Genomic DNA, 115343 nt, shown 5'->3' with positions numbered 1-115343 from the left:
CCACATTGAGCGCGATCATCAGATGCCCGGCGCGGCTGCGATTGACCGGATCGTAGGGGCCGTGCACTTCGTCCAGGAAGCCGCTGCCCGACAGCACACCCGACAGCACATCGACGATGGTGCCGATCGCATAGCCCTTATGGCCCGCCATCGGCAGGATAAAGCCCTTGAGCGCCTCTTCCGGATCCGTGGTCGGACGGCCCCTGGAGTCGATAGCCCAGCCGAGCGGAATCTCTTCGTGACGGGTTTGCGCGAGAAAGATCTTGCCGCGCGCGACGCCCGAGTTGGCGACATCCATGATCAGCGGCGCGTGACGGCCGGCCGGCACGGCCACCGACCACGGGTTGGTGCCGATCATCTTTTTCAGGCCACCCCAGGGCGCCATGTTCGGGCCGCCGTTGGTCGTGGCGAGCATGATGCAACCCTGTTCGGCGGCCATGCGAGTGAAGTACATGCAGGTACCGAAGTGGTTCGAGTTGCGCACCGACACCGCGCCAATACCGTGCGCTTTGGCACGCCTGATTGCGTCTAGCGCCGCGTGTTTCGCGACCACCGGTCCGATGCTGTCGCCGCCATCCATCACGGCGATCGCACCGGCGTCTACCGGGAAGCTCAGGTTGGTCTGCGAGCGCATCGCGCCCGAGCGCAGGCGTGCGTAGTACCAGCCGAGACGCAGCACGCCATGCGACTGGTGGCCCCAGAGGTCGGCCTGGACCATCGCATCGGCGGCGACGTAGGCGTCTTCGTCGGTGGCGCCGGTGGTTTCGTAGACGGCGCAGACGAAGTCCCGCAATGTATCGGGATCGACGCGCTGGAACTCGTGGGTGTCGGTGATGCTCACTTGACAAATCTCCTTTGGTCAAACTTCATGGCGCGGGTGGGTGGCCGACCAGGCAAGTCTTGGCGCAAACTTTCGTCTCGGCAACCTGGCAATTAGTTGGTAGCTCGTGAAATTTTATCTCCATCGGGGGACCAACATCCTTGCCCTCAATGCAGAAGCCGAAGCTGTGCCCGCTCGCGCACAGCTTCGGCTTCTCGTACATGGTTCACACGTCCATCCTGCCGAAGTCCCAATCATTTCTTCTTCGGCACCATGGCCTCAGCGGTATTTCCCAGTACACGCATGGGCACATAATCGGCACTGTGCTCGCTGCAGGCAACCGCATAGAGGGCCCGAAAGACGTCGTCATTCGATACGTCGTAGTCCAAAGTTGCAGCTTCGATCATCAGCCGTTCCAGTAGGGAAACGATTGCACTCCGTTGCTGTTGGCGTGCCCCTAAAACGCCCAGGTCGATTTTCGCCGTAGTCAATCTTGTGTTGATCGAGGCAAGATCGATTACAAAATTCGCCGGTGCACCTCCATGCAGATCAGCGATCCTCTTTGCCTCGGCCACCATATGCCGAAGTTCCGGTTGTGACTGAGGCACTGCCATCAAAAGTTTGTGTTCCATAAAATCCTCACTGGTTGGTTGATACGGGGGGAGTGATACAAGCCGTAGTGCCATTCACGGCGTCTTGCCGCGCGGCGCCTTGGCTTCCGGTTGCGCCGAGCCGCCGGGGGCATCGCCCACACTCGTGCGCAACCACTGAACCCACGCCGGGAGTACTCCGCTACCGGTTCTCGCGAGATCGGTAACGTAGTCTTTCAGCGCGTTCTGCAGAGCACTGCCCATTTCCACCGTGGCAAGACTGATATCGTTCGCGTCGCGTGCCGAGCTCGCGGCCTGCATGTATGAGGCCATGCTTTCGATAAAGGCCGCGATGCACCGGCTATTGGCCTGTCCTGTACGCCCCACGATATCGGCGTCGATTCCATGCAGACTGCGCAACGACTGTGCTGTGCGCGCGAGATCGAGCTTGTCGCGCAGCCCATGCCAGAGATCTTCGGCCTTTGCATCGCGTTCATCCGAGAGTTGCGAGAACGTCTTCAGCGAATGACTGGCAAGCGTTCGCCACTGTGCGGGGTCACTGCTCGTAGGCCAGGACCTGGACGCTTCGGCAAAGAGCGCGTAGGTTTGGGCCAGCAGGTCTAATTGCATGCGGTTCGTGTTGCTCCAGGGTGCAAACAGGGCGGAATACATAAGGGCTCCTTTGTTTTCAGTAAGTGTTATTGACGCGGCGCGCCGAGGTGTTGAACCATTCGCATGACCGCCGCGATCTGCGGCGCCTCGCGTGAATAGAAGTCGGGCTTACGCGTGCTTTCGCCGGTGTATCCCCAGAAGTCCCAGCACCCCTGTGGATTGCGCGAAGACGTATCGACTTGCGGATACAGCACGATGATGTGGTTCGTATCCGCCATCTCGTTGTAGCCCGTGCCACGCACGTACCGGTCACCAATGGCTTGCGCGTCCTGCAGGCAGCCGTGGAAGACGACATGGACCCGGCATGTGTCCGTATCGCAAGCTGAAGGTATGTACACGTAGCCGGTCTGGCTAAGCGTTGCACGATGGCCAGGATCGAAATCCGCCTGATCGAACGGAAGCAGACGGCCGGTGGCCCCTGCGGATGGCGGATTCAGGTTCCCGTAGATCCAGCGCAGGATCTGATGCGATTGTTCGAAACCGCAATTGTTGATGTACGGACCGGCAGAGACGCCGCAATTCGCGTCCGTGCTCCTGTCTGTAATGAACGCGTGCCCGGCGGGAATGTCATGCTGATACTGGATATTTTCTGGCGGAACCTGCGCCAGCGCGAAGAACGCCGCGGTTTGATCGACGACGCGGCGATCCACGGTCTTGTCCATGGATCCGCTAAAGACGTAGATGCGCTGACGCGCGAGCCCGTGCGGATCGTCGATGAGGCCATCGCGGGCAAACGTTCGCGCGGCTTGCAACGCGTCGCTCGCCTGCGGACCGGAATCGCCAAGCGGCTCCATACATTGCGTCTGTGCCGCGAGAAAGGGGGAGGTCGGCGCAAAGAGCCCCGCACAATAGTACGGGCCTCCTGCGACGATGCCTGCACCGACGATTTCGTTCGAAAATGCCACATCGAACTGGACGGCCATGAATGCGCCCGATGAAAGTCCGGACACCGAGGTCTGGGTAAGATCCGCTCCGTAGCTGGGCAGCGGCGCAGTCGAATCTGCGGCATACCCAATTGACGCTAGCGGTATGAGGGCGGCACATAGCCACGCCAGACGCGAGGCGGATCGTGGTAAAAGGCGTTTCATCGCTACTCCTTGTAGTTTCTGGTAGTGGTGGCTTGTCAGTACGGCGTTTCAAGCCGGTTGGGTGTGGCCGTCACACTCGAGCGGTATGCCGTGCGTGACGTCGAGCTCTCGGGTAGATACGCCCCGTAGCGCGTTTTGCTGCAGGATCAATTTGCCCGCCACCACCTCCGAGGGCGCAACGCCGCGCAGTCTGGCGTAGTCCAGCGTTGCGTCTTCCGTGAAGCGGTGCTTCTCATCCGGATAGGGATGGCTCTCCGGAAGCCGCCTGAAATAGGTGATGCGGCTCAGGTCTCCGCTCGACATCGTCTGCACCAGATAGCAAGTCATCCCGCCCCCCGTTTCGTTGAGTGGTTGCCGCGCTCGAAACGTCGATTGACCGGAGCGGACCTCCCGACTGCGAAGGCCCAACCGGTTGTGAATCATTCTGCGCAACTGGACCTAACCGGCGCCATACGGCAAATGCGGTAGTCGTTCATGTTTGAGAGCGCTGATGTCGCGGTTCGGGATTTCATTCCAGCGGACCCGCAAGATCGATCCAGTGCGATGTGGCTGCCTTGAAGACAAGCTCGCAGACGTTATGCGTGCCGGTCTTCCGGAGCAGATTGGTGCGGTGTTTGCGGGCGGTTTGATCGCTAATGTCGAGAGACCTTGCGACCTCTTTGTCGCTTAAGCCCCTGGCCAGTTGCTGCAAAACGTCCCGTTCACGCGGTGAGCAGGGGGAGGGAATAGGGATTATTAAGTTTTTTTAAGCAAATCAGGTTGATCTGATAAATATTGCGCGACCAGATGAACAGATTTGGTTACTGAAAATTTCAGAAGCAGATTTTCGCGGTGTTTGCGTGCAGTAGAAACGGCGAATGCTAGTTGCATAGCAATCTGCCGATCAGTGAATCCCTGTGCAATAAGCGCGAGCACGTCCTTTTCCCGAAGGGTAAGTCCCATGGAGGTCTCCTGGCGACCCGGAATTTCAGTTCCGGTGCAGGAGTGGCAGCCGCATGTTTACCGCGTCGGGAATGCCCCCGTAACAACGCGTTTTATCGGACCCACAAGCGGAAACTGGATATGCCGGGTAAGGCTTTTCAGATCACAGCGTGTAAATTCGATTGCTTTGCTATTCGAGGCTGCAGCCGTTCGTTGCCGGTTCGGACGTAGGCGAACGGGGAATCCCAGTACAGGCGCCGGAGGCCGGCGCTCTGCGTATAGATCTATATTCATATGATATGACGAATACGTGAACGTCTATTGTCTTTTTTGACGGTTCAATTCCATGCAGTTTTGCAAAATTACAAAGCGAAAAATTAAAGTAATGAAAATGAAATTTAAGTAAAAAAGACAGTGAATTTGCCAGTCCATCCGTTTTCCTGCCTTATCCATCCCATACCGCATTTGCCGAATGGTTGTGTCAGAAGTGCCATCGCAGAATGGCCTGACCGGTGCACGCAAGGCTTCGCGAATTCGATCCTCGAGACGCGGGCCGATTTAAAAAGGCCCGGTATGAGAGCGCTGAAGGAGACATGCATCGGCTCCGCCGCGCATTGGGAATATGGATAACCAAGGATATGAAATGAGCTATCAACCTGCGTTTCACGCTTATGGAAATGTGCTGCCGCTTTCAGTGCATCCGCAATGGCTTCTGCATCCGCAAAGCGGACTGCCCGACGCGTTGGCGGCGGCAGCGCCTGACGCCCTGCACGCTGTCGGCACTCACTTCGGCTATCCCACCACGGGACTCGTGGCGGGGCATGCGCTTGCTGGCGCCGTACGCCACATTCCGTTTCCGCAGCCGCCTGCACATCCGGGCCCGATCGGCGCGGTCGTTCATACCGTGGCGCCTCCCGTTTTCTCGACGATCGGCGCTGCAGTGGGCTATCCGAACGCGGGTCAGCATCTCGGCAACATCGTCAGTGAGGCTGCGCGGTATTCGCCTTTCTCAGCGCAACCGCAAATCGTGCTGGCGCCGCAAGGCATTCTTGGAAGTCTGATCGGCACGCTTGCACCGACGGTTGGCCATCTGGTGGGTGGACTCGTCGGTCACCCCAATGCGGGTCAGCAGATCGGCTCGGTCGCGGGGAATGTGGCCAGTCTGTTGCCGTTCTCTGCCCAACCGCAGGTGACGCTCGCTCCGCAAGGGATTCTCGGCAGTCTGATCGGTACGCTTGCGCCGACTGTCGGTCAGGTGGTAGGTGGCCTCGTCGGTCATCCGAACGCCGGTCAGCAGATCGGCTCGGTCGCGGGGCATGTGGCCAGCCTGCTGCCGTTCTCTGCCCAGCCGCAAGTGACGCTCGCTCCGCAAGGCGTATTCGGTGACCTGATCGGCGCATTGGCGCCCACGGTCGGGAACGTCGTGGGTGGCCTCGTCGGTCATCCGAACGCCGGTCAGCAGATCGGCACGGTCGCGGGACATATCGGCAGTCTGTTGCCGTTCTCGGCGCAACCGATGGTCATTTACCACTGATCGCGGCGTCCCGGATCCGGTGCGCGCAGTCAAAGGCCACCGGGTCCGGTTAGGACGGGACAAGACGTCGGTAGCGGCTCTCGTTTTCAAAAGGCGATTCGATTACCAGGATCATTCCTCTATTAACTTAGGCATGCAAATTATTCTGAGGTGTCGCCTTCGGCGCGGCGCCTGAATGGAGAGACACCCATGGAACAGGACAAACACTCTGGTGCGCCCAGCGCAGAGCCAGTCACGGTGGAAAACAACAAGCGTCAATACCTGATTGGATCGCGCCGCGGCGTGCTTGCTCAGCAAGCGTCAGTCCAGCCGATGTCGGCCACGGAATTGCACAGTGCGGTGACGAATCTGCCAGGCGTGGAGATTGTGCATGTGGCCACCGGTCATAAGAATTCGCACCAGAATTCGGTCCGCGCCGACGAAGCTACGCACACCTACGTGGTCAAACTCGACGCGAATCACGCGCAGGCGCTGCAGAACGTTGCGCCGCCGCACATGATCGTCGAGGAAGATCACCCGCTGGGATATGGGAGAAAGCCGGAGAGCGAAAGCACTGAGTTGCTGCATCCGCAATCCGCCTTCGACGGTCCCTTGACGCGCCAGGTGGTGATCCGCGTGATCGCGGAAGAGGGGCGGCCCGTTGCAGGCGTGGCCATTGCGCTGACGGGTGACGGAAATCCGGCGAGCGGCACGACCGACGCGAGCGGAGAAGTCGCGTTGGCATTTGTCCAGTCGCAGCCAGGGCCGGCACGCTCGCTGTTTGTGCGGCCGTTGAACCGCTACTGGAACAAATACATGCTGACGCCGACCTTGTCGTCGGAGCAGGTCAACGTGATCCAGGTCGTACCGTTATCACAGCCGAATCCCCAGGTGCCGCCGGCTGCATCCCTCGGATGGGGACAACGGTTGATGGGACTCGAAGACAACGGCCGCGAGCCGCGTGGACTTGGCGTTCGCGTGGCGATCGTCGACTCTGGCGCGGATGCCAGCCATCCGTTGCTCAGCCACATCCGCGAAGGCGTGGATTTCACCAATAGCGACGACGTCCAGACTTGGAAGCGCGACACGATCGGTCACGGTTCCCATTGCGCGGGTGTGATCGGCGCGAAGGCCAGTGCGGAGGCAGACAAACAACGGCTATCGATGCGTGGCTTTGTACCCGACGCCGAGATTCACGCCTTGAAGATTTTCCCGGGCGGCCAGTTCAGCACCCTGCTCAAGGCACTGGACTACTGCATCGACCATGACATCGATGTCGTGAATCTCAGCCTCGGCGCACCGCAGACCTCCGAGGTCGTCGAACACAAGCTGATCGAGGCGGCCCAGAGCGGCGTCGCCTGCATCGTTGCTGCGGGCAATTCCGGCGGCCCGGTGCAATACCCGGCGGCCTCGCCTTATGTGCTTGCCGTGTCTGCCCTGGGACTGCAAAGCGAATTGCCACCCACGGTCTGGGAGCAGACGCAGATCCTCAAACAGGCGCTCACGCGCGAAGGGCTGTTTGCGCCGACGTTCTCGTGTTTCGGCCCGCAAGTGGCCGTATGCGGACCTGGAGTCGGCATCGTATCGACAGTCCCCGGCGCGACCTTCATGCCCGATTCGGGCACGTCGATGGCGGCGCCGCATATCGCCGGGCTCGCTGCAATGCTGCTAGCCGATCCGCAGCTTTCGCAGTATCTGGGGCCGCGCGGACTGAACCGGGTGGCGTGCCTGTTCCGGCTGATCCGCATGATCAGCTCGCCGATCCTGGCGAGCGATCCTGAGAACCGTTTTGGCGCCGGATTACCCCGGTTGCAGAACCTGACCCGTCTGTTCACTCGCGGCATGTAGTTCGAGGGAACCGCATTTTTGCAGCCGGGAGGGAGAGGCGTCATGACACGGTTCTCCCTCCCGGACGGCAGGCACACAAGATAAAAGGAGAGGGCATATGCGTACGTTGGAACTGGGGCCGACGCCTTTACCCCGCGCGTTAAGCGGGCGGTCGAGTGCCACCTTGGCGCCGGCCGTGACCGGGGAGCGCGCCAAATCGCTGGTGGGCCAGCTTCAGCTGGAGTGCGAAGCAATGGCACGCCACGCATTGCAGCACGGCCTCGCCGTGCCGGCAGAACTGATTGCGCAGCTTTCCGCGCTCATCGATTCGGCCGATGGAGCAGATGTGGATGCCACCATGGCCGCGGCCCCACGCCGCTCGCCGGAGACCCCTGGCGCCCGTGCCCGCGAGCTTGCGGCAATGCATCGCAAACTGGCTCACGCCGTAGCGCCCGCGACGCCTCAGGGCATCACGTTGCTGGACACGGAACGTCGCCGCGGCCAGCGCTTCGCATGGTTGGGCCCTGTTCCATTGATCCGCGTGCTGACCGTGGCATCGGTGTTGTTTCTGCTGGCGGTGGTCGTTACCGGACTGCCGGCGGAAGTGTCGTCTGCGAACATGCAACGCGGCTTTCTCGCCTCGTCGGGCTCGACACTGCTGTGGAATACGCTGTTTCTGCTCTTCTGCGCGGGGCTGGGTGCATCGTTCGCGACGCTCTTTCACGCCCACCGCTACGTGGCGAACTCGACCTACGATCCGAAATTCGACGCCTCCTACGGTGCGCGCCTGATCCTTGGCGTGATCGCGGGGCTAATCCTGGTGGAGATGCTGCCTGCGGATCTGTTCAGATCGGGCCCGATGAACAGCTTCGGAAAACCGTCGCTCGCGATGCTCGGTGGTTTCTCCGCGACTGCGGTGCACCGGCTTTTGCAACGTCTCGTCGATACTGTGGAGACGCTCGTGCGCGGCGATGGATCCACCCAGGTGAGCGCGACGCTTGATGCGCAGCGCGCCCACGCCGCCACCGAACGGATTCAGTCGCAAAGCGATCTCGCTGCGCGCTTGCTGGAGCTTCAGCAGGCACTTGATGCGGGCACCACGCCCGTGGAAATCAGGCAACGACTCGGCGATTTCACACGGGCGATGCTATCGCCCGAATCGGCGCCCTCCGCCAGCACCGCGGTCGATGGTGCCGCATCCGTCGGGCAGGAGTAGGATCATGCTGCTTCTCTACAACCTGCCCACCTTCTGCATGGCCGCGCTCGTCGTAGGCGCCACACTCGCGGCTGCGCTGCTGGGGTACGTCATATTCCGGCGTTGCGCACCAATTGAGCTCGATGCCGAGCAGCGGGCGATGACCATCTCGATGGTCTCCGTCATCACGACGATCAACTCGCTGCTGGTGGCATTCGCAGCAATCAGCGTATGGGATGCGTACAACGACGCGAATCGCACGGTGGCCGCCGAAGCCGCCTGTGCCGGCGAACTCGCGCGTGATCTGGCAGCGTTTAGCAGTCCAAACGCGGATGCGACCGGACGGGCGCTGCGCGGCTATCTGGAACGCGTCGTAGAAAATGAGTGGCCGTTGATGCAGCAACAGGCGAGATTCGACCCGGAGGCGGAGGCCCGCTTCGATGCGATGTTCGACTCGGCCAACCTTATCCAACCCACCGGTCCGCGGCAGACCACCTTGCTCGCTGAAGTGCTGGCACGTGCCAACGAGATGGTGAAGTATCGCGAGCAACGCATCGCCACACTCGATGTGGCGATGCCTGTCACGCTGTGGGCCGTGATGATCGTGGTTAGTCTGTTGTCCTTCCTGTTGCTGTACGCGCTGCCTGCGACGCGCTTCCACGTCGCACTCACATCGGCATGGGCTGTCACGCTTGGACTCGCGTTTTTCTTCGTGCTGGCAGTCGATCGCCCATTTGCCGGCGACGTCAGCGTGAGTTCGGCCCCTTTCCGGCAGACCATCGACGCGTTAATAGCGCGCGGCACGTGGCCAGCCGCTCCGATCCACTAACTGGATGCGACGCCTGATCCTGGCGTGGGGATAGTGAAATGACACTCGAAGAATTTCAAAAAGCCGCGGACCTTCCGGCGGCGCTGGCGACTCGTTGGCATACCTGTGTAAGCGCCGTGCTCGACGAATTCGACATCGCGAGCCGGGTTCGTCTCGTTGCCTTCATCGCGCAAACCGGGCACGAAACGCTTGGCTTCCAGTTGACACACGAGCTGTGGGGGCCAACACCGGCGCAAAAACTGTATGAACCGCCCTCGGAGAAAGCTCGTAGTCTGGGAAATCTTCGGGCAGGAGACGGATATCGTTACCGGGGACGCGGCCTGATCCAGATAACGGGCCGCGCGGACTACGTGTCATGTGGCGCGGCGCTCGGCGTGGATCTGACGGCCACGCCGGAATTACTGGAGCACGACGATTGGGCGGCACGTTCCGCCGCATGGTGGTGGAAGGAGCACGGCTGCAACGCGCTCGCCGATAGCGGAGACTTCGTGGCGCTTACGCGGCGGATCAACGGTGGCACCAACGGACTCGACGACCGGATCCGGCGCTGGGAAATAGCGAAGGCCGCTTTGGCAGTTTAAGTGGGGCGGTAGAGCGTCGGTCGCTGCAATACATCAGGGCACAACATCGCCCCGCAGAATGACAATTGAGTGGCGGGGGGATGGCATCTCTGCCAGAAAAGGCATTCATTGCTTCAGTAGGGTCTACATCGCCTCGATTCCACCGTAGAGTATTGATAACTCAATCCGCGGAAGGTGGGTCATGTTATCTATGCCGCATCGCAGGTCGAACACAGCCGGGCATGGGGTGCTGTCCATGCGGCCACTCCCTCGGGCGCTCCTTGTGAGCATGGTCTTTGCCGGTCTTGGTGTTGCTGGAGAAGCCGCAGCCCAGGTCCCGCCTACAGGTAATGCCTCACAGGGTAAAGTCTTCTTTCAGCAAAATTGCGCCATGTGCCACGCCGACTCCCTTGGGCCTGGCAACTTACCCGTCATGGGACAAGGCCCAAGCCTCGTAGGCGTTTTCGGCCGGCGCGCGGGCTCTGTCCCAAACTTCAGCTTCACCAATGCCTTGAGCGGGTCAGGTCTCACATGGGACTCAGCGACCCTGGAGCACTTCCTGCTCAATCCAGCGGCGGCAGTCCCTGGCACCACCATGCCTATATCGGTCGCCGATTCCAGCGATCGCAGCAACGTGATCGCCTACCTCTCCACCTTGAAGCAGCCGGCCCAGGTTTCGTCGACCGCGAACACCGGATCAGGCGCTTCGCCTGAAACCGACCCAGGCGACTGGCGTCACGCCGCTCCAGGTGTCGAGCATCACTTCACGGTGGCGGATTTGCCGGCACCCTACAAGACGACCTCGTCCGGCAACAGTCCGCGAGTGGTAGCGCAACCCGCCAATGCCTCGTTGTCCGTGCCAGCGGGGTTCAAGGTTCAGTTGTTTGCGACAGGCCTGTCCGATCCCCGCATCGTGCGCGTCGCACCCAATGGGGATATTTTTGTGGCGGAGACCGCCGAGAATCGCATCAGGGTATTGCGCGCCGCCGACGGAGCCCAGGCGCCGTCCGACAATCAGATCTTTGCGGATGGCCTGGACCAGCCCTTCGGGATTGCCTTTTATCCACCGGGGAATCATCCGCAATGGATCTACGTGGCGAACAACAACTCGGTTGTCCGTTTTCCGTATCGCAGTGGCGATCTCAAGGCGAGCGGTGCGGCGCAGGTGATCGTGCCACGTCTGACGGAGAGTCACGGCGGTCATAGCACGCGCGATGTGGCTTTTTCGCTGGATGGCAAGCGCATGTTCATCACGGTCGGGTCCGGGTCGAACGTTGCCGAAAGCATGAGCAGAAAGAGTCCGGAGGAGATAGCTCGTTGGGACGCCCAACACGGGCAGGGCGCAGGATGGGATGCTGAAACCAATCGTGCCGACATTCTCGTCACCGATCCCGAAGGTCATGAACCGCTCCACACCTTCGCGACGGGCATTCGCAACGGCGTGGGCATCGCGGTGGATCCGGATACGGGCGAGTTGTGGACTGCGACGAACGAGCGCGATGGCTTGGGCGACGATCTAGTGCCCGACTACGTCACCCGGGTAAAGGCAGGCGGATTCTACGGTTGGCCGTGGTACTACATGGGTAATCACGAAGATCCTCGACACGCGGGTGAGCGCCCCGATCTCGCCGGCAAGACGATCACCCCCGACGTCCTGCTGCAGTCGCATTCGGCTCCGTTGGAGATGTGCTTCTATACGGTGAAAACGGGCGCGGCAGCGTTCCCCGCCGAGTATCGCGGCGATGTTTTCGTGGCCTCTCACGGTTCTTGGAATCGCAGTTCGCGCACCGGCTATAAGGTGATGCGGGTGCGTCTCGAGCACGGCGTTCCAACCGGGACGTACGAGGACTTTCTCACCGGATTCGTGGTGAACAACCGCAGCGTATGGGGCAGACCTGTAGGTGTGGCGGTTGCCCACGACGGCGCTCTGCTCGTGACCGAAGACGGCAACGGCACCGTATGGCGCGTCTCGTATGCGGGCGCGCCGTGATGCGGAGCGGAAAGCGCCTCATCTGCTTTGACACCTGGAGATCGGCGCAGGCCGATGATATGACTCGCCGCGTCGCAAGCGAGCGCGTCATAAGTCATCGCCTTTGTATCGCAATGTATCTGCGCCCACGATAAATACAAAACCTTGCACTGGCGCCTCTCGCGGACACAAGCCAGATACGTCCGGGGCTTCTAATACTTCCACGCCAGACGTTCTGGCTTCGCAAAGCAGACGCCCCCGACGGGTGTCTGCGCGAACAACCCAATCTCCAGGTGCAAATCATGAAAGTCATCCAATCTCTTCTGGTCGCTGCTGTTGTCGCTCTGCCTGCGCTGTCGTTCGCCCAATCGTCGAATCAGCCGCTCACCCGCGCCGAAGTGCGTGCGCAACTCGTCGAACTGCAAAAGGTCGGCTACAACCCGGCCACCGATCAAACGCAATACCCGCAGAACATTCAGGCAGCCGAGGCACGCCTGAGCGCGCAAAACGGCGTTGCGGCATCGTCATATGGTTCGTCGGCGGCCGGCACGTCGGCTTCGGGTTCACACGCCGTTACCGCGGATGTGATCGGCCTCGGTTCGCTCTATACCAAGCCGTGAGCCTGGACGGCGGCATCGGACGTCAATTGCCTGAGGAAGCACAGAAGGCACTTACCGACGCCGTCATCGATATAGCCCATTTCTAGCCGGGCCAACGAGAACCAGGAAAATGCGAAGAATCCCGACTGCAGGTCTCGCCCTTGGTGCGGTGTTGCTACTAGCCGCAGTGGCGCACGACGCCGTGGCGGAGCCCGCGAAATCGGCCCCGTCACCGATTTATGGTGTCACGATTCCCGACGGTTACCGCCAGTGGCAAGCGATTGCCCCGGCCGAAGAAGCGGCACCGCTCGACGAATTGCGTCTGGTACTTGGTAACCCCGCCGCTATCAAGGCCATCGAGAGTTCGACGCTGCCTTATCCCGACGGAACCATCCTCGTGAAGCTCGCGTACAAGCGAAAGCAGTCTCCTGACATTGGATCGGCAACGATCCCCGGTACACCTACGACGGTTCAGGTGATGGTCAAGGATTCACGCCGATATGCGTCGACGGGTGGATGGGGTTTCGGTCGCTTCATCAACGGGCAACCGGTCGACGCAGCGCAACACCAGACGTGTTTTGCCTGTCACGCAGCTCGCGTGAAGGACCGCGATTACGTCTTCACGCGTTTTGCGCCGTAACGCTGCGATGACAATGCCTGCCGCGTATGAGCACGACTAACGCGCGTTTTCGAGCCGGGATGCGGTCCGAGTGCTGGTCACCGCTCGGGATTCGAAGACCGAAGTGGAAAGATGAATATCGCGGCAGCGAGGCCGAGTGCTCCACCAAGGAGCGTCTCCCAGGCGCGAGCGGCGAGCAAGGGGATCGAGTGCACCCCACTTGCCGCGAGCGTGACGATCAACGTGAAAGCGAACGCACCGCAGGCGACGTCGTAGCGTTCCGGCAAGGCCATCGCATAGATGATCATCGCGATGGCGGCTGCGGCCCAGATCAGCAACGGCGCGTGCTCTGCGACCGGCAGACAGGCGAGGCCTATCGGAACGCCAATCAGTGTGCCGATGATCCGTCGCCGCACCCGCTGTATCGTGCCGCTTGCCGAACCCGCGACGACGTACGTGGACGCGGTGATCGCCCAGGCGGACTCCTCGAGGCTAATCAGGCCGTTCAGCAGGCAGATGGTCAACGCGGCGATGGCCGCCTGCAATCCCATGAGGAATTCCGGCGAGCATCTCCCGGGCAACGGTTGCGGCCCGGCTGCGAGCACCGCAGGCGTGACCGGCCGCTCCGCGGGTCCACTGAGCATGCGCGGCACGACCGACGCCAGGGCGGCAATCAGCGCCGCAATTCCAACCGCCCACAGATCGGCGATCGTCAGATGGGTGCCGTACGCGAGCAATTCTCCAATGTAGATTTGCGAACCGATGCCCGCCCCCAGTACACCGAATCGTTTCAGATATCCGACCAGAAACGCGCCAGTCACGAGAACCAGTTCCGGTCCCGCCCGACCCGCGAGTTGCAATGGCCTGGATAACACCACGAACAGGACTGCGCCCAGCGCGGCGGCAAAACTCAACAGGACGAGGTCGCGGCTCGATTCGGCCCGCGTCGCTTTGCCCTCGGACACGCTAGCCCACAGAGCGAAGCTCCCGGCAAGGTAACCCAGCGAGACGCTGCTCGGCACACTATGGGCGATATCCTGCAACGTCCCGAGTGCCGCCGCGATGCCGTACGCCGTCACGAGCCGCAAGCCTTTGATGCGGCGGTGCGTGCCGGGATCGATCCGGTCTAGCCAGCCACCGATTGCCGCTACCGGACGCAGCGTGGCCTGCCGGCGTTGTGCGCCTTGATCAGGGGAGCGTTGCGGGTTGTCATTCATAGGGTTATCCGTCGTCTCCTCCGGGGAACATCAGCCCGCTGATCTGTTTGAGGCTCGGCGCAAAGTCTGCGGGACGCGGGATATGACTAGGATAATCCAGGCGACTCAGGTCAACCGATAAATATAAAGGCTAACAACGCGTATTAACGATCGGTCCGTCCACTGTCACGAAGCGCTGTTCAACTCATACTTCATGATGTTGCCGTGCCGTCCATGAATGTCGCGTTCGACGCTATATACGTCTCCCTCGATCGTCGCACTCTGGGCGAGCACCTGCTCGATTGCTGAACGGTCCTCGGCATCCAGCGTGACCGACATGACCTTCAGATGCTCCGGCAGATGATCGCCGCGGCGCACGCCCACGATCGCGCCCGCCACCTGCTCCTGATCGAGTACCCAGCGCGTCGCGATGGTCGCAATCGAGACGTTGTGTTTAGCCGCGATACGGTCCAGCGCTTGCAGCAGCGCCTGGAAAATATCCCAGCCGCCAAAATCGTCAATGATCAGTTTGTATTTGATGAGCGAGCGGTTTGCGATGTCTTGTCCCGGTTCCGTAGCACCGAGCCACCGTCCGGAAAGGAAGCCGCCCGCCACCGTGCCATAGCAGAACAGGTGAATGCCATGCTCGCGAGCGTAAGCGCCCAGCTGGCGCGCCGGACGCCGGTCCAGCAGGGAGTACTGCACCTGCATGCTCGTCAGTTCGATGCCCGACTCCACCAGCTCCATGGTGCGTTGGGTATCGAAGTTCGTCCCGCTTAGCCGGTCGATCTTGCCGGCTTGCTGCAGTTCACGCAGCCAGTGCGCGACTTCGAGGTAACGCGCCACGGAATAGTCCCACCAGTGAAACTGGACCAGATCGAGCCGTTCGACGCGCAAGCGCGATAGAGACCGGTCGATAGTTTGCTCGACGAGCCTGCGGTCGATCGTCTGCAGCAGAGACAGATCGGGTACGAACTTCGTATGGATCTTCAACTGGTCGAGGCTGTCGGCGCCACGCCGTTGCCGGTAGTCGTCGCGGAACTCGCCAATCATTTCTTCGACACCGGTGTAGATGTCTGCACAGTCGAATGCGGTAATGCCTGCGTCGTAATAGGCGCCCATGTCGGCAATCGCGGCGGCGCGGTCCACGCTGCCATGGTCACCGGCGAGTTGCCAACCCCCTTTGAGAATACGTGAGATCGAGTAGCCTGGCGCCAGCTCGATGCGCTGCATCTGTGTCATTCAGAGTCCTTATCAATCAGTTTGACCGCTGTCGTATCCACGTGACGGAACGTGCGTTTGCCGAGCCGCGAAATGCGAAAGCGCGACGGGCAATTGGGATCGGGACAGGCTACTTCGGCATCGGTCGACATCCAGTCATGCGGGTCGGTGGCGCGTTGCTTGGCCGGCAGCAGCGGCAGTAGTGCCGCAAGCGAATAAATGGAAAATGCTTGCCCCGGCGGCAGGTGCAGCATTTCCCCATGCAGTTCAAAGTAGTCGCCGATGCGCGCGCCGCAATAGAGTTTTGCCCCTTCAGGGGCAACGACTTCGACACGCAGATCGTAGAGTTCGAACGAGGGCAGACCTGCGCGCTCGTCAGGAGTGTGAGAGGTCATGGCTCAAGGGTTCGGTGGTGTGACCGAGAGAATGATTTCGGTGGGAGTGGTGGATCCGTTGCGATACCGGTGCGGCAGCCGTGAGTCGAACGAAATGCTTTCGCCGGCCGCCACCTGGTACTCGATGCCGTCGATCTGCGCGATGAGCTCGCCCGCGATGACGTAGACGCATTCCGAGGACGGATGGCCGCGCGGCTCATCCGCGGAGATTTCGCCTGGTTGCAGCACGGCGCGCAGCACTTCGAGCTGTCCGTTGCCGGCAGTCAGGCGCTCGTAGCCGACCCGACCCTTGGGGGCAATCAGCCTCGAGCGGTTACCCGGGCGGCTGATCCACACAGCGGGGGCAACTGTTTGAGCGAACAGCGAGGCGACCGATTCTCCAAATACCCCGGCCAGACGTCGCATCGTTTCGAGGCTTGGATCAGTCACCGACCGCTCGATCTGGCTGAGCAGGGTGGGTGAGACATCCGCGAGACTCGCCAGCTGACGCAGCGACATGCCGCGCGCGGTCCGCAATTCCTTGAGCCGTTCACCAATCAATTTGAGGCCTCACGTCGTGCAACTGAGTCGTACATTGGTGTGTAGTATAGATGCACAAAATTGGATCGTCAATTTGCTCGACGCCGTTGCGACCACCCTCACCCAAAATCTGGCTTCCCTATAAATTTGCCTTTAACAAGGGGTTTACCTGATCTGTTTAGACGAGAAATTGTTTTTGACTCACTTGAAATGTTGTGCACTGTGGATGCACACTTTGCCTGCGGTAGTGCAGTGTAACTTTACGTGGAGCATCGGTCATGGCACAAGGTCCCGGGACGGGCGGCTCGCCCCGTCATACGTATCGATGGTTATTGGCGGTTCCTTTCGTATGGCAGGCAGGGCTTGCGCCTGTCGTCAACGGGGTGATGTGGGCGCCATTCGGGTTGCCCTTTCCCATGCTGTGGCAACTGTCGGGAATCGTGCTAACGAGCGTGCTGATCGCGATTGTGTTCCGGCTCGATCGTGCCCATGGCGTCGAACTTGAGGAAGCAGCGTTCATTGCGGCGACGTCGGGTTCAGCGGGAGATCCACGATGAAGCTCGCCATCGTTGTGGTGATTCTGCTTGCCACGCTGACCGGTGCGGTGGGCTATGGCCGTCGCACCCGGAAAGGGCATACGTTGTCGGACTGGGCGGTGGGCGGCCGCAGTCTGGGCGCGATCATCTTCTGGTTCATGAACGCAGGGGAGGTGTACACGACATTTGCTGTGCTCGGCATCTCCGGCTATGCATGGGCGCTAGGCGCGCCTGCGTATCTTGCCTTCTGTTCGGTGTCGATGAGCTATGCCATTGGCTACTGGCTGATGCCGAAGATCTGGCGCGCCGGACGCACCCGGCAACTCGTTACCCAGGCCGACTTCTTCGCTGCCCGCTACGACGCTACCTGGCTCGGCGTCCTGACGGGCGTGATCGGCATCGCTTCGCTGATCGTCTATGTGCAAATCCAGTTGGTCAGCCTGGGACTGATCGTCCAGTTGACGCTGGATGACCTGATCTCCACCCAGACGGCCACGCTGATTGCCGGGCTGTTGATGATCACGTTCGTGTTCGTCGCGGGGATACGCTCCGCAGCATTCGCGGCCGGCGTCAAGGATGTGTTGATGATCGTGGTGGTCGTGCTGTTGAGCGCGACCGTAGCGGGTAAGGTCGGTGCCGCATCGATGCTGGATATCTTTCGGATGGCTGAGGTTCAGCATCCAGGTATTGGCAGATTCCCCGGCCTGGATCCTACGTCACCCACCACGGCGATCTGGTTGATGACATCGTCGATCAACATCGCGCTCGGCAACTGGGTCTTTCCTCATCTGTTCCAGATGTCGTACACAGCGCAAAGCGCTACCGCCATCCGCCGCAACGCGATCTGGCAACCGCTTTATTCGCTCGCCTACTTCTTCATTATTCTGCTTGGCTTCGCTGCGTTGCTGGCCGGCACGCATCCGCCTGGCAACAACCTTAACGCGGCCTTGCTGCAGTTCATCTCGCAGCGCTATTCCGCTCCCATCGTGGGCCTCGTGGCCGGCACCGGATTCCTGCTGGCACTCGCGCCTGGCGCGCTGCTTCTGCTAACCGCGGGATCGATCTTCAGCCGCAACGTGGTCGCGCCGATCCTGCCGGGTCTTAAGGACGCCACGTTCCTGGTGATTTCCCGCGGTGCGCTCACGGTATTTGCTGCGATTGCCGTGTGGTTGTCGATCAGCCAGAAAGGCTCGCTCGTCAAGATTCTGCTCGACGCGTATTCGGCAATCGGGATGCTTGCGCCCGGTGTCTTCCTTGGTTTCATTTGGAAGAGGACCACTGCGACAGGTGTACTTGCGGGTCTCCTGGCCGGCTTTATTGCGCTGCTTGCACCGTTTGCGGCGCACTACTGGGATGCCGTCGCCCCCCAATGCGAACCTGGTCTGATCGCGATGGCGATCAATGCAGCGACGGTTGTGCTCGTCAGTCTGGCCACGCCGTTGCCTGGGCGGCATGCGGTGTCGCTAGGCGTTGCGCTTGAGCGTGCTGCGAGCGAGCAATCAACCGTCTGAATAAGCCTCTTCGAACGACAGCCCCTTTACCTGGAGATCCTGATGAAAAAGAGCAGTATCTGTCTTGCCGTGCTGATGGCGCTACCGGCGCTGGCCTCGGCCCAGAGCAGCGTGACGCTGTACGGGCTGGTCGATTCGGGCCTGACGTTCGTCAACAATACCGGCAAGGGGCACGTCGTCGAGGCGGACACCTGCGGTCCGCCGAGTTGCAACCTCTGGGGGCTGAAGGGCAAGGAAGACCTGGGCGGCGGCACATCTGCGATCTTCACGCTCGAGAACGGCTTTAACATCCAGAACGGCAAACTCGGACAGGGCGGCACGGAATTCGGGCGGCAGGCTTTCGTGGGGCTCGCCAACGATCAATGGGGCACGGTGACGCTCGGGCGTCAGTACGATCCGCCGTCGTTGACGGTCGGCTACTTTCCGTCCAGCAATAATTTCGCCACCGGCTACGGGTCGCACTTCGGCGATCTCGACAACCTGAACCAGTCGATCCGCTTCAACAACGCCGTTAAGTACGTGAGCCCGACATGGGGTGGCTTGCATGTGGAAGGAATGTTCAGCCTGGGCGGCGTAGCAGGTAATTTCTCGACGAATCGCGTCTGGTCGTTGGCCGCCGCGTATAACCGCGGACCGTTCGCGGTTGCCGCGGGCTATCTGGACATTCAGAATCCTGCGACGAACGCGGGCGGTACCGGCGGCGTGTACGCATCCAATGGCAACTATGTGGGCTCATTGAACGATTACGTCGGATTGCAGGACGCCAGTTCGATGAAGGTGCTCACGATTGGCGGTTCGTACTCGATCGGCCAGGCAACGCTGGCATTGAACTACTCGCACACCGACCTGGAAAACAGCCAGTACTTCGTCATCAACGGATTTGCGGGTGCGGGAGGCGGCAACGACTTCAAGATGGATGCCTACGAAGCCAGCGCGACCTACAGAGTCACGCCTGCATTGCTGTTAGGCGCGGCCTACATCTACAACGCGGGGAAGGCCGACTACCAGAACCTGAAGCCGGACTTCCAGCAGGTGAACCTGGGTGTGACGTACGCGCTTTCGAAGCGCACCAGCCTCTATGCCATTGCGATTGTTCAGAAGGCGGGCGGCGATGGCATAGCTCCTGTGTTCGATGCCGATGGTGCAGTAGTAGGGCGTACAGCAATTGCTGAAATTCCTGGCGCCGGTTATGACTCCAGCACCTCCAGGCAACTGCTGATGTCGGTGGGGATGTACCACGCGTTTTAAGCTATGCAAGCAGCAAACCCATCAGGGGGTACCAAGCATTCACTCCTTGGTGGATTTCAGCTCCGGTTGTCTCGTCAGTCATGTCCAGGCGATCATTCCGTACTGCGACATATTTCCTGCCGTTCACCTGCCTGAGCCCGCTCAGCCACCCGGCGTTTGAACGTCAGTCGAAGTGTGCTGCGACCCGCAGTCCCGGGCGTATTTCTCATTCAGGCGAGCTCGCATCACAGGAATGCCCGGGGAGTAGTTGCCTGTCCCAGGCCAATACCCTACTGACTCGAGCTCAGCCAGTTCACGCGACAGATCGGCCCTGGTCACCTGTCCATGCGCCGGTCTGAAAGGATAGCTGCTGCATTGTTCCGGCGTAAGCTGGGTGCCCGCAATGGCACATGCGCTGGCGGCCATTAGCGTAATCGGAATTGCTAATCTGAAAGGATGGATCATGATGAAGCGTCTCCACTTTTATGTATCCCAGCATTTGCGCGGATAGCGCAAGCCGGCATGCTTCGTAGGGGGTTCTATTTCTATAGCGTGTAATTAGTAGACCACCAGTCAGCACGCACTACCACTCCGCTGAGCGCAAAACTGTTTTCTTGCCTTTACAACAGTCTTGGGATCGCGAGGAGCTGAGTTTGTGGCCACAACGCAGCAGCTGAGGCACCCGCTTCACGCCTCCCGTTGCCCCGCTTGCCGACGTAGCGCCGCAACGAACGCATCAACCTTCCATGACTCCCTTAGTGCCCGCGCGAACAACATTTGCTGGCTCTCCGGCGCGAGACCGCCTATCGGTGGATCACTATCCAGATTGGTAGGAAACGGATACCCCTCAGCACTTGACGCAATGACCGCCTCGGCTTCAGCTGCGCTCAACCTGTGGGTCATCACTTGATCGAGCAGAACGGGATACAGCACCTCACACATTCTCGTGCGATCCAGCGATTCCATTGCACGCCCATAAGCCGAGGAAATCTGCAAAAGATTCGCCATACGTTGAACGCTTGCCGTGCGGTTCGCCCCCGCTGCGTGAAAAAGCGCAGGACTAAAGAAAATCACATCGCCTTTCTTGAGAGGCAACTGGACGTAGTTCGCCTCGAAGTACTCACGAAAGTCCGGACGCCGCCACGCAAGATAGCCTGGCGCGTAGCGCTGCGAGAACGGCAGCAGCTTGGTGGGTCCGCTTTCCACCGGCATATCGCTGTGTGCGACCGCACCTTGCAGTGTCAGGAAGGGCGACATCGTATGCACGTGTGCCGGATAGCGTTCGGCCTCCGCTACGGTCTGGAACCCCAGGTGGTAGTCGCGATGTGCCTGTTGCGCGTCGCCGCCGGGACGCACGACGTTCACCTGCGACGTCACCTGAAAGCAGGGGCCCAGCCATGCTTGCGCCGCGGCAACCAGCACGGGGTTAGCGTAGTAACGGGCAAACGCGGACGGGGCGCGCATGCAAAGCTTTTGCTGCGCGTTCCATATTCTGTCGTTGGCTCCTGCCTTGGCAAAATGATCGGCTGCCGCGCTGCCTGCTTCCCGCTCGTCCCGGATGATCGCATCGAAGACTGCCGTTGCATCGTCGATCGGCGTGGTGTCGGGAAAGGCGCGTTTCAATACAAGCACGCCTGCGCCATGTTCCAGAACGTCCGCCCACTCGAGTTGCAGCTCCGTGCGCCGAGTCGCATCCTCAAGCATCCCGCTTAACCGGTTGCAATCGTAGAACGGCACGTTCTCGCGCGTTTCGTCTGCGTATTCGGCTCGAACGGCTTCGCGACCATCGTGCAATACGGTAAGAAAATCACGAAGCGAACAATCCTGTTCGCGGTACGGATTCCGGCGCCCGGCATCCGGGCGTGAGCGTTGCGTGTCCATGTCTGTCTCCGATCCCATGAAAGTGCACTCTCATGTGAGGGTTGCTAATTGGTTTCCCTAACGATACTGCCGTTGCACGGGTCTGCGGTACCATAAACACATCAAAAACACCTCAAGTGGAATCCATGGCCCGTCGCTTTCTGATGAAGGAAATTGCGCTGCAGGCTGGCGTTGGCCTTGCCACGGTCGACCGCGTGCTGAATGGCCGACCAAACGTGCACGAGCGCAGCCGTCAGCGGGTTCAACACGCGATCAAGGAACTGGAGCGGCAGCAGTTTCAATTGGCAGTCACCGGGAGAAAACTTGTTGTCGACGTCCTGGTGGAAGCGCCGAGCCGGTTCTGCGACGAAATACGCGAAGCATTCGAATCGGAGCTTCCCACTCTACGCCCAGCCGTATTCAGGCCACGCTTCACGATGCAGGACACCATGACGACCGCGCAGGTGGTGGACGCACTGGAGGCGATGGGCCGCAGAGGCACACATGGTGTGCTGCTCAAGGCGCGTGACGTCCCTGAGGTGACGGACGCAATTGCCGCACTGCGTCAACGAGGCATTCCGGTCGTGACGATTTTCACCGATATACCGCGATCGGCTCGGATTGCATACGCGGGTCTGGATAACCGGATGGCGGGTGCGACCGCCGCCTTTCTGATCGGTCAGTGGCTTGCGCAGTCACACGGAAACGTTCTTGTGGCGATGAGCGACGACAGCTTCCGGGGCGAGGAAGATCGTAAGCTCAGCTTTCGCGATGAACTGCGCGCGCGCTATCCGAAACTGGCCCTGGTAGACGCGAGTGGCGGCCATGGGCTCGACGCCCTGACCGAGGAGCGCGTGCGAAAAGCCGTCGGCAGAAAAAAGGCCATCGCAGCGGTGTACTCGATGGGCGGTGGCAATGTCGCGATACTCCGCGCCCTGCATGGCATGGGAAAGGCGCCACAGTGCTTCATTGCGCATGATCTCGACAGGGACAACATTCGACTGTTGCGCGATGGAAGCATTAGCGCGGTTTTGCATCATGACCTGCGTCTGGATCTGCGCAACGCGTGCCACCAGATCATGCATTTCCACAAGCTGCTGCCGGCGTCGGCTATTGGCGATTCATCGTCCGTGGTCGTGGTGACTCCGGCAAACATCCCACAGTACATTAGTCGCCGATTCGGCAGTGCGCCGCAGGAATCCGCTAATGACCACTGGAGATGACGGGCTCGGGACGACGCCTCGCAGCGCTCGTGCGGAGCACTGCGACACGGGACTACTGGCCCCACGCGTACTGGATCTGCAGCCGGTTCTGGAAGAACTGCGACGATTTGGCCGGCGACGTCTGGTATGCAAAGAAGTCTGTCACGTTCCATCCCTTCAGGCGTCCTGAGAAGTTGTACATGGCGTACACGAGGTATTCCGACTGGTCGAGATACGGCGTGCCTGGCGTGCTAATCAGGTGCATGAACGAATAACCAGCGCCCAGCGTGAGGCCCTGGGTCGGATTTCCACTGACCTCGACGCCATAAGCGGCACCCGATCCCAGATCCTGCGTGCTCGTGATGAACGGCTGGGCGAACAGCGGACCTGAAGCGATGTTGTGCGCGTAAGGTGTCACCAGCGCACCGTTCAGGTAGGAGTGCGAGTCGGGCCGGGTGTAGTCGTAGTCGAGGTTGGCATCGATGGAGTTGTGCTTTACGCCGAGCTGCAGCCCGTACACCTGGCTATGCACGTCCCCGAGCAAGCCTGCGGAACCACCCTCGATCGCAACCTGTGCGCCCACGTACGGCCTGAAGCTGCCCTCGTTTGCGCTGATCCGGCCATCCGCATAGCCCATTTGCGTGTAGTCCATATAGTTGACGTACCACGCCTGACCCTTGAGGTTAAGCTGGCCGACATTCAGGGTGCCCGCGCCGCCCACACCATAGAACCCGCTCGTGCTCTCGTTGCCAATTTTCGATGCGGAATCGAAGCTGGCGTTGTAGGTCGTCTGGTTGGTGAAAGAGCCACTGATCCACGACTCCCAGCGGAACATGCGGAAGGCCTGAATATAGTTGTCTTTCGTACCGTAGGTAGTCGACACGCCCTGGAACAGTTGCGGAGCAATCCGATAGTCGTATGGCGAAATGAACGGGACATCGAATTCCTGGTTGCCTGCCGTCACGCTAAAGAGCTGGTGCTGATACTTCACATAAGCTTCGCCGAGCTCGGTGAACGTCGGACCCAGGCTGCCGTCGATCCGCGACGGGTCGGAGGGGTGAAACAGCGGGCGCGAGATATACCCGCTCACGCCGAGAGAAAATCCGTAGAGCGTTGCGGTCTGGTAGGCGAGCCCACCGCCATAGTTGATGGTGTTCTGGTTAAGCCCTTTGTTGAAGAACGCGTTATGAGCGGCAAAGTAAAACGTCCTGAAATCGCCGGAGAATTGCCCTTGCGTGAACATGTCGACAAGGTCGTTCACCGCGGGCGGCTGTGTTGCATCTACCGTCTGCGCCGACGCGTAAATTGGCATAACTAACATAAGCAGCTTGAGCGTTTCGCGGCTCAGCACGCGAAGTGCCAGAGGCCTGGGTCTGATTTTCATGTTTTTATCCGCACAGCGATTGAAGGATGAGTGGCCCGTGAACAGCCTGCATGGCAGTCATGGGAACTGTCGGCAAAGTAACGAGCCAGAATCCCCCTTGAGCGACGATTTCGCAGGATGAAAGCGTGAAGAAAAGAGCTTTATTTTCAAATGCTTGGCGACTTTTTCTTGTGAATGAAGCGGAGGGGAGGCGGTACGGGCAGCCAGCGGTTCGCCGCAAGGCGCGCGCAGCGCTGGCGTTGAACCCTGGTGGTGCATGGTTGCGGCTGCATGCACAATTACGTTGAGCGCGTATCGCTTCTATGGTGCAAACGCGAAGAAATACGAGTCCAGGAACGGCATGGGACTTGCTTAACTGTGTCAGAAATTAAAAGTACATTTCGACAGTAACGCTGTCGAGAAACGACAAGGTGCCAGCAGCCATGACAAGCGAATCCCTCAAAACGGCCCGCGCCAGAACGCGTGGCAATGTTCAACCCATCATTCGCGAAGACCGGACCTCGGTGCAGGCATTGTCGCGAGCGCTTTCGTTGCTGGAGATCCTCGCGGAAGACGACGACGGCTACAGGCTGGTCGATCTCGCGGAGCGCAGCGGATTGCCCGCACCCACCATCCACCGCCTGTTAACCACCATGCAGCAGCGTCGCTTTGTTTCGTTCGAAGCTGACAAGAACCTTTGGCGAATCGGTGCGCAATGCTTCTCGGTCGGTTCGGCCTTCGGTCCACGCCGCAACATGGTGGAACTGGCCACGCCAATCGTGCGCAGGCTGCGCGATCTGGCAGGCGAGACCGTCAACATTGGCGGCCTCGACCAGGATGAAATCCTCTTGATCCACCAGGTTGAAAGCAAGCAGATGATGCGGGCGATCTCGCGCCCGGGCAGTCGCTCGCCGCTCGCGAATACAGCAATGGGCAAGACCATCCTGGCGTGGCTGCCGCCCGCGCGGGCCACGCAGATCATCCAGAATGGCGGTTTGCAGCGGCGCACGCCGCAGTCGATCGTGAGAGGTACAGCGCTACACGACGCGCTGACGGAGATCCGCCGCGCCGGCTATGCGATCGACAACGAAGAGACGGCGGTCGGCTTGCGCTGCGTCGCGGCTGCGGTATTCAACGAATTTGGCGTTGCCTTCGCGGCGATCTCGGTGGTCGGCCCGACGCTGCGCATCACCCATGAACGGCTCGACAACCTGAGCTGGCATGTCATGCTGGCGGCCCGCGAAATCACTTCGGCCATGGGCGGCCGCGTGCCGAAGGAAATGGAAGAGATACTGCGCATCAGGGCATCCCAGCCCCACTGAGCGACGCGTCCGGCGACGAAGCGCCGCCGGACGACCCCACTACCGGGTCTCGCTCAGAGCGCCGGCCACGGCATGTCTGCGACGTACTCCCGCTGGTACTGCGCGCCGACATTGCAGAGCAGCGCATCGCTGCAGATTGGCCCGACCAGCTGGAAACCGATCGGCATGCCGTCCGGCGCAGGCGCGGCCGGCAGATTAAGCGCGGCACTGCCGGCCATATTGACGAACGCGGTGAAGACGGCGTGGCCGCGTGGTCCGACCGTGCGGTTGTCGATGATGTTGGGAAACGCCTCGGCCGCTGGCCACGGCATCGCCGCGGCGGACGGCGTCATGATCATGTCGTAGCTGTCGAACACCTGCTCCAGCTCGCGTTTCAGTTTGGCAAACTGAACGAGCGCTTCGTAGTACTGCGAAGCGGACAAGGCGGATCCGCTTGTGATGAGCTTGCGAATCTCCTCGCCGACCTGCGCCTCCCATCCATCGTGATAGCCCATTAGCCATGACAAGCCCGTCTGGCTCACGACGGACCACGATTGCCCCAGCGCGTCGATATCGAACGGCTCGCTGCCGACGTGGATCTCATGGCCGAGCGACTCCAGCGCCCGAGCCGCCTGCGCAACGCTGTGAGCAATTGCGGGGTCGACCGGCGAACCGCCGAAGCTCGGCACATAGAGAATGCGGCAGGGCGGAGGCGTCTGAGCTTCGAACGCATCTTCCTTCAACTGCGTGGAAAGCGGATCCCGGCTATCGGGTAGCCCGATGATCCGCATCACGAGTCGCACGTCTTCGATCGTGCGAGCGATCGGACCAACCACCTCGCAATCGTGCAGCACGGTCGCGAAGCCTTCGGCGCGTGCTACGCGTCCACGTGACGGCTTGAGGCCAACGAGGCCGGTGTAAGACGCTGGGCGCCTGATGGAGCCGCCGCCATCGGTAGCCAGCGCGATCGGGCACAGGCCCGCGCTGACCGCCGCGACCGCGCCGCCGCTGGAGCCACCTGGCGTCAGGGCGAGGTTCCACGGATTGCGCGTTGGCCCGAACAGGAGGTTGTCCGTATAGCCTTGCACCGTGAACTCGGGGCAGTTGGTCTTGCCGAAGATCACCGCGCCCGCGGCCCTCAGACGTGCCACCGGCAGTTCATCGGCGTCAGGCATGAATTCGGAGTACAGGGCACTCCCCCATGTCGAGCGCATGCCGCGCACCACCATGTTGTCCTTGACCGTGATCGGCACGCCGTCGAGCTGACTGAGCGGCGTGCCCGCACGCCAGCGCGCTTCGCTCTCGTGTGCGGCCTGCAGTGCGCCGGCGGGGTCAAGTGTCACGACGGCGTTGATTTGCGCATTGACCGCCTCGGTTCGGGCCACCACGCTATTGAATACATCGACCGGCGAGCAGGTGCCGGCGGCATACGCTTCTGAAAGATCGGCGGCCGAGCGGGCCCACAGTCCATTTTGATTCGTCAAGGTTTGCGCCCCGTTCGTCAAACATGCATGATCGCGGCGATCGGCATTTCTCCCGGCGCGCATTGGTGCTCGGTTCCACCCGAAACAAAAATGGCAGGATTCCCGACTATCGACGTAATCACCGCTCCCAGCGCCGCGCGGGCGTGGCGCTCGTAATTGATATCCGCGTCCGACAACATCGTGGTACGCCAGCCGCGAATGCGGCCGTTGGGGCTCGCGTCGGCCTTGGCGAACACGGCCGCCACTGCTTCGCTGCCGGACGGCCCCGCAGCCGTTGCCGTATCGCCGAGCAGGGCGCGGATCGCATCCGCATCCACCACGTCATGCAGGATGCCGTGACGAATCGTGAAATCGCTGGTGGCCGCCGGCGAGTTGCCGAACAACAGCACCTCGCAATTTTTGAGCTCCCCACCCGCCGATGTCGACGCCACCGACGAGAACAGATCCATGCGCCGTGCGATAACCGCATCGGTGATCTGGTCATTGCTGACTTCGTCAAGCGCTACCGCTACGCCGAGGGCGGTAGCGCCGCGTGCGTAGGGTTTGGAGCCGTTCGCATCGCGAGTGACGAGTGTCTTGCCGCGCTTGTCCGCGTCGGCAATCAAGGCCGGAGTCAACAGCGGGCCTTTGACCTGGACGTAGTGAACATCGCCCGCTTTCGTGATCCCGGCCTGCGCCATCGCTTCGCGAACTGCCGCTGCCACCAGTTCAACCTGGGTAGCCGTGCCGACTTCTTCCGGCAGCAGGTCGCGCGTGGTCGTCACACCCAGCGCGAGACGAGGTTCGCTACTGGAAGCCGCGGGCTGCGTCTCCTCGCGTGTGAACACTGTTGCATGCGGCGACAACACGCCTTCAGTGCCGCCGGACCAGACGAAGCACACGCGTTGCGCGATCTCCGCCAATGGGACACCGAGCCGCTCCGCCAGCAACAGTTGAAACGATTGTGTCGCGAAGCCGCGCGTGAAATCGTTCGCGCCGCCATTGCCTTCAGTCTTGCCGATCACGGCAACAATCTCGCGCGGATCGAGCGTGCCTGCATCGATCAACGCAGCCAGTTGGGACGTATCGGCGGGTGACGCCATTGCAATCTTGTGCACACCTACTTTCATTTGGTTCTCCAGGACTATCGGAAGTGTTCTCCGGCGGCGCAAAGACCGGCATCAATGGGTAGAAACCGGGACGCCGAGCGCTGCGGGCATGCGAGTCGAGCGTCCGAAACAGCACAACACGCCTAGCGCGATCAGGTAAGGCATCATCTGAATCACATAGGAGCTCACGGGCAGGTTCCAGCCTTGCATGTTCAGCCCGATCGCATTGGTCGCGCCGAACAACAGGCAAGCCAGCATCGTGCGCACCGGCAACCAGCGGCCAATCAGCACCGCAGCGAGCGCGATAAAGCCGCGGCCGTTGGTCATGCCGTCGGTGAATGTCCCCAGTTCCTGCAAGGACAGGACGGAGCCGCCGAGACCCGCAAACACGCCGCCGGCAATCACCGCCCACGCGCGGATGGCGGCCGGGTTGGCGCCGGTCGCAAACACCGCGGCGGGGTTCTCACCGGCCGAGCGCAGCATCAGACCAGGTTGAGTGCGCTTGAGCAGCAGCTGCAATGGCAGCACCGTCAGGAACGCGGCGTAGGTCAACAACGGTTGCTGGAACAGCGCGGGTCCGATCAGCGGGATGCGCGACAACAACGGCACGGTAAATGGTGCGAGCGTCTGCATCTGGATGTTCGGCGCCCGTCCACCGAATAGCCCGCGCAACAGGAAACTGGTCAAGCCCAGCACGAGGATGTTGATGGCCAGCCCCGTCACCATGTGATCGGTGCGAAAGCGTCCAGTGCACACGGCGACCAGCAGGCCGACGCACGCGCCGCCCAACGCGCTGGCCGCCAGCCCGAACGCCACGCTGCCGGTCAGGTACGCCACCACGGCGCCCGCGAACGCACCCATCAGCATCATGCCTTCGATACAAACTGCAAAGGTGCCGGCGCTTTCGCACAGCACGCCACCCAGCGCGGCAAACAGCAGCGGGGAGGCGACCCTGACCGTGGAGGCCAGCAAGCCGCCCACTTCAGCCGAATTCAATGTGAAACTCATACGCGTTGCCGCCTTTTGTCGAGTCCGATCGAACACAGTACAAACACCATCGCCAGCCCCTGAATCACGTCGACAAGCGATGACGGGACGCCGATCTCACGCTGCATCGCCAGCGCTCCGGCTTCGACGAAGCCGAAGAAAAGTCCCGCTGGCACCACTGCAAGCGGATCAAGCCGGCCAAGCAGTGCCACTGCGACCGCCTTGAAGCCAAAGCCAACCGAGAATCCATCGATCAGGCGGTACTGGACGCCCAGCACCTCGACGCCGCCTGCGCTGCCGGCCAACGCACCGGCGAGCAACATCACAAGCAGCATGCTGCGCGCGAACGAGACACCCGCATAACGCGCTGCTGGCTGACTGGCGCCGATCAGTCGCAAGCCGAAGCCGAACGGCGTGCGCCACAGCAGCACAGCGCAGACGGCGCACAGAAAGAGCGCTAGCAGAATGCCCATGTGCAGATCGCTGCCAGGCCAGATGATCGGCAAAAAGGCGCTATCCGGCACCACGGGCGATTGCGGAAATCCCGCGCCGACTTCGCCCATCGGTCCATTGAGGACCTCGCCGACCATCAGCAAGCCGACGAAGTTCAGCATCAGCGTGGCGATCACCTCGTTGACGCCGCGCCAGATGCGTAGCAGGGCAGCGATGCCACTCCACAGGGCACCGCCGAGGGCGCCAGCTGCGAGCGAGATGATGATCGGCAGCGGTCCTGGCGCGGCGCCGCAATGCAAGGCTGCCCATGTCGTACAGATGCCGCCGACGGCAATCTGTCCTTCTCCGCCGATGTTGATAATGCGGGCCCGGAAGCACAACGCCACGCCGACGCCTGCGAGGATGTACGGCGCGCTTTTGTTCAAGGCAAATGAGATCGCGTCGACCGAGCCGAATGCGCCGCGCGCCATGACCCGATACGCAAGCAACGGATTCTTGCCGGACAGCATGACGAAAAACGCCGCCACGCCGAAGGCGAGCAGCACCGCGAGCAGTGAATATTGCAGCCTGCGGCCGGCGCCAGCGGCGCGCACCCAGCGGTCGGCCCAAGGCAGTGTGTCGTGTGCCTGCATCTGTTTTTCTAGCCCCGTCATCGCACCGCATCCTGTTGATCGCTTACCGGCATGCGCTCGCGTACCGCGCCGGCCATCATCATGCCGATCGCCGTGAGGTCCACTTCACTACGCGGCACGACGCCCTGGAGACGGCCCGCGCTCAGCACGCCGATGCGGTCGCCAATCATCAGGACTTCTTCGAGTTCCGCCGAGATATACAGCACTGCCGCGCCGCTGTTGCGCAAGGCGAGGATCTGGTCGATCACGAAGCGAGTGGCACCTGGGTCGAGACCCCAGGTGGGCTGCGCAGCGAGCAACACGCGCGGACGCCTGCCCAGTTCGCGGGCCAGCACGATCTTCTGCTGGTTGCCTCCCGATAGCGCGTCCGCTGTAGCGGCCGGCCCGGCGCATGCAATGCCGAATCCGGCGATATGGGTGAGCGCCTGCTGGCGGAACGCACGGCGGTCAAGCAGCATGCCGCGGCGCCACGGTCTTGACGTGTAGTCGCGCATCGCGAGGTTATCCTCGATCGTCATGGCCGGCACGATACTGGTACTGGCACGGTCCACCGGGATGTAGGCGAGCCCCGCGGCGAGCCGCGCCTTGGTGTTGGCCGCGGTGATGTCGACACCCGCCAGCTCGATCGTGCCGCTCGAGCACTCGCGCAGGCCAGCCAAGGTCTCGACCAGTTCGGTCTGGCCGTTGCCGTCCACGCCGGCCAGCGCGAGGATCTCTCCTTCGCGCAAGCTGAAACAAACGTCGTTCAGTAACGCACGGCCCCGCCCGTCGGACAGACTCAGGTGCTCGACCTTCAGCACGTGGCTCCCCGCCGGACGCTCGTCGCGTGCTGCGGCGCTCTCCAGATCGCGGTCCACCATCATGCGGGCAAGCTGCGCACGCGTGACGGAGCCGACTTCGAACGTGCTGACGACGCGGCCGTTGCGCAGCACGATACCCTCGTCACAGACTTCCATCACTTCACCGAGCTTGTGCGAGATGAAGATGACCGAGCGGCCCTCATCCTTGAGACGGCGCATCACTGCCATCAGGCTCGCAACCTCAGGGGCGCTCAGATTCGAGGTGGGCTCATCGAGAATCAGCAGATCTGCACCACGCATGATCGCCTTGATGATCTCGACGCGCTGGCGTGCGCCGAATGGCAGATCCCGTATCAGTTGCTGAGGTTCGAGTTCCAGGCCATAGCGCGTGCTGGCCTCGCGAATCTTTTCAGCCATTTCCGCGCGGCGCAGCCAGCGGCCGGCCGCCGGCCAGCCGAGCATCACGTTGTCGACCACCGACATCGACTCCACCAACATGAAGTGCTGATGGATCATGCCGACACCTGCCGCAATCGCTTCCTTGGGACTTTGCGCTGCCAGTTCTTGTCCCTTGAAAACGATGGTGCCGCTATCGGGCTTCACGATGCCGAACAGCAACTTCATCAACGTGCTTTTGCCCGAGCCGTTCTCGCCCAGCAGCGCGACGATACGCCCGGTCTGCACCGTCAGATCGACTGCGTGATTGGCTTGTACGTTGCCGAAGCGCTTGCTGATCGCGCGCATCTCGAGCATTGCTGTCATCGAATGTCCTGTGGTGCCTGGTGCCATTGCTGCGGTGTTACGGCGCAACCGTGTTACGGCGCCTGTTCATCTCGTTAGCGGGCAGGCGTCAGAGTCCGCCTCGCGCGTCCTTCGCCGTGACGGATACTTTCAGGGTGCCCGAGGCGAATTTCTGCTCATCCGCATTGAGTTCCTGGACCACCGCCGCAGGCACCGCGGGATTGAACGGCTGGCCCTGCAGGTATTGCAGTTGGGCACCGGTGCTGCCCTTGCTATTCAAGCCGTACAGCTGATATTGGCCGCCGCCCGAGCCCTTGGCGGCCGCAGCCGCAATCGCCGCATACATGTCGCCCCATTGTTCGACGATATTGGTCAAGACGTTGTTCGGCGCGATCGCCGTGTCGCCGACCGAGCGGCCTGTCGCGTAGATATTCTTCTCCTTGGCCGCCTCGATGATTCCGGATTGCCCTGCATTGAGCTTGCCGGTGATGAAATCCGCGCCCCACGCGGCCAGTGACAGCGCCGCTTCCTTGGCGCCCGCCGCGTCCTCCATGTCCTGCACGTAAATGACCTTGACCTGGATGTCAGGTCTAACGCTCAGCGCTCCCTTGCGGAACGCGCCCACCTGGGCAACGACGTTGGGCAGGCCCTCGAGTCCGTTGACCGAGCCGATCTTGCCGGTCTTGCTCATGCGGGCCGCCAGCACGCCCTCAAGGAAACCGAACTGGGTGTTGTCGAAATCGACCGACGTGACGTTCTTGCCTTCTCCTGACGCTCCGGAACCCACCACGAAGATTGTTTTGGGAAAGCGCGGGGCGACAGCCTCAGCCGCCGACTGGAAACGGCCGGTATGACCGATCACCACGCTATAGCCGCGCTGCGCGTAGTCGCGCATCGCCTGCGCCATATCGGCGGGCTGGACGTTCTCGGAGTAGGCGACATCCCAGCCCATGGCCTTCAGACGCTTGACCCCTTCGTAGCCCTGCGCGTTCCAGCTCTGGTCGTTGATGCTGCCTGGCAAGAGCACGGCAGCCTTTTCAGCCGCGATTGCATATGACGAGGTTGCAACCATCGCTGCTGTCGCCAGCAACAACATGACTTGCCCGGTACGGCCACGCACAGCCCACCCGCGTCGGCCACTCTTCAGCGCTTTGAACATGACGATCTACCGTAAGAAATTCGATGAATGAAATCCGGCCGCGCAGCGATCTGTACGATTCGCGCTTGTCCGTTACTTGTGTCAAGGGTAAAGATAGCTCGCGAAAAATAGCCCCGTCCGATCATTCCGCATGTTGGAAAAAGCGAGGCTTTTCACTTTAAAAACAAAGTGTTAGTGGGGTATTTGAGTGAAACGAGGGCATTGAGAGGGCTTGGGGAAAGGGGGACTCGGGCTGCTCTCGCAACGGGCCTTGCATTTTCATAACATGGATAGGATTATGCGTAGGCTCAAGCTGCCAGGAAGAGAGCGAAGGCCGGCCGATGCTGGCTCCGGCTCGCAGAATTTCCGCAGGCAATATGGGCGAGGCGCCGCAGACCGGAGTTGCGCTGGTGGGACACACCGCCGGCAAGCAGTTAATGAAGATGAAGAGGTGAGCATTCCATGAAGAACTCCGACATCGCGCCAGCGACCTATGCCGGGATTCAAGCCGATATTGTTGGTGTTGTTGAATCTGCACGCCAAGCCGCCGCGCGCCACGTTAACGCCGTTATGACCGCTGCATACTGGCTTGTGGGCCGACGTATCGTCGAGTTTGAACAGGCTGGCGAGGGGCGGGCTGAGTATGGAGAAGCGCTGATCAAGCGCTTGGCCGTCGATCTGAGCCGACGGTTTGGTAGAGGTTTTGGGGCGGTCAATCTCAGTCAGATGCGGCGCTTTTATCTCACATGGCCTCCTGAGGTGATTTTTCAGACGCCGTCTGAAAAATCACCGATGCAGACGGGTCACGTTCAAACCTTGGACCTCGCGAAGCTCGCCGTATGCTTTCCACTTCCGTGGTCAGCTTATGTGCGGCTGTTATCTGTGAGGAATCCGGGCGCCCGAGCCTTCTACCAGACCGAAGCTTTGCGGTGTGGCTGGTCCGTGCGACAACTCGACCGGCAGGTCGAAAGCCAGTTCTACGAGCGGATCGCTGTGTCAAAGAACAAGGCGGCAATGCTAAAGACGGCAGAGTCAGCGGAAGCTTCTGACCTGGTGACGCCAGAGGCGGCGATCAAAGATCCCTTCGTTCTCGAGTTTCTAGCACTCAAAGACGAATACTCCGAGAGCGACCTGGAAGACGCGCTGATCCAGCGCCTGGCAGACTTTCTTCTGGAACTGGGTGACGAGTTTGCGTTCATTGGTCGTCAGCGGCGATTGCGTATCGATGACACATGGTTTCGTGTGGACCTCGTCTTCTTCCATCGCCGTCTTCGTTGCTTAATCATTATCGATCTGAAGGCTGGGCGCTTCAGTTACGCCGATGCCGGGCAAATGCATCTCTACCTCAATTACGCCAAGGAGCATTGGACGATGCCGGGCGAGAATCCACCTGTGGGTCTGATTCTCTGCGCCGAGAAGGGTGCGGCCGAGGCACACTACGCCCTCGACAATCTGCCAAATAAAGTTTTGGCGGCGGAGTACCAAACGGTGTTGCCCGACGAACAACTGATCGCCGATGCACTGCAGCGTTCGCGGCAAGAACTTGAGGATCGGCGACGTCTACGAGGCGGCGCAGAGAGAGAGTCTTGACTGGCTATACGATCCGTCACCCCATCAAACCGATGACGCAGCCGCCGCCCGCCCACGCAACCAGTTCATCGCAGTGAACAACAACGTTGCAAACACAATCAACACCGTCGCCACCGCAAGAATCGAAGGATCGATCTGGTCGCGGATGCCGCTCCACATCTGACGCGGCACGGTGCGCTGCTCAGGGCCGCCAATGAAGAGAATAACGATCACCTCGTCGAACGACGTGGCGAACGCGAACACGCTGCCCGTCGCCACAGCCGGTGCGATCAGCGGCAGCGTGACGCGGCGGAAGGTGGTCCACGGCCGCGCGCCGAGACCGGAGGCGGCGCGCAGCAGGCTCTGGTCGAACGACAGCAGCGAGGCGGTCACCGTAATCACGACAAACGGCGTGCCAAGCGCCGCATGCGCGAGCACTACGCCCATGTACGAGTTCACGAGTCCGAGCGGCGCGAAGATCAGGTAGAAGCCGGCGGCGACCACCACGATCGGGATGATCATCGGCGAAATCAGCAGCGGCATGATGATCGTGCGAAATGGGAACACCGGACGGCTCAGCCCGAGCGCGGCGAGTGTCCCGAGGCAGGTTGCGATCAATGTCGCGACCGCGCCGATGCCGATGCTATTCGCGAACGCGAGCTGCCAGTCGTGCGAGCCGAACGCCTGTGCGTACCAGCGCAGCGAAATGCCTTCCATCGGATAGGAAAAGAACGAGCCTGCGTTGAACGACAACGGCACGATCGCGAGAATCGGCGCGACGAGAAACAGGAAGATCAACGCGCAATGCACGCGCAGCCCGGCGCCCGCGATACGCTCGGACAGCGTTTGGTGACGTTGAGGTTGCATGCTGGTCTCTCCGCTAGCCGAAGCGCAGCCGGTCGATACCGACAAGCCGGTTGAAGACGAAATAGAAGAGGGCCGTGAAGACCACCAGATAGCACGACAGAGCGCCCGCGAGTCCCCAGTTGAGCTGCTCGTTGGTCTGCGATGCGATCAGCTGGCTGATCATCTCGTCCCCCGCGCCGCCCAGTAACGCAGGCGTGATGTAGTAGCCGAGCGCAAGCACGAAGACGAGAAAGCAGCCGGCGCCGACGCCTGGCAGCGTCTGCGGAATATAGACGCGGATGAACGCCGTTACCGGATGCGCCCCCAGCGATTGCGCGGCCCGTACGTACACCGGCGAGACGCCTTTCATCACCGAATAGATCGCGAGGATCATGTACGGCAGCAGAATGTGCGTCATGCCGATCAGCACACCGGTGCGATTGAAGACCAGCGGCACTGGATGGTGGATGATGCCGAAGCGCATCAACGCTGTGTTGATGACGCCGCCCGGCTGTAGCAGGACGTACCACGCGGTCGTGCGCACCAGCAGCGATGTCCAGAACGGCACGATGACGAACAGCATGAGCCGGTTGCCCTGTTTTGGCGGTAGCGTCGCGAGCAGATAGGCAACGGGGTAGCCGAGCAGCAGACACAACAGCGTGACGGTCGCGCTGATCTGGATGGTGCGCACGAAGGCGGCGCGATAGACGGCGCTGTCCGCGGGCACCGAGGTCACCGAACCGTCCGGCGCGATCTGTGCATCGATCGCGTTGAGAAGGTAGTCCGGCGTCGGCGACGTGGCGGCGCGTTTTAGCAGCCGCCATGTTTCGTTCTCGCCCCAGCGCGGGTCCATCTGGATCAGCGCAGGCTTCCACGCGTCGGGTGTCTGCGAGCGCGTTTCGCGTGCCGTCTTCATCAGCAGGCTGCGGAACTCCGGCTGATAGAAATTCATTCGGCGTGCGATGTTACCGAGTTCGCCGGCTTCGGCCGATTGCCGCAAGCCTTGCCCGAGTGCGGCAAAAACCGGTTCGCCGGGCACGCCGTTGCCATCCCACGCCCGCAGCGCCGCCGTCAGTTGCGGCATGCTGCCGCGCACTTCGGGATTCTGCACACTGCGCGCCAGCAGACTGGCGATGGGCGCGATAAACGTGGCGAGCAGGAACACGAGCAACGGTAACGCCAGCAGTAACGCCTGCAAGGCGGCCTTGCGACGGGCGCGCTGCCAGGCGTGACGGACGCCGCCGGGGTTGCCGGCGCCGATCGTTGCTGTGGGCTGCATTGGCGTGTTCATCGTCTCGCCCGTTCTCGTTACTGCGTGAGCCACACCTGGAAGCGCTTGCTGATCGCATCCGCGTTGTCGGCCCAGAACGTCGCATCGATCTGCAGCGGACGCTTGAAATTGGCCGGCGCAGTCGGCAGATCGGCGAGGCGTGCCTTGTCGATCAGCGGAATCGCTTCCTTGCGCGGCGGCGCATACGCGATGTACTTCGAGAGGTCCGCATAGGCCTGCGGAGTCGATGCCGAGACGATGAACTTCTCCGCGTCGGCCGCGTGCTTGGCGCCCATCGGAATGCCCCACCATTCGTAGTCGTAGACCTGCGCGTCCCAGACGACCTTGAAGGGCTTGCCATCCTTGTGCGTGGCATCGTCGATGCGGCCGTTATAAGCCTGCGTCATCACGACCGCGCCGTCCGCGAGAAGCTGCGGCGCCTGCGCACCCGCGTCCCACCAGACGATGCTCGACTTGATCGTGTCGAGTTTCTTGAATGCGCGGTCGACGCCTGCGGGCGTGCCGAGCACCTTATAGACGTCCTTCGGCGCAACGCCATCGGCGATCAGCGCCCATTCCATCGCCACCTTCGGCGATTTGCGCATGCCGCGCTTACCCGGATATTTCTTCAGATCGAAGAAATCGTTGATGGAGGTGGGTGGCGTCTTCAGCTTTGTCGTGTCGTACGCATACACGGTCGACCACACCATCGCCGAGACGGCGCAATCGCTGATCGAGCCAGGCAGAAAGTCAGCGATATTGCCGAGCTGCTTGCGGTCGAACTTCTGCAGCAGACCTTCGTCGCATGCCGTGATGGCGTCGTTGGTTTCGAGGTCGATCAGATCCCACGTGGGGTTCTTCGCCTGTTCCATCGCGGACAGTTTCGCGAGGCCGCCGTCGTACGATTCCGTCGAAAAGCCGATCCCGGTCTTTGCGGTGAACGGCTCGAACCAGGCCTGTTTTGCTGCCGATTCGTAAGCGCCGCCGAACGTGACGACGGACAACGTGTCGGCGGCGTGCGCCATCGAAGACAGGACAGAGAGGACCGTGACGGCGGTAAAAATAGCGCCGTGCCGGATGGGAGAGCGAGTAGCGTGCATTTTAGTTAACTCCTGCGATGAGTGGCGATGCGGACGATGAAGGCGAAACCTGGGTGGGGCCGCCGGCGGTAACCGCGACGCGCGGCGAAACGGCGGCCAGTACCTTGCAGTCGTCGCGTCGCCACGTCACGGCCACGGTATGGCCAAGTGCAGGCAGATCGCGATGCTGTGTGTTGGGCACTTTCACGACGACGCTCTCGCCGTGTGCCAGTTTCAGATGCACGCGGTGATGGTCGCCGCAATAGACGAGTTCCTGCACGAGCGCATGCACGACATTCGAATCGCCTTCGCCGCGCGCGGCATCGGCCGTCGCAGCCGCCGCTGCCGCGATGTGCGCGCGCTCGGGCCGCAAGGCCAGCATTGCTTCGCCGCCGGTGCGCAGTTCGGCTCCGGCGCGGCCGCTGATGGTGGTGCCGTCGGCGAGCTGCAGCGTGGCCCACTCGCCCTCGCTCGCGACGACGCGGCCAGTCAAGCCGTTGTTCTCGCCGACGAAGTTCGCCACAAACGCATTCGCCGCATTTTCATAGAGTTCGGTCGGTGTCGCGGCCTGCTGGATACGGCCGTCGGAAAACACGGCGACGCGGTCCGACATCGTCAGCGCTTCGTTCTGGTCGTGCGTCACGTAGACGACGGTCAGCGACAACTCGCGATGCAGGCGCATGATTTCGTATTGCATGCTTTCGCGCAGGCGTTTGTCGAGCGCACCAAGCGGCTCGTCCATCAGCACTACGCTCGGCTCGAATACCAATGCGCGTGCCAGCGCGACGCGCTGCTGCTGGCCGCCGGAAAGCTGCGCCGGCCGGCGTGCCGCGAGGTGGGGCAGTTCGACCATCTCAAGCGCGCGCGCCACGCGCGCCTTCTGTTCGTTGCGCCCAATCTTGCGGACCGACAGCGGAAACGCGACGTTCTGCGCGATCGTCATGTGCGGGAACAGTGCGTAGTTCTGGAACACCATGCCGATATCGCGCTGGTGCGGCGGCTTGTCGTCGAGCCGCTTGCCGTTCAGGCGAATCTCGCCGTGCGTCAGCGACTCGAATCCTGCCAGCATCATGAGTGTCGTGGTCTTGCCTGAACCGGACGGGCCGAGCAGTGAGACGAATTCGCCGCGCGCGACATCGAGATCGAGACCTTCGACGACGCTATGCACGCCGTCGTACGATTTGCTGACCCCTGCGAATGAAATGAACGATTGGCTGGACATGGTCGTGTGATCATCCGGTGCGCGGCTCACGCGCGTCATGACGAAGCGGTTCGCTGCGCGAGATAGCGCGCGAAGTCGTAGTTCGGCCGCTCGAGGTGGCTCAGGTTGCCTGGCCTCGCGAGCGGGGCATGCACGCCGCGAAACACGGCTTCGACACCGCGCCGGTCTTCCGCATTGACCTCGTCGAGCAGGGTCTTCAGCGTGGCCATGTAGTCGGCCGCTTTGGGATCGTCGATAAACTCGGGCGAGAGTCCGCCGCCAAACTGGATGTGCACCTTGCCCACACCGCGCGGCTGCAGCACGAGGTACCAGAAGTAGCCCGGCGTGAGCGTGACGAGATGCGTCGGGTAGATCGCGAGGAGCGCGGTCGTGCGGCGCCAGTGTCCCTGCAGACGCGTATTGCCGGGGTGCGCATTGCCGATCGGCAGCGACGCTTCCTTCGTAATCCAATGATAGTTGAAGGCCGCGCGTCCGGGCGGGCACTCCATCTCTTCGAGCCGTGAATGCGGGCCCACCGTGGCACGATGCAGCATGGGCAGGTGGTAGCTCTCCATGAAGTTTTCCGCGAGGATCTTCCAGTTAGTGTCCCACACGTGTTCTTCGTAGAACGTCTCGACGTAGTCGGACATGCCGTACGGCTCGATCAGTTGCGTGAGTTCTTCGAGCTGGGTTGCGACGGACGGCAGGTCAGGATCGAGCGTGACATAGATCCAGCCTTGCCAGGTTTCGCAGCGGATCGACGGCAGCCGGTAGCTTTCCTTGCAGAAGCCTGCCTGCCGTTCCATCATCGGTGCGCCGGCAAGGGCGCCATCGAGCGTGTAGTTCCATGCGTGATACGGGCACACGATACGTCTGACGTTGCCGCGTCCTTCGAGCAGTACCGACATGCGATGCAGGCACACGTTCGACAGGCCGCGCAGTTCGCCCTGTTCGTTACGCAGTACCACGATGGGCTGGCCGTCGATCTGCGCGCTCAGGTAATCACCAGGATTGCTGAGCGTGCTGGCGCGCCCTACGCAAAGCCATTGCTTGTGGAATATCTCGCGTTGTTCGAGCGCGAGAAATGCGTCAGACGTATAGACTCGCGGCGGCATGGCGCGCGCATCGTCGAACGGGCGCTCGCAGTTCGCCAGCAACTCGCGGGCGATCTCGGGTCCGGCATCCGGCGACGTTGCAAGGGCAGCCATATGGCCTCCGGTTCGGCATTGCGTTGCGATGGACACCAATCTACCAAGTCAAATTGCCAGCCAAAATATTGTTTTCGGATGTAAAAGCCAGTTTTTTCCTATGCAGGCATCGGGCCGGCCGGCTCAGTCACTGCGATGCAGTTCGCGGATGTGCGTCTCGCAGAAGTCCGCGAATCGCTTCACTAACTGGCGTGGTTTCAGTTCGCGCGATTGTGCGATGCCAAGCGTGGTCGCCGTCACGTCGTCCTTGAACTGCTTGATCACGAAGTCCGCGCCGTCCACGGTTCGCAGCGACTTCAGCGGGAAGTTGAGGAGGCTGTAGCCGAGGCCGTTTGCGACCATTCCGCGCACCACTTCCGGCTGCGACGAACGGAACGCGGGCACAGGCCGCGTGCCGACCGCGTCGAACAGTCCTGCGAAGTATTCGCGGCTGTGCGGCAGGTCGAGCATCACATACGGCACGTTGAGCAGATCCGTGAGCGAGACGGCGCGTGCGCGGGCGAGCCGGTGCAGCTTGGGCAGAATCACGTAGGGCGGCAGCGAAACGAGGGGTGTGAAGGCGACCTCGTCGGTGAGGTCGAGGCTGTAGGTGAGCGCGAGATCGAGCGTGCCGTCGCGCAGGCCGTGCAGCAGGTCGTCCTGATGGGCTTCCTCGGTGCGGAAGGTGACGCCCGAGTGGCTGGCAATGAAGCGGCTGATGAGCGCCGGCATGACCGGTGGCGCGAGCGAAACCATGCAGCCGAGCGCGATCACGCCTGACATGCCGCCGTCCATCTCGCGTGCAGCAGACTGCAGCTCCTCCGCGTTCTTCAGAAGATTGCGCGCCTGTCCGAGCATGTCGCGCCCGGCCTGCGTCAACGACAGGCCGCTCGCATGATGGCGGATGAACAGCTGCACGCCGAACGACGCTTCCAGGTCGGCAAGCGCCGTCGAGATCGACGGCTGCGAGATGTGCAGTTTCTTCGCCGCCGCGGTGAACGACAGCGCTTCCGCGGTGACCACGAAATACCGCAACTGCCGTAGCGAATAGTGCAATTGACCCACTTCCATCGCCTGCTCCTCGACGTCTTGTCTGTCGCGATTGTGCGTCGAAAGAAATTCGTTTGCATAGGGAAAAGCGATGTATTGCATTTTTGAAATATGTTTTTCGGATGCTTGAGGCGGGCGTAGATTGCATTCATCGAATCCGGCGCGGCGTGCCTGCAGCGCTGCCACGGACCATGTCCGCACTCAAGCTGCCTTTCGGAAGGGAACAGCCATGACAGCTGAAAAAACGTCAATCGATACGCTTGTGGTGGGCGCCGGTCAGGCCGGGGTGGCCATGAGCGAACATCTGAGCAGGCAGGGGGTGCCGCATCTCGTGCTGGAACGCAGCCGCATAGCCGAGCGCTGGCGCACGGGACGTTGGGACTCTCTGGTGGCCAACGGCCCGGCATGGCATGACCGGTTTCCGGGGCTGGAATTCGACGATCTCGATCCCGACGCCTTTCCGTCCAAAGACCGGGTCGCGGACTATTTCGAAGCGTATGCGAGGCAGTTCAATGCGCCTATCCGCACCGGCGTTGAGGTGACGAAAGTGGAGCGTAGCGCGGGCCGGCCTGGCTTTACGATTGAGACGTCGGAGGGCCTTGTCGAGGCCAATCGTGTGGTGGTCGCGACCGGCGCGTTCCAGCGTCCCCTGATTCCGCCTGTTGCGCCGCACGACGAGCGGCTCACGCAGATTCATTCCGCTGACTACCGCAATCCAGGCCAGTTACCCCAGGGAGCCGTTCTGGTAGTGGGAGCCGGGTCGTCAGGGGTGCAGATTGCCGATGAACTGCAGCGCTCGGGCAGGCAGGTATATCTGTCGGTGGGGCCGCACGATCGTCCGCCGCGCGCCTATCGCAACCGCGATTACTGCTGGTGGTTAGGCGTGCTGGGCGAGTGGGACAAGGAGGTCGCGACACCGGGCAGGGAGCACGTCACCATTGCGGTGAGCGGTGCCCGTGGCGGCCATACCGTCGACTTCCGGGCGCTTGCCCAGCAAGGCATCGTACTCGCCGGTCTGACGAAATCGTTCGAGCGCGGCATCGTCGCCTTCCAGCCGGACCTTGCAGCCAACCTCGCCCGCGGTGACGAAAACTATCTGGCGCTGCTCGACACGGCGGACGCGTATATCGCTCGAAATGGCCTGGACCTTCCGGAAGAACCGGAGGCGCGCAAAATGCTGGCCGATCCCGAATGCGTGACCCATCCGCTTCTCGAGCTCGATCTCGCGGAGGCTGGCGTGACTTCCATTGTCTGGGCGACCGGCTATACGGCCGACTACAGCTGGCTGCATGTCAACGCCTTCGCCGCGAACGGAAAGCCGCAACATCAACGAGGCGTGTCGTCCGAACCCGGCGTTTATTTTCTGGGCCTACCGTGGTTGTCGCGGCGTGGCTCCAGTTTCATCTGGGGTGTGTGGCACGACGCCATGCACATTGCCGACCATATCGCCACGCAGCGCGGGTATCTCTCGTATCGCGATGCGTCGCAACGTCAAACACAGGATTTTTTTCACTACGCTGAAGGCGCATGATGAACCAACCTACGCACACCCGCATCCGCATGTTCAACACGAAGGATACGTACCCCAACCAGGCGCTGGATAACGACCTCTGCCAGGCCGTGCGGGCCGGCAACACCGTCTATGTGCGCGGGCAGGTGGGCACGGATTTCGATGGCAATCTGATCGGGCTCGGCGATCCGCAAGCTCAGGCCGAGCAGGCGATGAAGAACGTCAAGCAGCTGCTCGAGGAAGCGGGCAGCGACCTGTCGCATATCGTCAAGACCACCACGTACCTGATCGACCCGCGTTATCGCGAGCCGGTGTATCAGGAAGTCGGTAAATGGTTGAAGGGGGTCTATCCGATTTCCACCGGCCTCGTGGTCAGCGCCCTGGGTCAGCCTCAATGGCTGATGGAGATCGACGTGATCGCGGTGATTCCCGATAACTGGAAGCCGAATCAGGATTAAAAGGAGCGGCACATGACATTCTCCATCGTTGGGCGTTGTGCGAAAACGGGCCAGCTTGGGATCGCCATCAGTTCGTCCAGCATTTCGGTGGGAGCCCGATGCCCGTGGGTGCGCGCGGGCGTGGGCGCGGTAGCGACCCAGAATGTTACGCTGCCAGCCCTCGGGCCGCGGATTCTGGATCTCCTCGAAGACGCAGGGCATCTCGACCCTTCCGCAGCGCTCGACCGTGCGCTCGCCGGCGACGGATGGAGCCAGTATCGACAGGTGACGGTGATCGACGGCCAGGGCCGTACGGCGTTTTTCACAGGCAAGGAAGCGCTGGGCCTGCACCACGCCGTGGCGGGTGAGCAATGCGTCGCCGCCGGCAACATGCTGGCGGACGTGCAGGTCATCGAGGCGATGGTTCAGGCGTTCGAGACAACGCCCGGCCTGTTGGCCGAGCGCTTGCTGTCGTCGATGCGTGCCGCGATAGCGGCGGGTGGTGAAGCGGGGCCCGTGCATTCGGCGGCGCTCAAGGTGATGGGCGACGTGATCTGGCCGATCGTCGATCTGCGGGTCGACTGGGCGGAGGTCGATCCGATCGGACAACTGGACGCGCTATGGCACGCCTATCGACCGCAAATGCAGGACTATCTGACGCGCGCGTTGAACCCGACCGCAGCGCCGAGCTACGGCGTGCCGGGCGACGAGTGAAATGTTTGCTTGAAGCTTTCGTCGCCGCTCACCAGGGAACGACTTTTCCCTGGTAGTCCAGATAATGCAAACCGGAGCGCCCTTCGTAAGCCTCGATCGTGTTCACCAGGTTCGGGATGCTTTCTTCGATAGTCAGACGCGCGTCGGGGCCGCCCATGTCCGTCTTTACCCATCCAGGCGCCATCAATAGCAAGGTTTTCGGGTCGTTCTGGTGACGCGCGGCAAAGCTGCGCATGAACATGTTGAGGGCAGCCTTGCTGCCACGGTAGACCTCGTAATTGCCGTTCGTGTTGTTGGTGAGGCTGCCTTGCCCGGACGACATGACACCGATCGTTCCAGCCGGCCGCACAAGATCCTGAAACGCCTCGATTACCCTCATCGGACTCAACGAGTTCGTCACCATGACGCGCACGAATTCCTCGGTCGAGACGTCGGCGATCGTTTCGCGATCGTCGTTTTTGACGCCAGCGTTCACGAAAAGTACATCCAGCCGTCGATTCTTGAGGCGATCGTGTAACGCGGCGACCTGATCGGGGATCGTGATATCGACGGCTTCAACTTCGAGCAGCGCACCCTGAGTGCTTTGCGCGAGTCGGTGCAGGTGTTGTATTGAGCCCTCCCTCCCGGTGGCAATCACTTGCCAGCCACGCTTGAGATATTCCTCGACCATTGCGAATCCGAGGCCGCGGGATGCACCGATGAGAAGGACGGTTTTCTGCGCAGAGGTGTCTTGCATTGGTAACTCCTATGAGCGAGACCCGATACAACATGCTTTGAGGTGCCACGTGTTTGGGTCATAAGTCGGTACAACGAATATATCGATCCACGAGACATGGCGGAAGGCGCAGCCGTTGCACTTATAACCTGCATCAAACGCCATGTCTGAACGGCGCGTGCTAGGATCAGGCATGCCAGAAGCCGACCTGAATTTGCTCATTGCGCTCGACGCATTGCTTGCCGATGGCAGCGTGGCCGGTGCTGCGCGTCGGCTGGGATTGAGCGCTTCGGCAATGAGCCGAACCCTGACCCGGCTTCGAGAGGCGACCGGTGACCCGCTGCTGGTTCGGGCCGGGCGCCAGATGGTTTTGACACCCCATGCAGAGGCACTGCGTCAACGCACACAGAATGCGGTTCACGAGGCACGTGCTGTACTGGGTCCCGCAACGACGGAGCTTGATTTCTCGACGTTGCAGCGCACCTTTACCATTCGTTCCAACGATGGTTTCGTCGAAGCCTTTGGTGCTTCGCTGATCGCCGCGGCGACAGCGGTTGCGCCGCGTGTGTGTTTGCGTTTTGCACCCAAGCTTGAGAAGACGGCAGCGTACTTGCGAGACGGTTCGGCAGATCTCGAGATCGGTGTGTTGAGCGAAATGGGACCGGAAGTCCGCGTGCAGGCATTGTTCCGCGACCGCTTTATAGGCGTTGTCAGGCAAGGCCATCCGCTCGCGATGGAGCCTGAGGTGACGACGCAACGGTACACCGCCTTCGGCCATGTCGTCGCCTCCCGTCACGGCCGCACCATCGGACCGGTTGATGAGGCGCTGGCCGCTTTAGGACTGGAACGAACGATTGTCGCCGTCGTTCCGAGTTTTCCCGCCGCGCTCGCGGTGGCGCGAGCCTCCGACCTGGTCGCGCTGGTGCCTGCTTCCGTTCTGGACAATCAGTCCGCACAGCAGGAATTGCCCGCATCCGCCGGCACTCACGCCTTTGAGCTTCCCGTGACAACCGGCGAGATTACCGTGTCGCAGATGTGGCATCCGCGCCTGGAGGTGGATCCTGTTCACCGCTGGCTCCGTCAACTGACGCTAACGGTGTGTCGGGAACGGCTGGGTCAGTGAAACGGGAGCCTCGCGCGGACGCGAGGCTCCATTCATTGCGTGGGTCGCTCAGTGCAAAAGGTGCTTGACGATCGATCAGGACGCTATGCCGGATCCTTAAACACACTGTTCAACCATCCACCTGAGGGCTCCTTCGACAAGCCGTCGAAGCGACCCTCCGCAAGCGACTGAACGCTGGCCACGAGGCCGCCCCACGCCGCACGGGCCAGTGCACCCCCCACACTCACACGCCGTACGCCGAGCTTCGCCAGTTCGTCGAGCGTGAACGCAGAGGGTCCGCCGATCAGCAGATTGACCGGCTTCGGCCTGACCGCGGCGACCACCGCTTCGATCTGCTCGCGCGTCTGGATGCCGGGTGCGTACAGACAATCGGCTCCGGCTTGCGCATACGCGCGCAAACGCGTAATCGCGTCTTCGAGATCGGGCACGCCGGCAACGAAATTCTCCGCACGTCCGACGAGCAGCGTATCGCCGCCTGTTTCGTCGATCGCGCGTCGTGCCGCAGCGAGCCGTTCCACGGCCACGTTGACCGGAAGTAACGGCGACTTCGCATCGCCCGTCGAGTCCTCGACAGACAGGCCGGCGACGCCTGCGTCCACCGCCATCCGGACGCTTTGCGCCACTTCGGCGGGATCGCTGCCAAAGCCGCTTTCGAAGTCGGCGTTCACCGGCAGATCCGTCGCTTGGACCATCTCGCGCAGGTGAGCGATGACCGCGTCGCGCGAGACTCCGTTGTCGGGCCGGCCGATCGACCACGCGAAGCCCGAACTGGTGGTCGCGAGTGCCTTGAAGCCCATGGATGCCAGGTAACGGGCGCTGCCTACGTCCCACGGATTCGGCAACACGAAACATCCGTCTTCGTGCAACGCGCGGAATGCCTGGCGTTTTTCGGAAATGGTGCGGGTCATGATCATTCTCCTTTGTGTGGGATGTGGCAGCGCAACCACGGATACCACCAGACGCTTTTTAATCTTGAGAAGCCTGCAACCTTACTCTTCTTATTAGACGTCCCGCCGTGCGTGATTCCAATCTTTTCATCAGACAATAGGCGGGTGGCTCGCGCCCGGCGTGGTGCAAGCGAAGCCATCGTCCAGGCACGTCAAGGGTCGACGCGAATATGTTGCGGCGGTCGTCAAGGTGTATCGTGGCGTGATGCGGTCATTTGTAAACGTTCCTGATCGTAAGGCGTAAGAATTGCCGGTCACAATACGCCGCTTTGTGTCATGCATTCACATGCACAGGACGCCGATGAAACAGATAAACAGGGCGTGCGCCCTCTAGAGACACGACGGGCAAAGCCCGCACACCAGCCAGCCAGTGCAGATGGACGCCACACACGGATTCGATGCGGGCAGCAGCCCCCAGCTTCTCTGGGAGGATGGCGAGCGCGTGTTCTGCCGGGAGCGGTCTCAGGACGGTAGCGAGAGCGTGCTGGTGGCGCGCACGGCCAGCGAGCATCCATCGCCGGCCAGCCTCGCGCGTATTGCTCATGAATTTGCGCTGCGGGGTCAACTCGGCAGCGCATGGGCAGTGCGACCCAGGGAACTGCTGCAGGCAGAAGGCCGCGCCGTGCTGGTGCTCGAGGATCCAGGCGGCGAGCCGCTCGAGCGGTTGACCGGCGCACCCATGGAAATGGAAAGTGTCCTGCGCCTCGCTACGGGAGTCGCGGTGGCGCTGGGTAAGCTCCACCAGTGCGGCCTCGTCCACAAGGATCTCAAGCCAGCCCATATCCTCGTGAACTGTGTGGACGGGCACGTGCGGCTCACCGGATTCGGCATTGCCTCGCGGCTGCCGCGTGAGCGGCAACGTCCCGAGCCGCCGGAGACCATTGCCGGCACGCTCGCCTACATGGCACCCGAGCAGACCGGACGGATGAACCGTTCGATCGACTCGCGCAGCGACCTCTACGCATTCGGCGTCGCGATCTACCAGATGCTCACGGGCACATTGCCGTTCACGGCTCTCGATCCGATGGAATGGGTGCACTGTCACGTCGCCCGCAAGCCGCTGCCGCCCAGCGCGCGGGTGGGGGCGGTTCCGCCTGGCGTCTCGGCGGTCGTGATGAAGCTGCTCGCGAAGACACCCGAAGAGCGTTATCAGACCGCGGCCGGCGTCGAGTGGGATTTGCGGTACTGTCTGGCCGAATGGACGCGCCAGCGTCGCGTCGATGTCTTCCGGCTGGGCGCGCACGACACGCCCGACCGGCTGCTGATCCCCGAGAAACTCTACGGGCGGGAGCGCGAGGTCGGCACGCTGGTGGCCGCCTTCTACCGCGTCATCAGCAGCGGCGCGCCGGAACTGGTGCTGGTTTCCGGCTACTCGGGCATCGGCAAATCCGCGGTCGTCAACGAGTTGCACAAGGTGCTGGTGCCCCCGCGCGGGCTCTTTGCCTCGGGCAAGTTCGACCAGTACAAGCGCGACATACCCTATTCGACCCTGGTGCAAGCCTTCAGGGGCCTCGTGCGACCGCTGCTCGGCAAACGCGAGGCGGAACTCGCAAGCTGGCGTGACGCATTGATCGAAGCCCTTGGGCCGAACGCCCGGCTCATGACCGAGCTGATCCCCGAACTGACGCTGATCATCGGCGATCCGCCGCCGGTTCCTGAGCTCGATCCACATCAGGCGCAACGCCGCTTTCAGCTCGTTTTCCGGCGCTTCATCGGCGTGTTCGCCACGCAGGAACATCCGCTGGCGCTGTTTCTCGACGATCTGCAATGGCTCGACGCCGCGACGCTCGATCTGCTGGAAGACCTGCTTACCGGTCCGGATCTGCGCCATCTGATGTTGATCGGCGCGTATCGCAACAATGAGGTGGACGCCTCGCATCCGCTGATGCGCAAGCTGCAGGCCGTGCGCAACGCGGGCGCAACGTTCGATGAAGTGGCGTTGGTGCCGCTTGCGCGCGGGCACGTCGAACAGTTGATCGCAGAGGCGCTTCGCGACGTGCCGGAACACGCGGCACCGCTCGCGCAGCTCGTCCACGAAAGGACCGCCGGCAATCCGTTCTTTGTCATCCAGTTTCTGCACGCACTCGTCGACGAGGGCCTGCTCGGTTTCGATCACGACGCAGCCTGCTGGCACTGGGATCTGCCGAACATTCATGGCAAGGGCTATACCGACAATGTCGCCGACCTGATGGTCGCGAAGCTGGCCCGCTTGCCCGTCGAAACGCAGCAGGCGCTGCAACAGTTTGCCTGTCTCGGCAACACCGCCACGACGGCGATGCTCGCGAACGTTCTTGAGCGTTCGAGGGACGAGATCCGGGCACTGCTGCTGCCGGCGGTCGAACAGGAGCTCATCGAGCAACTTGAGGAATCCTGCCGGTTTGTCCACGACCGGGTGCAGGAGGCGGCCTACTCGATGATCCCCGAGGCGTTGCGTGCGCAGGCCCATTTGCGCGTCGGACGTTTGCTTGCTGCGCAGACGCTACCGGAGAAACGGCAAGAGGCGGTCTTCGAAATCGTCAACCAGCTCAACCGTGGTGCAGCCCTCGTCACGCTGCAGGAAGAGCGCGAGCAACTGGCCGGGCTCAACCTGATTGCCGGCCAGCGTGCGAAGGCGTCGTCAGCCTATGAGTCGGCGCTCACCTACCTGAGCGCCGGCGCCGAATTCCTGAGGGACGATTGCTGGGTGCGCCGGCACGACCTGATCTTCGCGCTGGAGCTGGAGCGGGCCGAATGCGAGTTTTTGACGGGCCGCCTGTCGGCCGCGGAAGAGCGTTTGAGTGTGCTTATTCAGCGTGCCGCGACTGTGCCCGAGCGTGCCAACGTGACATGTTTGCGCGTCGATCTGTACATGACGCTCGATCAGGCGAGCCGCGCCGTTGCGGTTGCTCTGGACTACCTGGAACATCTGGGCATCGACTGGTCGCCGCATACCGCGGAAGAGAAAGCGCGTGAGGAATACGAACGAATCTGGTCCCAGCTTGGAGACCGCAAGATCGAGGAGCTCATCGATCTGCGGCTGATGACCGACCCGGAATCGCTCGCGACCATGGACGTCCTCGTCAAGGTCATGCCCGCCGCACTGTTTACCGATACGAATCTATGGTCGCTGGTCGTCTCCAGGGCCGTCAATCTGAGCCTTGAGCGCGGCAATTGCGACGGATCCAGCTCCGCCTATGTCCGGCTCGGCATGATGGCCGGAGCGCGTTTTGGCCACTACGAGGTCGGATTTCAATTCGGTCAGCTGGGTTACGACCTTGTCGAACGGCGCCGCCTGATGCGTTTCCGTGCAAGAACCTACATGCATTTCGGCAACGTCATCCTGCCGATGGCCAAACATTTGCGGGCTGGCCGCGAACTGATGAACCGCGCGTTCGAGGCTGCAAGGAATACGGGTGACCTCGTTTGCGAAGGGTATTGCTACACCCATATGATCACCAATCTGCTCATCGCGGGAGATCCACTCGCCGACGTGCAGCGCGAAGCTGAAGCGAGCCTGATGTTCGCGCAAAAAGCGCATTTCGGTTTCGCCACCGACGTTAGCGCGACGCAGCTTGGACTGGTACGAACGCTGCGAGGCCTGACGCTGGCCTTTGGCTCTTTCAACGATGGGCAGTTCGACGAGATGCGGATCGAGCGTCACTTCCTCGAAAATCCGGACCTCGTGATTGCGCACAGCTGGTACTGGATCCGCAAGTTGCAGGCGCGCTTTTTTGCCGGCGACTACGCGGCGGCGGCAGATGCTTCGATGCGGGCGCAACGTCTTTTGTGGACCGCGGCATCGTACCTGGAAGAGGCGGAATATCATTTCTACAGCGCGCTCTCGCTGGCTGCCTGCTGCGGTCCTGTTGCCAGCCCCGGCCCTGAAGCGCGGGAGTCTCTCGAAGCGATAGCTATTCACGAAAGGCAATTGCAATTGCGGGCGCAGAGTTGCCCCGAAAACTTCGAGGATCGCGCGGCGCTGGTCGGCGCCGAGATCGCTCGCCTGGAAGGGCGCGACGCCGAGGCGATGCGCCTCTACGAAACGGCGATCCGCTCGGCACGCGCAAACGGCTTCGTGCAAAACGAAGCGCTTGCCGGCGAACTCGCGTCGCGCTTCTATGCGGCGCGCGGATTCGACAAGATAGCCCGCATGTATCTGCAGGACGCCCGGCAAGGGTATCGGCGCTGGGGCGCAGATGGCAAGGTGCGGCAGCTCGACGAAATGCACCCATACCTCAGAGAAGGTGACCAGGCGCTCAGACCCACCAGCACGATCGGGGCGCCGGTCGAACACCTCGATCTCGCGACGGTGATCAAGGTGTCGCAAGCGGTCTCGGGAGAGATCGTTCTCGACAAGCTGATCGATACGGTGATGCGTACGGCGATCGAACAGGCCGGCGCCGGACGCGGCTTGCTGATTCTTCCGGACGGCAATGAGCAACGGATCGCCGCAGAGGTCACGACCGACGGCGATATGCCGCTTGTCGAGCTGCGCGATGTGCCGGTGAGCGCGGCGATGCTGCCCGAGTCGGTTCTGTACCACGTCCTGCGTACGCGCGAGAGCGTGATTCTCGACAATGCCGCGAGCGATCCCACATTTGCCACGGACCCGTACATTGTTCAGCACCGCACCCGTTCGATGCTCTGCATGCCCTTGATGAACCGGGCCAAACTCATCGGCGCGCTGTACCTCGAAAACGATCTGCTTACCCGCGTATTCGCGCCTGCACGGATTGCCGCGCTGAGGCTGCTTGCCTCGCAGGCCGCGACGTCGCTCGAAAATACCCGCCTGTACCGTGACCTTGCGGAGCGCGAATCGAGGATTCGGCGGCTCGTCGATGCCAACATCATCGGCATCATCGTCTGGAGAGAGGATGGTGACATCCTCGAGGCGAACGACGCGTTTCTGCGCATGGTGGGATACGAGCGCGACGACCTCGTCTCGGGGCGCGTGCGCTGGACGGACCTGACGCCGCCGGAATGGCGCGAAAGCGCCGCACTGGCTTTGGAAGAGCTAAGGACAGTGGGGCGCTCACAGCCAACGGAGAAGGAGTACCTCAGGAAGGACGGCAGCCGTGTGCCCGTCATGATCGGCAGGGTCGCTTTCGAAGCTAGTGGGAAGGAAGGTGTCGCCTTCGTGGTCGATCTGACCGAGCGCAAGGAAGCAGAGCACCGCTTGCGGGAGTCTTACGAGATGTTGCGCGAACTCACCTCGCGCCGTGAAACGGCACGTGAAGAAGAGCGCAAACATATCGCACGGGAAATGCACGACGAGCTCGGGCAATATCTCACCGCGCTGCGCATGCGCGCGTCGACGTTGCGCATGCAGTTCGGCAATGACCACCCGGAGCTGTTCGACGAAACCCGGGCACTGATTGCGCTGGTGGACAACACCATGGAGGTGGTGCGGGGCGTCATCACGTCGCTGCGTCCGCCGGCTCTCGATGCCGGTATCGTGGCGGCGCTCGAGTGGCTGGCTGCCGAGTTCGACCGCAATGGCCGCACGGTATGTCAGCTTCGCGTGCAGGACGAGAACATCGTCATGAGCGAAGACCACGCCGTGGTGCTGTTTCGCCTTGTCCAGGAGGCGTTGACGAATGTCGCCCGGCATTCAGCGGCCACCGAAGTGATCATCACGCTCGAACGAACGCCTGGCGCCTACGTGCTCGAAGTTCGCGACGACGGCCAAGGGTTCGATGCGCAGGCGATCAGAAAAACTTCGTTCGGTCTGGCCGGGATGGAAGAGCGTGTCCTGATGCTGGGCGGGGAGATCGAAGTGCTCAGTGCGCCGGGCGCCGGCACTGCGATCAAGGTTCGTCTTCCTGATCGTCAGGCGGCGCCGGACTAGTCGGGCTGGACCCGGCCGTGCGCTTCACGGCGTGCGTGATGCCGGTATCGCGTCAAAGGAGTGGCCGGCAGGCACCAGCTTTGGCTGCGCAAACGCAGCCCGTGCATCGACAGCAGACGCGGAAGTCCCGCCGGGCCGACCGTATGCATGGCGCCCACGACGATCAGTCGCGACCTGCGATCCGCCGCCATCCGGACAATCGAGGGCACCCAGTTCCTGTTGCGTTGATTGATCAGGATATCGAACATGGCCGGCCAGCGCCGGCGGCGTTCCGTGAGCGCAGCATCGAAACGGATGGTATTTCCGTGAGTCCAGGCGCGCACCATCGTGGACAGCTCTGCAACACCGAGATCGCCGTTCACGAAATATTCCAGCATGGAGGTCTGCTCGGCAATCGGCGCCGACGTCAGGGCGATGGTTTGGGCCTCGACCGTTTCGAGCGCCCCACGGTGTTTTGCATCGTGGACGGCGCGATCCCAGAGAAGCCGGTCGACGCCGCGCTCCATCACATAGCCGCTCCTGGCCGCCTCGTTCAGGTGAAGGATCAGCGCCGCGGCGCCGGGTTTGAAGCGCGGCAGATTCTGCCCGGGAAGTCCGAGCCGCAACCAGTGCGAATGCGCTTTCGCATACGTAAGCGGTGTCACGCAATCCTTGAGCGTGGTGCCGGGCGGCAGCAATAGGGGCGCCGAGTCGGGCGGTTCCGACAGGTCTGCTTCCAGCACGAGGTGACTGGCGGTGCTAAACACCTCCAGAACATGGCGCGGCAAGCGAAACGGCTCGAGGTTGGTGACGTGAACCGAACCCAGAATATGAGTCTCGGAGCCTTCAATCTTCCATAGCATTGCGATATCCCTTACGGCGGGCGGCCGGGCTTCCATGAAACCCGGCGATTCTCATTCTGATGCTCAGATTCTAATGCGAAACAAGTCGCCTGGCCGCCGCTCGTAACTGGCCGCTGCGGGACACTCGACGGCGCCTGGCGAATACCCGGCGCAGCGTATTTTCTCAGGTTTCCGGTTCGCGAGACCTACAAAAAATTCAGCCAATCCCTACTGAGGAACTGCTTCAGAAGTCGCGCCCGTCTGCCGTAACTTAAAGAGACGTGGGTGCCTTTTGGGCGGATCCGCGGCGGGTGACGTGGCCGCCTTAGAAGTGGCCGATCCATCGCGTTGGCGTGACCCGTTCGGATGACTGTATGCAGCCCTTCTGTGCATCGGACTGGCGATCGCGCCGAACGACTTACCGGGGACCAGAGTTCGATGCAGAAATGGAAGTTTCTTTGGTCGCAGATGCTGTGCTGCTTTTTCGCACCTTTGATGGTGCTTGCGACTGTTTCACCCGCCGCCGCGGCGGGTGCCTGGTACGACGGCTCGACGCCGGTTTTTCGCCATGTCGAAGCACCTAGCAGCATCACGCCCACCGCGATGCTGCAGGACCGGGACGGTCTGATCTGGATCGCTTCGCAGACAGGCCTTGCCAGCTGGGACGGGTACCGCTTTCGCGTTTACATTGGCGATGCCGGCAAGCCCGGCAGCTTGCCTTCCTCTTACATCAATGCCCTGCATGAGGACCGCCAGGGGCGCCTCTGGGTAGGCACGGATAGCGGCGGGCTTGCACGTTTCGACAACTCGACCGGTACCTTCTGGACGCTGGGTGCGGGCCCCCAGGGCCTGAGCAGCGCACGCGTCTTCGCGCTTGCCGCTGACGGCCCGGATGGGTTGTGGGTGGGTACGGAAGCCGGACTGGACCGGCTGGATCTGAGCACCGGCAAGGTGCGGCGGGCGGCCGAGGGAGGCAACCCGCCCGGCCTGCCGGCTCGCCGGATCAGCGCTTTGCTCGCTGATCGCAGCGGCAACCTGTGGGCCGGCACGCACGACGGCCTGTTCGTCCTGCGCGCGGGCACCCCGGCTTTCGTGCCGGTGCCGACCGAAAGCATGACCCGCGCTGCTATCGAGGTCTGGCAACTGGCGGAGGACAAGGACGGACGTGTCTGGGTCGGCACGCGTGCGGACGGCGCCTTCGTAATCGAACCTGGCGCCACGATGGCCCGGCAGTTGCACGATAGTGAACGCGGTGGCGGAAAGGGTGTCGAGACGGACTGGGTTGTCGCGATCGTCGATGTCGGCGACGGCCGGGTGTGGCTCGGTACATGGTCTCAGGGCATCGTCCAGGTCGACACGCGGAACTGGACGACCCGGCGCCTGCGCCACGATGCAGGGCTGCCCGGCAGCCTCGCCGAGGATGACGTGGTCGCGCTGCTGCGCGATCACAGCGGACTTATCTGGGCCGGTGGGCCGAGTCTGTTCGATTCGATCGATCCGGCGCAGCGGGCGATTACAACGTGGTATGGCAGCGATGGCCACCTGCTCGGCGGCAAGCACGCGCAGGTCACCTCGGTGTTCGCACGGCCCGACGGCAGCGTCTGGCTCGGCAGCGACAACGGCGGCATCGACATCGTCTCAGCGGAACACGGACACAGCCGGCGCCTCGCGCCCGAGGACGGTCGACCGGACACCGCGCTCCCGAGGAGCTCCGCACTTTCGATGGTCGATGCGCCGGACGGCAGCGTCTACATCGGTACCGCCAAGGGGCTGTACCGCACCCGCGATGGCGGCCGCAGCGTCGAGCGGGCCGCGTTCCCAGGTTTGCCGCCCACGGCACTGGTCAGGGCGCTGTGCGTCGACGGCAACAGGCTCTGGATCGGCGGCCCGAGTGGACTGGCGCAGGTCGACCTGTCGGTCCAGGGTGCGGCGGCGCAAAGCGTCCCGAGTCTGCGGGGCGCAGACATTACGAGCCTTAACTGCCGAGACAACGAGGCGCTGTGGGTCGGTACGCAGACGGGACTCGCGCGCTACTGGCCGGCAACCGGCCACACTGACCGGCCCTGGCCGGAGACGCCGGAGCGGATCGGTTTGCCCAGTAGCTGCGTGACTTCCATCGTGCGCGACAGGCGCGGCTGGCTATGGATCGCGTTCTACGGCGGCGGCGTGCGTGCGCTTGAGCCCGGTCCGCGAGGTGCGGTCTTGCACGTGCACCGTATCGGTCACGAGGATGGTGTGGAGAACAACGCCGCGAACGCGCTGCTGCTCGATGCGAAGGACAATGTCTGGGTGAGCACCGATAGCGGCATCGTGCACATCGACCACGACACGCTGGCCACGACACGGCTGCAACAGGCCGACGGGGTTGGCCTGCTGCCCTATTGGGCCTCTTCGGCCGGTACCACGCTGCAGGGAGATCTGCTGTTCGGCGGCAATGGCTTGACGATCGTGCATCCCGGCGAGTTTCAACCCTCGCGTTTCAAGGCTCCTATCAGGCTCACGGATGCCGATGGCCGATCGATACCGTCGTCCGGAATCACGCTCGGCCCTTCGCAACGCGCAATACAGATCACCTTCGCGCTGCTCGATTACTCGGCCCCCGAGCGCACGCGATACGCCTACCGCCTGGCGGGTCTCGAGGACGCATGGACCGACTCGCCTGCCAACCTTCGGATCGCTCACTATACGAACGTGCCGCCTGGAAACTACGTGCTGCAAGTGCGCGCGTCGAATCGTGCCGGCGGCGAGTGGACGGAGTGGGCGAGCTTGCCGGTGCGCGTTGTGCCAGCGTGGTACGAGACGATTTCCTTTCGTCTGTTCGCGGTGCTGTTCTTGCTGGTGCTCTTCGGTGTACTGATACAGGTACGCACGCGCCTGCTACGCCGGCGTGCTGGGGCGCTGGAGGCGCTGGTCGCGCAACGCACGCAGGAACTTCAGCAACGCACCAATGAGCTCCAGCAACGCTCCGACGAACTCGTGCGCCGTACGGCGGAATTGCAGGCCAGTGAACAGCGGCTCGAACAGCTGGCCTACTTCGACGGTTTGACCGGCCTTGCGAACCGGCGGCATTTCAACGACGACCTGCATCTCCTCGTGGGGCAGGCACGCCGGGGCGCCGAATTCGCGCTGGTGCTGGTCGATCTCGACCGCTTCAAGCCGATCAACGACACTTACGGCCACGATGCTGGCGACGAGGTGTTGAAGGCCGTTGGCGCGCGCCTGCGCCAGGCGACGCGCGAGGTCGATCTCGTCGCGCGCCTTGGCGGCGACGAGTTCGCCGTGCTGCTCAGGCAGCCAGGCGAGCGCGAGGCCGTGGCCGCCGTGTGCGAACGCATCATGGCCACGTTCGCCCAGCCAGTTCCGTACCACCACCTTTCGTTAGCGGTCGGCGCGAGCATCGGTGTCGCGCGGTGTCCGCAGGACGCACTCGATGCCCAGACGCTCTACAAGTCCGCCGACATGGCGCTCTACGCGGCAAAAGAAGCCGGCCGCGGCGCCTTGCGCTGGGCCGAGACATCGCACACAGACGAGGCAACCCCACAATGACAATCAACCTGTCCTCTTGCCCGGTGAGAGCTGACTTCTGGAGGCTTCGGTGAGATTCGACGTCACGCAGCGGACTGAACAGTTTCTGAACATCGTCAGAGGTATCGACGCGGTTGTGATGGAGCTCCGGACGCCCGGGGAGGGCGAGGTTCGCAACCGCCGCATGGCAAGGCGCCTGCAGACACTTTCGCAGTGTCTGCGGGCACTGGGCGCGCAGCTTGCCGCAGACATCGCTGTCCAGAACGACGGGCACAGCCGGATGCGCGAGACGCTTGCAGCCAGCGAGCGTCAGTTCCGGACCCTGGCCGAAAATCTGCCGAACTACCTTGCGCGTCATGCCACCGGCGCTGAGATCGTCTATCTGAATCCGCGGCTCGAAGCCATCTTCGGTCTCGGGATCGACGAGGTTGTCGGGAAGGCGCCAAGCCAGCTTTTTCCCGACGGGCGGTTCGAAGGTTACGAAAGCGCCATTCTTGAGGCAGCCCGCACAGGAGAAGAAGGGCAACTGGAATTGCGCTTCACGACGCAGGAGGGAGAGCCCCGCATCCACCACGTCCAGTTGGTCCCGGAACGCGATGAAACGGACGTCATCGTCTCCGTACTGGTTATTGGAGGCGACATTACCGAGCGGCGCCGGGCAGAGCAGGATCTCAAGCATGCGCTCGATTTCGCCGAAGGGGTCATCGCCGCGATCCCCGATATTCTGTTCGAACTGGACCGTGATGGCAGGTATCTGAACGTCTGGACCAAGAATCCGGAATTGCTCGCCATGCCCAAGGAAGAGCTGCTCGGCAAAACGCTCGACGAAGTGTTGCCCGCGCAGCAGGCGAGCGCCGCGATGCGCTCCATCGGGATGGCCGACAGGCAAGGGGTGACCGTTGGCGAGACGCTTATGATCGACCTGCCGGATGGCAGCCGCCGGTGGTTCGAGTATTCGCTGGCGAAGAAGCTGGGCGAAACGCCCGCGACCGACACGTTCCTCATCTTGTCCCGCGATGTTACGGAGCGCAAACGTATCGAAGAGGTGCTCGCCGGCCGCGAGCGGGAATTCCGGACGCTGGTGGAAAACTCGCCAGACACGATCGTGCGCTATGACAAAGAGCTTAGACGTGTCTATGTCAATCCGATTTCCGCCGCGCTCGTCGAGGGCGGTTTAGCCGCGCTGATGGGCAAGAAACCGTCCGAATGTCCCGGTGGCCCCAATGCCCTGATTTACGAGGAGAAGCTGACGGAAGTATTCGTTAGCGGCAAAGCCGCCGAATTCGAGTTGAGCTGGACAGAAAAGGATGGCGCGCAGTGTTGCCATCTGATCAAGCTGGCTCCGGAATTCGGCGTGCACGGTACGGTTGAACATGTCCTGACCGTGGGCCGCGACATTTCCGAATTGCAGGTTTCACGCCAGAAAATTCACCAGATGGCCTTCTACGATCCGCTCACCGGATTGCCGAACCGTACCGAGTTCAATGAGCGTTTGGTGCGGATTACCAGCGAGGCTGGCGGGCAGCGCAAGTTTGCCAGCGTGATGATGATCGACATGGATCGCTTCAAGGGTATCAACGACACCATGGGGCATGCCGTGGGCGACCAGTTGCTGCGCGACGCGGCTGCGCGTCTGAACCTCTGCGTGCGTCCTTGCGATACCGTGGCCCGCTTCGGGGGCGATGAATTTGCGATTCTTCTTCCGGACATTTGCGATCGTGCCGTTCTGGAGGACATCTCGGCGATGATTCTCGGCAAGTTCGGCGAGCCTTTCTACCTGAACGGGAGAGAGGTGTACGTTTCCTGCAGCGTTGGACTTGCCCTGTATCCGCCCGATAGCGTCGTAGCGGACGACCTCGTGAAATACGCGGATCTGGCCATGTACGCGGCCAAGCGTGCCGGCGGCCGGAGCTTTCGCTTCTACTCGAAAGAACTGACGGTCGATGCGACCGCGTACCTGCTACTGGAATCGGAGCTGCGCCGCGCCGTCGAGCGTGACGAACTGGAGTTGCACTATCAGCCGAAGGTACTGCTCGACGGCAATCAGGTGATCGGTTCAGAAGCCTTGCTGCGGTGGCGGCGCCCGGGCGTCGGGCTCGTCCCTCCCAACCAGTTCATTCCCCTTGCCGAGGAGACGGGCCTGATCGCCGATCTGGGTAAGTGGGTCCTGCGCGAGGCTTGCCTCGCCGCAGCGGAATGGAACGCCGGTTGCACGGCGTGCCACACGGTCGCGGTCAATCTGTCGGCGAGGCAGTTTCAGTTTCGCGATCTCGTCCCGATGGTCGGCGAGTTGCTCGAAGAGACCGGCTGTCGTCCTGAATGGCTGGAGCTCGAGATTACGGAGAGTCTGCTGCTCGAGGAAGACGACACGATCCTGGATACGCTTTCGGCGCTCAAGGCCATGGGGCTCTCGATCGCCATCGACGATTTCGGCACCGGCTATTCGGCGTTGAGCTATCTCGCACGGTTTCCGATCGATACGCTGAAGATCGACCGGTCGTTTGTCCAGAAGGTGACCACGGACCGGCGCCACGCGGAGCTCGTCAAGGCGATCCTGTCTATCGCACGGTGTCTCGGCCAGCAAGTCGTTGCGGAAGGCGTCGAAACGGCGGAACAGGCAGACTTCCTGCTGGCGAACGGGTGTCAGGTCGCGCAGGGGTTTCGGTATAGCAAGCCGCTGGCGAAGTCCGATATGGCCACGCTGCCACGGCTGCTTGAACTGGACGCGGCCACGGAGCCTTGAACCCGTCAGCAGGCTTGCTGGGCATCCGGGAACGGGCGCTGCCCGTTGGCGCAACCGGTCGTTTTCAGCAAGCGTGGCCACGGCACGTCGGTACAACTTCATATCCCCGTGGGGGGAGAGCGGGGCTTCGGACGAAGCGTGATATGCGGCTGTCCGGTTTTGCGTGAGTTATAACAATATAAATCGGGTGATGAATAATTTACCGACATAAAATCAACACAAATATCATTCGGGAATTATTTCTCTAATATGCAATTCAATAAGCATATTATCCAACCTTACATAAGTAATTTTCATTCCAAAAATAAAATATAGACGTGCTTGATTTTTCACAATTGTTCAGACAATATTTGTTCGCAGTATCACTGCATCGCAAAATCCTGGAAGCCATTGTCCTATATGGATGTGGCTGTATGTCAATGCGCTGCCTGTTGCACTGCATTCGATAAAGTGCAAATCAATTTTTCATTCAATTAAGAATGAAGGGGGTTCTATGCCGGTTGAAAAAACAATCGTTCGTCTACCCAATTCTCTTTGCGTACAGGCTGAGCGGCATATCTTCGAGGCTGACCGGAAAAGCGTAATTCTCGTGAATGGGGCCCTCGCAACATCAGCTTCATTTGGGCAAACAATCAAATACCTTGGCGAACGATATAACGTTATCTGTTTCGACCTGCCTTATGCCGGCGAATCCCGGCAGCACAACCGCAGCGAGTTCCTGCTGACCAAGGACGACGAGGCGGAGATTCTGCTGCATCTGATCAATCACTTCGAGCCGAGCTACCTGTATTCCGTGTCCTGGGGCGGCCTTGCGGCGCTGCTGGCCCTGGCGCGGCGGCCCGCCAGTATCGAAGGCGCGGTAATCGGCTCGTTCTCGCCGTTTCTCAACGATGCGATGATCGCCTATGTCAGTCAGGCGCGGGACATGCTCGAGGCCGGCGAGCACCTGCAGGCCGCCCAGCTATTGAACGACACCGTAGGCAAGCACCTGCCGCGTATCCTGAAGCTGCTGAACTACCGTTATCTCACCGGCCTGCCGAAGGAAGATCAGCGCCGCGTCTCGTTCCATGCCGAACAGATTCTGGCGCTGAAGCCGGAAAGCTACCTCGGCAAGCTGGCCGAGATTCGCTGCCGGCTCAAGTTCCTCAACGGCGAGCTCGACGAATACACCACCGCGGAGGACATTCGTGTCCTCGCCCGCTACGTCATGCACGCGCAGTTCGCTGCGGTGCCGAACACGGGGCATTTCCTCGAACTGGAAGGGCGAACCCAGGCGGCCGCCATCCGTGAGGAAATCCTCGGTTTCTTCGGTGTAGCTCAAGAGTTCGGTCGTTCACGACCTGAGGTGCCGTCTTCTCTGTCCGTCGCGCAAACGTTTGCGACCCCCGGAATGAACGTGGATTTCGGAGGTTGAAAATGACGATCTATCACTCGATTGCCGTTCTCGGCCCGTGGGCCGTGTGGCTCGCCTACTGGATGAAGGCCTCCTCGTGGGCGAAGAAAACCGTCAGGCGCGAGGATCGTTTGTCGCGCACGATCCAGTCGATTCCGTTGATCGTGGGCTGTGCGCTGGTGGTATTACCGGACCGGCTGGCCGGCGCCTGGAGTCTTGCGGACGCGCACTTCGATTCGCAACAATGGATCGGGGTGGCGATTATCGTGGCCGGGCTGAGTTTCTCGGTCTGGGGGCGGCGCCATCTCGGCTCGAACTGGAGCGTATCGGTCACCTTGAAGGCGGATCACGAGCTGGTCCGCAGCGGACCTTATGCGCTCGTGCGTCATCCGATCTACACCGGCTGTCTGTTCGCCATCGCCGGCGCCGCTCTGGTTACGGAGGAGTGGCGCGGAGTGGCCGGCTTCGCGCTGATCTTTGCTTCGCTGGCCTATAAGGTTCGCGTCGAGGAGCAGTGGTTGTCGGAGCATTTCGGCGACCCCTACCGCACCTATCGCCGCGAAGTGAGGGCGCTTGTGCCCTGGGTCTATTGAGCGGCGCACGACCCATGGCTCACATCGTAATTACCGCGATCGGTTCGGCCGGCGACGTTCATCCATTCATCGGGATTGGCCGGGCTTTGGCGCAACGGCGGCACCGGATCGTGCTTTGCACGCATCCGCAATTCGCGCCGCTGGCCGAGCGGCACGGTTTTGCGTTCGTGCCGATCGGCACGTGGGACGAGTATGCGCGGGCGATGGCCTGCCCCGCGCTCTGGAACCCGCGGACGTCGTTTCGCACGCTGTGGAGCATCGTCGCGCCGTCGATCCGGCCGCACTTCGATGAGCTTGCCGCGCTCACGACCTCCGACACGGTACTGGTCGGCTCGCTGTGGGCGTTCGCCGCCCGCCTGATGCAGGAAGTTCACGGCACGCCATACCTATCTGTTCAGGTGTCGCCTTCGACGCTGCTGTCCGCCAGCGCGCCGCCGACCCACAAGCGTATGACCGTGCCCATGTGGCTGCCGCTTCCGCTCAGGGCAAAGTGCATGGAGATGATCGAGACAGGCATTATCGACAGGGCTTGCGGCCCCGCGCTGAACGACGTCCGGCAGGGCCTGGGCCTGCCACCGGCGAGCCGCATCCTCGGCCGCTGGCTGCACTCGCCAGACGGCGTGTTGTGTCTGTTTCCGGACTGGTTTGCGGCCGCGCAGCCAGACTGGCCGCGCAACCATTTCATGGCGGGTTTCCCGCTTTTCAACGATGTGTCGCCCGGCGCGTTCGACGATGAGCTGAGTGCTTTCCTTTCGTCGGGCAAACGGCCGGTGGTCTTCACACCGGGCTCCACGCTGATCGACGAGCGGGCGTATTTCGGCGCCGTCGACGAAGCGCTGCGCCGTACCGGCGCACGCGCTATCGTCCTCGCCCGCAACGTGGGAGACCGGTGGCATGCGCGCGCCGACGTGCTGGTGCGCGACTTTGTGCCGATGCGCAAGCTTCTGCCTCACTGCGCGGCGCTGGTTCATCACGGCGGGATCGGCACGGCTGCATTGGCATTCGAAGCAGGCGTTGCGCAGGTGGTCACGCCGTTTGCGCACGATCAGTTCGACAACGCGCAGCGCGTCGCGCAGAGCGGTTGCGGCATCCGGATCGACAGCCCGGCGAGCGGTAAGGCGCTGGCGTCCGCACTCTCGCGCATCGCCACGGACCCATGGGTCGCGGCGCGCTGCACGATCGCCAGACAACGGATTGGCACCGCCCCCGACGCCTGCGAAGCCGCCGCGCAATACATCGAGCGTCTGGCCGAGCGACGTGCCGCTGCCGGCACGCGTCCCGCAGACCGCAAGACCCTGGGAACAGCACGGTCCATATGAGTACTTCAAGCGACGTAGTCATACCGGATCTCAGCGCTCGCGAGGCGCCGCCTTTGCGCGGCGCGATGCTCGCCTTGCTGACGTTTGCGCTTTCACTCGCCACCTTCATCGAGGTGCTCGATTCGACCGTGACGAACGTCGCCGTGCCGTCCATCGCGGGCAGTCTCGCTGTGTCGAATTCACAGGCGACCTGGGTCATCAGTTCGTATTCGGTGGCGGCGGCGATTGCCGTGCCGCTGACCGGCTGGCTGTCGCAACGGATCGGCGAGGCGCGCCTGTTCGTCTGGTCCGTGCTGCTATTCACGCTGACTTCGCTGCTATGCGGGATGGCTGGCAACCTGGAACTGCTGGTGGTATGCCGTGCGATGCAGGGGCTCTGTTCAGGCCCAATGGTGCCGCTTTCACAGGCCATCCTGCTGCGCGCGTTTCCACCGGAAAGGCGTGTGCTGGCGCTGGCGTTGTGGGCCATGACGGTTCTGCTCGCGCCGATCTTCGGGCCGGTGCTGGGTGGCTGGATCATCGACCAGTTTTCCTGGCCGTGGATTTTCTTTATCAATCTGCCAATCGGTTTGTTTGCCTTCGCGGCATGCGCCGCGCTGCTGCGACGCGAGCCACCCGATCCGCATCAGCCGCCGATGGACGTGATGGGTATCGTGCTGCTCGTAGTCGGTGTGGGGGCGCTGCAGGGCGTGCTCGACCTCGGGCGCGATCACGGCTGGTTCGACTCGTCCCTGATCGTCGGGCTTTCGCTGATCGCCGCGCTCGCCTTGGTCTCGCTGCTGATCTGGGAATCGGCCGAGCCCTATCCGGTGATCGACCTCAGCCTGTTTCGCGACCGCACGTTTTCGTTCGGCGTGACGATCATTTCGCTCGGGATGGTGAGCTTCTCGGTGATCGGTGTCATCTTTCCGCTCTGGCTGCAAACCGTGATGGGGTACACCGCATTCCAGGCAGGATTGACGGTTGCGCCGCTCGGCATCCTTGCGCTGGTTTTTTCCATGCTGGTCGGCATGTTTCTGGATCGCTTCGATGCGCGCGTCGTCACGTCGTTTGGTTTTCTGGTGTTTTTTGCCGTGCTGTCGTGGGACGCGCACTTCACCCTGACGATGTCGTTCTGGCAGATCGTCACGCCGACCTTCATTCAAGGCATCGGCCTGCCGTGCTTTTTTATCCCGTTGAGCGCGGCCATCCTGTCGCGTATCCCCAACGAAAAACTGGCGGCGGCCTCGGGTCTGTCGAATTTTTTGCGCACGCTTTCGGCCGCTTTCGGCACCGCGCTCAGTGTCACCTGGTGGGACAATCGCGCCGCGCATCACTACGGCAATCTTGCGCAGTCGGTGACGCATGCGTCCACCGGCACGAGCCTGTTCATGCGATCGCTGCAAACGCTTGGACTAGGCCCCAATCAGCTGGCCGCCGTGCGCAGTGTGGTCGAGCAACAGGCCTACATGATGGCGACCAACGACCTGTTCTATATGGCGAGCCTCGTGTGCCTCGCGCTTGCCTTGCTGATGTGGGCCACCAGGCCGTGGCGCGGCATCTCCGCGGCGCGCGCCGGACATTGACGCGTATGGGGAGATAACGATCATGAGCGAAACGATCACCTCTTCGGGCAGCGCGGGCGCCACCGAGAGCGCCGCGCCGTTGCTCGGCGCGCTGGTGGTGTTGTATCGGCCGACGCCCGAGCAGCTTACGCATCTTCTCGAACTGTGCGAACCTAGCGTGCCGGTGCTGGTCGTCGACAATTCGCCGGCGCCTGCCACCTCGATTGCCGATGGACTGGCCGCGCACGGTATCGCATATCTTCGTAATGCCAATCGTGGCGGGATTGCCGGCGCCTACAACCGGGGCCTCGTGCACCTGTTCGAACGCGGTATCGGTGCGGTGGCGCTGTTCGATCAGGATTCGCTGGCGAGTGCCGATTACTTTCGCGTGATGCGCGAGTCCTGCGCCGCGCTCGGCGCACGAGCCTTCGCTATCGGGCCGCGTATCTACGACGAGAACATCGGCCGCTTCCTGCCGCAGATGTACAGCAACGGCTTTTCGATCCGCACGCTGGCTTTCGAAGCGGGAGCATCGTTGCAGCCGTGCTCCTTTCTCCTGTCTTCCGGTTGCGTCATTTCGCGCCTCGCTTATGAGAGGTTGGGTGCGTTCGATGAACCGTTGTTTATCGACCACGTCGACACGGAATATTCATTGCGCGCGTTGCAGCGTGGCGTACCTTTTTATGTGGAGCCACGGCTCATCCTGTCACATCGCATCGGCGAAAAACGGCAGCACCGGTTCGGTCCGATATGCCTCACTTCGATGAACCATCCGGCGTTTCGCCGCTATTACATGGCACGCAACGGCATGCATCTGTGTCTGCAATACACGCTATCGCTTCCGGTCGCGCTTATCCCTAACTTCATCACACTCATGCAGGTGTGGCAGGTGTTGCTCTTCGAGTCCGGCAAGCTGGCGAAGCTTTCCGGCATCGCCTGCGGGATTGTCGACGGCATGTTTGGCAGGCTGGGTCCGCTCGAAACCGCGCGTCCGCGGCTCGCCGCCCGTCTGGCGCGCGGCTGACCGATGGCGATCGAACTCTGCCATGTCCAGCACGCGTTAAAGCGCTTATGGGCTTTAACATCGGCTACTTTGCTGAGCGGCTTGTGTGTACTGAGCGGTTGCGCGGACCACACCCCCTATCAACCGCTTGCCATGCGCTCGCCGGGTCCGCAGGAACTGGCGCAGACCACGAAAGACGCAGGCGGTGCGTGGCCGGAGGCGCAATGGTTCGCATCGTTTCATGACCGGCAACTCGACGCGCTGGTCGCAGAAGCGCTTGCCGGCAATCCGGACATTCAGATCGCCGGCGCGCGGATCGCCGAGGCGCAGTCGCAACTCGAACGGTTCGCCTCGGGCACGGGTCTGACGGGGACGGCGACGGCGGCAGCCTACAAGGCGCGCTTTCCTGCCGTCGACGGGGCGGCGAGCGTGAATTTCGATGGCACCACGGTACCGATCGATCTCTTTAGCGACCCGTGGGTGTCGCCAGGGAGCGTGATCGTCGGCGCCAACTACGAACTGGATCTGTGGGGCAAGAACCGCGCGCTCACCCAGGCGCTGGTGTCGGCACGCGATGCTGCGCGAGTCGATGCGCAGCAGGCTCGCCTGACCCTCACCACTTCGCTTGTCACCCTCTACGGCCAACTGGCCTACGCGTATGCGAGGCGCGACCTGATGGAGGCGCGCCGCCATGACGCCGAGCAACTCGATGCGATCCGGCGCACGCGCGAGGCGAGGGGCATCGACAACACTTACAGCGCGCAGCAGGAACAGATCGAGCAGGCGGCGCTTCGCATGCAGTTGCAGACGATCGACGATTCGATCACGCAGACGCAGTTGCAGATTGGAGCGCTGACCGGCGCGGGACCGGAACGCGGGCTCTCGTTGCAACGGCCGACGCTTACCGATAGCGACGCCTTGTCCGTGCCCGCGAATCTGCCGCTCGAACTGCTCGGACGGCGCCCCGATATTGTCGCGGCCAGGCTGCGTGTGCAGGCCGCAACCGCAAAGATCGATGCTACCCGCGCGGAGTTCTACCCGAACATCAATCTGTCTGCTGGGGGTGGCCTGTCGTCGTTGAGTCTCGGCTCGCTGTTCTCGAGTGCGTCGGCATTCTTTGCTATCGGTCCTGCCGTGTCCCTGCCGATTTTCGAACGCGGCCAGTTGCGCTCGCAACTGCATGGCGACTTTGCACAAGCTGACGAGACGATCGCGCTGTACAACAAGACACTCGATGGGGCTCTTGCCGAGGTGTCCAGATCGATTGCGACGATGCGCAGCCTTACGACACTCATCGACGAGCAGCAACGCGTCCTCGCCGCGCGTGAACAGATGATCGCGGTCGCGACTGAACGGCAGCGCCGCGGCCTGATTCCACAGGCGGATGTTCTCGCGCAACACGATATGAAACTCGACGAGCAACAGCGGCTTCTCGAACTCGAGGCACAACGGCGCGATGCGGACATTGCGTTGATCCGCGCGCTGGGCGGCGGCTTCGACGAGGCGAGCCAGACGGGTACCGCTGCGGCTTCACCCGCCGCGACCCGCCAGCCCGCGATTCAGGACTCGCCCGCAAGCCAGAGTGATAATCGCTCATCCAACAATCCTTCCTCTAGCTGAATCGCATGAGTACAGAAAACCTGCCCGGCGAACGCATGGCATTTGCGCATCGCGATCCAAGGAAGATTTCGCGCCGAAACCGTCTGTTTATGCTGCTGTTCGGCGTAGCGGCGGTTGCGGCCGCCGCGGTAGGTGTGAACTGGTTTGTCTCCGGCCGTTTCTTCGAGGAAACGGATAACGCGTATGTCGCCGGCAACGTGGTGCCGATCGCCGCGCAGGTGGCGGGCACCGCGCGGGAGGTGCTGGTAGGCAATACGCAGTACGTCAAGGCCGGACAGCCGCTGGTGCGGCTCGACGATACAGAAGCGCGTATTGCGCTTGGGCAGGCCGAGGGGGACCTCATCCGCGCAGTGCGGCAGACGCGCAGCGCCCAGTTCGCCAATGCAATGTACCGCGCTGCGGTCGACGCCCGTGCGGCGGAACTCGCACAGGCCGAGCAGGCACTGAAGGCGCGCTCGGGTGCCACCGTGCAGGTGGTGTCCGGCGAAGAGTACGAGCGCGCGAGAGAGGCCGTTGCCGTTGCGCAGGCCAATCTGGCCGCGGCGCGCAGCCAGCTTGCCAGCGGACTCGCGGCGAGTGGTTCGGGGAACGTGGAGGACGATCCAGCCGTGTCGCTGGCGGTGCAGCAACTGAAGCTTGCGTATGTCAGGCTCGCGCGCACGACGCTCGTGGCGCCCGTCGAAGGCGCCGTGGCTCAGCGCGCCGTGCAGGTTGGTCAACCGGTTGCGCCCGGCGCCCAGCTGATGACGGTGGTGCCGGTCAGGCAACTCTGGATCGAGGCGAACTTCAAGGAAGGGCAAGTCCGCAACCTGCGCATCGGCCAGCCGGTTTCCGCAGTCTCCGACCTGTATGGTTCGGGGATGGTATTCCATGGCCGCATCGGTGGACTGTCGCCCGGAACGGGCAGTGCGTTTTCGATGTTGCCGCCGCAAAACGCGGCCGGCAACTGGATCAAGGTCGTGCAGCGCGTACCGGTGATCGTTTCTCTCGACCCGGCGGAACTGGTTGCGCATCCGCTGCGGGTTGGGTTGTCGATGGTCGTGTCGGTCGACACTCATCAACGTGACGGAGCGTTGGCCAGTGCCACCGATCCCGCAGGGGCAAGCATTGCGCCTGTCGCCAACGATGAGACAGAACAGGCCGACGCCCTGGCGCGGAAACTTATTGAGGAAAACGATGTTTCCGGTTCCCATGATGCAAACGGCCAGCGCCCCGGAGGCGCCAGCCGTTAATTTCATGCAAACGGCCCACGCCTTGAAGGCGCCGGCCTTTAGTGTCACAACCGACGATCAGCTCGATACGTACGACACGTATGGCCCGCTTCCGCCGCCGGCTGACGATGTACCGGTAATGCCGAAGTACACATGCCGCCCGTAGAAGAACGGCAACCCGAAGTCAAAGCTGCCGGACAGATACGCACCGAGATCGTTGAATGCGTAATTGCCCGTTGCAAACAGCGTGGTTGCGTTGGCAATGTTGAAACCAATGCTCGCGCTCGATGAATTGGAACCCGTGACCGTAGCCGACAGACCCAACGTGCTCGACGGTGTGTACCATGTGCTGCTGTTCTGGGAAATACTCGAGTCCGCGAAGAACAGACCGTTTGAGCCTGTGTCGAAGAACGCGTTGTCCGTATAGGTGGTGCCGTTAAACGTTGCCGTTACGTCGCCATACTCGTCTGTGGTGAAGACGGTCGCGCTTGTGCCGGATAGCACATTGTTGGTCTCGGTATCGATGCCGAACACCAGTGTTCCGGACGCCGTGCTGCCTCCGCTATCGGAGACCTGTGAGATCTCGACGATCACGCCGTTGTTGTCGGTCGTGAAATACTGGACCGGGTTGCCCACCTGCGATGCGAGAGCCTCTGTGGTGGCCGTGCACGTCGAGCTGCCGCAAGCATAGTAGGCGGCGCTTTGTGAGCCGCTCACGCAACTCGAGCCACAGTCCTGGGGCCGCACGCCTACGCCGAGGATACCGTTCGCGCCGAGCAGCGCCGGCGTGCTGAGCGCAGTACTGACCTGGCAATCCGACGGCGCCGACTCTGCGAGCGTCGAGTCGGTCATGATGTGGATCGGCACGTTTTCCGCAATCTCGCTGGACATCTTGATGTCTGCGCTGCGAACTGTGCCCCACGTGTAGCCGCTACCAAAGATCGCGCATTCGGCGATCGTGTCGCTGGTTGAGGATTGCGTTTGCGTCGTCAGCGTCGAGAGCGTCGTGCTAGGTACGACGGACGCATACAAACGCAGTCCGTACGAACCGGTATCGAGAAGGACGTTGTCGATGGTCGAACAGTTCGACGCAGCATTGCTTCCCGGCGTACAGACCGTCACGCTTACCATCGGGCGGTTTTTGTTGCCGTACGGTGCAGACGAAATCGTGATGGGAACCGTGTTGGTCGCGCTGCTGGACGTCGGCGTGGCCGACGCGTCGGTGGCGAGCGTCGACGTGCTGGTCGAGGAAGTGGTGGTGGTGCTGCTGCTCGTACTACTGGAAGTACCGGAACTCGTTGTGCTGGAGGTCGTTGAATTCGAACTGCCTCCGCCGCCACATGCGGCGAGGCCAATCGTCAATGCCGCGACCATAACCCCGAAAATTGCTCGCATTGTTCTGTTTCCCGTTTATTGGATGTCGTCGGCACTGAACCCTTGCGGGAATGCCTGAGGCAGGTACGCACGACCGGTGTAGGCCCCCATGTGGCCGCCCGTCTCTACCACGAGCCCGGACTGCTGAACCGATAGCGGGCCGGAGCCTCCACCCATCGTCGCGCGTGCGGTGGACAAGCCCTGCAGATAAGCGGAGAAGTAAGTGCCTAGCAAGGTATTGAGCGGAGCGATCTTTGGCCCGTGCCATGTGATGGCAAAGACGGTGCCGCTTTGCGCCACGTACTCACTGACGACCGTGCCGGACGTAAGGGTGGTTTGGTTCACGCTGTACGTGACCGAGGCGGTGCTCTGGCGCTGCGCGAGGATCGTCACGTTGTTGGTGCCGCTCGACGACCAGGTCGGCGGCCCCCCGAGTTCCGCGTATGCGGGTGTCGCGGTTTCAAACGTCGCCATTGCAATAGCTATTGCGACGCAGAGCTGACTGGTACGCATTGGTTTCCTTTGTTTTTTGAGGACGGCCCGGGCGTCCTTATTGGGTTTATGCACAGCGAGTAGAAGGTGAAAGACGAAGACACACGACGAATCCCGCGTCGCGCTCATATCGAGTCGAAGCTGACTGAATATCGGAAAATAGTTGGATAACTTTATACTTTCTTACGAAAGATAAATTCGGATAAATAATTCAGGGTTTTAAACGCGTCGTTCGGTATTTCCCTACTCGCCATTCAGGTAAGCCTGAATTGAAAATGGCGTGCCAATGCTCGTCGATAGACCATTGGCTATTTCGCGATGCCGTCGACGGGAACGGCGAGCGCCGGCCCCGGGAGGCTGTGCGGATACTTGAATGCTGCCAGCGGGTTTGTCAGCTCTTGTAAGACTCGTCGCGCCGATCAAGAAGACGCAGCATCGCCGGCCATTCCATCACGCCAAACGGCCGCCGAACCTGCGGTCGATATAGATGGTTCGTTTTTTCAACCACCGCTTGCGGCGGCACATGCAGCGGCGTATTGCATGCCATTGCGTCGACCTGAGCGCGACACGCCATCTCGAGCCAATACATCGCGTTAAAGGCCTCGGCGATACTTTTCTCTACCGACAATAGTCCGTGGTTGCGCAAGACCATCACGTCGCGCTCGCCGAGGTCTTTTACCAGCCGGCTCTGCTCGTCCAGATCCACCGCGACACCTTCGTACTCGTGATAGGCAATGGAATCGAAGCGCATCGCCATCTGGGTAAGCGGCAGGAGACCGCACTCCAGCACGGAGACGGCCATGCCCGCGCGTGTATGCGTGTGAATGACACATTCCACGTCGTGGCGAGCGGCGTGTATCGCGCTATGGATCACGTAGCCGGCGCGATTGACGCTGAAGTTGTCGTCGACATTGAAGAGGACATTGCCGTCGAGATCGACTTTGACGAGGCTCGACGCTGTAATTTCTTCGTACATCATCCCGTAAGGGTTGATGAGGAATTCTGTATGGCTGCCCGGGACTCTCGCGGTGATGTGGTTATAGATGAGATCCGACATGCCGAAATGGGCGATGAGACGGTACGACGCAGCAAGGTTGATGCGCGTATTCCACTCGGCTTCAGAAACAATATCTTGTACACGTCGGGAAGGGTTGTTCATCGTTTCTCCGTTGCAGGTTTAACGTTGGCCGCTGAGCGGCGGGAACCCTTGCAACGTAGCACTTTTTGACGAGACGTGTCGGCGCCGGCGGCCCCTGGACGTGTTTGTCCGAGCCTTCTTTTTATCTGATCGGCATGCGAAAGCTGAAGCGCGTTTCGTCTTCCGTCGAAGCGACTTCGATCGTGCCGCCGTGGGCGCGCGCGATCTCGGCGACGATGTAGAGCCCGAGTCCCAGTCCTTGCTGATCGGCGGCGAGCGCGCCGCGCGTGAACGGCGCGAACAGCAGCTTTTGGCTTTCGTGCGGAATTTGCGGCCCCTTGTTGCTGACCGAGAGGATGAAGTCGGTATCCGCGGATACGTTGACCTCGACCGGATCTGTTTGCGAACCGTAAATCAGCGCATTCTTGAGGAGATTGGACAGGAGCCGCGCCATGTAGACCGGGTCTGTTTCGACTGGGTACCGCAGTGACAGGGTGACTTCGATCTGGCGCCCCGGATGAGCGAGGCGCAACTCTTCGACGACGTGACGCAAGGCGGGCTCCAGCCCTTCGCGGCTGAGGCGCAGGGAGATGCCGTTGCCGAGCCGGCCGCGCGACATGTCCGAGAGATCGTCAATCAGGGCGGCCATATGATCCGCGCTTCGGGCGATGGCTTCCGAAATTGCGCGTGCCTTGTCGTCCAGCTTGCTGCGGAGCAAGAATGTTGCACCCGCGCTGATGGCGACGAGCGGATTGCGAAGATCGTGACCAAGCACCGCGATCGACTGATGGTGCAGCGCGTTCAGCGCAAGGGCGTCGGAAAGTCGTGCTTCGGTTTCCGCGAGCCGCATGCCAGCTTCCTCGGCATCGTGCGGGGCGTCGTGCATGGCGGCCGTGCCTGGCAATGTGCACGCCGCACCGCCATCGAGTTGGCCCGGTTCCGTGCTGTTCGAACGCGGGCTATGCAGCACGAGGCCGTGTCTTTCGAGGACGTCTCTGACTTGCCCCGCTTCGATGCGGTCATGCTGGTAACTGCACATGCAGATGAGACGCCGCCCATGGACCGCCTCGTCAACGCCGGATTCATAATCGAGAAAGCCACTCCAGTTCGCTTTGTCGACCCACGCGCAATTGCCGTTGGTGCGCAGACCGCGGTAGCCGGCGGCAAGTGCCTCCTGCTCGCGTTGCACGAGACCTGCGACGAGCGCCTGTGGCCGCAGCGGTTCGCCCTGCTTGTAGAAGGCACTCGTGTCCTGGATCTCGATCTGACCGCTTTGCTCGCGTGCGTCGAGGTCGGGGACGACCGCGCGCAGTGCGGAGCGCGCCTCGTCCGCGTCGAGCGGTGTACCGGTTACCCACAGGCAACGCTCGTTGTTCTCAAGACCCGCCCGAAAGAAGGGAATAATAAGGTCGCGCAAATCTGCGGCCGAACCGTAAAGTTGACCGATATGGCTTCCCCAAGCGAGGGAAGGCAGCGCCGCGATGCCGGATGGCGCGTGGTAGTCCGCGGAATCTTCTTGCATCCGTGTAATTTAGCAGATGCGCATTCATTTGGAATGATGCGTCCGCTAATGCCGCTATGCTGCGGCTGGCATCCCGCCGGATGTCTTCAACCCCGCAATCGCGATCACCACGCCTGCCATCATCAATACACCTGCCAGTACGACGGCGGTGTGCAGTCCGGTGACGGGATTGCCTGCCGTTCTGGCGATGAGCGAACCGAAGATGCCCACGCCGAGTGCGCCTCCAATTTGGCGCGCCGTGTTCAGCAAACCTGAAGCGATACCGACGGAACGGGGCTCGACATGCGCGAGGAGGGCGGTGTTGATCGACGGTACGGCCAGCGCGACGCCAACACCGATTGCCAGCATCGGAGCGGTGATTATCAGGTCACTGCTGTTGACCTCGAGCAGCGCCAGCGACAGAAAACCGAGCCCCGCCACGGCCTGCCCGACGACCATCGGAAGACGGTAGCCGAATCGTGAGGTGAGCGCGCCGGATGCGAGGTTGGCTACGGTGACAACGGCGGTCATCGGCAGGAAGGCGAGACCGGTCTCGAGCGGCGTGTAGTGCCGGACATGCTGGAAGAAGAGGCTCATGGCGAACATCAGCCCGTAATAGCCAAAGTTGAGCGACAGTCCGATCAACGAACTTACGCTGACCGCCGGTATATGGAACAGCGACAGCGGCAGCATCGGTTCCTTTTGCCGCGCTTCCGCCAGCACGAACAACGCGCCGAACACGACGAAACAAACGATACCCGTCATCACAGCCGGGCTACCCCAGCCCAACCTGCCACTTTCGACGACGGCGAACATCAACGCCACCAGCGCAATCACCGCTAGCATCTGGCCGGCCAGATCGATGCGGCGTGCCGCGTGACGGAGGGTATCGGGCGCATGGGCGAGCGTGAGCCAGATGCCGGCAACGCCGAACGGCACGTTGATCAGAAAGATGCTTGGCCAACCGAAACGGTCGATCAGCAAGCCGCCCACGAGCGGGCCTGCACCCAGCGCTAGCGCGGCGGTTCCGGCCCAGATACTCACGGCTTTGGCGCGCGCCCGCGGGTCGGGAAAGGCCGCGCTCAGCAGCGATAGCGACGACGGCACACACAGCGCCGCCCCGACGCCTTGTACCGTACGCGCCGCGACAAGCGTGAGCGCTCCGGATGCGAAGCCGCATGCTACCGACGCCAATGTGAAGATCGCAAAGCCGCCGACGAAAACGCGCCGCGCGCCCAACCGGTCGCCGAGTGCGCCGGCGCTGAGCAGCAGGGCGGCGAAGGCGAGCGTATAGGCGTTGAGCACCCATTCGAGCTCCGTGGAGCTGACGGATAACGTTTCCTGAATCCGCCCGAGTGCGACGTTCACGACCGTCACGTCGAGGCAGATGATGACGAAGCCAAGACTGGCGGCGAGCAGGGCGAGACGCGGAGATCGGGTCGATTGTCTGTGCATGATGGTCGGTCGGGTAGAGCGCGGTTAGGGACTCAAGCGGATCAGGCGGGTTCGCCTGACCGATATCCATGCCCCACTCTAATCCCCCAGTCAGGCTTGATAAACCGCCTGCAAATTGGCACAGAACCCACTAATATTGGGGAATGGATCTTCTCAAAGCGATGACGGTGTTTGTGCGCGTAGTCGAGACCGGCAGCTTGACGGCGGCCGGTTTCGCCTGCGATCTGTCGCCCACCATGGTCGGCAATCACCTCCAGGCGCTGGAGGACAGACTCGGCACGCGGCTTATCCACCGCACCACGCGCAAGCAGCAGATCAGCGCGTTCGGGCAGGCCTATTACGAGCGCTGCGTCGAGATTCTCGGTCTCGTCAGCGATACCGAGCGATTGGCGCTCGATCATCTCGGGACGCCGCGTGGACGCCTGCGGATTACCGCCCCCGTGATTTTCAGCAACGAGTGCCTGGTTCCAGCCATCGCGGATTATTGCCAGCGCTACCCCGAGGTGCAGTTGGATGTCGTCGCCACCGATGGCTTGTCGGATCTGATTGAGGACGGTTTCGAAGCGGCTATTCGTATCGGTACGCCGGGCAACCCTGACCTCGTTGCGCGTCCGTTGCGGGCGTATCGCCTCGTGCTCTGTGCGTCATCCGCGTATCTGGATGCGAGCGGCGTACCGGCGACGCCGGAGGATCTTCGTGCGCACCAATGTCTGACCTACGCCTATCCGCTGCGCTCCGAAATGCACGCGGCGCAACCGGAGTGGACGCTGTCCGGCACGAATGGAACGGTGAGCGTTCCGGTCAGAGGCCGCTTGAGAATCGACAATTCAGAAGCGCTCCGCAGAGCCTTGCTGGCCGGCATGGGGATCGCGATGTTGCCGGGCATTCTGGTCGACGCGGATATCGAGGCGGGCAGGTTGATCGAAGTGTTGCCTGACTATGCCGCGCCCATGCGGCAGATCAACCTGCTCTATTTGCGCGACCGGCAGATGTCGCCGAAGCTTCGTAGTTTCGTCGAGTTTGTGGTGGAGCGGTTTGGGGCCGGCTCCGATTCACAGGGTTGACGGCGTGGAACCCGGAGCCGACCGTCATCAGCTGGCCGTTGCCTGGCTAGCGACGAAGACCGCCAATTGAGCGGCGAAGGCCCGCTGGTATGCGGGCCGCGCTTCGCCGCGGGCGACATAGGCGGCAAGGTTCGGATATTCGTCCAGCAGACCCGATGCTCTCAACCTGAGTAGCACCGCCACCATCATAAGGTCGCCCGCGCTGAACGCACCGTCGAGCCATTCGGCGTTGCCAAGGCGATCGGAAAGGTCGCCCAGCCGGTCACGGATGCGATCCTCGACGAGAGGCAGGCGTTCCTCGTACCAGGACTTGTCGCGCTCCTGAAACCTGATGGTCTGAAGATCGAGGATCGGCGGCTCAACCGTGTTGAGTGCGGCGAACATCCATGTGATCGCACGAGCCCGCGCATCCGGATCCTCAGGTAGCAGGCCTGCATGGTGCTGTGCGAGATGGAACACAATTGCGCCTGACTCGAACAGGGCAAGAGGGCCTTCCTCATAGGTCGGAATCTGACCAAAAGGATGCAGCGCCCGATGCGCCGGTTCCTTCATTGCACCGAACGAGACAAGACGAACCTCGTAGGGTTGGCCTACTTCTTCAAACGCCCAGCGAACACGCATGTCACGCGCCAGTCCCCTGCCGCGATCGGGTGATTGTTCAAAACACGTGATAACGGGGGGCAGTGAAGGGGGCATGGTGTTTCTCCTTTGCTGGATGTCTCGTTGAGTGGGCGACACGCAATCCGGGTGCTTACCTGCTAGACGTTGGAGATAGGGCTAAATCGACATCGCATCCGCAAACTCCTCCTGGTATTTTCGCGCCGCACAAAAACGGCCACGGGTGGGCTTCATGTCTGCCCGCCGGCGAATCCAATAGCGATGCAGGATACCAACGGTCTCGTCATCGTTACTACCGATATAGGTCGCCCCGAACGGATGCTATTGTTCCCTGCGCATTCTTAATAGATGCACTGTAGCTGGCAAATGTTGCTCCACGATCGCACCACGCATCGGAGAACAGACAATGTCCAACAGCAATACGCGGCGGAGCCTGTACCGCGTCATCCGCACCGGTATGACAATCGCGGCGCTCGGGCTCGCAGTTTCAGCCTACGCGGCGGGCGACCCCATCAAGATCGGGGTGATCGGCGAGGAGTCGGCGGTAGCCGGCGCGTCTATCACAAAGGCCGCCCAGCTCGCAGCGGACGAGATCAACGCGCACGGTGGCGTCGACGGCCGGCAGATCCAGATCATTGCTTACGACGACCACTCGTCGGCCTCCGAAGGCGTGCGCGCATTCCAGCGCGCCGCCAGCCAGGACAAGGTCGTGGCCGTGATCGGCAGCTATATCAGCGAGGTGGCGCTTGCGATGGAGCCCTGGTCAGCACGCCTCAAGATGCCGTTTATCACGCCAGGCGCGGCGAGCAACGACATCTCGAAGCAGGTCCACGACGACTACGATCACTACAAATACACCTTCCACGGCTGGATGACCTCGGCCTTCATTGCCCAGTCGATCTGCGACTTCTCGCATGACATCCTGGTCGGCCAGTTCAAGATGAAGACGACGGTCGTGATGAGCGAGGATGCCGCCTGGACCAAGCCGCTGGACGAACGTTATCTCGAGTGTCTGCCGAAGGCCGGGCTCAAGGTGCTCGATCACATCCGCTTCAATCCGGATACGACGGACTTCACGCCGATCTACAACCAGATCGAAAGCAAGCATCCCGATACGATCACCACTGGCATCAGCCATGTTGGGGTGCAACCCACGGTGCAGTGGCATGACCAGCAGGTGCCCATTCCGCTGACCGGGCAGAGTTCGCAGGCTACGACCACCAGCTTCTGGAAGGACACCAACGGCGCGACCGAAGGCGTCATCACGGCGTCTGCCGCCGCGCCAGGCGTGGCGATCACGCCAAAGACCGTGCCCTTCGTCGATGCGTACACCAAACAGTTTGGCGTATCGCCAGCCTATTGCGGCTTCACGAGCTACGACCTCGTTTATATCCTCGCGGACGCGATCAAGCGCAATAACGGCGCAACAGATCCCGACAAGATGGTCGATGCGCTCGAGAAGACGGACTACGTCGGGACGATCGGCCGCTGGCAGTTCTATGGCCGCAACGACCAGTTCACCCATGCGCTGAAATACGGTCCGGGTTACATCACGGGTATCAACCTGCAATGGCAGGACGGCAAGCAGGTCGCGATCTGGCCGAAAGCGCTCGCCAATGGAACCGTGAAGTTCCCGTCCTTCATCAAGCTGCAGCAGGCAAACGCCAACTAGTCGCGCAACGCGGAGGTGGCCGGGCGCCGGGGTTATCCGGCAATCCGGCGTCATCGCAGGCGACGGATTCCGCCGTTGGCCGAACCAGAGGGTAGCGTATGGTCTGGCTGCAAATTCTCATCGACGGTTTTGCTATCAGTTCGCTTTACGCATTGGGCGCGATCGGCTTTACGCTGATTTTCGGCGTGTCCGGCGTTCTCAATCTCGCTCATGGCGGCGTGATGCTGGTTGCCGCGTTGATGGGCTGGATGCTGGCCGGCGAGGCCGGCCTCGGCACCTGGCTTGGCACGCTGCTCGGCGTGCTCTCCGGCCTCGTTGCGGCGTACATCACCTATCTGATGGTGGTGCGGCCGATTCAACGCTCCGCCGCGATTCCGCACGAGGAGAAAGAGATTTTCGTGCTGACCGGCACCTTGCTGTGGGGCATCATGATCCAGCAGGGCATGGCCTATCTGTTCACTGACAACCCGGTGACGATGCGCCCGCTGTTTCCCGGCGTCGTGGTCATCGCGGGCGTGCGCACGCCGATCAACGAGGTGATGATCGCGGTCGTTTGCTGGGTCGTCATCGGGCTGCTGTGGTTCTTTGTCAATCGCACGCGGGCCGGCAAAGCGCTGCTCGCAGCCTCGATGAACCCGCGTGGGCTGACGTTGCTCGGCTTCGAACTGTCCCGTGTTTATCTGCTCGCGTGGACCCTTTACGGCGTGCTCGCCGGCGTTGCAGGCGTGCTGCTGGCGTCGTTCCTTGGTGTCAGTTCCAACAACACGGGTCAACTGACGGCCAGCGCTTTTTCGATCGTGGTGCTAGGCGGTCTTGGCAGCGTGTCGGGTTCGCTGATGGCCGCGTATGTGGTCGGCTATCTCGAGACCATCACCGCCTACCTGATCGCACCGACGCTGCGCCCCATGCCCGCGCTCGTGCTGCTGGTGCTGGTGGTGTACCTGCGGCCGCAGGGTTTTCTGGGGCGGCGCTAGCCAAGGAGGGTACGTGACCAATCTTGTTCGCTCGCGGATGCTGTGGTCCGCCGTCGTGCTGGCGGTCGCGGCGGGCACGCTGCCCTGGTGGGTGTCCGGCTATATTCTCGGCATCCTCACCGTCGCCTATTATTTCAGTGTGTTTTCGATGGCCTGGGACCTGCTGTTCGGCTTCGCCGGCGAGGTCAACTTCGGTCCCACGTTTTTGATTGGTCTCGGCGCCTACTCGGCCGCGATACTCGATGCGCGGTGGGGGCTGCCGATTCCCGTGTGCATCGTTGCAGGCGGTCTTGTCGCGCTGATTGGCGGGCTGTTATTGGCGGTGCCTGCGTTGCGTTTGCGCGGCCCGTATTTCGGTCTGATCACGCTGGTTGCCGTGCTATTGCTGCAAAACTCGATCGTGATCTTCGCGGGTATCACCGGCGGCGAGATCGGCATGACCGTGCCCGATGTCATGTCCGTCAGTGCGGAGCAAAACTACTGGTATGCGCTCGCGTTTCTCGTGGTGTGCGCGATCATCCTGTTCGGCCTGTCGCGCTCAGCGATGGGCCTCATCCTGCAGGCGAGCGGTCAGGACGCCATCGGCGCGCAGGCGCTCGGCTTCAACGTAACCAAGCACAAGCTCGCGGCCTTTTGCATCAGCGCGGTGTTCTCCGGCGTGGCTGGTGCGATGCTCGTGTTCTACCAGGGCACCGCTTCCGTCAGCACGGTAGTGGATCTGGGGGTGGGCGTGCAGATCATCATTGCCGCTGTGCTGGGCGGGCGCCGAACTATCCTGGGCGCGGTACTCGGCGCGGTGTTCCTGATCGTGGCTGGTGAGTTTCTCAGGCCGTTGGGCCAGATCAATACCTTCGTAGTCGCAGCGCTGGCGCTCGCGGTCATCCTGTTCTTTCCGGACGGCCTGCTCGGCAACCTGCTGCGCGTGAGAGAGCGAGAATGAGCGAAGCCTCTCGCCTCTCGGTACGTGGCCTGACCAAGCGCTTCGGCGGCCTGGTCGCGGTGAAGGACATCGGCTTTGACATCGAGGCTGGCGAGATCCTCGGGCTTATCGGTCCGAATGGATCCGGCAAGTCGACCGTGATGAAGCTGATCATGGGCATCGAGCGGCCCAATGCCGGGTCGGTCAAGATGGACGGCACGGAGATGGCGGGCTGGGCGCCGCACCGCATTGCCCGCGCCGGCGTGGGCATCGTCTTTCAGCACTCGCGGCCGCTGCATCGGCAGACGGTGCTCGAGCACATCAAGCTGGCGCTCTTGCCTGACTCGTTGATCAAGCTCGTCGCCGATCCGCATGTCAACCGCCGTGCCCGCGAAATCGCCGAGCGTGTCGAGCTCGGTGCCGTGATGCACCGGCATCCCGCGACCTTGCCGTTCGCCGATCTGCGCCGCATGGAGATGGCGAAGGCGATTGCGCGCGATCCGAAGGTCGTATTGGTCGATGAACCGTTCGCAGGACTGACGATGGCGGAATCGGAGTCGTTCGCGGCGCTGATTCGCAGTTTTCGCGCCGAGGGTCGCGCTGTGCTGCTGGTGGACCACAACGTCAAGAGTCTCGCTGCGCTGGTCGACCGCGCACTTGCGATGTATCTGGGCGAGCAGATCGCGGAAGGCACGGCCGAACAGGTGATGCAGAACGAGACCGTGCGGCGCGTGTATCTGGGCGGCAAGATCGAGACGAGAGAGCGGACGCGCGACGAGGTGGTCAGCAAGCCGACGCTGCTCGACGTGGAAGATCTTGGCGTACTGTACGGCAAGGCGAGGGCGCTCGATGGCGCGAGTCTTCATGTGCGCGAAGGGGAATTCGTCTCGGTGGTAGGACTGAATGGCGCCGGCAAGACGACGCTGTTCAACGCCATTTCGGGTTTTGTGCCGTACCAGGGCACGATCCGTTTCGGCGGACAGGATTTGCGCGGCATGAGCGGTGCAGCGATCGCGCGGGCGGGCGTGGTGCAATGTCCGGAGACTCGTGAACTCTTTAGCGACATGACTGTGCGTGAGAACCTGGACCTCGGTGGATACCATCTTGCCGAAACTGCGCGCTCTGAGCAGTTGGCGTGGCTCTTCGAACTGTTCCCGATCCTGAAGTCGCGGCAACGTCAGACGGCGCGCACGTTGTCGGGTGGTGAACAGCAGATGCTGGCCATTGCCCGCGCGCTGATGATGCAACCGAAACTGTTGATTCTCGATGAGCCGACCCTGGGGCTCGCACCGGTGATTCTCGAGCAATTGTCGAAGGCGCTGGAGTTACTGCAGCGGACCACGCCGATTACGGTGTTGCTGGGCGAGCAGAATGTCACCTTCGCGTTGCCGCATGCCGATCGGGTGTATGTTCTGGAGCATGGCCGGATTGTGTGGGAAGGTGATCCGTCCAGCTTCGAGCGCGAGATGGGGCGGGGGTACCTGGAAATTGTGCCGGTGGGCGATCCTCCGGGGTTTCCGGCGCAGGCGTAGATGCGGGAGGATAGGCGCACATGCAGCAGGCAGCGATGAGGCAGGCGACGGGTTCGCGGTGGTGGCGTATTGGCGGGGCATTGCTGACTGGTTTGTTTGTCGCCTATCTGGATCGCACGAATCTGTCGGTCGCTTTGCCATCGGTCGCACAGGACCTTGGTTTTTCTGGCGCACGGTTTCCGTTGATGTCCAGCTGGGTGTTGACCATCTTTTTGATCGGCTATGCATTGGCCAACGTCGTCGGAGGTGTGGCCACGCGCAAGCTCGAACCGAAGACAGTGGTGATGGCCAGCTTTGCGATATGGTCCACGGCGACTTTGTTCGCCGGCTTTGCGAATGGCGTTGCGGTGATGTTGATATGCCGCCTGATCCTGGGGATCGCTGAAGGCGTCTATTGGCCACAGATGTCGCGTTTCGTGCGTGACTGGTTCGCGCCTGACGAACTCAGCAAGGCAAATTCGATCATTCAGTACTACGGTCAATACCTTGCGCTCGCGACGGGATTTCTGTTGCTTACGCCGATTTACGATGCGTTCGGCTGGCGTACGCTGTTCTTCCTGACCGGCGCTATCGGTCTGGTGTTGATCGTGCCGATGTATGCAAAATGTCTGCGGCCTCGAAGCGAAGCGCCATTTGCCGAGCCGGAAAACGTCGCCGCCGTCGTGCCACTGACGTTCAATGCGGTTGGCGGTTGGGCATTCGTGTTGCTCGTTATCAGCTATATCACTCAGGGCATGCTGTTCTGGGGTATCACGTTGTGGGTGCCGATGGCGGTCAAGTCGATCGGTTTTAGCGGCGTCGCTCAAGCGCTGGCCAGTTCTGTCCCGTTCGTGGCCGCCATCCTGTTTGCCATTCCGATGTCGATGATCAGCGACCGCACCAACAAGCGCGTGTTGATCGCCGGACTTGGGCTAATGATCCCGGGTGCGATGTTGCTGCTGCTACCCGAATTGCATAGCGGCTATGCGAAGCTTGGCCTTATCACGCTTGCACTCGGGCTATACGCCAGTAGCTATACACCCAATATCTGGTCGATCTTGCAACTGACCGCGCGGCCGTCGGCGATCGGCTCGGCATCCGGAATCATGAACGGCGTCGGGGCGGGGGGCGGCGGTACGATAGCCGGTTTCATGGTCGGGCTGCTGTATCGCGCGAGCGGCAGCTATATGCTGGGCTTCACTGTGCTCGGCGGCATCGTGATTTTCGGCGGTATTGCGCTGTTGGCGTCCGGTTGGATTGTTACGCACCGCAAGCCGGGCAGTTCCGTATCGCTTCAGTATTGAACCGCGGTCCAATCATGGCCTGCGCGAAGTCCATGTGACGACGGCGGCCAATTGACGTTGGCAGATCGATTGCCATGAACAGGCAGCGTTTGCACGGTTCGACGTTACTTCAGGTAATAACTGAATTACCGCGGACCATGATGATTTCGTGTCGAAACTCGTCCAGAATAGGGGTTATCTCGATCACGACCGAAACTTCTGGGTGCGAAAGCAATGAAACAGCCAATCAGAATCGATTTTGTCTCCGACGTAGCGTGCCCCTGGTGTGCCGTCGGTTTATCCTCGCTGCAACTCGCGTTGTCGCGACTTGGTGATACGGTCGACGCCGAAATAGTCATGCACCCCTTCGAGCTGAATCCGCAGATGGTCGAGGAGGGTGAAGACCTCGTCGAACATATCGCAAAGAAATATGGGCGCACTCCGCAACAGGTGAGCGAGGCGCAGGCCGCGCTTCGCCAGCGTGGCGCGGATGTCGGCTTTACCTTCGGAACGCGTACGCGCATCTACAACACCTTCGATGCACACCGTCTGATCCATTGGGCCGGCATCAAAGGCAAACAGGTACAGCTTAAACAGGCGCTACTGCAGGCTTATCACGGCGAGGGCAGGCCCACGAGTGACCATGACGTTCTGGTGGAGGCGGCGGAATCCGTGGGACTTGATGGCGCCGAGGCGCGTGCTGTTCTGGATGGCGGCGACTATGCCAATGAGGTTCGTGTAGAAGAAGAGCAGTACCAGGCAATGGGCATTCATTCTGTGCCGTCGATCATTTTCAACAATCGATACCTGCTGACGGGCGCACAACCCGCTGACGTGTTCGAGAAAACCATTCAGCAGGTTCTGGCCGAGGGGTAGTGTCTGGTTGAACCGAAATCTTGATTGAAGGGGGCGATCGGAGGTGAGCGGCATCGTTTGTCTCGTATATCATCGAGGCTCCCCGGTTGATCGAGAGCGACTGATATATGGGTTTAGATTTCAGATGCGCCAAATCGCGCGCTGACGACTATCCAATGCCGACGGATTTGCTGTTCGGTCATCACCGCGCAACGTGGTCGAGCGTACAGACTGCTAATGGAGCTTCGTGTTCTGGTTGAGGGGTTTGGACTCCTCGACCCACCGCCAATATCCGGTTCAGACCGCGCACCGCGCAACCACAATGATGAGTACATGGGTACATGAACTGCCGTTATGGTTGATGGCATTTGTCACTTTCGGTGCGATATTTCTTGCGGGCGCGGTCGTCCATTTCGTCACCGGATGGCTTGCTGCCGGTCGATATGCGCGATCGTTCAAGGCGATTTCGCCCGGTCTGCTTTCTCCACTTGGCATCATATTCGGCTTGTTTATCGCCTTCACGGCCTCGCAAGTCTGGAACGATACAGCGCGCGCCAACGTCGCGGTAGCCACTGAAGCGAGTGCGCTGCGATCGGTTGTTGTCATGTCTGCCGTTTTGCCAAACGAAGCCCAGACCGAACTGCGAAGGATGGTCCGAGACTACATTCAGTACACCGCGACAACTGAATGGCCGCTCCTGGCGAAGGGAGCCGTTACACTTATCGTTAGTCCCCCCACGCTGAACAACGCACTGAAGTTCACGCTATCCCTGCCAGTCGTTACGCCCGGACAGCAGACGGCGCAGCGCGAGGTCGCGGCGTCCCTGCAGCAGGCTCTTGAAGTGCGTCGCGAGCGTATCCTGATCAGTCGCAGCGAAGTGAATGGTGTCAAATGGTTATGTCTGGCGATTCTGGCGGTGTGCCTGCTGTTCGCCATCGCATTCGTTCATTGCGACAACCGGCTGACATCTGCCGTGGCAATCGGACTGTTTTCCGTAGCACTCGCCACAACCTTTTTACTCATCCTCTCCCACGATCGGCCCTTTACAGGAGAAATCGCGCTGACGCCGGAGCCGTTGTTGCAGGTGATGCCTGAGAGTCAATGATCGTTGTCGGCCCAGAAACGGCCGCTTAACTCAGTCGCCCACGTTGTCGACGATCGGAAGTCCGTTGAGCGTATCGGCGCTGTGCCTGCCGCGCCGTTGAGCGTCACGTTACGCCCAGCCGGGTTAGTCCCCATAGATCCCCATTGTGCAAATTCATTACAGTTCACAGGCTGTTCGTTTCAAGAATGGATGTTCGTCAATCGAACTCTTCGAGTGAGAAACCATAGGCGCCGCTGTGTACGGTGCACGCCGATCCCAGACCGGCGAATCGATCTCACCCGAGGCGCTCGTTGCACCTGCTCGAATGCGGATCGGGCAACATCTTCAACGCGACACCTGCTATCGGCGACCGGATTCCAGACTGCGCCGTCGTCCTCGCGTGGTCGGCGCTTCGGGTGTTGGGATCGTTCACAGGTTCTGACCGGACCCGGTAGCCCATGGGCCGCGCGGAGTGCACAAGCTCATCACAAGGAGACAAAGCGTGCGTCAGAGTGAGGCCGTCAACGTACAGACATTTATCAATGAACACCCGTTTTCGGGGTTCCAGTGGCTCGTCTTCGCGATGTGTTTCGTTATCGTCCTGCTCGACGGCTTCGATACTGCGGCGATAGGGTTCATTGCGCCGTCGCTAGTGACCGAGTGGGGCATCAGCAAGCCGGATCTCGCGCCCGTTTTGAGCGCGGCGCTGTTCGGCCTCGCTTGTGGTGCGCTGGTGTCGGGTCCGCTTTCCGACCGGATCGGACGACGTGTATTACTGCTTGGCTCCGTCACGCTGTTCGGCGTGGCGTGTTTCGCCTCGGCGTTTTCCGGCGACATCGGGCATTTGACCGTCCTGCGCTTTGTCACCGGTATCGGACTTGGCGCCGCCATGCCGAATGCGGTCACGCTGATGAGTGAATTCTGTCCCGACCGCCGCCGGGCGACGCTCATCAATCTGATGTTCTGCGGCTTCCCTCTTGGTGCGGCGTTTGGCGGCTTTCTTGCGGCCTGGCTGATTCCGCACTTCGGCTGGCGCAGCGTGCTGCTGCTCGGCGGCACCACGCCGCTACTGTTGGCTGTGTTGCTGCTGATCGCGATGCCCGAGTCGGTGCGCTATCTGGTGGCGAAGCAACACGCGGTCGAACGGATCCGTGCGACGCTGGGCCGGATCTCCAGCGCGGCCCACGAGGCCGGTTCGTTCGTGATGACGGAGTTGGCGCCGGCAGTGGCGGGTAAGCAGGGCCTGCGGGTGGTGCTCTCGCGTCAGTACATAATCGGCTCCGTCATGCTGTGGCTTGCCTATTTCATGGGTCTGGTGATTTTCTATGCCTCCATCAACTGGATGCCGGTTCTGCTGAAAGAGGCGGGGCTCCCGCCGCAACGCGCCACTCTGATCTCGGCGCTGTTTCCGCTTGGCGGCGTGGGTGCCGTGCTGTGCGGCGTCCTGATGGACCGCTTCAACGCGAATCGTGTGATCGCGGTCTGCTATGCGCTGACGGCGATCAGCGTGTACTGCATCGGTCAGGCGGTGGGCAATGTCGGGTTGCTCGTGCTGGTGGTGTTCGTCGCCGGAGTGTTGATGAATACGGCGCAGTCGTCGTTGCCGGCGCTCGCGGCTACGTTCTATCCGACCCAAGGTCGCGGAACAGGTGTTGCATGGATGCTCGGCATTGGCCGGTTCGGCGGCATTGCCGGCTCTTTTCTGGTCGCGGAACTGACGCGTGAGCACTTCTCGTTCGAAGCGATCTTCGCGGTTGTCGCGGTGGCCGCTTTGATTTCGTGCGTCGCGTTGTTGGTCAAGCAGGCGGCTCATCCGGGTCACGGGACATCGAAACCATTGAAGGGCGAGTCGCTCGGACACTGAGCGACAGCTGCCGCAGCCCCATACTCCGTCGATCACATCATCATGACCTGGATGAATCCGGTATCAATCGGGGATCGCGACTGCCTGTTTGTGAGGGCGCATCGCCTAGCCACTGCAAGAATTCGCCCACATGCTGCGCCCACAGGTCGGGACGCGTCATGGTGAAATGGCCCGGCGACGATGGCGTGCCCTTCTGCACCGCGTACCTGCCTTGCTGGAGCGTCGGAACAAGTCTCTCGAGGACCTGCAGCGAGTCGGGATTGAACTCGTCGTCGGAGAAATTCAGGGCGAAGAGTTTGGCCTTGATCCTGGGAAGCGCTGGCTCGGGATCGTAGCTGAATGACGACTTGAGTGAATACAGGATGTCGTTCGGATCGACGTGCTCGGCCTGAAAGCGAGTGGTCGCGAGGAACTTGTCCGCCCCCGTGCCGTCGGGAATTTCCTGCTGCAGCGCGGGCGCGCTGTCGATCATCATCCGCAGTACCCTGAAACCTTCGATCCAGCCGCGCGGCGTTTGCGTGTAGTCCCCGTTCTTCCAGTCAGGATCGGAGCGGATCGCGTCGATCACCATACGCCGCCAGAGCAAATTGCGGCCCGAGACTGTAATCGGCAGTGAGACCACCGGCATCACGCCGTCCATCATGTCGGGATACATCTCGGCCCATTGCCATGCGTTCATGCCGCCCATCGACATACCCAGAATCGCATGCAGATGCCCGATGCCCAATGTTTCGGTCACCAGCTTGTGCTGGAGATCGACGATATCGCCGTAATCATAGTTCGGAAATTTCGCCTTCAGTCCGTCGCTAGGTTTGCTCGACTGGCCGTGGCCTACGTTGTCGGGAAAGATCAGATAGTAGCGGTTCGCGTCGAGCGGACGACCCGGGTCGAACAGCGCCTTCGTGTAAGTGGGGCTCAGCAGCGTGCGGCTGTCCGCGCCCGTCCAGTGCAAGACCAGGACGGCGTTGTCGATGACCCCCTGGGCATTGCGATGCGGCGTGCCGAGCGTTGCATAGTGAAGCTTCAACCGGGCCAGCGTCTCGCCGTCCCGGAATTTGTAATTGTCGAACCAGACATCGGCCTGAACGGCCGCCGGATTCACGCGCTGGTCCCACGGCGCAGCTCCACTGGCGGAAGCGGCGGACGGTGCATTGGACTGGGCCGATGCGATACCCGCGAACATGGGGCCGAACGCCAGCAAGCCAAACAGCGCGCTGGCTGCGGCACGGGTACGACGAGACTTCATGATGATTTCCTTGCTTGGTTGGGGAAGGCGTGTGAGCCTCGATTCGGCTCATGCCGTTACAGCGGCATGCTTACCTGGCGTTAGACAGACCTGGGCGGCGACGCAGCAGGTCGAACGCCATGATGTGGCTCGCCCCCGAAATTCCGACGCCATAGAACGGGATCAAGGCCATCGGCAGCGTTTGGATGCCGGACATGCGAGGATCGTTGAGCAGGAAGTAGGTCAACCCGGTACCAACTGCCACGACAAAATCGGCAAATCCGAACAGGTGGAAGACCAGATACCGGTTGCGCGTCTTCTTCGGCAGCAGCGTGACGCCGAGGGCCAGCAATCCTGCGATGAGGTCGCCCCATCCCGCGTTCCGCACGAAGGCCTCCGGCAGGAGGTCATGCGCCCCGTACCAGAAGAAGACCAGCGCGGCCGCGATGCGCCAGATGTGGAATGCTGTCAGCGTCCGCAACCCGATGGTCTCGATGTATGCGCGAAACCTTCTGGACAGTGCGTATACAACGACCGGCGCCACGATTCCCAAGGCGATGAGGCCCGCGAGCGACAGCGGGTAGACGGCACGATAGACGCCCGCTTCGGCGGCGGCGGCAACAGCCAGTCCCCAGACGATCAGTACTCCCAGAAAAACGCGCGGCCCGCTGCTCTTTCCGATTTCAACTATCTGATTCATTGTAAATATCCATTAGTTAAACTAAATTGTGGATCCGCTTCCAGCACCTTCTGGAGGCGATGCCGGAGTGTTACAGTTCGCCCTTTCTACCGTCTTCGGATAGCTTCAGAAGCGGCATCGACTTGAACAGGTTTTCCGGTTGCACACGCTCCCAGAGGCTTCCCTTACCTTGCTGCCGGCCGCGTTCGTCTTCACGACGGAGCCACTGTTCGACGGTCCGGATGCGGTTCGGATGGATTTCATCGAGCAGCGCGTAGTCACGCTGGATCACGCCGTGCTTCCAGATGTTCCAGAACCCGGTGAAATTGTCGCGGAAGCTCATCGTGCTCTTGTCGTTCGGATCCGCGTTGTATCCGGCAGGCAGGCTCGCGGCCATCTTGAGCGGGCCGTTCCAGTACGTGTCCAGATCCGTGTCGATATAGCGCGCCGGATGCCCGGTCACCTGCTGGAACGCTTCGGCTAGTTTGTGGTACTCGACCTGTTCGATCGCGACTTCGAGATCCATGCCGTTCGAGCGCTCGGGATGGTCGAACAGCCAGCGTGCGTAATAGCCGCAATCGTCCAATGCGACGTGGGGCACCGAGCCGTTGCCGAGTGGCACGCGCCAGGTCAGCACGCCGTTCTCCACGATCGGCATCATTGGCGTCATGGCCGAAATCGCCATCTCCATGTACGGCCCTGTGGTGAAAACGGCCGCGCCCATGCGGTCCCGGTTCGTCTGGTTCTGGAACAGGATCCATTCGCCTACGCGGCCTTTGCCATCATAGTGGCCGGCGCGGAAGCGGGAGTCGTAGCCGGCTTTCTTGAGTGCGTAGTCGAGGTTGCCGTACACGAAGAACTTGATGCCTTCTTCCAGCGCGATTTCGTAGCAACGGATCGCCCAATAGATCTCCGTTTTCTCGCCGGTGTTGAATCCGTCGAGATTGATGTATGCCCCGTCGCAACCACGGAAGCCTTCCCGAAGGACGGCTTCGTCGGCGAATGTGCCTTTCAGGATTGATACGTTGCCGAGTGCGAGCAACGCCTTGGCCCGCCGGGAATCTGGGTCCCGGCTCAAAGCCCGGACAGAATATTTGCCATCGGCGACGAGCGCGCTGATGACGGGCAGGCCCTGCGCGCCAGTGCCGCCAACGACGAAAATCCTGGAAGTGGCGTGGGAGGTCATGATCGATTCCTCAAGTTTGATTGGACGGGCATCGGAACCGGCAACACTCATCACCGGGCAGACCACTAACTCTTATAATAAGAGTTAGTGGTCTGCCCGGCAAGTACTTTTCCAGTTCTCGGGTCCATGACGAGGCCGCGGTGCCTCGTGGAATCGTTCTGCCTGATTACGGCCACTCTTATAATGAGACTTACCCGGCGACGATCGTCGGGCTACTAGGGACACAGTGCATGCGCTCGAAAGGTTTCGACGGAATGGTGTGCTCGATCGCTGGCGTGATGGCGGTGATCGGCGACCGATGGGGTTTATTGATCCTGCGCGATCTCGTCTTTGGCCTCAGCCGATATGACGAGTTTCGCCAGTCGTCGGGCATAACCAATGCGACGCTCAGCGATCGACTCAAGCACCTGGAGGCCAACGGTCTCGTCGAGCGCAGACGCTATCAGGTCAATCCGGATCGATTTGAATATCTGTTGACCCGCAAGGGTTGGCAGGTCGCCCCAGTGATGCCGGTACTCGCCGAGATAGGGGATCGCTTGGGGGTCTCCGGGGCGTCGGCGCCGCCGATGAAGTTTGTGAATCGGAATACCGGGGCTGAGGTGCGGTGGAGCTTTATCGATCAAAAGACAGGTGAGCAGCTCAGCGCCGCAGACGTGGCTATCAAGGAAGGCCCCGGGGCAGACGATCTGCTCCGCTGGCGTTTGTCGCAAGGTGAGCGCCGCCATCAGAAAGAATGATGAGGACAACGAGATCTCTCGCGATACGTAGAGCCTTTGTCGACTGATCTTCACATGAGTGCAGCCAGGTCCGCGCCAGTCAGAGACTAGGTGGCTCAACGGCAGTTACACCGGGGGGACCGGCCTTTACGACTGCGCGTTGCGCAAATGAGGTCCGAACGGTGGCTCGGGGGCGATCTGAGCCGAGCGTCGATGGACCGGGTTCGGCCACTTTCTGCCGTTGATCTGACTCGCGCAGCGGTCACTCAAACGGCTGCTCCATTCCGAAATCTGCCTGATCTGCAACGCACGGATGTCAGCGGAAATGAACGTTGGCGACTCATCGCGCGCTGCGCCTAGTTCATGGCTGCTTACGCGCGAAGCTGAGGGCCGGGTCGATCCCGGCACCGGCTCCACCTATGCACAGGCATTTACCGAAAACTCAGCTCCAAACCTTTCTGTCCCGCTCGCTGGTCAAAAAACAAGAGCGCACGCATTTCCCCCTATACTAAGCGGCGAGCGAGGACGTTCCGGAATAACTACTTACGCAATCGAGGGGACCTATGTCGACCGGCATTGACGAGATGGTCAGCCTTTTTATTGCGCTGAAGCCGCAGATAGTTAATGCGCTAGCCGGGTCCCCGAATGAGAGCGACACGCGCTTAAAAGTCTTGGACAGGGTCTTGTTCGAAGTCTTGGGTTGGCGATACGAGTCTGTTTTTACAGAACCACCCAGTCCTTCGGGCTATATCGACTATCTCCTCACTATAGGGGAACGGCGTGGTGCTATTGTGATCGAAGCCAAGCGATCAGGTTTTCTATCGGCAAATAGCGTCTCCAACCAATCTGCCGTACTTTCCCTTTCAGGCCCCGTACTTCAGCCACTGAAGGATGGCATCAGGCAAGCCTTATCGTACGCAACTGAGCAGGGGGCCCCAATCGCAGTTTTGACCGACGGCCGATGCTGGTTATTTTTTAAGGCGTCGAGGACCGATGGCCTTCCACCGCTGCAGGGGAAGGGAATCTTTTTCCCCTCTCTCGACGCAATCACCGATGACTTCCCTCGATTTGCGGAACTTTTGGCGCTTCCGTATGTACTTGAACGACGGCATTTGACCCATCTCAATGCAGCGGAAGGAATGACTATCGGCGACGCTGAAGAGCAATATTTCGTTTCGAATCCCTCAGAGGCCCATATGAGACCTCGCGATGCCTTGGCCAACGACGCATCCCTATTGTTCTCGCAGTTTTTTTCGCGGCTGTCGAATACGGGTGATAGGGAGATGATGAGAGCATGCTTTGTCGAAACACCAGAAAGCAAGCATGCAGACTTCGAGCTTCAGAAAATCGTTCAGAAGGTCTTGAACGGTATTTCTTCGATCGATACTGCCGAGGGTTCTGCCCTGCAAGTAGAGATAGAAAGAACGTTGGCATCGCATCAATCTCAAACAGTGTTGCTAGTTGGAAACAAGGGGTCCGGAAAATCGACTTTTATAGATCGGTTTTTTGATGAAATTTTGCCTTTAAGTATCAGGCAGCACTGCTCCACGGCAAGAGTCGACCTTGCTGAGTACTCCGGTCATCCATCGGGCGTCGTGGAATGGGCGATTCGTCGGCTAAGAGAGTTAATGGAACAACAGGTTTGCACAAACATCCCGCCGAGTTACGATGATTTGCAGGGCGTGTTTTGGAACGAATACGTCCGCTGGAGAGATGGCCCGAAAAAACCACTATACGAAACTAATAAAGATCAGTTCAAAATCGCCTTCGGCGACCACATGGAGACCCGTCGGGAGGAGCAACCCGAAGAGTATCTTCGGCTCCTGCTCCGCCGATCGGCGACTGGATTGTTGCGCTTACCTTGCATAGTTTTTGACAATACGGATCAGTTTTCTTCTGAAATACAGGATGCAATTTATCAGCTCGCCCATTCACTAGAAAGTGCCTCGGCGGTGTTTATTATAGTGCCGATAACGGACCGAACCGTGTGGCGATTAAGTAAGGCTGGGGCCCTTCAAAGTTACACTTCAAAGAGCTTCTATCTTCCAGTTCCAGAGGCGAAAGAGATATTGTCGAGACGCGTGCGCTTCGTCAAGGAAAAAATAAGCATAGAAAAGGCAAGCAATTCGTCTTATTTCTCGAAGAAGGGTTTTTCAGTAAGTATTGATGATTTATCAATGTTTGCAGACGCTGTCGAGCGAATTTTCGTTGAAAACGACCACATTTCTGGACTAATTGGTCGCCTTGGAAATTTTGACATTCGTCGTATGCTAAGGTTATCGGAACGAATTTTCGTCTCGCCTGAAATTAAAATCGATGACATCGTGAAATCTCACTATGGTGGTCCATCGATATCGTCCGATAAATATCGAACTCATCGTGCCTTAATCAAAGGGGAGTATGATCGATTTTCTGAAGCGGAGAACGAATACGTATGTAATTTATTTTTCACTGATCCACGCAAACCGGCATCTCCGCTGCTTGCACTTTACGTTTTATGGGTTTTGCGCCAACGCTCTGTGACTGTGCGCGTAGATCAGGTTGAAGCAAGGCATTGGTTAGTCTCAGAGCTTTGTGATTTTTTCGAGGGGTGTGGGGTCGCTATTGAGTCCGTGTTGACTGTGATAACCCGGCTCTTCGAGCGACGTCTTGTCGAGACCCTCGACCCGAACGTGAAAATACCTACCATATCAGACCGAATCGCGATAAAGGAAAGCGGAATCGCTCACATCGAATTAATGGGAACTTCGACGGTCTATATGGAACAGATGGCATTGACGACCGGGATAAATACTAGAATGATTCGCGACGAGTTGAAGCAAAAATCGCACAATTCAAATCCACAAAGTTTCATCGAAATACGGGACGTTTTTATAGCATATTTGCTCAAGGTTGATTCGATGAGGATGACTATTCCGCAGATCAGCCAGTATAAGCAATTGAATGAGGCGCGAGCGTTCGTTCGGGATATTCGAACACTTGATCGTCCCTCCGCCCGTGCTCACATAGAGACAAAACCCCATCGGACCGCTTCGGGTCGCTCAAAGCAATTTGGCGGCGGCAAGAAAATGCTTAGGAGCCACCGCCCTCGCTGAGAACAAAGTCACGCGCCTAAGATTCAGTTGCGCAGGCCGCTCGGGCCGATGAACTCAATGTCGGCCACCTCTGGAACAGTCACTGTCGGCGGCCTCTTAAGACAAATTCCAATTCCACCAGGCCCATTAGTGTTCAGCGGCTTACCCAAAGGTGTCCACACCATCGCCGTTGCCACCGAGTCACAATAGGTGCGCGTCCCGAACGGCTACAATACGCACGTACTGTTGGAGGAACAGCCACGCTGTGGCTCTGCGCAATCAATTAATAAGGAGCAGTTAGATGGGAGACTTGGTACGTGAACTAACAGTCGGCGCGGCTGGATCGGTGATAGGTGCCGCCGTCGTGTACTTTGCGTCATCTGCTGCGAGTATCGGAAAATCAGCTCGCAGAGAAGCCGCGGAAAAGCGAAAGTTAGAAATCGATCTGTGGAAGACACGAAAGATCCAGGTGCGCATGGAGATCACAAATAACTACCTCTTTGAAGTACTAAAGGCGTTTCTGTTTGGTTCCATCCTCACCATCATTCCGAGCATTGGCGCTATGGCGATCAGTCAATACAATGTAGGTGGCATCTATTTTGTTTTGGCAGGGCTCACTGCGATTGGATTGTTTTATTACTTCATTGGCCTAGGGCACGTCCTCCGCTATCTTGCTATACGTCGCAGTGACGAGGACTACCTGAAAAGCTATATATCTACTCGGCCAGACGTCTAACTGTGCCGCCAACCCAGCACCAAGAGGGTGCGCTTTTACTTGCTACGGCCGGCGAGAAAGTTACGGCTCCAGGCCCCTAATTAGCACATTAATGGCGCACGGCTGGAAACGTTTGCCGATCCAGTTCAAACGTGGTAATCGACAAACTGCGTAGACGACACGGCCCTGCAACTACATTGCAGGCAAGAGTTAGTTTCGTCTCAACACGAGAGTGGACGAACGGCCGTTGTACCTCGGAAAGCGGCCCGAAGGGTCGGGCTAGCCTGATGGACCGATTAGGGTTGCGTGCTGTCGATCGGGACCGAAGGCGATTCGGGCGGTCCATGCCGTTTGCATGAGACAGTAGCCGGCCAACATGAGACGGTCAGCGGATTGGCACTCCCGCCATTCGAATGTCGTTGACACTACCGAAAGCGACCGTTCAGCCGATCCGTTAAGTTTCGCGCTCAACTGCCGTTGTTACAAGCGAGAAGATCGATATCCCATATAACGCCGATGGAACGATCTGATACGCATAAGCCTAACTGCACATCCCATTTGAATAGTTGTGTTGCGCTGCTGATGCAGAACCCGGTAGCCAGTGCGGCTTTCACGGCAGTAATCGCAGGGGTAAAGTATCGCCGCGAAATCCAGTTGGCACAGGCGCGCTTGCAAAAGGTCACCTTGGCTCGGTTGGCAGCTTTGCCGGATTACAAGCGACAGTTCGCGGTGCGCGAGTGGTCGACGAGATCGTTCCGGCGCGTACCCTATTGAGGGACATGGGTTTGCTGGCTGCACTCAATACGTTGAACGGGGCGGTCAACTGGTAGTTCAGTTTATTGTTATTGCCTGCCAGTGACAATTCAGTCGCGGTGGACAGCTGGCAATGGCGCTGAGCAGCAATGTCCAGCGTAAGCGGCAGTTTCAGATGTCGTTCAAGCACGAAGAAAGGATTTATGGTTTCTATTCATGTGGATGGACGGGACAAAACCACCCAGATCAGCGACTGGGTGATTTGGTGCGACAAGTACAAAATCCTGCAACTGACATGCCGCTTCCCATCGCAAAAGAAATTCACGCGCCCGCTAAGTGATTGCCGAGTCGCTCCCATTCGTGAGCTGGGAGAGACGTTGATGACGAAGCGGAGTAGCACGATCGCTCAGCCCATCGAAAAGGCGACGATCTATGGCGAGCGGTATGCGGTCGTGCACTATCCGGGCGCGGCCAACCCGTACGTCCACAAACTGGACACTATCGAGTTCATCACGCCGACTGCGATGAAGGAAGCACCTGCCTTCCGCTATTTTGCTGCAGTAGCGAACGCCCGCGTTGATCACGCAGGTTCGGTGGATCAGCGGCAGATCGCTGCCAATGTCGTGAACCAATTAGAGAAACTGCCACCCCGTCCGGACACTGCCTTGAATGCTTATTGCACGGGACGGAACGGAACGCAGACGCCGGGCGGCAACCTGATCTATCCATTCGGAGTAAATGAAAGTCAGCTTGCGGCGGTCGAACGGGCTTTCAGCGCACAGATCAGCGTGATTGAAGGCCCGCCTGGAACCGGCAAGACGCAGACTATCCTCAACATCCTCGCCAATATCCTGCTACGCGGTAAAACGGTCGCGGTATTGTCCAACAACAATACCGCGGTGGAAAACGTATACGAGAAGCTGAAGAAATTCGGCCTGGACCACCTGGTCGCCAAGCTCGGTAGCCGAGAGAATCGTGAGGATTTCTTCAACAACTTGCCTTCCTGTCCATTGGACGAACCCGAGCCCGCACCGACCATGGACGAAATCCAGGCGATCCTTGCACGGTTGAAGCAGCATCTGCACGACCACAACACTGCAGCGCAATTGCAGGCCGAGATTGATGAGCTAACTATCGAGCGTCTCTATCTGCAGCAGTGGCAGAGCGAGAACGGGGTACAGGTTCTAGCGCCGCTCGACAAGTACGGGCTGTCCCCGAGCAAGACGGTGGACCTGATGGCCTACCTGTCCCATCTTGGGGAACAGCGCATCCGGTTCAAGGACCGGATCGAACTGCTGTTCAACTTCAAAATTTTCCGCGCCAAGCCTTTTGCAAAGGACGCGCGCCTGTCAATTTTCCATGCTCTGCAGATGCACTACTATGACAAGGCGCTGCAGAAGAAAAAAGTGGCCTTGCGAACTTGCCGCGAGTCGCTGGCGCGCGGTCATTTCACGGCCTCGCTGGAGGCATTGACGACGGGGTCGATGCGCTATCTGAAGCGCCACCTGCATGCGCAGGTCCCGACAACGCAGAGCTTCGATGCGAAGCAGTACCGCAACGATTTCGATGCGTTCATGCAGCGCTTCCCCATCGTTGGCAGCAGCACACACTCGATCATCAACTCGATCGCGCAGGGGGCGGCCATCGATTATGTCATCATCGATGAGGCCTCGCAGCAGGACATCGTGCCCGGCATCCTGGCGCTGGGATGCGCGAAGAACCTGATTGTTGTCGGTGACAGTCGGCAGTTGGCGCATATTCCAGTGGCGCTGGGCCTGCAAGCCCCAGCCGATGAGTACGATTGCGAGCGACACAGCCTGCTCGATTCGTGCATCGACGTATTCAAAAGCGCGTTGCCCAGGACATTGCTGAAAGAGCATTACCGCTGCCATCCCAGGATCATCCAGTTCTGCAATCAGCAGTTTTACGACAATGCGCTCGTACCGATGACACAGGACAACGGCGAAGCCCCCTTGCGGTTGCTGGTGACCGCCAAGGGCAACCACGCCCGAAAGAACACCAATCTTAGGGAATTGGACTCTTTGCTCAAGGTGCTCGAAGACGAGGGCGATGCTGTCGAGCTGGACGGCGAAGGCCGAGGCTTCATCGCTCCCTTCCGGGCGCAGATCACCCTTTCCGGCACGCACTTGCCGGCGGATTTCGCTAAGGACACCGTGCACAAGTTCCAGGGCAGAGAATGCGACGAGATTGTCTTCTCCACCGTATTGGACAAGAAGCAATACAACCTGGGCCGGCTGGATTTCGTCGATGACCCCCGTATGGTCAATGTGGCGGTATCGCGGGCCAAGCGTCGGTTTACTTTGGTAACGGGCGACGAGGTCTTCACCGCGAACAACGGCCACATCGCGGCCTTGATGCGCTATGTCGAGTATTACGCGCAGGACGATCAGATCGTACGTGCACCCGTGGTGTCCGCCTTCGACCTGCTATACAAGGAATACGATCAATCCTTGGCGCGACTCAATGCCAAGCTACGACTCGAGGATTCACGATACAAATCCGAGCAGATTGTGGCGCAGGTGCTCCGCGAGGCGCTATCCGACGCGTCGTGTCAGGCAATGACCTTCCACGCCCAGATTGAACTGGGCCAGGTCGCCTCATCGACTAACCCGGCCTTGACATCGCGGGAACTGGCATTCATGCGCAACCGTGCCAGTTGTGACTTCGTGCTGTATTTCAAGGTAGGCAAAACTCCGTTGGGGGTAATCGAAGTCGATGGCGGCTCCCATGACAGACCGGAACAAGTGGCGCGGGACGCCTTGAAGAACAGCATTCTGGAGAAGAGCGGTATTCCCATCCTGCGCCTGCGCACTGTCGAGAGTGGTATTGAGGAGAAAGTCGCGAGGTTTCTCGCCGCATGGGCACGTACGGCCGCTAACGAGGGACGTGAGGCGGCTAACGCATAAGTTTTTACATGGGCAACCATACGATAAGTGTGGCTTGCCAACTGTTGGCTAGCGTTTTGCTTGTTATGTTGGATTCCTGAATCGTCACCAAGTCTTTGAGACCCGCCTTCTGTAGTGCAGATGCTGATCTGATACGGCGGCGGGTTGCGGTCCTAAACCGGCCGCTCAATTTTCTGCAGTCAACGGACCGCTCGGGGTCGACCCGAGCCGAGCGTCGTCTGCCGCGTTGCTCCTCGCGCATTGCAATGCCGCTTCGCGCGAAGCGTGAAAAAGACAGAACCTTCAACCGTCTTCCTTTCGCCGGCACCTCGATGCTATTGCCATCGATAGAAACGATTTCACCGGCGCTTTTGTTTGCCCGTAGGAGAACGCAGTTGCACGTCGACGCATTGCGCGCGCAATGGAGGTCATCATGGCCGTCTTTCAGTGGACAGGAAGTGCGAGTACAGGCGATTTCTCGACAGCCGGAAACTGGCTGCCCGTAGCGGGTGCGCCGCCCGGACCCAACGACCTGGCGAAGATCGAAGGCGCTGCCGTGCCGATCACAGGAACGGGCAACCCGGAAATCCTGTACACATCAGGCACAGTCAAATTAGCGGGGCACTTCACGGAGACCTATGGCAGCCCCGTCAACGCACAGCAGTTAACCTTGCTGCCGGGTGCCGTGTTGACTACGCCGATGGTGCACTTCGTCGTGGGCATTGATTCCCCCCCGCCAATGATCGGCAATATGACGGTGGGTGAGGGCAGCGCTGTCGTGATCGCAGGAAGCCACACACCAAATAACTACGCGATCGAGATGTCCGAACTCGCTGGGTCGAACTCGAGCCTCGTGGTCGAGGGCGCTGGCGCCGTCGTCAATGGCGGCGATCTGCCGATGTCGGTGGGACAGGCCGGCCCCAGTTTGTTGACGATCAGGAACGGCGGCGTCGTGAGTGTCGGGAATGCGGATCCGCTCATCTACCCGTGGTGTCTGGTGATCGGCAATCACCCAGGGTCTAGCGGCACGGTCCAGGTTCAGCGCGCGTCGCTGCTTGGGCACGGCGAGATCATCGTAGGTCGCAATTCGACGGGCACGCTGAACGTGGACGAAGGTGGTCTGGTCGTCGCGGAGGATCTTGCGATCGGCTGGGAACCGACGAACCAGCAAAATTCCCCACCGACCGAGGGCATCGGCGCGGTGACGGTCAAAGGGCGGGACGCCCGACTGATCGTTGATAACCAGTTGGAAGTCCAGCACATGGGAACCGGCTCACTGACGGTCGCGGATCACGGCTTCGTGTCGGCGGGCGTCGGAATCATCGTGAATGGCACGCTATCGCTGGCGAATGGGGTGATCGATACGCTGGCGTTGGGCGTCAACACCGGCGCAACGCTGTCGGGCAACGGTACTGTGATCGCCGCGCAGGGCGTTGACAACAACGGCGGAGTGATCACGGCTGTCGGCAAACTTATCTTTGTCGGCGACGTCGACAATGCTTCCATCGCCCATGGCAGCTCAATGACGGTCGCCGCTGACAGCGAACTGCAGGTTTTCGGCGCATTGACCGATGACGGCACACTCTCGCTTCATGCCGACAGCGTGGCGTCGCTCGAAGCGGTGGCGTCCGGGCAGACCGTCTCGTTCGACGGCGCGCACGCCCGCCTCGTCCTGCGAAGTCCCGGCGAGTTCGCGGGCTCGATCAGTAACTTCGGGAAGACCCACAAAATTGTGCTGGAAGCCGACGTGACCAACGTCGCATTCGCTAACGGCGTGCTCACCGCGACGGGACCAGGCGGCCCCGTCGCGGAACTCCAGATGATAGGTTCTTACGAGCCTCCCAACTTCCTGTTGGCGACGGGCTTCCCTGGCGTGATTACGGTTTGACAGCAGGGCCGACAGACCGCCCGCTTCATTTATCGCATCAGTGCCCGTTCGATCGTCGTGGTCGCGGGCACGATGCGTTCTTTCGTCGGCGTTGCTTCGATTTCATGATTCCAGATTGATGCGCCATTGCAATTGTTTCAACGCGCGCCAGCCTCATACTGCTCATCGTTTACCGGCTCCATCCACTCGACGTTCTTGCACGTAGGAATCTGGCGTAACGTCACACCATTATTGCGGTGCCAGTTCTCCGAACCAGTAAGACGACGTCACGCCACCATCCATCAGGAAATCGCTTCCGGTGATAAATCCTCCGTCAGGCCCCATGAGCAGCGCGGCAACATTTCCAACTTCGTCCGGCGTGCCGGCGCGCTTGGCCGGGCACCCGTCAATCATGCGCCGGTAGCCTGCCCCACGCGGGCCGGATAACTCGTCCTTCGCAAGCGGCGTGATGATGATGCCCGGGCTGATTGTATTGATACGAGCGCCACGCTTGCCCCAGCGGACTGCCTCAAACATCACGCGCAGGGCGTTGCCGCGTTTCGACAACTGATAGGCATGCAACGAATCCTTTACCTGATCAGACTGCAGCATTGGCAGCTTTAACAATTCTTCGACAGGCGTCGTCGCAAGCGCGTGGTTATGTTCCGTGGTCAGCGGCGGTAGACGATGGCCGGACTGAGAGGCGATTACGACTCCCGCTCCGCCCTCGGCCATCACTTCGCCAAATACTTCGAGGATCAACGCGGTGCCGTAGAGATCGACTTTCAGGATCGTCTCCGGTGAGGCCTGCGAGGGCGAAACGCCGGCCGCATGAATAAGGCCATGGATGGCGCCCAATGAAGTCGCCTTAGCGGCCAGGGCCTCAACGGACGCCCGCGATGAAATGTCGACGGCCGCTGTCGTCACCTCGAAACCCGCCTCGCTTAGCGTCTTTGCCGCTGCGTCGGCCTGCTCCTGACGCAGGTCGGCGAGTAAAAGGTGTTTGCCTGCGCCCACCCGCCGCGCAATGGCTTGCCCAATTGATCCCGGGCCGATTACAACGATGACTTTTTGCATGATGCTTCTTCCTTGTTTCTGGATTGGCCGATCGCTTAGATTTCCTGACGAGTGGGTCGAAACAGGATCTCATTTACGTCGACTTCCGGAGGCTGACTAATCGCGAAGGCGACGGCGCGTGCGAACGATTCAGCTGGGATCGCGATCTCTTCGTAGAACTTGCTAATGAAGCCGGCTATATCCGGTTCCGTAATGCTGTTCGGAAGCTCTGTCGCAACCGCACCCGGCGAGAGAATCGTCGTGCGAAGGCCGTAGGGTTTGACTTCCTGGCGCAAGCCTTCCGAGATCATGAGCACGGCGCTCTTGGTTGCCGCATAGACAGCGCTGCCGGGCCGCACGATCCGCGCCGCCACGGAAGCGACGTTGATGATCTGGCCGCTCTTCTGCTGTTTCATGTGTGGCAACGCAGCGGCGATCCCGTACAACACACCCTTGATGTTGACGTCGATCGTCTGGTTCCAGTCATCGATCTTAAGGCGCTCAAGCGGTGAATGCGGCATCAATCCGGCGTTGTTGAGCATGACGTCGACGCGCCCGAAGGTCTGCACTGCTGCATCGACCAATGCTTTGACATCGTCGTGACGAGTCACGTCGGTTGCCATAGCCAGTGCCTTGCCGCCTTTGTCGATTAATTCCTCTGCTAGCGACTGAATGCGATCGACCCGCCGCGCGCCCAGTACGACGATCGCGCCCTGCGCGCTCAGATGCCTGGCAGTCGCTTCGCCCAGGCCGCTGCTCGCACCCGTGATAACAACAACTTTGCCTTCAATGTTGTTGCTCAAGCCATTGCGCGTTTCCACAGACCTTCTCCGGTTGAAATCAATGTCCAGATCTTAGGTTGATGCAAATCAATTAACAATAAGGCTATAGTTTCACGGGGTGTTAAATGGAGGTTAATTATGCTGCGCACAGGTCTGTCGGAACTGACGGCGTTCATTGCCGTCGCTGAACATCGAAGTTTCCGCGCGGCGGCGAAAAAACTGGGGGTTTCCGCGCCGGCGTTGAGTCATGCGATCAGGAATCTCGAATCGGGTCTCAACGTGCGCCTCTTTAATCGGACGACCCGCTCGGTAGCGCTAACTGAAGCTGGCGAACTTTTGTTGCAGCGTGCCGGTCCGGCACTTGCCGACCTTGAAGATGGCATTAATGAAGTGATGTCCGCAGGTACCCGGCCGTCCGGATCAATCCGGATCAGTTCGGCCGAGGCCGGCGCGCGACCACTGATCCAGCACGTGCTTCCGGATTTTCTCGCGGCTTATCCGGAGATCCACGTGGAGGTCGTCGTGGACACGCGACTGATCGATATCGTGGCAGACGGATTTGACGCTGGGATACGGGTGCTCGACGATGTTCCGCGCGACATGATTGCGGTCGAATTCGGTCCGGCATTCCGGTTTGCAGCGGTCGCATCGCCGGAATATCTTGCTCGCCACCAGCCGCCGAAAACACCTCAGGACCTGAGGCAGCACAAATGCATCCGCTATCGATTTCTTAGCGGTACGCTATATCACTGGGAGTTTGAACGTCGAAGCAGTGGTCTCAGTGTCGATGTCGATGGCCCCATGACGCTAGGCAACCCAAATCTGATGGTCGATGCTGCGCTGGCCGGCATCGGTGTCGCCTGGGTTCCGGAATATCTGGTCGTGGAACATCTGGCGACTGGCCGATTGGTTCATCTACTACCGGACTGGAGTCCATCCATGCCAGGCTTGTGTCTCTACTATCCGGCTAACCGCCACCCACCGGAAGCGCTTAGGCTGTTTTCGCAGGCGGTACGCGAATGGGCCAACAAATCGACGAAAGATAAAGGCAACGCAAAGAGCGTGGCTGTCCCGCGGACGGCGAGGTGAAGAGGGCCCTACGAAGTCAGCCCGAACGGTTAACGGGATTTGGCGCTTTGCTTACAAATATCCTCAATCTATTTACGTACCATTTACGAATTTGTAGCCGATATGAAAGGTGCAAAACAACATCGGGAGACACGCCATGGACCTCCTTTATATCGGCGCAACTCTTGCCTTCGGCGGGATTTCGTCAGCAATGTTGATGGGCTTGGACAAGTTGCCCCGCACGTCGCGGGATCGAGGCACACACCAGCTTTGACGCCCGCGCTTCCGATCACGTCAATCATCGCATCACGGCACTGGATTAACCTGAGCCGGCCGTCGTCTGGCGCGGCGCGGCCACTTTCGGCCATTCGATTTCACCCTATGGATTGCTAACAATCGCAACGGAACTCCATTAAGTGCCTTTGTTCGTATGATGGATTGTCTAGCATTTCTATCCCAGACCTTCTGCCTACGACAACCCGTGAGGCTAAATTTATACACAGCCTCTCAAGTTCGGCGAGCCTGCGCCGAAATATTACTAGAGTGCTTGCGTTGAAAGGCCCTGGACATGAATCGCTATGTCGTAAATCAATTACGCGTAGGATTCCTATTTGTATGATGAACGTGCGCGACGTCTGCTTTCTTCAGACGATCCTGAGGGGCGACGCATTGATCTTCTTACCTGGAGCCGCGTGCGGAATTTTTGCATGCCTGATGCGATAACTTGCAATGGAAAAAGTCCTTCTACTTCAAGGAATGGCAGCATGAAATTCAGCAACATGAAACTTGGCACCAAACTGATCAGCGCTTTTGTACTCGTGTGCCTGATCGGCGCAGTTGTGAGCGGAATCGGTATCCGGAACATGGCCCGGATTAACGATGAAGGTGACAAGGTTTACCACCTTGACCTGATCGGACTTTCCCTGACCCAGAGGGCGGACGTTGATCTGCTAACGGCAGGCCGTGCGCTCCGCAATGCCATTCTCGCCTCCAGCTCTGAGCAGCGGGCCGGGTTTCTGGCCGACAGTGAGAAAAGCCTCGCACAGGCGCGGGAAGCACTTGATAAAGCCCGGCCACTGTACTGGAGCGCAAAAGGTAAAGACGTCTTTGCAGAACTGGATCAAGGCTGGCGTGACTATTCCGAAGCTTTCAGGGACATGGAAACAAAAACCGGTACTGCCTCCCTTCAGGATCGCGGAGAACTCACGGAAAAGCTATTTGGCGACTTCCGACAGAAGGTCAACAAGGTTGACGAGCTGATCACCACGTTGGTAGATGTGAAGCAGGAGAACGCGAAGGAGGCTGCGGAATCCAATCAGGATCTGTATGTAGAAAGTCGCAATCTGATGATTGCCCTGGTGATCTTCTCTACCTTGGCCGGAATCGGAATCGGCATGTGGCTCACGCGTAGCCTGACGCGGCAACTCGGGACGGAGCCAGCGATAGCCGCCGACCTTGCGAAAGGAGTCGCGGAAGGGGATCTCAGCGTGAACATCGACCTGCGGCCTGGTGACACGAGTAGTCTGATGGCCTCGCTGAAGAACATGCGTGACGGTTTGTTGCGGGTTGTGTCCGATGTTCGCCAGAACGCTGACGGCGTGGCTACGGCGAGTGCACAAATCGCTCAGGGTAATCTGGATCTGTCGAGTCGCACCGAGGAGCAGGCGAGCGCGCTGGAAGAAACTGCCGCGTCCATGGAGCAACTCACGGCGACCGTCAAACAGAATGCAGAAAATGCCCAGGTGGCCAACGAACTGTCGCTAAGCGCGAGTACGATCGCCCTCAAAGGCGGAAAGGTTGTCGATGAGGTAGTCGAAACGATGACGGGTATCAACGACAGTTCAAAAAAGATTGCCGAGATTATCAGCGTGATTGACGGTATCGCCTTCCAGACAAATATCCTGGCACTGAACGCTGCAGTCGAAGCGGCACGTGCCGGTGACCAGGGTCGCGGTTTTGCTGTGGTTGCTGGCGAGGTGCGCAACCTGGCACAGCGTAGCGCCGCTGCGGCAAAAGAAATCAAGACTCTGATCTCAACCAGCGTCGAACGTGTAAATCAGGGAACTGCCTTGGTAAATCAGGCTGGCACGACGATGTCCGAAATCGTCAGCGCGATCAAACGTGTGACCGAAATCGTTGGTGAGATCAGTGTTGCCAGCAACGAGCAGAGCGTCGGCGTGGGGCAAGTAGGTGAGGCAGTGAGCCAGATGGACCAGGTGACGCAGCAGAACGCTGCGTTGGTAGAAGAGAGCGCTGCAGCCGCGGAAAGCCTGAAGTCCCAAGCCCAACAATTGGTGCAAGCCGTGGCGGTGTTCAAACTGTCGGACAGCGCCCCGTCTGCATTGCTGGCCTGACAGCGCTAGTCAGAATCGCCGCCAAAGTACTTCACGGTATGACTCGGGTTGAAAGTCTGGGGGGAGCCGCAATCCAAGCTCAGCGCCAGGAAGTTTCTGTGCAGTGCAATCGTGAATTGGCATAGCGGCCGAACGGCCGCTTTGGAGAAATTCGAGCGTCTGTATTGGGTCGCGTGCTGTCGATCACCGGCTCGTGAGTTTAGGGCCCTGTTTCGGCGTCAGTGACCTGCTGCAGGATCGCTTCGAGCGTCGAGATGACCTCATACGTGTGCTCAATCAGATCGCGTTGCGCGAGCAACAGCCGGTGATAGCCGTATGAGGTGGCCGTTGCAACTACGACCAGCGCAAGGACCGGGACGAGACGCCAGTCGACCGCGCGCACGCATCGTTTCCAACGGGGCAGTTCCGCGGCGCTACCCGCATTAAAAGCGCATGACCAACGCAACACCGGCGATCATCGGTAGCGCACCCGCCAGCCTCGGCCAGCTCAGCGCATGTTCCGGCACACCGATCAGCCCGAAGTGGTCAATCGCGACAGAGGCCACCAGGTTCGCGCATATAGTCAGCCCGTTCAGCGTGCCCACCCCTACCTTTTGCACAAGGGTCAGCCCGGCGAATACGGCAACCGCGCCAACGATGCCGCCCAACGGCGCCCACCATTTCATGTTGCGCAGATCGGCCAGAGTCGGTAATGGATGCGGCTGAATGCAGAACAGCGCTATCGCCAGAAAGGTCACCAGCAGAAATGAGACGCTCGATGCGAGCCACGGATTGACGAGCGAACCTTTGAGCTGGCCGTTGATGGGCGCACCGGCCGCCTGCAGGATGCCGGCGATGACGATGAACGGGTACAGCCAGATGCCGTTGAGCATGGTCAACCTCGCGTTTCAGCTGAAAAAAATGCGCGCCGCGAGCGCACAGGCGAGCGCGGGAAACATCACGACGCCTCCCACCTTCAGAAAATCCAGAAATCCCACGTTCTCTCCTTCACGGCGTATCGCGTTCAGCCAGAGTATGGTCGCAAGCGACCCCGTGACTGACAGGTTCGGACCGAGGTCCACGCCGATGAGCAGTGCATCAACGATTCGTTCTGGGCTGTGCGCCTGCATCAGTGTGGAACTTGCGACCAGGCCCGCTGGCAGGTTGTTCACCAGATTGCATGCGACTGCCAGCGCGGCACCCGCAATTAACCCGGCTGCCGTTTCCCCGGAGCGTGTAGCCGCCGCAAGGGTGCGCGCCAGCATCTCGATCACGCCGGTGTGCTCAAGCATTGCGACCAGGACGAATAGCCCAGCAACAAGCGGCAGTACATCCCATGAAATTTCCTTGACGACCGGCCAGGGTGAACGACGCTCCGTTAGCATCACCGCAAGGGTTGTCAGCACGCCGAGCAGCGCGGTCGGCAGGCCGAGTTGCATATCCAGGGCGGAGACGGTCATCAAGGCGAGGGCCGTCGTCGCAATACCAGCAAGAGAAATACGTCCGCCCGTAGTGAGCGGCACCGGCTCAAGCTCAGACTCGCAGGTTCCGTCGAGCGCGCGACTCTGCGTTACGCGCAACATGGCGAACGTGACGATGACCGAAAGCACCGAAGGCAGCGCGAACCGGGCGAACCATGGCCCAAGCGGCGGCACGTGATTACCGTACAGTACAAGGTTGGCAGGATTCGAGATTGGCAGTACAAAACTCGCGGCATTCGCGATGAACGCACACACCAGCAACAGCGGTAACGGCCTGGTTTTTGCCGCACGCGCCGCGGCGAATACGGCGGGAGTGAGCACAACTGCGGTCGCGTCGTTCGACAGGAACGTGGTTGTGACAATACCGACACCGTAGACCAGGACGAACAGCCGCTTCGGCGATCCACGCGCGTGGTTCACTGCCTGCACGGCCACCCAGTCAAAGAGGCCTTCGCGCCGCGCCACCTCTGAAAGCAGCATCATGCCAATCAGAAAGAGGTAGACGTCTGCCCCCTTGCCGACGGCCTGCCAGGCGAGATCAAGGGGAAGAAGACCAAGAATGATGAGCAATGCCGCGCCGGCCACGGCCCAGATAGCCTCAGGCCAGCGGAACGGACGTGCTATGACGCCGAATGTGGCTGCGGCGGCAATACCCCATGATGCCCAGATTGAGTTCATGAATCTCCCGGATTGAGTGAATCAGGTCGCCGCGGCAGGCTGGGAAGGTTCTGGCGCAACTTCTGCGTCGCCGTCTTTGCAGGCCTGCCGCACTTCGGCGCCGAACAACACCCAGACCGCAACTGATCCCACTGCGATACCGCCAAGTGCCAGAAACGCCGCTGGGTAACCGAATGCGTGCGCAAGATATCCGCCCAGCGCCGGACTCAGGCCTGCCCCGACACCCTGAACAGTCATGACGAGTCCCTGTCCTACGTTGACGCGTCCCGTCCCCTGCAAGAGGCGGACAACGAGTGCCGGCACGGCGACGCTTTGTAAACCGGCACCGATCCCGTCAAGCATCTGCACCGGCCAGATGCCCCATAGGCTGACCACATGGGCGGCGATCAGCCCGCGCAATGGCAAAGCCAGGAACGACAGCAGCATGACCCACCAGTAGCCGCGCCACCGGAACAGACGATTCGCCGCAAGCGCCGCCACAACCATCACCGACTGGGCAATGACGATTGTCTCGGCCGTTGCAACACTGCCATTGGCCCGATGGCCGGCAACGAGGGCGAGGCCGTATAGCGGCAGCATCGCGGCGTTACCCAGGTGGAACAGTCCCAACGACACCGCGAGCGCAAGCAGTGGCCGGTGCCGCAGGAGCATCTTCCAGCGCTCCGCTGTATCGGGATCGTGCGTTTTGTCACGGTGGACGAGCCCGCGCGCCGCGTCGTGGTCAATAGAGTGGGCCGGGATCGCAAGGACTGACGCGAGCGAGAGTAGCGCGAACGCGATGCTGAGTAAAAAGACCGCTCCATAACCGAAGCGCCAGCCCAGCCAGCCCGACAACGCGGCGGCGATTACGTTGCCCGCGTGGTTTGCGACCTGGTTGCGGCTGAACTGGCGATCGAATCCGGCACGATGGACGAGGCCAAGACAGATGCCCGCCAGGGCCGGCCCGATGGCCGCTCCTGTCACAGCGGTTGCGACCTGCGACAGCGCGACGACCGGCCACGAATTCGAGACCCATAGCAATGCAGAGGCAAACATCGTCATCACGCAGGCAATGACCACCACCGCGCGCTTGTATCGGGTTGCGTCGACGATCGCACCTGCGGGCGTCGTCGCCAGCATCCCGGCGATGCCGCCCACCGTCATCACTGCGCCGATCAGGCCAGGACCCCAACCCCGCGCTTGCAGAAAGACTCCGACGAATGGACCGATTCCGGCCTGCACGTCAGCCATGAAGAAGTTGGTTGCATCCAGCGCGTGGAGAGTGGAGCGGGCGGCCTTGCTCACCACTTTCTCCCGTTACGATTCGGTCCGAGCTGGGTACCCAGGATGTGTTTTTCTTCCCACGCACCAATCGCATCGCGGTCACTGCCATCGGCCCGTGGTTCATCCGTTTCGTCGAATGTCGTCGTGGCTTCGATGCGGTCGAACCCTGTGGAGCCGGCCTGGTCGGTTGCGCGAACGGTAACCTTGAATGTTCCCTCGGGGATTTTGCAATCCAGCGTCCAGATTTCTTTCGACGCGACGAAATTCATCGGTTGCCAATCGCTGTCGTCAATCCTGCAGTCGACCTGCGTGACACCTCGTGCGCTCCATGCCTTTGTCCTGACCGTGGTTTGACCTGAGGGCACGTGATTGGGTAAATGAGGTCGGGTGATCAGTCGCCTGTCGGCTGGCGAGGTAATCATCGCGACAGGCCATGGCTCATCCAGGGGTTTGAAGCGCCAGCTCACTACGCCTTCATCCACCGCGAGGAGTGAGAAGCCGACCGGTCCTTCCTCTATCTGGCCGGTTGAGCGTGTCGATGCGTAGATGGTCCTGCCGTCGTTCGCGAGTTCGTTGTAGTGCGTGTGTCCCATATCAACCACCGCGACGCGAAACTCCTGCAGCATCCCGTGGAAAGCGTTGGCTTCCACAGAGTCGGCGAGGTCTGCCGGATACGCATGCGCGAAGACCACCGACTCTCTGCCTTCTGCCGCAGCACTTTGTAGCACCGCCCGGAGCCAAACGAGTTGTGACTCCCCCAGTCTGAAGTCGGGGCCGCCTGTACCGGCCGAAACGTAGTCCAGGAAGATGCAGCGGTAGCCACCCACCGTGATTACCCTCGGGACATGCTCTGCACGAAGCACGTCGTGAAATGCATGCAGGTTGCCCGACTTGAAGTCGTGGTCGCCCGGGATGATGTGAATTGGGAGCTCGAGCTGGTCCAGTTCGCTGCGCAGAATTTCGTATTGCCGGGCTGTTCCGTCGTCGGTGTTGTCGCCGGGTAGCACGACAAAGTCGATCTGCCCCGCGAGATGCGCGTTAGCCTGCAGGACAATGTCGCGTAGCGCGAGATGGTTGGGCAGTCCGGCATCGGTCAGATGCAGGTCCCCAATATGCATCCACACAAGCGGCCCGCCGCGTGTTGGCATCTTCGATGCCTGTCCTGCGCTTTTCTCCTGTGCCATCTCGCGTTTCTCCTTCGATGCACTCTTCGGTATCAGGTCGGGTTCGGGTGCACTATTCCGTCGACGCCGAAAGACTGTCAGCGTCGACCAGTTCGGCGATGTCATCGACCTCGATGGTTTTGCCGTACCGGTTCTTTACCCCGTGCCCCCAGACCTGGATATGGACGCCGGGTGCGAGGTAGCTGGCCAGCTCCGCGGCAGCGTGCGGGGGCATACGAATTGCCGTTCCGTCGGTCAGCAGCGCGCCGCGAAGTTCACCTTTGGGTCCATATAACGAGAGCCTGATTTCGCCCATCGCCTCCATGGGGCGCTTTTCAACGTGCGGCTTCTCATGTTTCTCGCCACCGTGATGCGGTCCTTCGTCGACAATCGTGACGCCCGTGCCAGACGTCAACTGAACGGCAGCCACGATGTCGGCCTCGCGGGGCTTCACACCGCGCACGCGCACCTTGTCGCCAATGCCAATCAGTTTTGCGACCTGTCTGGACAGATGTGGTGGGAAATGCACCTGTCTGTCGTTACCGAGGATGAATCCGTCCAGTTCTCCGTGTGGATTCAAAAGGAACTGGGTGACGATGCCGCGCGTCTCCTGCAGGCATTCCGGGTCAATCCAATGCATGGTGTAACTCCGATAAAAATGAAAATCAGTTGGGAATGTCGTTGTACAACTGCGTGACATTGCCCGGCGTCCCGAAGGCTATCGCTTGCAGCGCCTCGCCGTATTGGTTGCGCGTACCGTATCCGGTGGCGGCGACGACGACGTCTGGTCGCAGGAGATTCGCAAACTGCTGTGCGACCGGTGGCGGCATCTTGATGATCGTTCCATCACGGAGCATCACGCCGTCAGGCTCTCCCCGTGGCGCGGTCGTGACGCGTGCAACTGTGCCTTTGGCACTTAGCCTGACCAGTCCTGCGCCGCGCAATGCTGGCGGAGCACGCAGTGCATCGAATGGCGGCGGCTGGTCGACGACCTGCTGTGACGTTCGTTCATTTGCGATTTGCTGCGCAGTGATGTTGCCCGCACCGTCCCGAAAGCCCGCGATCCGGACCGCGTCCCCTTGATGTATGACGCTCACCAGCTGCGAGCCCATATGTGGCGGGAAGTGGACGAGCGAACCATCGGCCAGAAGAAATCCGTCGACGTCGCCTTCCGGGTTGATCACGAAGCGGCTTACGGTTCCGGTTGCGACGACAGACTGCTGCTGCGCCGCTATGGGAGCGGGTGCAGGCGGTGGGGGCGGCGAGGGCATGGTTGGCGCCGCGCCGCCCAGCCCGCCAGCAACCGGCGGAGGGACTGGTAGACCAGGCTCCGGAGCGGGAGGGGTTTGCGCGACGCATGCGATTGTGACGAGGCAAAGCGATAGGGCAGCACCCCGCGCAATTTTGGAAGCCGAATTAGTACGGCTCACAGGCTCACGCTGGCGGCACCCCCGGATGAACTGTTTTGAGGACATGATGCTCTCCGTTGAACGACACGGAGACATTTGCAAGCGCTATGCCATGTTACTCAAGCCCTGAAGGACAGGGCCCTGCGGACAACCCAGCGATGCAAGTGTCAAGCGGCCCGACACCTCGCGTCGGATTGCTTGACACTTCATTCGATCCCGAGTGCCGAGAGCTTGGCATAGGGCGTTTGGCGGCTAATGTCCAACTGGCGGGCAGCATCGGCGCGGTTGTTGTCCGCTGCGGCCAACGCGTGGGAAATCATCGTCTTCGCGAAAACACGCCGAAGCCGATAGGGCGGAGACGAACAACTACATGAAGAAGGGGGCACCTGATGAGATTCGAACCGATCGAACCGACTTTCGGACAAGCTTCCGCTGCTGATGTCAGCCGCGTTGTGACCGTGCGGCGCGTCAAAAAGCTGACGTTGATGGGCGCTGGGTGCAATGTCGGCGGAAGTATCTGCTTTATTCGATCCAGCGCACAGGGACAGAGTTTATGGTTGAATCGATTATTCGGGCTTACACCCCCTGAATCGTTCATCGATGACATTTCTGTTTTTGGGCTGAGTGGTCATGCACTCGACTCACTGAAGCGCGATATGGAATTCGTGAAAGCCGTAGATATATTGCTGAGCATGGGGACGCGACTGGAGTTACAGGACAGCCGATTGACGTTCACCGTCGGCGAATCAGTAACCCGCTCGGAGCGATGGCAGAACGACGAAAGACCGCATCGACAGAACCTCGATACCCGGTCGGATGGCTGTTGTCGGCGAACGTGAAGGACCGCTCTGGGGCGCGTGCTACCGATCGCGGGCCGGTGCGCTTCGAGTGTCGCATGCCGATTGCATCGGGCAGTCATCGGCCAGAAAGAGACATTCGACGAGCAGGGCAGAATTGCTGACAATCCCCCGTCTGAGCAGATGCATGGAGCGCTGGATTTGGCATCGAAAGGCCACGCGACTAAGTTGCAGACCGCATAAGACCGGTATCGGGAATTCGAAATCTATTTCGCATACCTGAGAAATTGATTTTCAAAGACGGTTGTTGAAAAATAATGTCTGATGCAAACTTCGACGCTAACGGTAAATCAGCCGGCTCAATATGGGGCCGTCAGGAATATGCAAAGTCTTGCGGGTGCGACAGTCAATTCAATGGACATGACAGATCAGATAGTTTTGATAGCGCTGCAAGTTTTTCAGGTTGCCTTCCTCTGGTTCCACGACTGGATTCCGCTCGGTCGATTAAACGACGTCCGCGCAGTGCGTAACCAAGACACGCTGCAGCGTCTCATAGTGGTTACTCTTATCCAGAGCGTGCCCTGGACCATAGGCTTGGTCTTCAGCGGCCTCTATTTCGGCCAGTCCTATCCGGATTGGCTGGGTAGTTGGTTGAGGGGTACGTATGTCATTCTCTTCCTAGGTGAACTATATGCCTGGTGGGTTCCTTACCTTGTCCGGGTCGATGCAAAGCGTGCCGCGCGCTATCAAATCATGTTCGGCAACACGCACTCGTTCCTACCCTTGCATAATGGAATCGTACCCAACACCTTGCATGTCGTCCTTCACGCTTCGACGGCTGCGACGCTGGTTAAGTTGTTTGCTTTCTTCGACGGCAATTGATCGCCTAAGCTCGCAGGCACTGGCCGCTACCCGGCCAGTTTCGGTGCATCGAGATTGCCCGAAAACTTATCAACAATATGAATTCCCCAAGCGCTACCCAAGAAGTCAATGAAGACAAAAAGCGGACTAGAAGGGATCGAACTACGTCGTCTTACTTCCTCGGATTCCATACCTGATCTCACCCGGTTTTTGCATCGAGCATATGCCAATCTCGCAGCAATGGGATTGCGCTACATGGCGACGCACCAGTCAGAGGAAGTCACGCAGCGGCGCGTTGACGAGGGTGAGTGCTATGTAGCGATTTCTGAGGGTACCTTGGTCGGGACGATTATGTTCAAGTCAGTAGAGCAGACCAGTGGGAGTGCATGGCTCGACCGCCCCGATGTTGCCAGCATTGGCCAATTCGCCGTTGCGCCAGAGTTACGGTCGAATGGCTTGGGAGCGCGCATGATGGATCTGGTGGAGTCGAGAGGTGTCGAAGCTGGCGCAACTGAACTCGCGTTGGATACGGCGGAGCCGGCCGATCATCTCGTCGCATGGTACCGCCGTCGGGAGTATCGGTTTATAGAATATGCGCAGTGGAAGCATACGAATTACCGCAGCGTTATCATGAGCAAAGCAATCTAGCCAGGTCAGCAAATGTTCTCAGCAGCGATCTTCGACATGGACGGCCTGCTGGTCGATTCAGAGCGCGCGATCATGGACACGTGGATCGCGGTGGGATTGGACCTCGGGATTGCATTGTCGGCGGGCGATTATCTTCGGATTGTAGGAAAGTCGTCTACGGAATGTGAACTGATCCTGACGGAGTTGCTCGGTGGGGCTGCTACATTTCGGGAGGCGCTGACCCGAGTCCGGCTGCACTTGAGCAAGCCATCCGTGCATGCGGTATTCCCGCTGAAATCCGGAGCACGAGCTCTGCTGACTGAGTTATCGCGAGCAGGTATTCCATACGCTGTCGCTTCGTCATCTTCCGTGGATGAGATCAGATCGCGCCTTGGGGGCGTAGGCGTGCTGCAATTTTTTAAGACGATCGCTGGCGGTGACGAAGTCGAGCGTGGGAAACCCGATCCGGCGGTCTACAAACTTGCAGCCCTTCGGCTTGGCGTGCCGGTGGCTGCCTGTTTAGCCTTTGAAGATAGCGATAACGGCGCGCATGCGGCTGCCAGTGCCGGTATGGCAGTGGTCGTCGTTCCAGACTTAAAGCCACCGGCGACCTCTGTCGCCGAGTTGAGCTTTCGGATATTAGGGAAGCTCGACGTAGCCGTTGACCATGTTTCCGACTGGTTCACGACGTGCGACACAAAATTTGGATGAACGGCTGTCCGATGAGCAAATGGTCGCTCCCTTTCGTCAATGGTTGAATCTCGCTCGCGTATATGACCAATCCACTGCACCGTGTACTCGATCTCTTCGAACAGGCCAGTCGCGTGAGCGACCCATGTGCTATGTTTGTCACGCTTGTCACTTTGGACGACGGCGGTATGCCGGTCGCGCGAGTCATCACAGTGCGAGAAGTGACGGACAACGGCCTGATAGCATCGATCAGTGCGACAAGCCCGAAGGTTGCGCAGCTCGCTGCTGATAAATGGGAAGTCTTGTGTTTCTGGCCGTCCCTGATGATCCAGTGCCGACTTCGAGGTCATGCGCGCATCCAACACGACTAGGCGACAGTCGCCAGTTGGCGCGCGAGACCCAAAGCCAGTCGACTCGCCGATACTTACCACGCACGCGGGCGGTCGCAAAGTTCGCCGATCGCGTCGAGGGAAGTATTGCTGGCCGAAGTCGACGCCCTGGCGCTTGCCTCAGGCGACCTGACTGAATGCCCCGAGACGGTCGCGACGCTTCTACTTAAACCCACGCAGGTGGAAATTTGGCTCGGGTCTGTCGAAGACCGTCTGCACGATCGGAGGGCGTACAGCCTGACGCACGCGGGTTGGTCGGAGCAAGTACTCGTTCCTTAACGGTCTGCATCCGTCTCCGTAGGGTTAACCATGGCCTGACTGCGTCAGGCGGCAATCGCGCGGACCGTGACAGCCGACCGACAGTGCCTATGAGGTGACAGCGACCTGCTTGAATTAATGTGCTTCTCTTCTGGACTAAACGGACATGAGAAAACCGATTCACCGCAAGCTGGAAGTGACCACGAGCCACTGGGCCCTGATCAGCGGACGAAGCCCCACTGACGAACTGTCATTTCGGTCCGAGGGGCTACAAGTCATCTTCAACGACACCTCGACACCGTGGCAGGATGCTGTGGCCCATGCCCACCGGGAAAGCGACGAGATCTACATCGTTCTCGAAGGTCCGATGGTAATCGCCGTTAACGCAGAGTTATTCACCGTCGCTGCTGGTGAAGTCCTGTGTGTACCGTCAGGAACGGCACATCAGCTTATACGCGTTGAAGTTCCGCATCGTTCGCTGGTCTTGCGATCACCTTCGGTGGATGACAAGATGGAAGTGTAATCGTGCGGCGTGTTGAAGGTTATCAAGATGGGAACTCAAAAATAATTCCGAGTCTGCTCGCAAAGAGACCGTGAGGAACGAATGATATGGTAAGTCGGGAACGGTTTGCACTTAGCGTTAGTGTCTTTGCTTACGTCGAATTCGGTAACCGTGTGTTAATGCTACGCCGCTCGAATACCGGGTGGCACGACGGCGATTTCAGCCTTCCGGCAGGAGCGCTAGACTGCAAAGAGCGACTGGAAGTAGCAGTTGCTCGGGAACTCGCGGAGGAGACCGGCCTTACTGCTTCGCCAGAATCGTTCCGACTTGCCCACACCATCCACGTTCGCAATTCTGGACCGAGTGGCTCGGTTTCTTCTTCGCGATACGTAAGCCGGAAGGCGAACCTGTATTAATCGAAACTGACAAACATGATTTGCTGGCATGGAAAGATAACTCGAATCTGCCAGGAAATACGATCCCTTATGTCCGCCAAGCCATAAGCTGCATTCGGGATGGAGTCAACTACTCGAGTTATGGCTGGGCATGAAATTCCTTGACGGTCGTGTTTGGTGAGGTCACGAGTCCACACCGCCGAAGGTCCGCTATCCGTCGGGCCGAAGGGCTGTAGTGGGTCGCGTACTGTCGATCACCGGCCCGTAAGTTTCAGGCGACGTATGCCAATTGCATCGGACGAGCTTCGGCCCACTTTCAGACGTTCGAGACGTTAGTCGAGATCGCCGGCACTCCACGAATGATCGGCCGTTGTGAATGTAATATGACACTGACTGGACTTGAATCGTAAGCGGCCAGCAAACCCATCTTGAATCTGGCTGCGGCGCTTGGGAGTATCGTGTCCACTGCACGAATAAGCGGACACGTGAACACTATAGAATCGGAATCACTCCCAGAGCGTCGTCGTCGGCAACGCTATAGCGAGGAGTTCAAGGCCCAGGTG

Annotated in this window: 101 protein-coding genes (1 of these 101 running past the window's edge); 53 read left to right on the top strand and 48 right to left on the bottom strand. The window is 60.5% G+C overall.

Going from position 1 to position 115343, the window contains the following annotated elements:
• The 7 genes from P3T20_RS22700 to P3T20_RS22670 form a co-directional block, all read right to left on the bottom strand.
• Positions 1-841, bottom strand: the 5' portion of a protein-coding gene (locus P3T20_RS22700) for an Ldh family oxidoreductase (protein ID WP_254368989.1). It extends 230 nt beyond the left edge of the window; the window shows 841 of its 1071 coding nt (coding positions 1-841); the start codon lies at positions 839-841; its stop codon lies off the left edge, out of view.
• 233 nt (positions 842-1074) lie between these two features.
• Entirely contained in the window at positions 1075-1452 is a 378-nt protein-coding gene (locus P3T20_RS22695) for a hypothetical protein (RefSeq protein ID WP_143787674.1), read from the bottom strand.
• 54 nt (positions 1453-1506) lie between these two features.
• Complete coding sequence (locus P3T20_RS22690) at positions 1507-2082, bottom strand: hypothetical protein (protein ID WP_074267845.1); 576 nt, start codon at positions 2080-2082, stop codon at positions 1507-1509.
• 26 nt (positions 2083-2108) lie between these two features.
• On the bottom strand, positions 2109-3170 hold the full coding sequence (locus tag P3T20_RS22685; RefSeq protein WP_429287886.1) for an extracellular catalytic domain type 2 short-chain-length polyhydroxyalkanoate depolymerase: 1062 nt from the start codon (positions 3168-3170) through the stop codon (positions 2109-2111).
• A gap of 48 nt (positions 3171-3218) precedes the next feature.
• The gene (locus tag P3T20_RS22680) at positions 3219-3497 is read right to left on the bottom strand and encodes a hypothetical protein (RefSeq protein WP_429287885.1); all 279 of its coding nucleotides are present in this window, start codon (positions 3495-3497) and stop codon (positions 3219-3221) included.
• A gap of 181 nt (positions 3498-3678) precedes the next feature.
• The gene (locus P3T20_RS22675; protein ID WP_429288119.1) at positions 3679-3897 is read right to left on the bottom strand and encodes a response regulator transcription factor; all 219 of its coding nucleotides are present in this window, start codon (positions 3895-3897) and stop codon (positions 3679-3681) included.
• Between the two features lie 8 nt (positions 3898-3905).
• Positions 3906-4112, bottom strand: coding sequence for a response regulator transcription factor (locus P3T20_RS22670; protein ID WP_074267849.1), 207 nt, complete (start codon positions 4110-4112; stop codon positions 3906-3908).
• Between the two features lie 622 nt (positions 4113-4734).
• Here P3T20_RS22670 and P3T20_RS22665 point away from each other — a divergent pair.
• The 8 genes from P3T20_RS22665 (at position 4735) to P3T20_RS22630 (ending at position 13223) form a co-directional block, all read left to right on the top strand.
• Complete coding sequence (locus tag P3T20_RS22665) at positions 4735-5625, top strand: hypothetical protein (RefSeq protein WP_429287884.1); 891 nt, start codon at positions 4735-4737, stop codon at positions 5623-5625.
• 189 nt (positions 5626-5814) lie between these two features.
• Positions 5815-7452 carry a S8 family serine peptidase gene (locus tag P3T20_RS22660; protein WP_429287883.1) on the top strand — a complete coding sequence of 546 codons (1638 nt, stop codon included), beginning with the start codon at positions 5815-5817 and terminating at the stop codon, positions 7450-7452.
• A 97-nt stretch (positions 7453-7549) separates the two neighbouring features.
• Positions 7550-8647, top strand: a complete 1098-nt coding sequence (locus tag P3T20_RS22655; RefSeq protein WP_429287882.1) for a hypothetical protein — start codon at positions 7550-7552, stop codon at positions 8645-8647.
• Positions 8648-8651: 4 nt separating this feature from the next.
• The gene (locus P3T20_RS22650) at positions 8652-9455 is read left to right on the top strand and encodes a DUF4239 domain-containing protein (RefSeq protein ID WP_074267853.1); all 804 of its coding nucleotides are present in this window, start codon (positions 8652-8654) and stop codon (positions 9453-9455) included.
• A gap of 38 nt (positions 9456-9493) precedes the next feature.
• Positions 9494-10036 (top strand): glycoside hydrolase family 19 protein, encoded by a 543-nt coding sequence (locus P3T20_RS22645; RefSeq protein ID WP_429287881.1) that lies wholly within the window; start codon positions 9494-9496, stop codon positions 10034-10036.
• A 235-nt stretch (positions 10037-10271) separates the two neighbouring features.
• Positions 10272-12005: a PQQ-dependent sugar dehydrogenase gene (locus tag P3T20_RS22640; RefSeq protein WP_429287880.1), complete on the top strand. Its 1734-nt coding sequence runs from the start codon at positions 10272-10274 to the stop codon at positions 12003-12005.
• Between the two features lie 281 nt (positions 12006-12286).
• Positions 12287-12604: a DUF4148 domain-containing protein gene (locus P3T20_RS22635; protein WP_074267857.1), complete on the top strand. Its 318-nt coding sequence runs from the start codon at positions 12287-12289 to the stop codon at positions 12602-12604.
• 109 nt (positions 12605-12713) lie between these two features.
• Positions 12714-13223 carry a cytochrome P460 family protein gene (locus P3T20_RS22630; protein ID WP_074267858.1) on the top strand — a complete coding sequence of 170 codons (510 nt, stop codon included), beginning with the start codon at positions 12714-12716 and terminating at the stop codon, positions 13221-13223.
• Between the two features lie 77 nt (positions 13224-13300).
• Here P3T20_RS22630 and P3T20_RS22625 read toward each other — a convergent pair whose 3' ends face one another.
• The 4 genes from P3T20_RS22625 to P3T20_RS22610 form a co-directional block, all read right to left on the bottom strand.
• The gene (locus tag P3T20_RS22625; protein WP_429287879.1) at positions 13301-14419 is read right to left on the bottom strand and encodes an FUSC family protein; all 1119 of its coding nucleotides are present in this window, start codon (positions 14417-14419) and stop codon (positions 13301-13303) included.
• A gap of 165 nt (positions 14420-14584) precedes the next feature.
• On the bottom strand, positions 14585-15640 hold the full coding sequence (locus P3T20_RS22620) for an aldo/keto reductase (protein ID WP_429287878.1): 1056 nt from the start codon (positions 15638-15640) through the stop codon (positions 14585-14587).
• Positions 15637-16014 (bottom strand): TIGR04076 family protein, encoded by a 378-nt coding sequence (locus P3T20_RS22615; protein ID WP_429287877.1) that lies wholly within the window; start codon positions 16012-16014, stop codon positions 15637-15639. Before P3T20_RS22615 ends, P3T20_RS22620 begins: the two co-directional genes overlap by 4 nt.
• 3 nt (positions 16015-16017) lie before the next feature.
• The gene (locus P3T20_RS22610) at positions 16018-16554 is read right to left on the bottom strand and encodes a cupin domain-containing protein (protein WP_074267861.1); all 537 of its coding nucleotides are present in this window, start codon (positions 16552-16554) and stop codon (positions 16018-16020) included.
• A gap of 257 nt (positions 16555-16811) precedes the next feature.
• On the opposite strand from P3T20_RS22610, the gene P3T20_RS22605 reads away from it, so the two are divergent.
• Genes P3T20_RS22605 through P3T20_RS22595 form a run of 3 tightly spaced genes read left to right on the top strand, consistent with a single transcriptional unit; the run spans position 16812 to position 19828 of the window.
• Positions 16812-17090: a DUF3311 domain-containing protein gene (locus tag P3T20_RS22605; protein ID WP_429287876.1), complete on the top strand. Its 279-nt coding sequence runs from the start codon at positions 16812-16814 to the stop codon at positions 17088-17090.
• Positions 17087-18580 (top strand): sodium:solute symporter family protein, encoded by a 1494-nt coding sequence (locus tag P3T20_RS22600; RefSeq protein WP_429287875.1) that lies wholly within the window; start codon positions 17087-17089, stop codon positions 18578-18580. Before P3T20_RS22605 ends, P3T20_RS22600 begins: the two co-directional genes overlap by 4 nt.
• A 42-nt stretch (positions 18581-18622) precedes the next feature.
• The gene (locus P3T20_RS22595) at positions 18623-19828 is read left to right on the top strand and encodes a porin (RefSeq protein WP_074267864.1); all 1206 of its coding nucleotides are present in this window, start codon (positions 18623-18625) and stop codon (positions 19826-19828) included.
• A gap of 141 nt (positions 19829-19969) precedes the next feature.
• Here P3T20_RS22595 and P3T20_RS22590 read toward each other — a convergent pair whose 3' ends face one another.
• Positions 19970-20233 (bottom strand): DUF4148 domain-containing protein, encoded by a 264-nt coding sequence (locus P3T20_RS22590; protein ID WP_429288118.1) that lies wholly within the window; start codon positions 20231-20233, stop codon positions 19970-19972.
• A gap of 261 nt (positions 20234-20494) precedes the next feature.
• On the bottom strand, positions 20495-21688 hold the full coding sequence (locus tag P3T20_RS22585) for a phytanoyl-CoA dioxygenase family protein (RefSeq protein ID WP_429287874.1): 1194 nt from the start codon (positions 21686-21688) through the stop codon (positions 20495-20497).
• A 125-nt stretch (positions 21689-21813) separates the two neighbouring features.
• Between P3T20_RS22585 and P3T20_RS22580 the strand changes: the two genes are divergently transcribed.
• Positions 21814-22890, top strand: a complete 1077-nt coding sequence (locus tag P3T20_RS22580) for a LacI family DNA-binding transcriptional regulator (RefSeq protein WP_429287873.1) — start codon at positions 21814-21816, stop codon at positions 22888-22890.
• Between the two features lie 52 nt (positions 22891-22942).
• On the opposite strand, the gene P3T20_RS22575 is transcribed toward P3T20_RS22580, so the two are convergent.
• Entirely contained in the window at positions 22943-24253 is a 1311-nt protein-coding gene (locus P3T20_RS22575; RefSeq protein ID WP_429287872.1) for an OprD family outer membrane porin, read from the bottom strand.
• 422 nt (positions 24254-24675) lie between these two features.
• On the opposite strand from P3T20_RS22575, the gene P3T20_RS22570 reads away from it, so the two are divergent.
• Complete coding sequence (locus P3T20_RS22570; RefSeq protein ID WP_074267869.1) at positions 24676-25554, top strand: IclR family transcriptional regulator; 879 nt, start codon at positions 24676-24678, stop codon at positions 25552-25554.
• Between the two features lie 53 nt (positions 25555-25607).
• On the opposite strand, the gene P3T20_RS22565 is transcribed toward P3T20_RS22570, so the two are convergent.
• The 6 genes from P3T20_RS22565 to P3T20_RS22540 form a co-directional block, all read right to left on the bottom strand.
• Complete coding sequence (locus tag P3T20_RS22565) at positions 25608-27017, bottom strand: amidase (protein ID WP_429287871.1); 1410 nt, start codon at positions 27015-27017, stop codon at positions 25608-25610.
• Between the two features lie 17 nt (positions 27018-27034).
• A complete protein-coding gene (locus P3T20_RS22560; protein ID WP_429287870.1) occupies positions 27035-28126 on the bottom strand; it encodes a ring-opening amidohydrolase in 1092 nt (363 codons plus the stop codon).
• A gap of 51 nt (positions 28127-28177) precedes the next feature.
• Entirely contained in the window at positions 28178-29113 is a 936-nt protein-coding gene (locus tag P3T20_RS22555) for an ABC transporter permease (protein WP_429287869.1), read from the bottom strand.
• Positions 29110-30198: an ABC transporter permease gene (locus P3T20_RS22550; RefSeq protein ID WP_429287868.1), complete on the bottom strand. Its 1089-nt coding sequence runs from the start codon at positions 30196-30198 to the stop codon at positions 29110-29112. The genes P3T20_RS22555 and P3T20_RS22550 overlap by 4 nt, the downstream gene beginning before the upstream one ends.
• On the bottom strand, positions 30195-31739 hold the full coding sequence (locus P3T20_RS22545) for an ABC transporter ATP-binding protein (RefSeq protein ID WP_429287867.1): 1545 nt from the start codon (positions 31737-31739) through the stop codon (positions 30195-30197). The genes P3T20_RS22550 and P3T20_RS22545 overlap by 4 nt, the downstream gene beginning before the upstream one ends.
• An 88-nt stretch (positions 31740-31827) precedes the next feature.
• Positions 31828-32877 (bottom strand): BMP family protein, encoded by a 1050-nt coding sequence (locus tag P3T20_RS22540; RefSeq protein WP_074267873.1) that lies wholly within the window; start codon positions 32875-32877, stop codon positions 31828-31830.
• Positions 32878-33318: 441 nt separating this feature from the next.
• Here P3T20_RS22540 and P3T20_RS22535 point away from each other — a divergent pair, with 441 nt between their 5' ends.
• Positions 33319-34446: a PDDEXK nuclease domain-containing protein gene (locus P3T20_RS22535; RefSeq protein WP_429287866.1), complete on the top strand. Its 1128-nt coding sequence runs from the start codon at positions 33319-33321 to the stop codon at positions 34444-34446.
• A 24-nt stretch (positions 34447-34470) separates the two neighbouring features.
• Here the strand turns inward: P3T20_RS22535 and P3T20_RS22530 are convergent, their stop codons facing one another.
• The 6 genes from P3T20_RS22530 to P3T20_RS22505 all read right to left on the bottom strand — a co-directional run bounded on the left by P3T20_RS22530 (position 34471) and on the right by P3T20_RS22505 (position 41079).
• The gene (locus P3T20_RS22530; protein ID WP_429287865.1) at positions 34471-35292 is read right to left on the bottom strand and encodes an ABC transporter permease; all 822 of its coding nucleotides are present in this window, start codon (positions 35290-35292) and stop codon (positions 34471-34473) included.
• A gap of 13 nt (positions 35293-35305) precedes the next feature.
• Positions 35306-36562, bottom strand: a complete 1257-nt coding sequence (locus P3T20_RS22525) for an ABC transporter permease (protein ID WP_429287864.1) — start codon at positions 36560-36562, stop codon at positions 35306-35308.
• A gap of 17 nt (positions 36563-36579) precedes the next feature.
• Entirely contained in the window at positions 36580-37566 is a 987-nt protein-coding gene (locus tag P3T20_RS22520) for an ABC transporter substrate-binding protein (protein ID WP_429288117.1), read from the bottom strand.
• Positions 37567-37642: 76 nt separating this feature from the next.
• Positions 37643-38842, bottom strand: coding sequence for an ABC transporter ATP-binding protein (locus P3T20_RS22515; protein WP_429287863.1), 1200 nt, complete (start codon positions 38840-38842; stop codon positions 37643-37645).
• Between the two features lie 35 nt (positions 38843-38877).
• A complete protein-coding gene (locus tag P3T20_RS22510; RefSeq protein WP_429287862.1) occupies positions 38878-40029 on the bottom strand; it encodes an aromatic ring-hydroxylating oxygenase subunit alpha in 1152 nt (383 codons plus the stop codon).
• Positions 40030-40152: 123 nt separating this feature from the next.
• The gene (locus tag P3T20_RS22505) at positions 40153-41079 is read right to left on the bottom strand and encodes a LysR family transcriptional regulator (RefSeq protein WP_429288116.1); all 927 of its coding nucleotides are present in this window, start codon (positions 41077-41079) and stop codon (positions 40153-40155) included.
• Positions 41080-41287: 208 nt separating this feature from the next.
• On the opposite strand from P3T20_RS22505, the gene P3T20_RS22500 reads away from it, so the two are divergent.
• Genes P3T20_RS22500 through P3T20_RS22490 form a run of 3 tightly spaced genes read left to right on the top strand, consistent with a single transcriptional unit; the run spans position 41288 to position 43719 of the window.
• Entirely contained in the window at positions 41288-42589 is a 1302-nt protein-coding gene (locus P3T20_RS22500) for a flavin-containing monooxygenase (RefSeq protein WP_429287861.1), read from the top strand.
• Positions 42589-43026, top strand: coding sequence for a RidA family protein (locus P3T20_RS22495; RefSeq protein ID WP_074267881.1), 438 nt, complete (start codon positions 42589-42591; stop codon positions 43024-43026). The genes P3T20_RS22500 and P3T20_RS22495 overlap by 1 nt, the downstream gene beginning before the upstream one ends.
• A 12-nt stretch (positions 43027-43038) precedes the next feature.
• Entirely contained in the window at positions 43039-43719 is a 681-nt protein-coding gene (locus tag P3T20_RS22490) for a DUF1028 domain-containing protein (protein WP_074267882.1), read from the top strand.
• A gap of 28 nt (positions 43720-43747) precedes the next feature.
• Here P3T20_RS22490 and P3T20_RS22485 read toward each other — a convergent pair whose 3' ends face one another.
• Positions 43748-44455 (bottom strand): SDR family NAD(P)-dependent oxidoreductase, encoded by a 708-nt coding sequence (locus P3T20_RS22485; protein WP_074267883.1) that lies wholly within the window; start codon positions 44453-44455, stop codon positions 43748-43750.
• Between the two features lie 172 nt (positions 44456-44627).
• On the opposite strand from P3T20_RS22485, the gene P3T20_RS22480 reads away from it, so the two are divergent.
• Entirely contained in the window at positions 44628-45557 is a 930-nt protein-coding gene (locus P3T20_RS22480) for a LysR family transcriptional regulator (RefSeq protein WP_074267884.1), read from the top strand.
• 83 nt (positions 45558-45640) lie between these two features.
• Here P3T20_RS22480 and P3T20_RS22475 read toward each other — a convergent pair whose 3' ends face one another.
• A complete protein-coding gene (locus P3T20_RS22475) occupies positions 45641-46465 on the bottom strand; it encodes an isocitrate lyase/PEP mutase family protein (protein WP_074267885.1) in 825 nt (274 codons plus the stop codon).
• A gap of 415 nt (positions 46466-46880) precedes the next feature.
• Here P3T20_RS22475 and P3T20_RS22470 point away from each other — a divergent pair, with 415 nt between their 5' ends.
• Positions 46881-52331: an AAA family ATPase gene (locus tag P3T20_RS22470; RefSeq protein WP_074267886.1), complete on the top strand. Its 5451-nt coding sequence runs from the start codon at positions 46881-46883 to the stop codon at positions 52329-52331.
• On the opposite strand, the gene P3T20_RS22465 is transcribed toward P3T20_RS22470, so the two are convergent.
• Complete coding sequence (locus tag P3T20_RS22465; protein ID WP_074267887.1) at positions 52328-53173, bottom strand: TraB/GumN family protein; 846 nt, start codon at positions 53171-53173, stop codon at positions 52328-52330. The two genes, P3T20_RS22470 and P3T20_RS22465, sit on opposite strands and share 4 nt — an antisense overlap.
• A 417-nt stretch (positions 53174-53590) precedes the next feature.
• Here P3T20_RS22465 and P3T20_RS22460 point away from each other — a divergent pair, with 417 nt between their 5' ends.
• From P3T20_RS22460 to P3T20_RS22420, 9 genes are all read left to right on the top strand, one after another.
• Complete coding sequence (locus P3T20_RS22460) at positions 53591-56698, top strand: ligand-binding sensor domain-containing diguanylate cyclase (RefSeq protein ID WP_074267888.1); 3108 nt, start codon at positions 53591-53593, stop codon at positions 56696-56698.
• Between the two features lie 49 nt (positions 56699-56747).
• Positions 56748-59420 carry a sensor domain-containing protein gene (locus tag P3T20_RS22455; protein WP_083611664.1) on the top strand — a complete coding sequence of 891 codons (2673 nt, stop codon included), beginning with the start codon at positions 56748-56750 and terminating at the stop codon, positions 59418-59420.
• A gap of 493 nt (positions 59421-59913) precedes the next feature.
• Entirely contained in the window at positions 59914-60834 is a 921-nt protein-coding gene (locus P3T20_RS22450; protein WP_074267889.1) for an alpha/beta fold hydrolase, read from the top strand.
• Between the two features lie 2 nt (positions 60835-60836).
• Positions 60837-61406, top strand: a complete 570-nt coding sequence (locus P3T20_RS22445; RefSeq protein ID WP_074267890.1) for a methyltransferase family protein — start codon at positions 60837-60839, stop codon at positions 61404-61406.
• A gap of 14 nt (positions 61407-61420) precedes the next feature.
• Positions 61421-62725, top strand: a complete 1305-nt coding sequence (locus tag P3T20_RS22440) for a glycosyltransferase (RefSeq protein ID WP_074267891.1) — start codon at positions 61421-61423, stop codon at positions 62723-62725.
• Positions 62722-64290, top strand: a complete 1569-nt coding sequence (locus P3T20_RS22435; protein WP_429287860.1) for a DHA2 family efflux MFS transporter permease subunit — start codon at positions 62722-62724, stop codon at positions 64288-64290. The genes P3T20_RS22440 and P3T20_RS22435 overlap by 4 nt, the downstream gene beginning before the upstream one ends.
• Before the next feature lie 22 nt (positions 64291-64312).
• Positions 64313-65293: a glycosyltransferase family 2 protein gene (locus P3T20_RS22430; protein ID WP_429287859.1), complete on the top strand. Its 981-nt coding sequence runs from the start codon at positions 64313-64315 to the stop codon at positions 65291-65293.
• Positions 65294-65296: 3 nt separating this feature from the next.
• Positions 65297-66892, top strand: a complete 1596-nt coding sequence (locus P3T20_RS22425) for an efflux transporter outer membrane subunit (protein WP_429287858.1) — start codon at positions 65297-65299, stop codon at positions 66890-66892.
• Between the two features lie 5 nt (positions 66893-66897).
• Positions 66898-68124 carry an HlyD family efflux transporter periplasmic adaptor subunit gene (locus tag P3T20_RS22420; protein WP_429287857.1) on the top strand — a complete coding sequence of 409 codons (1227 nt, stop codon included), beginning with the start codon at positions 66898-66900 and terminating at the stop codon, positions 68122-68124.
• A 57-nt stretch (positions 68125-68181) separates the two neighbouring features.
• On the opposite strand, the gene P3T20_RS22415 is transcribed toward P3T20_RS22420, so the two are convergent.
• Positions 68182-69270 (bottom strand): DUF3443 domain-containing protein, encoded by a 1089-nt coding sequence (locus P3T20_RS22415; RefSeq protein WP_429288115.1) that lies wholly within the window; start codon positions 69268-69270, stop codon positions 68182-68184.
• Here P3T20_RS22415 and P3T20_RS22410 point away from each other — a divergent pair.
• A complete protein-coding gene (locus tag P3T20_RS22410; protein ID WP_429288137.1) occupies positions 69176-69556 on the top strand; it encodes a hypothetical protein in 381 nt (126 codons plus the stop codon). The genes P3T20_RS22415 and P3T20_RS22410 overlap by 95 nt on opposite strands.
• Here P3T20_RS22410 and P3T20_RS22405 read toward each other — a convergent pair.
• From P3T20_RS22405 to P3T20_RS22390, 4 genes are all read right to left on the bottom strand, one after another.
• Positions 69514-69990, bottom strand: a complete 477-nt coding sequence (locus tag P3T20_RS22405) for a DUF2844 domain-containing protein (RefSeq protein ID WP_429287856.1) — start codon at positions 69988-69990, stop codon at positions 69514-69516. The two genes, P3T20_RS22410 and P3T20_RS22405, sit on opposite strands and share 43 nt — an antisense overlap.
• 370 nt (positions 69991-70360) lie before the next feature.
• Positions 70361-71128, bottom strand: coding sequence for a class II aldolase/adducin family protein (locus tag P3T20_RS22400; protein WP_429287855.1), 768 nt, complete (start codon positions 71126-71128; stop codon positions 70361-70363).
• Positions 71129-71249: 121 nt separating this feature from the next.
• Positions 71250-72629, bottom strand: coding sequence for an MEDS domain-containing protein (locus P3T20_RS22395; protein ID WP_429287854.1), 1380 nt, complete (start codon positions 72627-72629; stop codon positions 71250-71252).
• A 54-nt stretch (positions 72630-72683) separates the two neighbouring features.
• Positions 72684-74063: an MFS transporter gene (locus P3T20_RS22390; RefSeq protein WP_429287853.1), complete on the bottom strand. Its 1380-nt coding sequence runs from the start codon at positions 74061-74063 to the stop codon at positions 72684-72686.
• A 143-nt stretch (positions 74064-74206) separates the two neighbouring features.
• Here P3T20_RS22390 and P3T20_RS22385 point away from each other — a divergent pair, with 143 nt between their 5' ends.
• Positions 74207-75127: a LysR family transcriptional regulator gene (locus tag P3T20_RS22385; protein WP_429287852.1), complete on the top strand. Its 921-nt coding sequence runs from the start codon at positions 74207-74209 to the stop codon at positions 75125-75127.
• A 27-nt stretch (positions 75128-75154) separates the two neighbouring features.
• Here P3T20_RS22385 and P3T20_RS22380 read toward each other — a convergent pair whose 3' ends face one another.
• On the bottom strand, positions 75155-75823 hold the full coding sequence (locus P3T20_RS22380; protein ID WP_217272838.1) for a glutathione S-transferase family protein: 669 nt from the start codon (positions 75821-75823) through the stop codon (positions 75155-75157).
• 328 nt (positions 75824-76151) lie between these two features.
• Between P3T20_RS22380 and P3T20_RS22375 the strand changes: the two genes are divergently transcribed.
• From P3T20_RS22375 to P3T20_RS22340, 8 genes are all read left to right on the top strand, one after another.
• Entirely contained in the window at positions 76152-77417 is a 1266-nt protein-coding gene (locus P3T20_RS22375; RefSeq protein WP_074267902.1) for an ABC transporter substrate-binding protein, read from the top strand.
• Positions 77418-77515: 98 nt separating this feature from the next.
• The gene (locus P3T20_RS22370) at positions 77516-78391 is read left to right on the top strand and encodes a branched-chain amino acid ABC transporter permease (protein ID WP_074267903.1); all 876 of its coding nucleotides are present in this window, start codon (positions 77516-77518) and stop codon (positions 78389-78391) included.
• Between the two features lie 13 nt (positions 78392-78404).
• A complete protein-coding gene (locus tag P3T20_RS22365; protein ID WP_083611665.1) occupies positions 78405-79331 on the top strand; it encodes a branched-chain amino acid ABC transporter permease in 927 nt (308 codons plus the stop codon).
• On the top strand, positions 79328-80842 hold the full coding sequence (locus tag P3T20_RS22360; RefSeq protein WP_074267905.1) for an ATP-binding cassette domain-containing protein: 1515 nt from the start codon (positions 79328-79330) through the stop codon (positions 80840-80842). The genes P3T20_RS22365 and P3T20_RS22360 overlap by 4 nt, the downstream gene beginning before the upstream one ends.
• Positions 80843-80862: 20 nt before the next feature.
• A complete protein-coding gene (locus P3T20_RS22355; protein WP_217272839.1) occupies positions 80863-82125 on the top strand; it encodes an MFS transporter in 1263 nt (420 codons plus the stop codon).
• 213 nt (positions 82126-82338) lie between these two features.
• Positions 82339-82980: a DsbA family oxidoreductase gene (locus P3T20_RS22350; RefSeq protein WP_074267906.1), complete on the top strand. Its 642-nt coding sequence runs from the start codon at positions 82339-82341 to the stop codon at positions 82978-82980.
• Positions 82981-83224: 244 nt separating this feature from the next.
• Positions 83225-84064, top strand: coding sequence for a DUF4239 domain-containing protein (locus P3T20_RS22345; protein ID WP_254368992.1), 840 nt, complete (start codon positions 83225-83227; stop codon positions 84062-84064).
• Positions 84065-84545: 481 nt separating this feature from the next.
• Complete coding sequence (locus tag P3T20_RS22340; protein WP_429287851.1) at positions 84546-85907, top strand: MFS transporter; 1362 nt, start codon at positions 84546-84548, stop codon at positions 85905-85907.
• Positions 85908-85947: 40 nt separating this feature from the next.
• Here P3T20_RS22340 and P3T20_RS22335 read toward each other — a convergent pair whose 3' ends face one another.
• From P3T20_RS22335 to P3T20_RS22325, 3 genes are all read right to left on the bottom strand, one after another.
• Positions 85948-87153 carry an alpha/beta fold hydrolase gene (locus P3T20_RS22335; RefSeq protein WP_429287850.1) on the bottom strand — a complete coding sequence of 402 codons (1206 nt, stop codon included), beginning with the start codon at positions 87151-87153 and terminating at the stop codon, positions 85948-85950.
• A gap of 70 nt (positions 87154-87223) precedes the next feature.
• Positions 87224-87832, bottom strand: coding sequence for a hypothetical protein (locus P3T20_RS22330; RefSeq protein WP_429287849.1), 609 nt, complete (start codon positions 87830-87832; stop codon positions 87224-87226).
• Positions 87833-87902: 70 nt separating this feature from the next.
• Positions 87903-88997 (bottom strand): NmrA family NAD(P)-binding protein, encoded by a 1095-nt coding sequence (locus P3T20_RS22325; RefSeq protein ID WP_429287848.1) that lies wholly within the window; start codon positions 88995-88997, stop codon positions 87903-87905.
• A gap of 230 nt (positions 88998-89227) precedes the next feature.
• Between P3T20_RS22325 and P3T20_RS22320 the strand changes: the two genes are divergently transcribed.
• From P3T20_RS22320 to P3T20_RS22300, 5 genes are all read left to right on the top strand, one after another.
• The gene (locus P3T20_RS22320) at positions 89228-89734 is read left to right on the top strand and encodes a winged helix-turn-helix transcriptional regulator (protein WP_429287847.1); all 507 of its coding nucleotides are present in this window, start codon (positions 89228-89230) and stop codon (positions 89732-89734) included.
• A gap of 542 nt (positions 89735-90276) precedes the next feature.
• Positions 90277-92808 (top strand): ATP-binding protein, encoded by a 2532-nt coding sequence (locus P3T20_RS22315; protein WP_429287846.1) that lies wholly within the window; start codon positions 90277-90279, stop codon positions 92806-92808.
• A gap of 280 nt (positions 92809-93088) precedes the next feature.
• Positions 93089-93523 (top strand): hypothetical protein, encoded by a 435-nt coding sequence (locus P3T20_RS22310; protein WP_429287845.1) that lies wholly within the window; start codon positions 93089-93091, stop codon positions 93521-93523.
• Positions 93524-94458: 935 nt separating this feature from the next.
• Positions 94459-97182: an AAA domain-containing protein gene (locus P3T20_RS22305; protein ID WP_429287844.1), complete on the top strand. Its 2724-nt coding sequence runs from the start codon at positions 94459-94461 to the stop codon at positions 97180-97182.
• 412 nt (positions 97183-97594) lie between these two features.
• The gene (locus tag P3T20_RS22300; protein ID WP_429287843.1) at positions 97595-99049 is read left to right on the top strand and encodes a hypothetical protein; all 1455 of its coding nucleotides are present in this window, start codon (positions 97595-97597) and stop codon (positions 99047-99049) included.
• Positions 99050-99277: 228 nt separating this feature from the next.
• Here P3T20_RS22300 and P3T20_RS22295 read toward each other — a convergent pair whose 3' ends face one another.
• Together P3T20_RS22295 and P3T20_RS22290 are read right to left on the bottom strand one after the other, a co-directional pair.
• Positions 99278-100105 (bottom strand): SDR family oxidoreductase, encoded by an 828-nt coding sequence (locus P3T20_RS22295; protein WP_429287842.1) that lies wholly within the window; start codon positions 100103-100105, stop codon positions 99278-99280.
• Positions 100106-100140: 35 nt separating this feature from the next.
• Positions 100141-100887 (bottom strand): SDR family oxidoreductase, encoded by a 747-nt coding sequence (locus tag P3T20_RS22290; protein WP_429288114.1) that lies wholly within the window; start codon positions 100885-100887, stop codon positions 100141-100143.
• A gap of 117 nt (positions 100888-101004) precedes the next feature.
• Between P3T20_RS22290 and P3T20_RS22285 the strand changes: the two genes are divergently transcribed.
• Entirely contained in the window at positions 101005-101955 is a 951-nt protein-coding gene (locus P3T20_RS22285) for a LysR family transcriptional regulator (RefSeq protein WP_429287841.1), read from the top strand.
• Between the two features lie 743 nt (positions 101956-102698).
• Positions 102699-104288 carry a methyl-accepting chemotaxis protein gene (locus tag P3T20_RS22280; RefSeq protein ID WP_429287840.1) on the top strand — a complete coding sequence of 530 codons (1590 nt, stop codon included), beginning with the start codon at positions 102699-102701 and terminating at the stop codon, positions 104286-104288.
• A gap of 199 nt (positions 104289-104487) precedes the next feature.
• On the opposite strand, the gene P3T20_RS22275 is transcribed toward P3T20_RS22280, so the two are convergent.
• From P3T20_RS22275 to P3T20_RS22240, 8 genes are all read right to left on the bottom strand, one after another.
• Complete coding sequence (locus tag P3T20_RS22275) at positions 104488-104670, bottom strand: hypothetical protein (RefSeq protein WP_429287839.1); 183 nt, start codon at positions 104668-104670, stop codon at positions 104488-104490.
• Between the two features lie 40 nt (positions 104671-104710).
• Positions 104711-105160, bottom strand: a complete 450-nt coding sequence (locus P3T20_RS22270; protein WP_429287838.1) for a DMT family transporter — start codon at positions 105158-105160, stop codon at positions 104711-104713.
• A gap of 15 nt (positions 105161-105175) precedes the next feature.
• Positions 105176-106426, bottom strand: coding sequence for an arsenic transporter (locus tag P3T20_RS22265; protein ID WP_429287837.1), 1251 nt, complete (start codon positions 106424-106426; stop codon positions 105176-105178).
• Between the two features lie 21 nt (positions 106427-106447).
• Positions 106448-107710 (bottom strand): MFS transporter, encoded by a 1263-nt coding sequence (locus tag P3T20_RS22260; RefSeq protein WP_429287836.1) that lies wholly within the window; start codon positions 107708-107710, stop codon positions 106448-106450.
• On the bottom strand, positions 107707-108873 hold the full coding sequence (locus tag P3T20_RS22255) for a metallophosphoesterase family protein (RefSeq protein WP_429287835.1): 1167 nt from the start codon (positions 108871-108873) through the stop codon (positions 107707-107709). The genes P3T20_RS22260 and P3T20_RS22255 overlap by 4 nt, the downstream gene beginning before the upstream one ends.
• Before the next feature lie 52 nt (positions 108874-108925).
• Entirely contained in the window at positions 108926-109492 is a 567-nt protein-coding gene (locus tag P3T20_RS22250) for a hypothetical protein (RefSeq protein WP_429287834.1), read from the bottom strand.
• A 25-nt stretch (positions 109493-109517) separates the two neighbouring features.
• Complete coding sequence (locus P3T20_RS22245) at positions 109518-110123, bottom strand: hypothetical protein (RefSeq protein WP_429287833.1); 606 nt, start codon at positions 110121-110123, stop codon at positions 109518-109520.
• Positions 110124-110467: 344 nt separating this feature from the next.
• A complete protein-coding gene (locus P3T20_RS22240; RefSeq protein ID WP_083611671.1) occupies positions 110468-110581 on the bottom strand; it encodes a helix-turn-helix domain-containing protein in 114 nt (37 codons plus the stop codon).
• Positions 110582-110650: 69 nt separating this feature from the next.
• Here P3T20_RS22240 and P3T20_RS22235 point away from each other — a divergent pair, with 69 nt between their 5' ends.
• The 8 genes from P3T20_RS22235 (at position 110651) to P3T20_RS22200 (ending at position 114801) form a co-directional block, all read left to right on the top strand.
• On the top strand, positions 110651-111100 hold the full coding sequence (locus P3T20_RS22235; RefSeq protein ID WP_429287832.1) for a hypothetical protein: 450 nt from the start codon (positions 110651-110653) through the stop codon (positions 111098-111100).
• Positions 111101-111439: 339 nt separating this feature from the next.
• Positions 111440-111940: a hypothetical protein gene (locus P3T20_RS22230; RefSeq protein ID WP_429287831.1), complete on the top strand. Its 501-nt coding sequence runs from the start codon at positions 111440-111442 to the stop codon at positions 111938-111940.
• 108 nt (positions 111941-112048) lie between these two features.
• Positions 112049-112567, top strand: coding sequence for a GNAT family N-acetyltransferase (locus P3T20_RS22225; RefSeq protein WP_429287830.1), 519 nt, complete (start codon positions 112049-112051; stop codon positions 112565-112567).
• 12 nt (positions 112568-112579) lie between these two features.
• Entirely contained in the window at positions 112580-113257 is a 678-nt protein-coding gene (locus P3T20_RS22220) for an HAD family hydrolase (protein ID WP_429287829.1), read from the top strand.
• Between the two features lie 62 nt (positions 113258-113319).
• A complete protein-coding gene (locus tag P3T20_RS22215; RefSeq protein WP_429287828.1) occupies positions 113320-113607 on the top strand; it encodes a pyridoxamine 5'-phosphate oxidase family protein in 288 nt (95 codons plus the stop codon).
• A 105-nt stretch (positions 113608-113712) separates the two neighbouring features.
• Positions 113713-113904 (top strand): pyridoxine 5'-phosphate oxidase C-terminal domain-containing protein, encoded by a 192-nt coding sequence (locus P3T20_RS22210; protein WP_429287827.1) that lies wholly within the window; start codon positions 113713-113715, stop codon positions 113902-113904.
• A 145-nt stretch (positions 113905-114049) separates the two neighbouring features.
• Complete coding sequence (locus tag P3T20_RS22205) at positions 114050-114406, top strand: cupin domain-containing protein (RefSeq protein WP_429287826.1); 357 nt, start codon at positions 114050-114052, stop codon at positions 114404-114406.
• An 86-nt stretch (positions 114407-114492) separates the two neighbouring features.
• On the top strand, positions 114493-114801 hold the full coding sequence (locus P3T20_RS22200) for an NUDIX domain-containing protein (protein WP_429287825.1): 309 nt from the start codon (positions 114493-114495) through the stop codon (positions 114799-114801).
• Positions 114802-115343 lie beyond the last annotated feature (542 nt).

It is taken from the genome of Paraburkholderia sp. GAS206C (genome assembly GCF_050435645.1).
Taxonomy (GTDB): domain Bacteria; phylum Pseudomonadota; class Gammaproteobacteria; order Burkholderiales; family Burkholderiaceae; genus Paraburkholderia; species Paraburkholderia phenazinium_B.
Note: the sequence above shows the minus strand (reverse complement) of the source record. Positions and strands in the feature narration are given on the sequence as shown.

Coding starts and splice junctions, on each gene's coding strand:
- P3T20_RS22575 (WP_429287872.1), bottom strand. CDS start 24,253: ATGAAAATCAGACCCAGGCCTCTGGCACTTCGCGTGCTGAGCCGCGAA.
- P3T20_RS22335 (WP_429287850.1), bottom strand. CDS start 87,153: ATGAAGTCTCGTCGTACCCGTGCCGCAGCCAGCGCGCTGTTTGGCTTG.
- P3T20_RS22395 (WP_429287854.1), bottom strand. CDS start 72,629: ATGCAAGAAGATTCCGCGGACTACCACGCGCCATCCGGCATCGCGGCG.
- P3T20_RS22310 (WP_429287845.1), top strand. CDS start 93,089: ATGGGAGACTTGGTACGTGAACTAACAGTCGGCGCGGCTGGATCGGTG.
- P3T20_RS22250 (WP_429287834.1), bottom strand. CDS start 109,492: ATGCATTGGATTGACCCGGAATGCCTGCAGGAGACGCGCGGCATCGTC.
- P3T20_RS22495 (WP_074267881.1), top strand. CDS start 42,589: ATGAACCAACCTACGCACACCCGCATCCGCATGTTCAACACGAAGGAT.
- P3T20_RS22580 (WP_429287873.1), top strand. CDS start 21,814: ATGGCCCGTCGCTTTCTGATGAAGGAAATTGCGCTGCAGGCTGGCGTT.
- P3T20_RS22515 (WP_429287863.1), bottom strand. CDS start 38,842: ATGTCCAGCCAATCGTTCATTTCATTCGCAGGGGTCAGCAAATCGTAC.
- P3T20_RS22435 (WP_429287860.1), top strand. CDS start 62,722: ATGAGTACTTCAAGCGACGTAGTCATACCGGATCTCAGCGCTCGCGAG.
- P3T20_RS22500 (WP_429287861.1), top strand. CDS start 41,288: ATGACAGCTGAAAAAACGTCAATCGATACGCTTGTGGTGGGCGCCGGT.
- P3T20_RS22550 (WP_429287868.1), bottom strand. CDS start 30,198: ATGACGGGGCTAGAAAAACAGATGCAGGCACACGACACACTGCCTTGG.
- P3T20_RS22300 (WP_429287843.1), top strand. CDS start 97,595: ATGGCCGTCTTTCAGTGGACAGGAAGTGCGAGTACAGGCGATTTCTCG.
- P3T20_RS22410 (WP_429288137.1), top strand. CDS start 69,176: ATGGTCGAACAGTTCGACGCAGCATTGCTTCCCGGCGTACAGACCGTC.
- P3T20_RS22315 (WP_429287846.1), top strand. CDS start 90,277: ATGTCGACCGGCATTGACGAGATGGTCAGCCTTTTTATTGCGCTGAAG.
- P3T20_RS22645 (WP_429287881.1), top strand. CDS start 9,494: ATGACACTCGAAGAATTTCAAAAAGCCGCGGACCTTCCGGCGGCGCTG.
- P3T20_RS22460 (WP_074267888.1), top strand. CDS start 53,591: ATGCAGAAATGGAAGTTTCTTTGGTCGCAGATGCTGTGCTGCTTTTTC.
- P3T20_RS22380 (WP_217272838.1), bottom strand. CDS start 75,823: ATGCCCCCTTCACTGCCCCCCGTTATCACGTGTTTTGAACAATCACCC.
- P3T20_RS22370 (WP_074267903.1), top strand. CDS start 77,516: ATGGTCTGGCTGCAAATTCTCATCGACGGTTTTGCTATCAGTTCGCTT.
- P3T20_RS22330 (WP_429287849.1), bottom strand. CDS start 87,832: ATGAATCAGATAGTTGAAATCGGAAAGAGCAGCGGGCCGCGCGTTTTT.
- P3T20_RS22220 (WP_429287829.1), top strand. CDS start 112,580: ATGTTCTCAGCAGCGATCTTCGACATGGACGGCCTGCTGGTCGATTCA.
- P3T20_RS22520 (WP_429288117.1), bottom strand. CDS start 37,566: ATGGCGCACGCCGCCGACACGTTGTCCGTCGTCACGTTCGGCGGCGCT.
- P3T20_RS22450 (WP_074267889.1), top strand. CDS start 59,914: ATGCCGGTTGAAAAAACAATCGTTCGTCTACCCAATTCTCTTTGCGTA.
- P3T20_RS22590 (WP_429288118.1), bottom strand. CDS start 20,233: ATGGCCGCCAGCGCATGTGCCATTGCGGGCACCCAGCTTACGCCGGAA.
- P3T20_RS22235 (WP_429287832.1), top strand. CDS start 110,651: ATGAGATTCGAACCGATCGAACCGACTTTCGGACAAGCTTCCGCTGCT.
- P3T20_RS22510 (WP_429287862.1), bottom strand. CDS start 40,029: ATGGCTGCCCTTGCAACGTCGCCGGATGCCGGACCCGAGATCGCCCGC.
- P3T20_RS22620 (WP_429287878.1), bottom strand. CDS start 15,640: ATGACACAGATGCAGCGCATCGAGCTGGCGCCAGGCTACTCGATCTCA.
- P3T20_RS22325 (WP_429287848.1), bottom strand. CDS start 88,997: ATGACCTCCCACGCCACTTCCAGGATTTTCGTCGTTGGCGGCACTGGC.
- P3T20_RS22265 (WP_429287837.1), bottom strand. CDS start 106,426: ATGAACTCAATCTGGGCATCATGGGGTATTGCCGCCGCAGCCACATTC.
- P3T20_RS22285 (WP_429287841.1), top strand. CDS start 101,005: ATGCTGCGCACAGGTCTGTCGGAACTGACGGCGTTCATTGCCGTCGCT.
- P3T20_RS22245 (WP_429287833.1), bottom strand. CDS start 110,123: ATGCCCTCGCCGCCCCCACCGCCTGCACCCGCTCCCATAGCGGCGCAG.
- P3T20_RS22205 (WP_429287826.1), top strand. CDS start 114,050: ATGAGAAAACCGATTCACCGCAAGCTGGAAGTGACCACGAGCCACTGG.
- P3T20_RS22695 (WP_143787674.1), bottom strand. CDS start 1,452: ATGGAACACAAACTTTTGATGGCAGTGCCTCAGTCACAACCGGAACTT.
- P3T20_RS22470 (WP_074267886.1), top strand. CDS start 46,881: ATGGACGCCACACACGGATTCGATGCGGGCAGCAGCCCCCAGCTTCTC.
- P3T20_RS22655 (WP_429287882.1), top strand. CDS start 7,550: ATGCGTACGTTGGAACTGGGGCCGACGCCTTTACCCCGCGCGTTAAGC.
- P3T20_RS22295 (WP_429287842.1), bottom strand. CDS start 100,105: ATGCAAAAAGTCATCGTTGTAATCGGCCCGGGATCAATTGGGCAAGCC.
- P3T20_RS22255 (WP_429287835.1), bottom strand. CDS start 108,873: ATGGCACAGGAGAAAAGCGCAGGACAGGCATCGAAGATGCCAACACGC.
- P3T20_RS22570 (WP_074267869.1), top strand. CDS start 24,676: ATGACAAGCGAATCCCTCAAAACGGCCCGCGCCAGAACGCGTGGCAAT.
- P3T20_RS22680 (WP_429287885.1), bottom strand. CDS start 3,497: ATGACTTGCTATCTGGTGCAGACGATGTCGAGCGGAGACCTGAGCCGC.
- P3T20_RS22445 (WP_074267890.1), top strand. CDS start 60,837: ATGACGATCTATCACTCGATTGCCGTTCTCGGCCCGTGGGCCGTGTGG.
- P3T20_RS22225 (WP_429287830.1), top strand. CDS start 112,049: ATGAAGACAAAAAGCGGACTAGAAGGGATCGAACTACGTCGTCTTACT.
- P3T20_RS22375 (WP_074267902.1), top strand. CDS start 76,152: ATGTCCAACAGCAATACGCGGCGGAGCCTGTACCGCGTCATCCGCACC.
- P3T20_RS22240 (WP_083611671.1), bottom strand. CDS start 110,581: ATGATTTCCCACGCGTTGGCCGCAGCGGACAACAACCGCGCCGATGCT.
- P3T20_RS22595 (WP_074267864.1), top strand. CDS start 18,623: ATGAAAAAGAGCAGTATCTGTCTTGCCGTGCTGATGGCGCTACCGGCG.
- P3T20_RS22545 (WP_429287867.1), bottom strand. CDS start 31,739: ATGACAGCAATGCTCGAGATGCGCGCGATCAGCAAGCGCTTCGGCAAC.
- P3T20_RS22630 (WP_074267858.1), top strand. CDS start 12,714: ATGCGAAGAATCCCGACTGCAGGTCTCGCCCTTGGTGCGGTGTTGCTA.
- P3T20_RS22475 (WP_074267885.1), bottom strand. CDS start 46,465: ATGACCCGCACCATTTCCGAAAAACGCCAGGCATTCCGCGCGTTGCAC.
- P3T20_RS22600 (WP_429287875.1), top strand. CDS start 17,087: ATGAAGCTCGCCATCGTTGTGGTGATTCTGCTTGCCACGCTGACCGGT.
- P3T20_RS22685 (WP_429287886.1), bottom strand. CDS start 3,170: ATGAAACGCCTTTTACCACGATCCGCCTCGCGTCTGGCGTGGCTATGT.
- P3T20_RS22420 (WP_429287857.1), top strand. CDS start 66,898: ATGAGTACAGAAAACCTGCCCGGCGAACGCATGGCATTTGCGCATCGC.
- P3T20_RS22385 (WP_429287852.1), top strand. CDS start 74,207: ATGGATCTTCTCAAAGCGATGACGGTGTTTGTGCGCGTAGTCGAGACC.
- P3T20_RS22560 (WP_429287870.1), bottom strand. CDS start 28,126: ATGAAAGTAGGTGTGCACAAGATTGCAATGGCGTCACCCGCCGATACG.
- P3T20_RS22650 (WP_074267853.1), top strand. CDS start 8,652: ATGCTGCTTCTCTACAACCTGCCCACCTTCTGCATGGCCGCGCTCGTC.
- P3T20_RS22625 (WP_429287879.1), bottom strand. CDS start 14,419: ATGAATGACAACCCGCAACGCTCCCCTGATCAAGGCGCACAACGCCGG.
- P3T20_RS22440 (WP_074267891.1), top strand. CDS start 61,421: ATGGCTCACATCGTAATTACCGCGATCGGTTCGGCCGGCGACGTTCAT.
- P3T20_RS22425 (WP_429287858.1), top strand. CDS start 65,297: ATGGCGATCGAACTCTGCCATGTCCAGCACGCGTTAAAGCGCTTATGG.
- P3T20_RS22305 (WP_429287844.1), top strand. CDS start 94,459: ATGGTTTCTATTCATGTGGATGGACGGGACAAAACCACCCAGATCAGC.
- P3T20_RS22480 (WP_074267884.1), top strand. CDS start 44,628: ATGCCAGAAGCCGACCTGAATTTGCTCATTGCGCTCGACGCATTGCTT.
- P3T20_RS22615 (WP_429287877.1), bottom strand. CDS start 16,014: ATGACCTCTCACACTCCTGACGAGCGCGCAGGTCTGCCCTCGTTCGAA.
- P3T20_RS22535 (WP_429287866.1), top strand. CDS start 33,319: ATGAAGAACTCCGACATCGCGCCAGCGACCTATGCCGGGATTCAAGCC.
- P3T20_RS22215 (WP_429287828.1), top strand. CDS start 113,320: ATGACCAATCCACTGCACCGTGTACTCGATCTCTTCGAACAGGCCAGT.
- P3T20_RS22665 (WP_429287884.1), top strand. CDS start 4,735: ATGAGCTATCAACCTGCGTTTCACGCTTATGGAAATGTGCTGCCGCTT.
- P3T20_RS22670 (WP_074267849.1), bottom strand. CDS start 4,112: ATGGGACTTACCCTTCGGGAAAAGGACGTGCTCGCGCTTATTGCACAG.
- P3T20_RS22485 (WP_074267883.1), bottom strand. CDS start 44,455: ATGCAAGACACCTCTGCGCAGAAAACCGTCCTTCTCATCGGTGCATCC.
- P3T20_RS22320 (WP_429287847.1), top strand. CDS start 89,228: ATGCGCTCGAAAGGTTTCGACGGAATGGTGTGCTCGATCGCTGGCGTG.
- P3T20_RS22585 (WP_429287874.1), bottom strand. CDS start 21,688: ATGGACACGCAACGCTCACGCCCGGATGCCGGGCGCCGGAATCCGTAC.
- P3T20_RS22465 (WP_074267887.1), bottom strand. CDS start 53,173: ATGCTATGGAAGATTGAAGGCTCCGAGACTCATATTCTGGGTTCGGTT.
- P3T20_RS22690 (WP_074267845.1), bottom strand. CDS start 2,082: ATGTATTCCGCCCTGTTTGCACCCTGGAGCAACACGAACCGCATGCAA.
- P3T20_RS22660 (WP_429287883.1), top strand. CDS start 5,815: ATGGAACAGGACAAACACTCTGGTGCGCCCAGCGCAGAGCCAGTCACG.
- P3T20_RS22360 (WP_074267905.1), top strand. CDS start 79,328: ATGAGCGAAGCCTCTCGCCTCTCGGTACGTGGCCTGACCAAGCGCTTC.
- P3T20_RS22230 (WP_429287831.1), top strand. CDS start 111,440: ATGCAAAGTCTTGCGGGTGCGACAGTCAATTCAATGGACATGACAGAT.
- P3T20_RS22555 (WP_429287869.1), bottom strand. CDS start 29,113: ATGAGTTTCACATTGAATTCGGCTGAAGTGGGCGGCTTGCTGGCCTCC.
- P3T20_RS22635 (WP_074267857.1), top strand. CDS start 12,287: ATGAAAGTCATCCAATCTCTTCTGGTCGCTGCTGTTGTCGCTCTGCCT.
- P3T20_RS22390 (WP_429287853.1), bottom strand. CDS start 74,063: ATGCACAGACAATCGACCCGATCTCCGCGTCTCGCCCTGCTCGCCGCC.
- P3T20_RS22405 (WP_429287856.1), bottom strand. CDS start 69,990: ATGCGTACCAGTCAGCTCTGCGTCGCAATAGCTATTGCAATGGCGACG.
- P3T20_RS22430 (WP_429287859.1), top strand. CDS start 64,313: ATGAGCGAAACGATCACCTCTTCGGGCAGCGCGGGCGCCACCGAGAGC.
- P3T20_RS22505 (WP_429288116.1), bottom strand. CDS start 41,079: ATGGAAGTGGGTCAATTGCACTATTCGCTACGGCAGTTGCGGTATTTC.
- P3T20_RS22355 (WP_217272839.1), top strand. CDS start 80,863: ATGCAGCAGGCAGCGATGAGGCAGGCGACGGGTTCGCGGTGGTGGCGT.
- P3T20_RS22280 (WP_429287840.1), top strand. CDS start 102,699: ATGAAATTCAGCAACATGAAACTTGGCACCAAACTGATCAGCGCTTTT.
- P3T20_RS22270 (WP_429287838.1), bottom strand. CDS start 105,160: ATGCTCAACGGCATCTGGCTGTACCCGTTCATCGTCATCGCCGGCATC.
- P3T20_RS22640 (WP_429287880.1), top strand. CDS start 10,272: ATGCGGCCACTCCCTCGGGCGCTCCTTGTGAGCATGGTCTTTGCCGGT.
- P3T20_RS22400 (WP_429287855.1), bottom strand. CDS start 71,128: ATGAACAACCCTTCCCGACGTGTACAAGATATTGTTTCTGAAGCCGAG.
- P3T20_RS22525 (WP_429287864.1), bottom strand. CDS start 36,562: ATGAACACGCCAATGCAGCCCACAGCAACGATCGGCGCCGGCAACCCC.
- P3T20_RS22530 (WP_429287865.1), bottom strand. CDS start 35,292: ATGCAACCTCAACGTCACCAAACGCTGTCCGAGCGTATCGCGGGCGCC.
- P3T20_RS22200 (WP_429287825.1), top strand. CDS start 114,493: ATGGTAAGTCGGGAACGGTTTGCACTTAGCGTTAGTGTCTTTGCTTAC.
- P3T20_RS22540 (WP_074267873.1), bottom strand. CDS start 32,877: ATGTTCAAAGCGCTGAAGAGTGGCCGACGCGGGTGGGCTGTGCGTGGC.
- P3T20_RS22490 (WP_074267882.1), top strand. CDS start 43,039: ATGACATTCTCCATCGTTGGGCGTTGTGCGAAAACGGGCCAGCTTGGG.
- P3T20_RS22605 (WP_429287876.1), top strand. CDS start 16,812: ATGGCACAAGGTCCCGGGACGGGCGGCTCGCCCCGTCATACGTATCGA.
- P3T20_RS22350 (WP_074267906.1), top strand. CDS start 82,339: ATGAAACAGCCAATCAGAATCGATTTTGTCTCCGACGTAGCGTGCCCC.